At 35.4% G+C, this 115,343-nt stretch carries 99 protein-coding genes and 1 riboswitch (2 of these 100 cut by a window edge); of the genes, 59 read left to right on the top strand and 40 right to left on the bottom strand.

Going from position 1 to position 115,343, the window contains the following annotated elements:
* Positions 1–925, bottom strand: partial view of a sensor histidine kinase gene (locus tag ACZZZI_RS10405; RefSeq protein WP_463489370.1) — the 5' portion only. Its footprint begins 281 nt before the window's first position; the window shows 925 of its 1,206 coding nt (coding positions 1–925); its start codon is at positions 923–925; the stop codon falls past the left edge of the window.
* Between the two features lie 225 nt (positions 926–1,150).
* Between ACZZZI_RS10405 and gltX the strand changes: the two genes are divergently transcribed.
* Complete coding sequence (gene gltX / locus ACZZZI_RS10400; protein WP_463489369.1) at positions 1,151–2,659, top strand: glutamate--tRNA ligase; 1,509 nt, start codon at positions 1,151–1,153, stop codon at positions 2,657–2,659.
* Positions 2,660–2,739: 80 nt separating this feature from the next.
* Here the strand turns inward: gltX and ACZZZI_RS10395 are convergent, their stop codons facing one another.
* Both ACZZZI_RS10395 and ACZZZI_RS10390 read right to left on the bottom strand, forming a co-directional pair.
* The gene (locus ACZZZI_RS10395; protein ID WP_463489368.1) at positions 2,740–3,900 is read right to left on the bottom strand and encodes an FAD-dependent oxidoreductase; all 1,161 of its coding nucleotides are present in this window, start codon (positions 3,898–3,900) and stop codon (positions 2,740–2,742) included.
* Between the two features lie 9 nt (positions 3,901–3,909).
* Complete coding sequence (locus ACZZZI_RS10390; protein ID WP_463489367.1) at positions 3,910–4,665, bottom strand: DUF6597 domain-containing transcriptional factor; 756 nt, start codon at positions 4,663–4,665, stop codon at positions 3,910–3,912.
* A 132-nt stretch (positions 4,666–4,797) separates the two neighbouring features.
* Here ACZZZI_RS10390 and ypfJ point away from each other — a divergent pair, with 132 nt between their 5' ends.
* From ypfJ to ACZZZI_RS10355, 7 genes are all read left to right on the top strand, one after another.
* The gene (gene ypfJ, locus ACZZZI_RS10385; RefSeq protein WP_424056806.1) at positions 4,798–5,637 is read left to right on the top strand and encodes a KPN_02809 family neutral zinc metallopeptidase; all 840 of its coding nucleotides are present in this window, start codon (positions 4,798–4,800) and stop codon (positions 5,635–5,637) included.
* Positions 5,638–5,740: 103 nt separating this feature from the next.
* On the top strand, positions 5,741–6,889 hold the full coding sequence (locus tag ACZZZI_RS10380; protein ID WP_463489366.1) for a sensor histidine kinase: 1,149 nt from the start codon (positions 5,741–5,743) through the stop codon (positions 6,887–6,889).
* A gap of 36 nt (positions 6,890–6,925) precedes the next feature.
* Positions 6,926–10,510, top strand: a complete 3,585-nt coding sequence (locus ACZZZI_RS10375) for a response regulator (protein ID WP_463489365.1) — start codon at positions 6,926–6,928, stop codon at positions 10,508–10,510.
* A gap of 15 nt (positions 10,511–10,525) precedes the next feature.
* A complete protein-coding gene (locus tag ACZZZI_RS10370) occupies positions 10,526–10,906 on the top strand; it encodes a response regulator (protein WP_316754898.1) in 381 nt (126 codons plus the stop codon).
* Complete coding sequence (locus ACZZZI_RS10365) at positions 10,899–11,717, top strand: CheR family methyltransferase (RefSeq protein ID WP_344768271.1); 819 nt, start codon at positions 10,899–10,901, stop codon at positions 11,715–11,717. Before ACZZZI_RS10370 ends, ACZZZI_RS10365 begins: the two co-directional genes overlap by 8 nt.
* Positions 11,702–12,286: a chemotaxis protein CheB gene (locus ACZZZI_RS10360; protein WP_424056805.1), complete on the top strand. Its 585-nt coding sequence runs from the start codon at positions 11,702–11,704 to the stop codon at positions 12,284–12,286. Before ACZZZI_RS10365 ends, ACZZZI_RS10360 begins: the two co-directional genes overlap by 16 nt.
* Positions 12,287–12,320: 34 nt before the next feature.
* On the top strand, positions 12,321–12,686 hold the full coding sequence (locus ACZZZI_RS10355) for a response regulator (RefSeq protein WP_316754893.1): 366 nt from the start codon (positions 12,321–12,323) through the stop codon (positions 12,684–12,686).
* Here the strand turns inward: ACZZZI_RS10355 and ACZZZI_RS10350 are convergent.
* The 4 genes from ACZZZI_RS10350 to ACZZZI_RS10335 form a co-directional block, all read right to left on the bottom strand.
* Entirely contained in the window at positions 12,683–13,636 is a 954-nt protein-coding gene (locus tag ACZZZI_RS10350) for a DUF3137 domain-containing protein (RefSeq protein WP_463489364.1), read from the bottom strand. The two genes, ACZZZI_RS10355 and ACZZZI_RS10350, sit on opposite strands and share 4 nt — an antisense overlap.
* Complete coding sequence (locus tag ACZZZI_RS10345; RefSeq protein ID WP_344768280.1) at positions 13,636–14,193, bottom strand: LemA family protein; 558 nt, start codon at positions 14,191–14,193, stop codon at positions 13,636–13,638. Before ACZZZI_RS10345 ends, ACZZZI_RS10350 begins: the two co-directional genes overlap by 1 nt.
* 60 nt (positions 14,194–14,253) lie before the next feature.
* A complete protein-coding gene (locus tag ACZZZI_RS10340) occupies positions 14,254–16,053 on the bottom strand; it encodes a hypothetical protein (protein ID WP_463489363.1) in 1,800 nt (599 codons plus the stop codon).
* A gap of 61 nt (positions 16,054–16,114) precedes the next feature.
* Positions 16,115–17,902 carry an AsmA family protein gene (locus ACZZZI_RS10335; RefSeq protein WP_316754884.1) on the bottom strand — a complete coding sequence of 596 codons (1,788 nt, stop codon included), beginning with the start codon at positions 17,900–17,902 and terminating at the stop codon, positions 16,115–16,117.
* Between the two features lie 104 nt (positions 17,903–18,006).
* On the opposite strand from ACZZZI_RS10335, the gene ACZZZI_RS10330 reads away from it, so the two are divergent.
* Positions 18,007–18,567, top strand: coding sequence for a 5-formyltetrahydrofolate cyclo-ligase (locus tag ACZZZI_RS10330; RefSeq protein WP_316754883.1), 561 nt, complete (start codon positions 18,007–18,009; stop codon positions 18,565–18,567).
* A 6-nt stretch (positions 18,568–18,573) separates the two neighbouring features.
* A complete protein-coding gene (locus tag ACZZZI_RS10325) occupies positions 18,574–18,732 on the top strand; it encodes a hypothetical protein (RefSeq protein WP_316754882.1) in 159 nt (52 codons plus the stop codon).
* An 84-nt stretch (positions 18,733–18,816) separates the two neighbouring features.
* Here ACZZZI_RS10325 and ACZZZI_RS10320 read toward each other — a convergent pair whose 3' ends face one another.
* From ACZZZI_RS10320 to ACZZZI_RS10300, 5 genes are read right to left on the bottom strand one after another with little or no spacing between them, the layout of a single operon-like run.
* Positions 18,817–19,803, bottom strand: coding sequence for a formimidoylglutamase (locus ACZZZI_RS10320; RefSeq protein ID WP_316754881.1), 987 nt, complete (start codon positions 19,801–19,803; stop codon positions 18,817–18,819).
* Positions 19,796–21,067: an imidazolonepropionase gene (gene hutI / locus ACZZZI_RS10315; RefSeq protein ID WP_344768290.1), complete on the bottom strand. Its 1,272-nt coding sequence runs from the start codon at positions 21,065–21,067 to the stop codon at positions 19,796–19,798. The genes ACZZZI_RS10320 and hutI overlap by 8 nt, the downstream gene beginning before the upstream one ends.
* Positions 21,064–21,639: a hypothetical protein gene (locus ACZZZI_RS10310; protein WP_463489362.1), complete on the bottom strand. Its 576-nt coding sequence runs from the start codon at positions 21,637–21,639 to the stop codon at positions 21,064–21,066. The genes hutI and ACZZZI_RS10310 overlap by 4 nt, the downstream gene beginning before the upstream one ends.
* A gap of 9 nt (positions 21,640–21,648) precedes the next feature.
* A complete protein-coding gene (locus ACZZZI_RS10305) occupies positions 21,649–22,416 on the bottom strand; it encodes an exodeoxyribonuclease III (RefSeq protein WP_463489361.1) in 768 nt (255 codons plus the stop codon).
* Positions 22,416–23,135: a peptidylprolyl isomerase gene (locus tag ACZZZI_RS10300; protein WP_463489360.1), complete on the bottom strand. Its 720-nt coding sequence runs from the start codon at positions 23,133–23,135 to the stop codon at positions 22,416–22,418. Before ACZZZI_RS10300 ends, ACZZZI_RS10305 begins: the two co-directional genes overlap by 1 nt.
* A gap of 94 nt (positions 23,136–23,229) precedes the next feature.
* On the opposite strand from ACZZZI_RS10300, the gene ACZZZI_RS10295 reads away from it, so the two are divergent.
* The 8 genes from ACZZZI_RS10295 (at position 23,230) to ACZZZI_RS10260 (ending at position 28,753) form a co-directional block, all read left to right on the top strand.
* Positions 23,230–23,634, top strand: a complete 405-nt coding sequence (locus ACZZZI_RS10295) for an HYC_CC_PP family protein (RefSeq protein WP_344768295.1) — start codon at positions 23,230–23,232, stop codon at positions 23,632–23,634.
* A gap of 120 nt (positions 23,635–23,754) precedes the next feature.
* The gene (locus ACZZZI_RS10290; protein WP_316754872.1) at positions 23,755–24,291 is read left to right on the top strand and encodes a heavy-metal-associated domain-containing protein; all 537 of its coding nucleotides are present in this window, start codon (positions 23,755–23,757) and stop codon (positions 24,289–24,291) included.
* A 3-nt stretch (positions 24,292–24,294) separates the two neighbouring features.
* Entirely contained in the window at positions 24,295–25,107 is an 813-nt protein-coding gene (locus tag ACZZZI_RS10285; protein ID WP_316754871.1) for a hypothetical protein, read from the top strand.
* Positions 25,108–25,115: 8 nt separating this feature from the next.
* Positions 25,116–25,619, top strand: coding sequence for a DUF3347 domain-containing protein (locus ACZZZI_RS10280; RefSeq protein ID WP_316754869.1), 504 nt, complete (start codon positions 25,116–25,118; stop codon positions 25,617–25,619).
* A complete protein-coding gene (locus ACZZZI_RS10275) occupies positions 25,619–26,179 on the top strand; it encodes an AraC family transcriptional regulator (protein ID WP_316754867.1) in 561 nt (186 codons plus the stop codon). The genes ACZZZI_RS10280 and ACZZZI_RS10275 overlap by 1 nt, the downstream gene beginning before the upstream one ends.
* Before the next feature lie 212 nt (positions 26,180–26,391).
* On the top strand, positions 26,392–26,964 hold the full coding sequence (locus ACZZZI_RS10270; RefSeq protein WP_316754865.1) for a YceI family protein: 573 nt from the start codon (positions 26,392–26,394) through the stop codon (positions 26,962–26,964).
* Positions 26,965–27,049: 85 nt separating this feature from the next.
* Positions 27,050–27,874, top strand: a complete 825-nt coding sequence (gene ygiD, locus ACZZZI_RS10265; protein ID WP_316754863.1) for a 4,5-DOPA-extradiol-dioxygenase — start codon at positions 27,050–27,052, stop codon at positions 27,872–27,874.
* A gap of 159 nt (positions 27,875–28,033) precedes the next feature.
* Positions 28,034–28,753 (top strand): heavy-metal-associated domain-containing protein, encoded by a 720-nt coding sequence (locus tag ACZZZI_RS10260; RefSeq protein WP_316754861.1) that lies wholly within the window; start codon positions 28,034–28,036, stop codon positions 28,751–28,753.
* 177 nt (positions 28,754–28,930) lie between these two features.
* Here ACZZZI_RS10260 and ACZZZI_RS10255 read toward each other — a convergent pair whose 3' ends face one another.
* Together ACZZZI_RS10255 and ACZZZI_RS10250 are read right to left on the bottom strand one after the other, a co-directional pair.
* The gene (locus ACZZZI_RS10255; protein ID WP_344768302.1) at positions 28,931–29,458 is read right to left on the bottom strand and encodes a YfiT family bacillithiol transferase; all 528 of its coding nucleotides are present in this window, start codon (positions 29,456–29,458) and stop codon (positions 28,931–28,933) included.
* Positions 29,459–29,580: 122 nt separating this feature from the next.
* Complete coding sequence (locus tag ACZZZI_RS10250; RefSeq protein WP_344768304.1) at positions 29,581–30,972, bottom strand: aldehyde dehydrogenase family protein; 1,392 nt, start codon at positions 30,970–30,972, stop codon at positions 29,581–29,583.
* Positions 30,973–31,083: 111 nt separating this feature from the next.
* On the opposite strand from ACZZZI_RS10250, the gene ACZZZI_RS10245 reads away from it, so the two are divergent.
* From ACZZZI_RS10245 to ACZZZI_RS10225, 5 genes are all read left to right on the top strand, one after another.
* Positions 31,084–32,271, top strand: a complete 1,188-nt coding sequence (locus tag ACZZZI_RS10245; protein WP_316754854.1) for a hypothetical protein — start codon at positions 31,084–31,086, stop codon at positions 32,269–32,271.
* 251 nt (positions 32,272–32,522) lie between these two features.
* A complete protein-coding gene (locus tag ACZZZI_RS10240) occupies positions 32,523–34,910 on the top strand; it encodes a S9 family peptidase (RefSeq protein ID WP_316754852.1) in 2,388 nt (795 codons plus the stop codon).
* Positions 34,911–35,757: 847 nt separating this feature from the next.
* The gene (locus tag ACZZZI_RS10235; protein WP_010599334.1) at positions 35,758–36,390 is read left to right on the top strand and encodes a peroxiredoxin; all 633 of its coding nucleotides are present in this window, start codon (positions 35,758–35,760) and stop codon (positions 36,388–36,390) included.
* A 14-nt stretch (positions 36,391–36,404) separates the two neighbouring features.
* Entirely contained in the window at positions 36,405–36,713 is a 309-nt protein-coding gene (locus tag ACZZZI_RS10230; RefSeq protein WP_316754850.1) for a thioredoxin family protein, read from the top strand.
* Positions 36,713–36,961, top strand: a complete 249-nt coding sequence (locus ACZZZI_RS10225; protein ID WP_316754848.1) for a DUF6952 family protein — start codon at positions 36,713–36,715, stop codon at positions 36,959–36,961. Before ACZZZI_RS10230 ends, ACZZZI_RS10225 begins: the two co-directional genes overlap by 1 nt.
* Before the next feature lie 319 nt (positions 36,962–37,280).
* Here ACZZZI_RS10225 and ACZZZI_RS10220 read toward each other — a convergent pair whose 3' ends face one another.
* The 5 genes from ACZZZI_RS10220 to ACZZZI_RS10200 all read right to left on the bottom strand — a co-directional run bounded on the left by ACZZZI_RS10220 (position 37,281) and on the right by ACZZZI_RS10200 (position 44,714).
* Entirely contained in the window at positions 37,281–39,866 is a 2,586-nt protein-coding gene (locus ACZZZI_RS10220; protein ID WP_316754846.1) for a phosphoenolpyruvate carboxylase, read from the bottom strand.
* 262 nt (positions 39,867–40,128) lie between these two features.
* Complete coding sequence (locus ACZZZI_RS10215) at positions 40,129–41,676, bottom strand: DHA2 family efflux MFS transporter permease subunit (protein WP_316754844.1); 1,548 nt, start codon at positions 41,674–41,676, stop codon at positions 40,129–40,131.
* Between the two features lie 7 nt (positions 41,677–41,683).
* Positions 41,684–42,763: an HlyD family secretion protein gene (locus ACZZZI_RS10210; protein ID WP_316754841.1), complete on the bottom strand. Its 1,080-nt coding sequence runs from the start codon at positions 42,761–42,763 to the stop codon at positions 41,684–41,686.
* Positions 42,764–42,771: 8 nt separating this feature from the next.
* Entirely contained in the window at positions 42,772–44,091 is a 1,320-nt protein-coding gene (locus ACZZZI_RS10205; protein WP_316754839.1) for a TolC family protein, read from the bottom strand.
* A complete protein-coding gene (locus ACZZZI_RS10200) occupies positions 44,088–44,714 on the bottom strand; it encodes a TetR/AcrR family transcriptional regulator (protein WP_316754837.1) in 627 nt (208 codons plus the stop codon). The genes ACZZZI_RS10205 and ACZZZI_RS10200 overlap by 4 nt, the downstream gene beginning before the upstream one ends.
* Positions 44,715–44,829: 115 nt before the next feature.
* On the opposite strand from ACZZZI_RS10200, the gene ACZZZI_RS10195 reads away from it, so the two are divergent.
* From ACZZZI_RS10195 to ACZZZI_RS10180, 4 genes are all read left to right on the top strand, one after another.
* The gene (locus ACZZZI_RS10195) at positions 44,830–46,635 is read left to right on the top strand and encodes a glycoside hydrolase family 9 protein (protein WP_463489359.1); all 1,806 of its coding nucleotides are present in this window, start codon (positions 44,830–44,832) and stop codon (positions 46,633–46,635) included.
* Positions 46,581–47,360 (top strand): polysaccharide deacetylase family protein, encoded by a 780-nt coding sequence (locus tag ACZZZI_RS10190; protein WP_463491789.1) that lies wholly within the window; start codon positions 46,581–46,583, stop codon positions 47,358–47,360. The genes ACZZZI_RS10195 and ACZZZI_RS10190 overlap by 55 nt, the downstream gene beginning before the upstream one ends.
* A gap of 60 nt (positions 47,361–47,420) precedes the next feature.
* Positions 47,421–47,606 carry a hypothetical protein gene (locus ACZZZI_RS10185; protein WP_316754834.1) on the top strand — a complete coding sequence of 62 codons (186 nt, stop codon included), beginning with the start codon at positions 47,421–47,423 and terminating at the stop codon, positions 47,604–47,606.
* Between the two features lie 66 nt (positions 47,607–47,672).
* Complete coding sequence (locus ACZZZI_RS10180) at positions 47,673–48,242, top strand: DUF2911 domain-containing protein (protein WP_344768320.1); 570 nt, start codon at positions 47,673–47,675, stop codon at positions 48,240–48,242.
* 403 nt (positions 48,243–48,645) lie between these two features.
* Here ACZZZI_RS10180 and ACZZZI_RS10175 read toward each other — a convergent pair whose 3' ends face one another.
* From ACZZZI_RS10175 to ACZZZI_RS10160, 4 genes are all read right to left on the bottom strand, one after another.
* Positions 48,646–49,272, bottom strand: coding sequence for a response regulator transcription factor (locus ACZZZI_RS10175; protein ID WP_316754830.1), 627 nt, complete (start codon positions 49,270–49,272; stop codon positions 48,646–48,648).
* A gap of 37 nt (positions 49,273–49,309) precedes the next feature.
* Positions 49,310–52,219, bottom strand: coding sequence for a ligand-binding sensor domain-containing protein (locus tag ACZZZI_RS10170; protein ID WP_463489358.1), 2,910 nt, complete (start codon positions 52,217–52,219; stop codon positions 49,310–49,312).
* Between the two features lie 58 nt (positions 52,220–52,277).
* On the bottom strand, positions 52,278–54,647 hold the full coding sequence (locus tag ACZZZI_RS10165) for a phosphocholine-specific phospholipase C (RefSeq protein WP_463489357.1): 2,370 nt from the start codon (positions 54,645–54,647) through the stop codon (positions 52,278–52,280).
* A gap of 72 nt (positions 54,648–54,719) precedes the next feature.
* Positions 54,720–56,228, bottom strand: coding sequence for a glycerophosphodiester phosphodiesterase family protein (locus ACZZZI_RS10160; protein WP_463489356.1), 1,509 nt, complete (start codon positions 56,226–56,228; stop codon positions 54,720–54,722).
* A gap of 461 nt (positions 56,229–56,689) precedes the next feature.
* Here ACZZZI_RS10160 and ACZZZI_RS10155 point away from each other — a divergent pair, with 461 nt between their 5' ends.
* The 6 genes from ACZZZI_RS10155 (at position 56,690) to ACZZZI_RS10130 (ending at position 67,607) form a co-directional block, all read left to right on the top strand.
* The gene (locus ACZZZI_RS10155; protein WP_463489355.1) at positions 56,690–60,007 is read left to right on the top strand and encodes a DUF4175 family protein; all 3,318 of its coding nucleotides are present in this window, start codon (positions 56,690–56,692) and stop codon (positions 60,005–60,007) included.
* A gap of 199 nt (positions 60,008–60,206) precedes the next feature.
* Positions 60,207–60,644: an rRNA maturation RNase YbeY gene (ybeY, locus tag ACZZZI_RS10150; protein WP_463489354.1), complete on the top strand. Its 438-nt coding sequence runs from the start codon at positions 60,207–60,209 to the stop codon at positions 60,642–60,644.
* 417 nt (positions 60,645–61,061) lie between these two features.
* On the top strand, positions 61,062–61,697 hold the full coding sequence (locus ACZZZI_RS10145; protein WP_463489353.1) for a GIN domain-containing protein: 636 nt from the start codon (positions 61,062–61,064) through the stop codon (positions 61,695–61,697).
* A 282-nt stretch (positions 61,698–61,979) separates the two neighbouring features.
* Positions 61,980–63,842, top strand: coding sequence for an ABC-F family ATP-binding cassette domain-containing protein (locus ACZZZI_RS10140; RefSeq protein ID WP_316754815.1), 1,863 nt, complete (start codon positions 61,980–61,982; stop codon positions 63,840–63,842).
* Positions 63,843–63,988: 146 nt separating this feature from the next.
* The gene (gene mnmG / locus ACZZZI_RS10135) at positions 63,989–65,851 is read left to right on the top strand and encodes a tRNA uridine-5-carboxymethylaminomethyl(34) synthesis enzyme MnmG (RefSeq protein WP_463489352.1); all 1,863 of its coding nucleotides are present in this window, start codon (positions 63,989–63,991) and stop codon (positions 65,849–65,851) included.
* A 121-nt stretch (positions 65,852–65,972) separates the two neighbouring features.
* Positions 65,973–67,607 carry an Ig-like domain-containing protein gene (locus ACZZZI_RS10130; protein WP_463489351.1) on the top strand — a complete coding sequence of 545 codons (1,635 nt, stop codon included), beginning with the start codon at positions 65,973–65,975 and terminating at the stop codon, positions 67,605–67,607.
* Between the two features lies 1 nt (position 67,608).
* Here ACZZZI_RS10130 and ACZZZI_RS10125 read toward each other — a convergent pair whose 3' ends face one another.
* Positions 67,609–68,124, bottom strand: coding sequence for a gamma carbonic anhydrase family protein (locus ACZZZI_RS10125; protein ID WP_463489350.1), 516 nt, complete (start codon positions 68,122–68,124; stop codon positions 67,609–67,611).
* Between the two features lie 82 nt (positions 68,125–68,206).
* Entirely contained in the window at positions 68,207–69,793 is a 1,587-nt protein-coding gene (nadB, locus tag ACZZZI_RS10120; RefSeq protein WP_463489349.1) for an L-aspartate oxidase, read from the bottom strand.
* A 448-nt stretch (positions 69,794–70,241) separates the two neighbouring features.
* On the opposite strand from nadB, the gene nadA reads away from it, so the two are divergent.
* The 4 genes from nadA to ACZZZI_RS10100 all read left to right on the top strand — a co-directional run bounded on the left by nadA (position 70,242) and on the right by ACZZZI_RS10100 (position 74,402).
* The gene (gene nadA, locus ACZZZI_RS10115; protein ID WP_463489348.1) at positions 70,242–71,240 is read left to right on the top strand and encodes a quinolinate synthase NadA; all 999 of its coding nucleotides are present in this window, start codon (positions 70,242–70,244) and stop codon (positions 71,238–71,240) included.
* A 42-nt stretch (positions 71,241–71,282) separates the two neighbouring features.
* A complete protein-coding gene (locus ACZZZI_RS10110) occupies positions 71,283–72,509 on the top strand; it encodes a dicarboxylate/amino acid:cation symporter (RefSeq protein WP_463489347.1) in 1,227 nt (408 codons plus the stop codon).
* A gap of 97 nt (positions 72,510–72,606) precedes the next feature.
* Positions 72,607–73,647 (top strand): thiamine-phosphate kinase, encoded by a 1,041-nt coding sequence (thiL, locus tag ACZZZI_RS10105; RefSeq protein ID WP_344768344.1) that lies wholly within the window; start codon positions 72,607–72,609, stop codon positions 73,645–73,647.
* Between the two features lie 38 nt (positions 73,648–73,685).
* Positions 73,686–74,402 carry a trypsin-like serine protease gene (locus ACZZZI_RS10100; protein ID WP_463489346.1) on the top strand — a complete coding sequence of 239 codons (717 nt, stop codon included), beginning with the start codon at positions 73,686–73,688 and terminating at the stop codon, positions 74,400–74,402.
* A 53-nt stretch (positions 74,403–74,455) separates the two neighbouring features.
* Here the strand turns inward: ACZZZI_RS10100 and ACZZZI_RS10095 are convergent, their stop codons facing one another.
* Positions 74,456–75,829 carry a DNA recombination protein RmuC gene (locus tag ACZZZI_RS10095; protein ID WP_463489345.1) on the bottom strand — a complete coding sequence of 458 codons (1,374 nt, stop codon included), beginning with the start codon at positions 75,827–75,829 and terminating at the stop codon, positions 74,456–74,458.
* A 117-nt stretch (positions 75,830–75,946) separates the two neighbouring features.
* Between ACZZZI_RS10095 and purU the strand changes: the two genes are divergently transcribed.
* Entirely contained in the window at positions 75,947–76,786 is an 840-nt protein-coding gene (purU, locus tag ACZZZI_RS10090; protein ID WP_463489344.1) for a formyltetrahydrofolate deformylase, read from the top strand.
* 25 nt (positions 76,787–76,811) lie between these two features.
* On the opposite strand, the gene ACZZZI_RS10085 is transcribed toward purU, so the two are convergent.
* Positions 76,812–77,948 (bottom strand): NAD(P)/FAD-dependent oxidoreductase, encoded by a 1,137-nt coding sequence (locus ACZZZI_RS10085; protein WP_463489343.1) that lies wholly within the window; start codon positions 77,946–77,948, stop codon positions 76,812–76,814.
* Between the two features lie 86 nt (positions 77,949–78,034).
* On the opposite strand from ACZZZI_RS10085, the gene ACZZZI_RS10080 reads away from it, so the two are divergent.
* Positions 78,035–78,730: a zinc metallopeptidase gene (locus tag ACZZZI_RS10080; RefSeq protein ID WP_316756816.1), complete on the top strand. Its 696-nt coding sequence runs from the start codon at positions 78,035–78,037 to the stop codon at positions 78,728–78,730.
* 491 nt (positions 78,731–79,221) lie between these two features.
* Here ACZZZI_RS10080 and apaG read toward each other — a convergent pair whose 3' ends face one another.
* Entirely contained in the window at positions 79,222–79,608 is a 387-nt protein-coding gene (gene apaG / locus ACZZZI_RS10075; protein ID WP_316754791.1) for a Co2+/Mg2+ efflux protein ApaG, read from the bottom strand.
* A 37-nt stretch (positions 79,609–79,645) separates the two neighbouring features.
* Positions 79,646–80,653, bottom strand: a complete 1,008-nt coding sequence (dusB, locus tag ACZZZI_RS10070) for a tRNA dihydrouridine synthase DusB (protein WP_316754789.1) — start codon at positions 80,651–80,653, stop codon at positions 79,646–79,648.
* A gap of 44 nt (positions 80,654–80,697) precedes the next feature.
* Here dusB and ACZZZI_RS10065 point away from each other — a divergent pair, with 44 nt between their 5' ends.
* The 3 genes from ACZZZI_RS10065 to ACZZZI_RS10055 are packed head-to-tail and all read left to right on the top strand — an operon-like array spanning position 80,698 to position 82,667.
* Positions 80,698–81,624 carry a lysostaphin resistance A-like protein gene (locus ACZZZI_RS10065; RefSeq protein ID WP_463489342.1) on the top strand — a complete coding sequence of 309 codons (927 nt, stop codon included), beginning with the start codon at positions 80,698–80,700 and terminating at the stop codon, positions 81,622–81,624.
* Positions 81,605–81,811: a putative signal transducing protein gene (locus ACZZZI_RS10060; RefSeq protein WP_316754785.1), complete on the top strand. Its 207-nt coding sequence runs from the start codon at positions 81,605–81,607 to the stop codon at positions 81,809–81,811. The genes ACZZZI_RS10065 and ACZZZI_RS10060 overlap by 20 nt, the downstream gene beginning before the upstream one ends.
* Positions 81,812–81,857: 46 nt before the next feature.
* Positions 81,858–82,667: a phosphatidate cytidylyltransferase gene (locus ACZZZI_RS10055; protein WP_344768359.1), complete on the top strand. Its 810-nt coding sequence runs from the start codon at positions 81,858–81,860 to the stop codon at positions 82,665–82,667.
* A 150-nt stretch (positions 82,668–82,817) separates the two neighbouring features.
* Here the strand turns inward: ACZZZI_RS10055 and ACZZZI_RS10050 are convergent, their stop codons facing one another.
* The 3 genes from ACZZZI_RS10050 to metE form a co-directional block, all read right to left on the bottom strand.
* Entirely contained in the window at positions 82,818–83,489 is a 672-nt protein-coding gene (locus ACZZZI_RS10050; protein WP_463489341.1) for a class I SAM-dependent methyltransferase, read from the bottom strand.
* 72 nt (positions 83,490–83,561) lie between these two features.
* Entirely contained in the window at positions 83,562–83,948 is a 387-nt protein-coding gene (locus ACZZZI_RS10045) for an acyl-CoA thioesterase (RefSeq protein WP_344768363.1), read from the bottom strand.
* Between the two features lie 79 nt (positions 83,949–84,027).
* Positions 84,028–86,361, bottom strand: coding sequence for a 5-methyltetrahydropteroyltriglutamate--homocysteine S-methyltransferase (gene metE, locus ACZZZI_RS10040; protein WP_463489340.1), 2,334 nt, complete (start codon positions 86,359–86,361; stop codon positions 84,028–84,030).
* A 197-nt stretch (positions 86,362–86,558) separates the two neighbouring features.
* A riboswitch (cobalamin riboswitch) is annotated at positions 86,559–86,760 on the bottom strand.
* 189 nt (positions 86,761–86,949) lie between these two features.
* Here metE and ACZZZI_RS10035 point away from each other — a divergent pair.
* Together ACZZZI_RS10035 and ACZZZI_RS10030 are read left to right on the top strand one after the other, a co-directional pair.
* Positions 86,950–89,652, top strand: a complete 2,703-nt coding sequence (locus tag ACZZZI_RS10035; protein WP_463489339.1) for a M14 family metallopeptidase — start codon at positions 86,950–86,952, stop codon at positions 89,650–89,652.
* Positions 89,653–89,749: 97 nt separating this feature from the next.
* On the top strand, positions 89,750–90,466 hold the full coding sequence (locus ACZZZI_RS10030) for a DsbA family oxidoreductase (protein ID WP_463489338.1): 717 nt from the start codon (positions 89,750–89,752) through the stop codon (positions 90,464–90,466).
* 102 nt (positions 90,467–90,568) lie between these two features.
* Here ACZZZI_RS10030 and ACZZZI_RS10025 read toward each other — a convergent pair whose 3' ends face one another.
* Together ACZZZI_RS10025 and mfd are read right to left on the bottom strand one after the other, a co-directional pair.
* The gene (locus tag ACZZZI_RS10025; RefSeq protein WP_316754770.1) at positions 90,569–90,787 is read right to left on the bottom strand and encodes a DUF3820 family protein; all 219 of its coding nucleotides are present in this window, start codon (positions 90,785–90,787) and stop codon (positions 90,569–90,571) included.
* Positions 90,787–94,125, bottom strand: a complete 3,339-nt coding sequence (gene mfd, locus ACZZZI_RS10020) for a transcription-repair coupling factor (RefSeq protein WP_463489337.1) — start codon at positions 94,123–94,125, stop codon at positions 90,787–90,789. The genes ACZZZI_RS10025 and mfd overlap by 1 nt, the downstream gene beginning before the upstream one ends.
* A 251-nt stretch (positions 94,126–94,376) precedes the next feature.
* Between mfd and ACZZZI_RS10015 the strand changes: the two genes are divergently transcribed.
* From ACZZZI_RS10015 to ACZZZI_RS09995, 5 genes are all read left to right on the top strand, one after another.
* Entirely contained in the window at positions 94,377–94,679 is a 303-nt protein-coding gene (locus ACZZZI_RS10015) for a DUF2752 domain-containing protein (RefSeq protein WP_463489336.1), read from the top strand.
* Between the two features lie 4 nt (positions 94,680–94,683).
* Positions 94,684–95,052: an NINE protein gene (locus tag ACZZZI_RS10010; protein WP_344768376.1), complete on the top strand. Its 369-nt coding sequence runs from the start codon at positions 94,684–94,686 to the stop codon at positions 95,050–95,052.
* Positions 95,053–95,372: 320 nt separating this feature from the next.
* Entirely contained in the window at positions 95,373–96,470 is a 1,098-nt protein-coding gene (locus ACZZZI_RS10005; protein ID WP_424060119.1) for a Nif3-like dinuclear metal center hexameric protein, read from the top strand.
* Complete coding sequence (locus ACZZZI_RS10000; RefSeq protein ID WP_316754758.1) at positions 96,470–97,213, top strand: zinc ribbon domain-containing protein; 744 nt, start codon at positions 96,470–96,472, stop codon at positions 97,211–97,213. The genes ACZZZI_RS10005 and ACZZZI_RS10000 overlap by 1 nt, the downstream gene beginning before the upstream one ends.
* Before the next feature lie 174 nt (positions 97,214–97,387).
* Entirely contained in the window at positions 97,388–98,878 is a 1,491-nt protein-coding gene (locus ACZZZI_RS09995; protein ID WP_463489335.1) for a tetratricopeptide repeat protein, read from the top strand.
* 6 nt (positions 98,879–98,884) lie between these two features.
* On the opposite strand, the gene ACZZZI_RS09990 is transcribed toward ACZZZI_RS09995, so the two are convergent.
* The 4 genes from ACZZZI_RS09990 to rsfS form a co-directional block, all read right to left on the bottom strand.
* On the bottom strand, positions 98,885–99,961 hold the full coding sequence (locus ACZZZI_RS09990) for a 3-oxoacyl-ACP synthase III family protein (RefSeq protein WP_344768383.1): 1,077 nt from the start codon (positions 99,959–99,961) through the stop codon (positions 98,885–98,887).
* Positions 99,962–100,331: 370 nt separating this feature from the next.
* Positions 100,332–100,976 carry a LutC/YkgG family protein gene (locus tag ACZZZI_RS09985; RefSeq protein WP_316754752.1) on the bottom strand — a complete coding sequence of 215 codons (645 nt, stop codon included), beginning with the start codon at positions 100,974–100,976 and terminating at the stop codon, positions 100,332–100,334.
* A 68-nt stretch (positions 100,977–101,044) separates the two neighbouring features.
* The gene (gene ftsH, locus ACZZZI_RS09980; RefSeq protein WP_424060114.1) at positions 101,045–103,144 is read right to left on the bottom strand and encodes an ATP-dependent zinc metalloprotease FtsH; all 2,100 of its coding nucleotides are present in this window, start codon (positions 103,142–103,144) and stop codon (positions 101,045–101,047) included.
* A gap of 27 nt (positions 103,145–103,171) precedes the next feature.
* Positions 103,172–103,546: a ribosome silencing factor gene (gene rsfS, locus ACZZZI_RS09975; protein ID WP_344768386.1), complete on the bottom strand. Its 375-nt coding sequence runs from the start codon at positions 103,544–103,546 to the stop codon at positions 103,172–103,174.
* Between the two features lie 44 nt (positions 103,547–103,590).
* On the opposite strand from rsfS, the gene ACZZZI_RS09970 reads away from it, so the two are divergent.
* From ACZZZI_RS09970 to pfkA, 4 genes are all read left to right on the top strand, one after another.
* Complete coding sequence (locus ACZZZI_RS09970) at positions 103,591–104,367, top strand: biotin--[acetyl-CoA-carboxylase] ligase (protein ID WP_463489334.1); 777 nt, start codon at positions 103,591–103,593, stop codon at positions 104,365–104,367.
* A 7-nt stretch (positions 104,368–104,374) separates the two neighbouring features.
* Complete coding sequence (locus tag ACZZZI_RS09965; RefSeq protein WP_316754744.1) at positions 104,375–104,824, top strand: protein-disulfide reductase DsbD domain-containing protein; 450 nt, start codon at positions 104,375–104,377, stop codon at positions 104,822–104,824.
* A 137-nt stretch (positions 104,825–104,961) separates the two neighbouring features.
* On the top strand, positions 104,962–106,656 hold the full coding sequence (locus tag ACZZZI_RS09960) for a protein-disulfide reductase DsbD family protein (protein WP_463489333.1): 1,695 nt from the start codon (positions 104,962–104,964) through the stop codon (positions 106,654–106,656).
* Positions 106,649–107,632 carry a 6-phosphofructokinase gene (gene pfkA, locus ACZZZI_RS09955; RefSeq protein WP_316754739.1) on the top strand — a complete coding sequence of 328 codons (984 nt, stop codon included), beginning with the start codon at positions 106,649–106,651 and terminating at the stop codon, positions 107,630–107,632. Before ACZZZI_RS09960 ends, pfkA begins: the two co-directional genes overlap by 8 nt.
* Positions 107,633–107,716: 84 nt before the next feature.
* Here the strand turns inward: pfkA and ACZZZI_RS09950 are convergent, their stop codons facing one another.
* Positions 107,717–108,040 carry a heavy metal-binding domain-containing protein gene (locus tag ACZZZI_RS09950; RefSeq protein WP_316754736.1) on the bottom strand — a complete coding sequence of 108 codons (324 nt, stop codon included), beginning with the start codon at positions 108,038–108,040 and terminating at the stop codon, positions 107,717–107,719.
* A gap of 285 nt (positions 108,041–108,325) precedes the next feature.
* Between ACZZZI_RS09950 and ACZZZI_RS09945 the strand changes: the two genes are divergently transcribed.
* Positions 108,326–111,364: a VIT domain-containing protein gene (locus tag ACZZZI_RS09945; protein ID WP_463489332.1), complete on the top strand. Its 3,039-nt coding sequence runs from the start codon at positions 108,326–108,328 to the stop codon at positions 111,362–111,364.
* Between the two features lie 111 nt (positions 111,365–111,475).
* Here the strand turns inward: ACZZZI_RS09945 and ACZZZI_RS09940 are convergent, their stop codons facing one another.
* Positions 111,476–111,997 (bottom strand): 5' nucleotidase, NT5C type, encoded by a 522-nt coding sequence (locus ACZZZI_RS09940; RefSeq protein ID WP_316754732.1) that lies wholly within the window; start codon positions 111,995–111,997, stop codon positions 111,476–111,478.
* A gap of 144 nt (positions 111,998–112,141) precedes the next feature.
* On the opposite strand from ACZZZI_RS09940, the gene ACZZZI_RS09935 reads away from it, so the two are divergent.
* From ACZZZI_RS09935 to ACZZZI_RS09915, 5 genes are all read left to right on the top strand, one after another.
* Positions 112,142–112,714: a 30S ribosomal protein S16 gene (locus tag ACZZZI_RS09935; RefSeq protein ID WP_316754730.1), complete on the top strand. Its 573-nt coding sequence runs from the start codon at positions 112,142–112,144 to the stop codon at positions 112,712–112,714.
* 181 nt (positions 112,715–112,895) lie between these two features.
* Positions 112,896–113,423: a ribosome maturation factor RimM gene (gene rimM, locus ACZZZI_RS09930; protein WP_424057688.1), complete on the top strand. Its 528-nt coding sequence runs from the start codon at positions 112,896–112,898 to the stop codon at positions 113,421–113,423.
* Positions 113,424–113,441: 18 nt separating this feature from the next.
* Positions 113,442–114,116: a tRNA (guanosine(37)-N1)-methyltransferase TrmD gene (gene trmD / locus ACZZZI_RS09925; protein ID WP_424057689.1), complete on the top strand. Its 675-nt coding sequence runs from the start codon at positions 113,442–113,444 to the stop codon at positions 114,114–114,116.
* 137 nt (positions 114,117–114,253) lie between these two features.
* On the top strand, positions 114,254–114,601 hold the full coding sequence (gene rplS, locus ACZZZI_RS09920; RefSeq protein WP_344768401.1) for a 50S ribosomal protein L19: 348 nt from the start codon (positions 114,254–114,256) through the stop codon (positions 114,599–114,601).
* A 139-nt stretch (positions 114,602–114,740) separates the two neighbouring features.
* Positions 114,741–115,343, top strand: the 5' portion of a protein-coding gene (locus ACZZZI_RS09915; RefSeq protein WP_344768403.1) for a mechanosensitive ion channel family protein. The gene runs 567 nt beyond the window's last position; 603 of the gene's 1,170 nt are visible here — the first part of the coding sequence; it begins with the start codon at positions 114,741–114,743; its stop codon lies off the right edge, out of view.

Below are 115,343 nucleotides of genomic sequence, written 5' to 3'. Positions count from 1 at the left end.
AACCCTCATTTTCGATGGCATTGGCAGCATTTTTTAAAAGATTTTCGATAACCCAATCAAATAAAGGCACATTTAACATTGCTCTCACCTGCTCATCTCCAGTAATACTAAACTTTACCTTATCAGAAGTTCTAACTTTAAAATATCGAATAAAATCGCTGATAACAATGTAAACAACATGGTCTTCCAAAATCGGTTTCGAACCAATTTTAGAAAATCTGTCCGTTATAATTTCAAGTCGCTTAATATCATTTTCCATTTCAGCAATAAGCGGGTCGTCTTCAGCATCGAATTTCGATTTCATTAACTCTACCCAAGCCATTAACGATGATATTGGTGTACCCAGCTGGTGAGCTGTTTCTTTTGCCAATCCTACCCAAACGTGATCTTGTTCATCTCGCCGTGCCGAACTAAACGCTGCATAAGCCGTTAAAAGGAAAAGAAAAATTACACCCATTTGGATATAGGGGAAATAACGAAGTTGGGTTAATATAAACGAATCTTTATAATATGCTTTAAACTCATCTCCAAAAATATTCATAGCAGCAGGTTTATGCTGAACCTGCATTTGCCTTAACTGTTTTACGAAATATAAACTATCATAAACTAATTTATCGTTACCCGAATACATCGTTTTAGTGCTATCCAATCCTGTAGAAGAAACGATTACATCATCCTTATTAACCAATATAACAGGCATTTTTGTGTTTTGCCTCACGGTTTCGATAATGCTGCTTAGATTTTCGTTATCCATCAAGAGCATAGAACGCTCTGTAATTTTAACCCAAAGCTGAAATTGATTTGCTTCTTCTCGCTCCATCTTTTTCACAAATGAATCTGTATAAAATACTGATGCTATGCCAATTAAGATAGCAAAAATGAGAAGGAAAAATTTCCAGCGGCGTTTTTTTTCGTAAGGGTTCATGCTTTGGGTAGCCAAATTACAATAACAAAACGAAAAAAACATAAAACCATTATGCTTTTTCCTAAAACCAAACGGCAAATACTTTTAAAATTATAATAGCCTCATTGATTATGAAAACAATATAAAATAGATGAAAAACATATCTTTGCATCGTCTTGCGTTTTGCGCATAGCGATGAACATTTAGTTGTTTAACGCCAAACGCTTACCGCTCAACAAACCAACCATGGATAAAAAAGTTAGAGTAAGATTTGCACCAAGCCCAACTGGTGGCTTGCATTTAGGCGGTGTACGTACAGCCTTGTTTAATTATTTGTTCGCTAAAAAGCACAACGGAACTTTTGTTCTACGTGTTGAAGATACGGACCAAAATCGCTTCGTAGAAGGTGCTGAAGAGTATATTGTAAACTGTTTAGACTGGTGCGGAATTACACCAGATGAAAGTCCGAATAAGCCTGGGGCTTATGGTCCTTACCGCCAAAGCGAAAGAAAGCCAAGTTATCGCAAATTTGCCGAGCAATTAATTAGCGATGGTTATGCGTATTACGCTTTCGATACGCCTGAAGATTTGGATGCTAAACGTAAGGAAATTCCTAATTTTCAATACGGGCAAGCAACACGTATGCAAATGCGCAACTCTTTAACTTTAACCATTAGTGAAGTTGAAGACTTATTAGCCGCAAAAACACCGCACGTTATCCGCATCAAAGTTCCTGAAAACGAAAATGTACATTTTAACGATTTAATTCGTGGCGATGTATCTTTCGAAACCGCAATTGTTGATGACAAGGTTTTGCTTAAGGCTGACGGAATGCCAACTTATCATTTAGCCGTTGTAGTTGATGATAAAGCCATGGAAATTACTCATGCTTTCCGTGGCGAAGAATGGTTACCATCGGCACCAATTCATATTTTACTTTGGAAATATTTAGGCTGGGAAACCGATATGCCGCAATGGGCACATTTGCCATTAATTTTAAAACCCGATGGACATGGAAAATTAAGTAAACGTGATGGCGACCGCTTAGGTTTTCCTGTTTATGCGATGAACTGGACTGATCCAAAAACAGGTGATGTGACCAAAGGATTTAAAGAAATGGGCTTTATGCCAGAAGCTTTTGTTAACATGCTTGCTCTTTTAGGTTGGAATGATGGAACCGAACAAGAAATATTTTCGCTTACCGAACTGGAAGAAAAGTTCTCTATTGAAAGAATTAGTAAAGCTGGTGCTAAATTCGATTTTGAAAAAGCAAAATGGTACAACCACGAGTGGATTAAAACAGAAAGTGCAGAGCGATTGGCGACAGTTATTTCGGAGGAATTAAAAAATGCAGGAATAGAAGTAAAAGATCAGTCTTACTTAAATACAGTTATCGATTTAATCAAAGATAGATGTACATTATTGCCTGATTTTGTGGCACAAAGTGCTTACTTTTTCACTACGCCAACAGCATACGATTTGGCTGCTGTGAAACCAAAATGGACAGCAGAAAAAGCTGATTTTTTTACCATTTTTGGTTCAACTTTAAACTTAAACAATGCTGCTGATGCAGAAGCTGCTTTTAAAGCACTTGCTGAAGAAAAAGGATTTAAACCTGGCGAATTAATGTTACCATTCAGAATTATGTTAGTAGGTGGTAAATTTGGGCCAGGTGTTTTTGACATTGCTGTTTTACTTGGCGAAGCCGAAACAAAATCAAGAATTGAAAAAGCAATAGCTGTTTTTAATAGTTAGTGTAGCGAATAAAACTTAGAAGCCCAGAAGTAAAAATCTGGGCTTTTTGCTTTCCATTACATTTCCAAACTGATCGCCAATTAATGTTGGTCAAACATCGTTAACATTTCATGCAAGGCCGTTTCTGAATGCATTCGCTCACCGTTTTCAACCGAATCTTTAGCCGCTACGGCTGCTCTTTTACGCATTTCTGTTTCGTAAAATGAAATTGCTTCTTGCACAGTATGGTGTTTATCAGCCGTTAAACATTCGCTTAACTCCAAGGCATCAAGCATAGCCATATTTGCCCCTTCTCCTGCAAATGGAGGCATTGCATGTGCTGCATCACCAAGCATGGTTAAATTTGATAATGCTTTCCAATTTTGATCAAATGGCATGCAATAAATCGGCCGAGGAATAACTGGAGCATTTATATTTTCAAATATTTCATACCAAACGTTGCTCCATTCTGGATACTCTCTTTTAAACCAATTCAATAACTGCGTTTTATTTCCATAGTCTAAACCATTGTTGGTTGCCCAACTTTCATCAGTTTTAAAGCTGGCGTAAAAACCCAAATCGCCGTTACCTTTTTGGCCGCCCAATAAACATTTCGAATTTCCGAAGGCCATTACTTTACCGCCATTTAGCAATGCATTAATTTGAGGGGTTAATTTTTCGGCATTGTAAATATTTATTTCAAGCATGGTGATACCTGTATAAAAAGCTTTAATATCTGTTAAATATGGGCGAATTTTAGAATTAGCGCCGTCAGAAGCAATTACCAAATCCGCGTAGGCATATCTGCCGTTTTTGAAGTGTAATAGCCAGCCATCATTTTGTTTTTCCATGGAAATAAAATGGCTATCCCACACAACGGTATCTTGCTGCAAAGATTCTAACAGCATTTGCCTTAACGGACCACGATCTATCTCTGGACGAAAATATTTGTTTCCAAAGTCTTCTTCTACTTTAGTTTCATGGTCGCTGAAAAATATTGTTGCGTTTTCATTTACTATGATTTTTTTATCCGCACCTGGGCGAAAATTCTTTTTAAACTCTTCTATTAAATTTCCTTTACGTAGAGCCGCCAAACCCGATTCTTCATGCAAATCGAGTGGCGAACCTTGCACACGGGCATCTTTATTAAAGTCTCTTTCGTAAACTTTAACATTTGCGCCTTTTAGTTGTAGCAGCCTTGCAAGTGTTAATCCACCTGGCCCACCACCAACTATGGCAATTTGCTTGTTTTCTAATTTCATAACACAAAATTATTCCCTATCAAGCACTGAAAATTGTATAAATCGGTCGTTTTTGTTTTTTAATAATTCTTTAGGTACAACACCCGAAAACTTTTTTATTTCCCTAATAAAATGGCTTTGGTCAGTAAAGTGTGATTCTGGAAAAAGCTGCCCCTGCGCAATATGATCCAAAGATCCACGGAAACGCAAAATATTGCAGTATAATTTTAACGAAATCCCGTATTGCTGGTTAAAATACCGATTGATTTGCCGACTGTTCCAATACACACTTTGCGAAAGCTCTTTAACGGTTAATGAGCCTTTTGAAGCATAAATTAAATCAAAAAGTTTCTGTTTCCGCTCATCTATATTTTTTGGTAAAAGTGAATGTATTTTTTTTGAGGCCTTTTCGCAGAAACCGTCGAAATTTTCAAGATCCTTTTCATTAAAATCCCAAAAATTTAAGGGCATGTATTCTGCGTAATTCAATAAATTAGAAACAACATTTTGAAAAATATATTCTGTTGCAAGCAATTTAAAGCTTATAGCAAACATCAGCGTTTTGGCTTTCAAAACCACTTTTGAAGGGAATGTTTCAATCCCTGAGCGGACAATATGAAAAGGCTCAGTTTCAGATTTAGAAAAAGTCAATTCCAATCTTCCATCGGGCAAAACCACAATATCTTTGTCCTGATCTGATTGGTTATGCAATAGCCAAAAGCTTTCTACAAAATCAGAAATTGATTTATCGGGCCTGATTAGTTTGAAATTCAAATCCTTGTCCATTGTTAATTGTAAATTTAATCTTTTCAGCTAATCTTCAACTTAAAAAATATCCCTCAACTAATAAAAAAAATATTTTATACTTTAGTGTTACAATTTCAACTAATAGGGTATTCATTTAAAAAAATTAAAGCTATGCAGTGGTTCGGTAAAGGAAGTAATAATGTTGAGGATGGCAGAGGCGGCGGTGGTGGCAAAACTGCTTTAGGCGGTGGAGTCGGCATTATTATTATTGTATTGGGTTTAATTTTCGGAAAGGATTTATCTGGATTGGTTAGCCAGTTACCACAAACGGAAACAACAGAAGTTAAACAGGGCGTTCCAGAAAATGATGCACAGGCAAAATTTGTTTCTGGTGTTTTAGAATCTACAGAGCAAGTTTGGGATAAAGAATTTGAAGCTATGGGTAAAACTTATGAGCACCCAAAAATGGTTCTTTTTAGCGATGGTGTTCAAACCGCTTGCGGAAGTGCAAGTTCGGCTGTTGGTCCTTTTTATTGCCCTGGCGACCATAAAGTTTATATTGATTTAACGTTTTACGATGAGTTAAAAAACCGTTTTGGTGCCGCAGGCGATTTCGCTCAAGCTTATGTTATTGCTCATGAAGTTGGGCATCATGTTCAAAATCTTTTAGGTATTTCCGATAAATTGCAGCAAGCCCGTGGGCGCGTTAGCGAAACTGAATACAATCGTTTATCAGTTAAATTAGAATTACAAGCCGATTTTTTTGCTGGTCTTTGGGCACACAACGCACAAAATTTAAAAGATTTTAGATTAGATGAGGGTGATATCGAAGAAGCCTTAACCGCAGCAAATGCCATTGGTGATGATAAATTACAAAAGCAAGCTACAGGGGAAGTTACACCCGATTCTTTTACTCACGGAACTTCGCAACAACGTATGTTTTGGTTTAAAAAAGGTTTCGAAACTGGCGATATTTCTCAGGGCGATACCTTTAAATCAAATAATTTATAATTTTTAAAACATTTTCAAAACATCTTTGTTTGGTTTCAGTTAAGGGGTAATTTTTCCTTAAAATCAAACAAGATTAACTAGCTTCCCTAATGTTTTATAAAAGATGATCCTTATTGTTGATGACAGGCCTGAAAACCTAATTTCTTTACAGAAAGTACTACAAGCTAATAATTTCGAAGTCGATACCGCTTCATCTGGAGAAGATGCCCTTAAAAAAGTTTTAAAGAATAATTATGTGCTGATCATTCTGGACGTTCAGATGCCAGACATGGATGGTTTCGAAGTAGCAGAAGCCATTTCAGGGTTTAGCAAGGCAAAAGACACCGCAATTATTTTTCTTTCTGCAGTAAACACCGAACTAAGGTTTATAACAAAAGGTTATTTAAACGGTGGTTTAGATTACATTACTAAACCTGTGGATATAAATGTGCTTTTACTAAAAATAAAAACCTTTTATCGTATTTACGAGCAAAGCAGAAAACTTAACGAAGTACAAGAGAAACTGCTCGAAGAGATTGAGTTTAGAAAGCTAGCCGAAAATAAAAAAGACGAATTCATTAGTATTGCCAGTCACGAATTAAAAACACCTTTAACCAGTGTAAAAGGTTACATCCAACTACTTCAGCGAAGTTTAAGTAGAGATGATAAAACCATGGCCGAAAACCACCTGGCTAAGGCAAGTACTCAACTCGAAAAATTAAACGACCTTATTGTTGATTTGCTTGATATTTCTAAAATTGAAAGCGGAAAGCTGAAGTTTAACATGCAAAGCTTTTGCGCCGATAACATGGTTAATAATGCAATCGAGATGCTTCAGCAAGCCAATCCCGATTTCAAAATTAACAAACTTGGCAAAACCAATGAAATGGTTTTTGGCGATGAAATACGACTTGAACAGGTTGTAATTAACTTTATAACGAATGCCATAAAATATGCTCCAGGTACTAATCAGGTAAATGTTACTATAAACATAAAAGACGGACAACTTTACCTCTCTGTAAAGGATTTTGGAATTGGCATACCGAAAGAACAACAGCATAAAATATTCGATAAGTTTTATCGGGTGGAAGAAAACAGTAACCGATTTAATGGTTTAGGAATTGGTTTATACATTTGCGCTGAAATTATAGCAAGACATGGTGGCAAAATTGGCGTGAATAGCGTTATCGATGAAGGTTCCGAATTCTACTTTATTATTCCTATTGATGAACAAACAATATCAGAACAAGAAGAGGTGTCAAAAACCATTTAATAAAAATCCCCAAACAAAAAATAGCATACAATTTTAATGAAAACAACTCTTAAAAATAATTTACGTTTAGGTTTAGGCTTATCGCTTATTATTCTTTTTATCAGTTCGCTTGCTTCATACGTAAGCATTAGTAATTTAATAAAAAGTACCGATCTGGTTAAACACAGCGACGAAGTAATTTTAAATGTAGAAGGTGTAATTTCAACTTTAAAAGATGCCGAAACAGGACAAAGAGGCTACCTGTTAACAGGAAACAAAGTTTTCTTAGCACCATACAACGGCGCGACTGATGCGGCTCTTGCGGCTTTAAACAAAATTGCCGCAAGCACCAAAGACAACCCAAATCAACAAAAAAGTATTGCCGAACTTCGTGATATTATGGTTCGTAGATTGAACATCATAAAATCTACAATCGAAATTAAATCGTTAGGCGGCAATGTAGACCCAACAGTTCTTTTCCAAGGCAAAACCTATATGGATCAAGCTCGTTCAGTTGTTCAGCGAATGGTTAAGGAAGAACGAAATCTCTTAGAACAACGAACGATAGAACTTAACAAGCTTACTGCTTATACTCCAGTTTTAATTGTAATCGCAGCAATTTTAGCCATTTTAATTACCCTGTTTTTTTACAGAAAGGTTTCAATCGATTTTGATGAACGCGTTTTACTTCAAAAAGAAATTGAAGATAAAAAGTTCGAAATGGAAAAACGTATTATTGCTATTAAAGAAATTGCCCACCAAATTTCTGAAGGCAATTACGGTACCACTATGGATAGCCAAACTAAAGATGATATTGGCGAGCTTTCCTATTCGTTAAATACCATGTCTTCTTCCTTAAAAAAATCGTTCGATACGCTTGCCGAAAACGAATGGATACAAACTGGTGTTGCAAACCTGAATGTTAAAATGGTTGGCGAAAAAGATGTTTTCAGCTTAGCTGATGATATTATCGAATTTCTTGCAACTTACACAAAGAGCCAGATTGGAGCCATTTATTTGTTTAAAGATGATGGTCGCTTGCATTTAAAGGGGCAATACGCTCTGAACGGACAAGATTTAAGCAAAGAGCTGGAGCTTGGTGAAGGTTTAATTGGCCAGGCGGTTAAATCAGGTAAACAAATTTTGTTAGATGAAGTACCACAAGGAGGATTAACAGTTAGTTATGCAACAGGAAATATAAAACCTGCGCAATTATTGGTGTTACCAATTATTAGAAATTCTATCTCGATTGGCGGTTTAGAATTAGGCACAATAGGTTCTTTTAGCGAATTACACTTACACTTTCTAAATCTTATTCTTTCTGATCTCGGCACTGCATTATTAGGTGCTCAAAACCGTCAAAAACTGCAACAATTTTTAGAAGAAACTCAGGCACAATCAGAAGAACTACAGGTTCAACATAATGAGCTTGAAGGCATGAATGCGGAGCTAGAAGCGCAGGCTCAAAAACTTCAGGCATCAGAAGAAGAATTACGCGTTCAACAAGAAGAGTTGTTACAAAGTAATCAAGAACTCGAAGAAAGAAGTAGTTTGCTTGAAGAAAAGAACGAACTTATTGAAGAGCGTAATGCAGAAATACAACAAAAAGCAGAAGCATTAGAATTAAGCACAAGGTATAAATCTGAGTTTCTCGCAAATATGTCGCACGAGTTACGCACACCTTTAAATTCAATCTTACTTTTATCCAGGTTGATGGCCGAAAATGAAGCAATGGATCGCGAACATCAGGAATATGCAGAAGTTATTCAAAGTTCTGGACAAGGTTTGTTAAGTTTAATTGATGAGATTCTTGATTTATCTAAAATAGAAGCTGGCAAAATGGAGCTCGACAGAGCCAATATTAAAATTGATGAGGTAATGTTAAACATGGCTTCCTTATTTAATCCTTTGGCAAAAGAAAAAGCCTTAAAACTGGTGATCGATAAAACGAACGATGTGCCAGAGTTTTTTCATACCGATAAAATGCGCTTGGAACAGATTTTGAAAAATCTATTATCAAATGCAATTAAATTTACTACTGAAGGAGCGGTGACGCTTAACATCGAGAAAAACGAAAATCTGAATGCATTAATCTTCAAAGTACAGGATACAGGCGTTGGAATTGCACCCGATAAACAAGGAATGGTATTCGAAGCTTTCCAACAAGCTGATGGTTCTACCCGCCGTAAATTTGGTGGAACAGGCCTTGGGCTTTCGATTAGCAGAGAACTCGCAAAACTTTTAGGAGGTTATATCGATTTAACCAGTAAAGAAAATCAAGGAAGTACTTTTACCTTAACCCTGCCAATTGATAAAAATAAAGGCATTGAAAACGATACAAAAAGTACCTGGGAAAAACCTGTTGCCCTGGAATCAACAACTCCAAAAGTTACTCGTTTAACGGTATCAAATATCCCACAAGAAATTGAGGATGATAGAGATAATATTCTCCCTGATGATAAAGTTATTTTAATTGTTGAAGATGATACCCCTTTTGCAAAAACGCTTTTGGAATTTACCCGAAAACGTAATTATAAAGGCCTGGTTGCCGTTCGTGGAGACGTTGGAATTGAGATGGCTAAAGCCTACAAACCAGTAGCCATATTGCTCGATATCCAATTACCAGTTAAAGATGGATGGCAGGTAATGGAGGAACTAAAATCATCTCCTGATACACGCCCAATTCCAGTGCATATTATGTCATCACTTCAGGTAAAAAAAGAAAGTTTACTTAAAGGTGCGGTAGATTTTATTAATAAGCCATTTGCTTTTGAGCACATGCAAGAGATTTTCCAAAAACTGGAACATGCGCTTAGTCGTCACCCAAAAAAGGTGTTAATTGTTGAAGAAAATGAGCAACATGCAAAAGCTTTAAGTTATTTCTTAAGCAATTTCAATATTCAAACCGAAATAGCAACTAAGGTTAGCGACAGTGTATCTGCATTGCATAAACCAGATGTTAATTGTGTGATCCTGGATATGGGCATTCCAGATAAACATGCCTACGAAACTTTGGAGGTTGTTAAGAAAACACCTGGATTAGAGAACTTACCAATTATTATTTTTACAGGTAAAAACCTATCTAAAGGAGAAGAAAACAGAATTAAACAATATGCAGATTCTATCGTTGTAAAAACAGCGCATTCTTACCAACGTATTTTAGATGAAGCTGGATTATTCCTTCACTTGGTAGAAGAAAAGAATAAAGAAAAAACTAAAACATCTAAAAAATATTCAGAATTACAAGATGTTTTAAAAGGTAAAACTGTTTTGCTTGCTGACGATGATGTTAGAAATATTTTCTCGTTAACAAAAATGCTAGAGCAACATCAAATGAAAGTTATTGCTGCAACCGATGGGAAAGAAGCTTTAAAATTATTAAATGAAAATCCCGCCATTGATGTTGTTTTAATGGATATGATGATGCCAGAATTAGATGGCTACGAAACCACAACAGCTATAAGGCAGAATATTAAATACAGAAACCTACCTATTTTAGCCGTAACCGCAAAAGCAATGATGGGTGATCGTGAAAAATGTATTGCTGCAGGCGCTTCCGATTACATAAGTAAACCTGTTGATTTAGATCAGCTAGTTTCTCTTTTACGTGTTTGGTTGTACGAAAATCATCATAACGCTTAATTCTCTTATTTAAATATGTCTCAAAAGTTAGTACTTATAATTGATGATGATTATCGAAACATTTTCGCTCTTAAAGCTGTTTTAAGAGCCAAGGGCTTTGGTTGTTTATCAGCTCCTGGCGCCAAAGAAGGTTTTGCCATTATTGAAGAAAATGAAAATATTGCTGTTGTCTTAATGGACATGATGATGCCAGATATGGACGGATATCAAGCCATATCTGCCATGAAAAAATCAGAAAAAATGTGGAACATTCCTGTTTTGGCAGTAACGGCACAGGCAATGGTTGGTGATAAAGAAAGATGCTTGAGCGCAGGAGCTTCGGGTTATGTTTCGAAACCAATAAATGTAGATGAGTTAGTAGAACAGATAGAAGAAGTTACAAAAACAGGTGATTAGCGACGCGATAGATAATGAACAGATAGAAACGCTGTTAAGTGATGTACTAGAGGCACATGGTTACGATTTTCTGGAGTATTCCCATGCTTCAATAAAAAGAAGAATTACCCGCTTGTATGCCTTGGATAACTTTGTAAGCTTTGCTGAATTTAGATATACCGTTAGAACAGATAAGCAATATTTTAAGCGATTTTTAGAAGAAATTACAGTAAATGTTACAGAGATGTTTCGCGATCCAACTTTTTATAAGGCGCTTAGAAACGACGTTTTACCTGTTTTAGGTACTTATCCATTCATCAGAATTTGGGTTGCTGGATGTTCTACTGGAGAAGAAGCTTATTCATTGGCAATTGTATTAAAAGAATTAAACCTTTTACACAAATCGCTTATCTATGCAACCGATATTAATCCCTCGGTTTTAGAAAAAGCAAAAAAAGGCTTGTTTCCTTTAAATCATTTAAAAACCTATTCTGAAAACTACGTGAATTCAGGCGGTTTAAAAGATTTTTCTTCTTATTACTCCGCAAACTATTCGCTTGCTAAATTTGATGAAACACTGAGCTCTAAAATGATTTTCTCTACCCATAATCTGGTTTCTGATCATTCTTTTAATGAATTTCAGCTTATTCTGTGTCGCAATGTACTAATCTATTTTGATAAAGAATTGCAGCATAAAGTTTTTCAGTTATTCGATAACAGTCTGGAAAAATTAGGTTATTTGGCATTAGGTAGCAAAGAAAGCTTAGATTTTTGGAATCGATCAAAAGAATATAAGCGCATCAGAACGGAAAAAATATGGCGAAAACTGTAGAATCCAGAAAGTGTAGTGCTTTGATTATTGGCGGTTCTGCTGGTAGTTTAGATGTTTTGCTAGAAATTTTTCCAGATTTAAGTAGCGACATCAACTTCCCCATTATTTTGGTTACGCACCGTAAAACAGGTAACGATTCTTTATTGAGTGATCTGCTTAAAAACAGAACGAAATTAACGGTTAACGAAGCGGAAGAAAAAGAAATAATTTTACCAGGAAATGTTTACATTGCTCCTGCAGATTATCATTTATTAATTGAAGAAAATCATACCATTTCTTTAGATTATTCAGAAAAGATAAACTATTCCAGACCATCTATTGATGTGACTTTTCAATCGGCTGCCGAAATTTTTAAAGATGAACTGGTTTGTATTTTACTTTCGGGATCTAACGCAGATGGAGTAGCTGGATTAAAAATTGCAAACAGTTTTGGTGGTTTAGTTGTTGTACAAAATCCAAACACAGCAATTATGCCTTATATGCCCCAACAAGCCGTTAATGAAGTAAAACCTGTTGTGGTTTTGGATGCCTTTAACATGGCAGAATTTATTAACAAGCTGATTAATTAAAAAAATATAAATTACGCTTCGGAAGGTAAAATTTATGACTGAAACAAAAAAAGTATTCGTTTTCGATGACAACAGAGATATTTTAGATTTATGTACCTTCATTTTAGAAGATGCAGGTTATGAAATCAGAACATCTGAAAATGCTAGTGATATAGAAAACCAGGTTGCAGCATACATGCCCGATATCATTTTTATGGATAATTGGCTGCCCGATTTAGGTGGAATTCAGGCCACAAAAGCAATAAAGAATCACTCTGATTTAAAACACATTCCAGTAATTTATTTTTCGGCTAATAACGATATTTCTGCGTTGGCCAAAGAAGCTGGAGCAGATAGTTATTTATCTAAACCGTTTGATATTAACGATTTGGAGGAGATTATTAAAAAGTACATAAGCTAATTTTTACCCCAGATCCTGGTATTCAAATCAAGCTCCCGAACAATATCATACATAAAGTTAATTATCGCGATATCTTCATTTAATAAATCGGGATTTAAGAGCGTTTTGAAAACAGGAGCCTCAAAATAATTCCTATTTAAGGGAAACGCGATATACATTCTGCTGTCGATAAACGATAGTGAAACTGTATTTTTTGCATTTCTGTTTAAGGTTAAAATGCGTTCCATCATCGCTGGCGTTAAAATATATCGAGCCTCAACCTGATCGGTTGAATGCGTAATAAAGGTCTTATCAAAATCCGTACTTTCGAGATTAATTACATTTTTATCGCTAAATGAAAACAAATTTTTAGAAAACCAGGCGCCCATTGTACCGAAAAGATCTTTTGGTTTAACTAATGTAACACCCTTAAAGTTTTTATTAAAATCGGCTACGAAAATTATACCTTTAAAAATATCATGCCATTCGGTTCTGGTACCGTTTTTAGTTTGCACTTCTCTTTTATATTCTGCATGAATTTCTGCAAAATAAAAGCCCGTTTTCGCTGCGTTTCCGCTAACCAGATCTTCAGTATGATAACGATCGGGTTGTTCAGAAAAAAGTTGAGTGCTACAAAACTCTGAAACAGGAATACCATTGTAAGGTTCAATTGTTAAGCTTTCATCAAGCGATTTAAGCGCTGTCCCAATAACATGAGTTTTAAATGCTTCTTTATAAGCTTTCAGTGCATCGGCAATTTTGTAAAGAACTATACCGCCATAAATAGCACCGAAAAGCCCAATAATAACACCAGGGACAGGAATGCCCCACACAGAAAACCCTATTGCAACGATAATACCTGCGCCTATAAAAAGATAGCCTTTTTTTTGCGTTGATGATATTTTAGCCCGCTCGGTTTCTAACGTAGCAAGTACATTTTGTAGTGCTGCGTTATTTTCAATATTAACCATTAACTATTGAAAAGATCTTTTGCGCTGATGTTTTTACGTTCTTCTTGTGCTGTTTCTAAAACCGCCATAGGCTGAAAGTTCAACATTCCAGCAAACATGCTTCCAGGAAACATCATAATCGCGTTATTGTAATCAGTTATTGCAGAGTTATAAGTTCTTCTGGCTGCAGCAATTTGCTCTTCACTTTCTGTCCAGGTTGTTTGTAAATTAATAAAGTTGGTATTTGCCTTTAAATCTGGATAGTTTTCTACATTTAACATTAAGCCTTTTATACTGCTGCTTAACTGTGTATCAATCGTAGCTTTCTCTGCATCACTAACATTTCCAGAAACCGCTTTAGCTCTTAACTCTACAATTTTGGTAAGCGTTCCTTGTTCGTAAGTGGTATATTGTTTCACCACTTCAACAAGATTTGGAATCAAATCGAAACGTTTTTTTAACATTACATCAATCGCAGAAAATGCATTTGTAACCTGATTTTTCTTTCCAATTAAAGAATTGTAAAAGAAAATTCCCATTAAAAACAGGAAACCAATAATAACGAGGGCAATAATCATAATTTTAGTTTTATAAGGTTTAGAGCATAAATATATTAAAACGTTACAATTATTTGTTTATCAACGATTTTCTTTCAATTTCTGTCGCTCTATTCTCTTCTGCCTTCTTAGTTCACGACTTTCCTTAATGGCCTTAAATGTGGCTATATGGCTTCGAATTTTTGCTTGTTTTTCTTCGGTAATACCAACACTATGTTTAATACCAACGAACAAGCTTTTCCAAATCATATTAAAAAAAGAAGTGTTTGCGGGCCTCTCATAAACTACATTTTCGGAGATAAGCTTTTCATTTGGCCCGGGATTTTCAGCTTTGATGATCAAGGCGTTTGCCAAAAAAGAAAGTAAACCTCGCTTAACCAAATGATCTTTTTCTGGATCATTTTTCATCAAAGCAACGGATAAATCGAAATAAGAAAAGTCAACAGTTCCTTTGGTTCCAAAATCATCAGCCTTAAAATCAAATTTAAGTTTATCTACATTACCTCGGTTAATTCGAACCAAACCCAGCGGTTTTGTAATTTGATTTAATACCCTTGCGTTAAAATTCTGTAAAATCCCACTGTAAGAAAAATCGCCAGTATTAGCCGCCAAATCAAATTTAAAATCGACATCAAGCTTGCCCTGACCTAAAAGATAAGTGTTTAATTTGGCTTCCATAATCGGATTTTTAACCTTTACCGCTGCAATATTTGTTGCATTAGAAATTATGCCTGAAGTATGTTCAAAAGAAATCCGACCACTTTGCTGACTCTCTTTATTATAAACCGCATAGCTAATATCAATATCCTTTAGTTTTATTTTGTCAACCAAAATTGGTGCACCTAGGCTCTGCAAAAGCTGGTGCGGATATTTCCCAATTCGGCTAACTTTACCCCGATCAGGCAAACTGTTATTATTAAAAACAGCCACAAATCCATTAGCGATTGTCATTTCTTTGGCCCTTAATTCTTGTCTGCTTATGTACAGCGGTAAATTAATGCCACTTAATGAAATATTATTCATCAGGATACTAAACCGATCTTTTGCATAACCAGCAACTTCACCGAATTTCATCTCATCGTAAAGTGGTTCTACAGCAAATTTGTTAACCCTTAATCGGCCTGTTGATGCCCTGAAATCAAGTTGGCTAAGTTTCAGGTTATACATTTTATCGGGGGTTGGATATTTATAATCCTTTAAATTTATAATAACATCTTTCAGCAAATAGAATCTTTTGGTGTCTTCAAAGGAAGTAGAATCAACAAGCAAATCAACAAGTGTAATGTTTAAATCATCGATTGAAAATACTTCGGGTTTGGTTACATTTTTATTGATGTAATTGAAACTAGCATCTCTAAAACGAATATTTTTTATGCTAAACTCTTTCAGGCTTTTGGAGATAAAGGTATAAGGCGATTGAATAGGTCGAGGCGCTCGATTTTCATTAAAATCGAGTTGCTTGTTAATCATGTACACTTCAGGTTTATCAAACAAAACATCTTCAATTTGAAGCTTTTGTTCGCGATAAAGTATAAAAGGATGAAAATGATTAACTACCAGTTTTTTTAGTGAAACCTGATAGAGATTGTTTGGCGCTCTTTTTAAAGCCACCAATTGTTTATAACGAATCGTATCTGGAGTAATTTTTACATTTTGAAGTGTTGCACTTCCCGTTAAAATATTCGTACTAACCTTAGTAAAGGTGATGGTATAAAGACTATCTGTTGATTTATAAAGCAACGTTTTAATCTGCGATGTTAATAGCGGGCGAGATTTTACATTAAGAAACCAGGCAATTGATGCAAGTATTGCTGCCAATATTAAAAGTATCCACGCAGCCCATTTTATAAACCTGTATCGATGTCTTTTTTTTTCTGGCATTTCATTAAGGACTGTTTTATCAGCAATATACATTTAAAACGTATTTGTTAAAAATGTGCGCCTAATTTTTATCCCTTTTTTCTTTTCGTGCCTCTTTTCTGTCGGCTCGCTTTTGTTCTCTAATTTTCTTTGCTATAACTTTTTGTTGTTTTACTGGGTTCTTTTCAGGAACGATACCAACCCCTACAATATCCTTTATGCCAATAAAAACTGTTTTCCACATCAGGTTAAAAAATGAAGCAGAGTTTATTCTTGTATTGGTCATTGTCGCGGTTCTTGGCGATTCGCCTTTCTTTGGATTCTCATCTTTTACAAGAACAGCATTAGCCAAAAATGATAAAAACCCTTTTTCTTTTGTGCCTTGTCCGTCAATATTATCAGATAATAATTTCACCTTTAAGTTGGTATATAGCATACTCATCGAGCCAGTTGCAGTGCGAAGATTTCCATTGGCTTTAAAAGCTACTTTCTGAATGTTTCCACTTTCTATTTCTATCAAACCAAGGTTTTTTGAAAGCGAGTTTAAAGCTTTCATGTCGAAGTTCCCTAAGTTACCGCTGTAAGAAAATGCGCCGTTTTTATCCGTGAGGTTAAAATCTATCTTCACATTCAACTTGCCAGTTCCCATTAAAAGTGAATTTAAATCGGCCACGGCATGATTATTTCGCTTCAATTGCAAGGTATCATTAGTGAAATTTAAAATATTCCCTGTTAAGGATTTAAAATCTACCGAGCCTGTTTTTTTACTTGCAGGATTATACTCGCTATATTTTAAATCAATATTTGTTAATTTAACGGTATCAATATCCACAGGAAAATTTAATCTTTTCAATGCCATGTGCGGATAGTTTTGGCCTTTATCAAATCCTGGTGGCGGCGGCGATTCACGACTCATAAATACTTCTACCTTAGCTGGGCCAATTTTTAGTGATTTTGCACGAAGTTTTTGATCGCTATTTAAACCCATAAAATCTACACCATTAAATTCTACTTTATCAAAAGCCAAATCATATCTGTCTTTTTGGATATTGTATTTCCTGGCAAAAGTTAATTCTGGATATAGCGGCGTTAATTTCAAACCTTTAACTGTAATTTTTTTTGATGCAACAGAGCCTGTTATCGTATCTACTTTCATCGAGTACATTTTATCTTTAGTTATCGATTTATAACCTGCAAGTTCAAAGGAAATGTCTTTCGTGTAATAAAATCTACTGCTATCATTTGCAGAAAGAGAATCCAATAGAAAATCGTTTATTGAAATATTCAGGTGTTTAATCGAGTTTTTGGTCTTCTTTAAACCTGTTTTGTTAATGTAATCAAAATCCGCATCGACAATTTTTACCGTTTTTATATGCAACGAGTTGAAAGTTTTAGAAATTTGTTCATAGAGCGTTTTCTCGCTTTTAACTGTGTCAGGCTGTTTTTCAACCTTATTTAGAATCATGTTGATAGAAGGCTTATCCAAAATAATGGCATTAACATTTGCCTGTTTTTTGAAATATGCCGTTAGTATGCCAACTCCTGTAATTTGGAGCTTTTTTAATTTAAGTTCGAAAATATAAACTGGTGCCAATTTTTGCGTTTTCAAACTATCAAAAACAGCCGTATCTGCAGTTAAGGTAACATCTCTTAATGCTAAACTTCCTGTAATTACGTTTAGATTAATACTTTTAAAATCAATTTTATAAAGATGTTTCGAGCTGGTGTAAACGCTCTCTTTAATTTTTTCGGTAAGTATCGGCTTCCATCTGGCACTTAAAAACATTGCTCCAAAAGCGAGAATTAAAATTAATCCGCCAACAATACTGGTTATCCAAATCCAGATTTTATTTCTATTTTGAGCTGTCATTATCTTGCTTTATCGATAGGTAACAGCTGGAAAGGAGAAAGGTTTTTGATTTGAAAACAAGCGCTCGCCTATCTTGCTATAAAAAAATATAATTTTGGAAAACGATGTTAAAAGCCGAAATCAGAAAACAAGCGATAAAAGATAGATTAACGATTAGCGATACAGAATATGAATCGTTAAATAATGGCTTGTTAAATCAATTCATAACGCTGGATTTTAGCGCTGTAAAAACGCTGCACATCTTCCTGCCAATTGAAGAAAAGAAAGAGCCAAATACATTTTTATTGATTGAATGGCTGGCAGAAAAGCATCCTCAAATTAAAATCATCGTTCCGAAAGCTGATTTCGAAACCGCCTTAATGACCAACCACGAATACTTGGGCATAGATGATTTACAGAGAAACATTTATAATATTCTGGAACCTCAAAAAGCGAGTATTCATAATGGCGAAATCGATATGGTTTTAATTCCGCTTTTAGCTTTCGATAAACAAGGCTATCGTGTGGGGTATGGAAAAGGCTTTTACGATCGGTTTCTTGAAAATATAAATGCTCAGAAAATAGGCTTATCTTTGTGGCCAGCAATAGAAAAGATTGATGATGTTAATAAACACGACATCCGCTTAGATCTTTGCATTACTCCAACAGAAATTATCAAATTTTAAACAATCATGGCAACCGAAATCGTTATCAAAACCGAAAAACAGTACGAAGACAATATGATTGCTGTATTTGAATTGCAGGAAAAAGAAGAGCTAACAGCCGACGATTTAAAACAAATTGAATTGATGTTAAAAGCAGGTGAAAAATACGAGGCAGACCATTTGTAAATATTAATTTATGTATTCCCCATTGGCTACTCTGTTTCTGCGAAAAAGAATCTGCTTGATTCCCGAATCTATCGGAAAACAACCCTAAGCCTGCGCCTTAACAAAATCGCTCACTAAATATGCGATCAGTTTCGAGGTTAATTTACTCACTCTGCCATCGAGTAATCGCGTTGCACCCTCACTGATGTGTAAATAAGAAAAACGCTTTTCATTTGTTAAAATCAACCTTCTAATATCATTTACAGAAAATCCAGATGGTGTTTCTGCGCTCGAAAGTACATTTTGAATAGAGTCTAAATCTATCTCCAAACCAGCAATAGTACTTAAGCCAGTGAAAAAATTTTGTTCCTCTATTCCCTTCAAAATATCATCAAAAAACACTGCTTTTAACTGTGGGTTAGATTCAATTTGATTTAAAATAGCTTCGTTGTTATAGTTTTGATGTAAACCATACATGAAATAGTTTTCTAGGAATTTTTCAGCTAAAGCGTAAGTAAATCCGTTTCCGCTGTGCCTTCCCTCCTGTTCTCTTAAATCGGCGTGAGCATCAATATTTAAAACATCAATGGCTTTTTTGTGCGCTAAAGATGTTCCTTTAATCATCGGAAATGCATTATTGTGTCCGCCACCAATTACGATTGGAATTTTGCCCGCAGCAACGATTTTTTCGATAACTGGATAAACCAAATTATCAATTTCAGTAACCTTAACTCTTAAGCCATCAATCTCTGAATCTTCAGGTTCCTCAATTTCAAAATGACCCAAAACAAGAATTTCTTTTCCATTTAAAAACTGATTACTTTGAATATTTAAGAAAGCCACTAAGGCTGGACGCCAGGTTGTAGATGTACCAGCGACACCCGAATTCGCCCGAACCCCAATATCTTCTGGAATACCTAAAAGCACAAATTTTGCACTGCTGTTTTTAAGCCCTTCCAAAGAAATTTTATCAATCGATGAAGAGTCATTCGGATTATATATTCCAACGTTTTCACCAAGCTTCCTTTCTCCCTTACGATGAATGATCAGGTTATCAATATCGCTTTGCGAATATATTTTAAGACTATCCATTGTAAATTTTCCCGTTTAAAATAATGGTCTCTATTTGCGTTTCACCAAAACTATAAGGCAAATAGGCAATTGAAGGCATCGGTTTCGTAATAAATAAATTTGCCTTTTTTCCATTAGCTATACTCCCATAAGTACCGCTGATTTCCATTGCAGCGGCTCCATTTAAGGTTGCCGAATTAATCGCTTGCTCTGGTAGCATTTTCAACTTTATACAACCTAACGAAACCACAAAATTCATATTTCCAGATGGTGTTGAACCTGGATTATAATCTGTAGCCAATGCAACAGCAACATTTGCAGCAATTAAGCTTTTAGCATCTGCGAAAGATATCCCGAGATAAAACGAGCATGAAGGTAATAACGTTGCTATTGTAGAGCTATTTTTTAATGCAAAAACAGTTTCTTCGTTTGTTTCTTCAAGATGATCGACGGAGATTGCATTATTTTTTATGCCGATTTCTACAGCTCCTGAAATTGAAAGTTGGTTGGCATGTATTTTCGGTTTCAGGTTGTATTTTGCGCCAGCCTTTAAAATCTGATCTGTTTGTTCGACTGAGAAAAATCCCTTTTCGCAAAAAACATCGATATAATCGGCCAGCTTTTCTGCTGTAATTTGAGGCAGCATTTCTTTAATAATTAAATCGATGTAAGCCTGCTGATTATTTTTATACTCACTTGGAAAAGCATGAGCAGCCAGGAATGTAGCCTTAATGGGAATCGGAAAATTTGCCTTTAATTTTTTGATAACCCTGAGCATTTTGATCTCGCTTTCAACGGTTAAACCATAACCGCTTTTTATTTCAACGGCTCCCGTTCCTTGCAAAATCATTTGTTTTAAGCGAATAGAGGCACTCCTGTAAAGCTGATCTTCGGTTGCAATTTGCATTTTACTGGCCGAATTTAAAATTCCGCCCCCAGCTGCTGCAATTTCTTCGTAGGTTTTACCCTGAATTTTCATGGCAAACTCTTCCTCGCGGGAAGCTGCAAAAACAATATGTGTATGGCTATCGCACCATGATGGAAACACAAATTTACCTTCAGCTGAGATTTGAGTTGGGAGAGACGAAATTTGTGAAGGAATATCATTCATCGTTCCAAAATCTTTAATGAAATCATCTTCGATCAAAAGCCACGCATTTTCCAAAACAGGCAAATTGTTCATCTCCTCGCCACGAAGAACTAATTTATCTTTCGGATGTAAGCCAACAAGGCCCTTAATATTTGTAATTAGCATATTTGGTTTACTTTCGATTTGTTCTATCACCAATTTGGCGCAATGTAGGTTAGCCCTTTTACAGCCGTTTTTTTATAAACATCTGGGCTAAATGGCGAGTTCTCTATCAGTCTACGGATTTTCTTCTCATTGTAGCCGATATTAAAATCAACCCTCGGATTATCGTGCATTACAATCAGGTTTTTATTCTCATCAATATAGCCGTATTCTAATTGTATCGAACCAGCGTCGATATCACCATAAATCTGCATTTTAATTACATTGCCTTTCATAATGTAATATCCAACAATGCCAATATCTGGATTGTTAATATCGTCTATTTTTGGTGAATCTTTTAATCCTTGTAACTTGAATCGTCCATCGCTATAAAAACGGATGCATTTATCTTTCTTTTTATAGCCGTTATTGTTTTTATAGTAATATCCGTTTGATAAATAATAGATGGAATTTGTATCAATTAAGGAAAGATTTAAGCCTGCGAAGCTCTTTTTATAGGAAAATTTTTGACTTTTCGGCGGTCTGATATAGCCTGCATCGTTTACAACATAATGCGTACAGCTAGAAGTTAGAACTACCACAATGAAACAAAAGTAAATTTTCATAAAATGAGATTATTCCAGCTCTAATAAAACAGGACAATGGTCTGAATGTATAGCGTCGGGCAAAATTCTTACATTTTTTAACCTGTTTTCCATTGGCTTTGATACTAAATGATAATCGATACGCCAGCCCAAATTCTTCCCTCTCGAACCAGATCTGTAACTCCACCAGGTGTAATGGTGTGGATCTTTGTTAAAGTGTCGGAACGTATCTATAAAACCATTATCCAAAAATAGTTGCATCCACTCGCGTTCTTCGGGCAAAAACCCAGAGGAATTTGCATTAGATTTTGGATTATGAATATCTATTGAAGTATGGCAAATATTATAATCTCCGCTGATAATCAAGTTAGGTATTTCTTTGCGTAATTCTCCAATGTATCCATCAAAAAAACGCATAAACTCATATTTTTTAACCTGCCTTTCGTCACCACTCGAGCCCGATGGCATGTATAAACTCATTAATGAAAAATTATCGAAATCGGCTCTTAAAATTCTTCCCTCTTTGTCAATCCATTCTTCGCCACAGCCATATTCTACGTGATTGGGTTTTGTTTTGCTTAAAATCGCCACTCCGCTGTAGCCCTTTTTCTCTGCTGGAAACCAATAAGGATGGTAGCCCAATTGTTCTATTAATCCAATAATTTCTTGGATTTGAGACGGCAATGCTTTAACTTCCTGCAGGCAAACCATATCAGCATTTGTCGCTTGTAACCATCCGAAGAAGTTTTTTGTACTTGCCGCCCGAATTCCGTTAACGTTATAGGAGATGATTTTCATTACGATTTTATAATCAATTTATCTTTCAAAATTCCTTTCGCCAACTGTTTCTCCAGCTTCTTCGCTTCTCTCCTTTTCAAAATTGTAATGTCCATTTTTACATCTTGTTTCGGTCGATTGTTTTTATCTGTTGTTAAAACAGCAATTTTATCAACCATATCTAAGCCAACAATGACTTCGCCATAAACGGTATAATTTCGATCTAAATGTGGTGAACCGCCAATGTTTTTATAAACCTGTCTTTGCCATTCTGGGATTTTAAATTTCAGGCGTTTTTCTTCTACGCTATTTAGTTGTTCATCAGTAAAAATCTTTCCCTGCACCAAATAAAACTGGCAACCACTCGATGCTTTTTCTGGATTATTATCTCTCGCCGCCGCTAAAACACCCTTTTTATGAAATAAGCTATCCCGAAACTCGGCAGGAATTGTGTACCCGACATCACCTTCACCTAAAAGTGAATCAGGTTTAGCGGTTTTTGAATCAGGATCACCGCCTTGAATCATAAAATCTTTGATCACCCTGTGAAATAACGTTCCATTATAAAAGCCCTTTTTGGTAAGTTTTAAAAAATTATCGCGGTGTAAAGGTGTTTCGTTATAAAGTTTTACAATACATTCTCCAAATTCGGTTTTAATACGGATGTATTGATTTTTAGGCTTAGCTGCAAAAGCAGAAAGCACAGAAAATGTGCAGATAAATAAGATTAATTTCTTCATTTGAATCGTGTTTGCGGCTAAATTAAGCTAAAAAATGAAATTCAATAAATAATACGAATGCAATTTAGATGTTTTTTGCGTTACCTTTGTAATAATGAAACTCAGACAGAAAATAGCACTTACTTTGGCCGTATTTTATGCGGTTAGTGTTATGGGTTTGGCTTTGAGTTTGCATTTCTGCGGTGGTAAACTGGCCAATGTAAAACTTTTTAGTAACGAGCTTTCTTGCAAATTATGTAAGGATATCCCTGCAGAAAAGATAAAAGATGATGGTTGCTGCAAAAATACACAGGTAACGGTTAAAGTAAAAGACAGTCATCAAACTGAGGCACAAGTACAAATGCCAAAGTTATTTTCTATCCAATTATTTCTTCATCCGCCAGTTTTAGAATTTCTTACCAATATTACCCCAAAATTTTTTAGCAAAATTTCGAACAAGGCACCTCCACTTTCCACAAGAGTTGCTTTGCACGTTTTCAATTGCATTTTTAGGAATTAGGATATTAACAAATCCGTCATGCTGTCCCGAACATTTACGATCAGCATCTCTATTGCTATTAAGGCTCTGAAATAAATTCAGAGTGACGATGGCGCAATGTTTATTCTAATTCAAAAAATCATGAAAACAATAAAAATATTAAGCATTATTATGCTTCTTTTTGCCGTAAAAGTTTCGGCTCAGCAAATCGCAACTGCAAATTTACAAGTAACTGGTTTAACTTGTTCGATGTGCTCAAACGCAACACAAAAATCCTTAGAAACATTAAGTTTTATTAATACCGTAAAGCCAGATTTAAATAAAAACATCTTTGTTTTAACTTTTAAAAATGGCGCTGATATCAATCTTGATTTAGTTCGTAAAAAAGTTCAGGATGCTGGTTTTTCCGTCGGCGGCTTAACTGCCGATTTCACCTTCAATCAGGTTAAAATTGATGATAAAGGCCAGGCGATTGTTGGCGGTAACGTTTATCGTTTCATAAACGCTAAAAACAAAACCTTAAACGGAACGGTAAAAGCTTCGGTTGTTGATAAAAATTTCATCTCGGGTTCTGCATTTAAAAAGCAATCCACTTCAGCTAATTCTGATGCTTACGCAAGCGGAACAGCCGTAGTAAACGGAAAAAAAACCCGTGTTTATCACTTAATTCTTTCTTAAAAAATGAGGCGGTTTTTAATTATTGCGCTAGTCTTTATTAGCGCAATCAATCATGCTTTTAGTCAAGAATTATACGTTTTTACAGAGCCAGCAAGTAATATGCCCACGAAATCAATTGGGGTTCGTTTAACCAATGAAGGCATGTTTAACAATCCTGGTTTTGTAAGCAGAACAATTCCTGAGGTGATGATCGGTTTCAATAAAAACTTAATGGCCCATGCGCAAGCTTTCCTGTCGGATATGGATGGAAAGTATCGCTTAGAGGGAGGAAGTTTGTACGCAAAGTATCGTTTTCTTTCTATCGATGAGCTTCAAAGCCACTTTAGAGCAGCAGCTTTTGGAAGAATCAGTACAAGCAAACGACCAACTTATACTCGGGATATTAACTTAGAAGGCGATAATAGTGGTGTGCAAGGTGGCTTTATTTTCACGCAGCTTTTACACAAACTGGCTTTATCTGCCACTTTAGGCTATGCCCATTCGTTTAACGATTCCGAGAAACAAGTAACAGGTATGCCAAGGCCAAACAATATGCTTTCTTATAGCCTATCTTCTGGTTATTTGGTATTACCAGTTGTTTATAAAAACTATAAAGAACCGAATTTCAATCTCTATTTCGAAATGTTAGGCAAAACCGACCCAAGTACTGGCCAATCTTATTTAGATTTGGCTCCAGCAATCCAGGTTATTTTAAATAGTACCACCAGAATTGATTTGGGTTATCGTTTCCAGGCGACGGGGAATATGGCTAATCGCTATACCAAAAATATGTATCTGCTAAGGGCAGAATTTAACTTTTTTAATGTTTTAAAATAATATACAAGATGAAAAAAATTATGATAATGGTGGCTATAATTGCCATCGCAAGTACAAAATTAACATTTGCACAAAGTAAAACTGATGTAGCTTTTAATCAGTTATTAACTGCGTATTACGATGTAAAAAATGCTTTAGCTACAGATAAGAAAGATGTTGCAGCCCAAAAGGTAAAAGCATTATCAGCCAAAGTTGATGCAATTCCGCATAAAGATTTGCCAGCTGCACAACACACACTTTGGATGGCGCAATCTAAAATTATCAAAGCAAAAGCATCCGAATTAGCGGCAGGAAAAGACATCAAAGCACAAAGAAAATCTTTCGAAATGATTTCTTCTGCAATGATTAAAACAGTTAGAAACATCAAATTTAACAATGCAACAGTTTTCGTTCAGCATTGTCCAATGGCTAAAGCAAGCTGGTTAAACGAGAAAGAAAATGTCGAAAATCCATATTACGGAAGTATGATGTTTGATTGCGGTGATGTTACTGAAACCATAAAATCGAAATAATGAACCTGCATATCAAAAACATGGTATGCAACCGTTGCAAAATGGTGGTTAAAGCCGAGCTTGAAAAGCTTGGCTTTAACCCTATTTCGGTTGAACTTGGAACGGTTTCCATTAAAGAAAACATTTCTGCCGACGATAAAATTAGAATTAGCGAGCAGCTAAAATCATTTGGTTTTGAGCTTTTGGAAGATAAAAAAACTCAAATTGCCGAACAAATTAAAACCTCAATTATCGATTTGGTTCATTACTCTAAAGAACCATTAAAAATTAATCTTTCTGCTTACCTAAGCGTACAAATCAATCTGGAATATCCGCAACTGAGTGCTGTTTTCTCTGAAATTGAAAATCAAACTATTGAGAAATATTTCATTGCTCAAAAAATAGAGAAAGCAAAAGAAATGCTTACTTATGGCGAATTAACCCTAAGCGAGATTGCTTACCAACTTAATTACAGTAGTGTTGCGCATCTTTCTGCTCAATTTAAAAAAGTTTGCGGCTTAACTCCTTCCGCATATAAAACCCAAACTTCGGATAAAAGAAAGACACTGGATGAGATCTAAATCTAGCGCCATAATGCGAAACCATGTGCAATCAATGGGCTGCTAAAAATTAACGCCTTTTTTCTTATCATACATCAAGACTAAATCTTTCATTTTCAGCGTATTTTTGTTTAATTAAAAACTAGCAAAATATGAAACTTGAGGAAGTTATCGCCTGAAGATTATTTATTGACTTCCGAAAGCTTCATAGCAATTAAAACAAATTAAAAGTTATGAAAAAATTATTCCTATTTCTGATCGCTGCCTCAATCAGTGTAGCATCATTTGCACAAACAACCTGGAAAATCGATCCGATGCATTCATTTGTTAACTTCTCGGTTAAGCACATGGGCATCTCTTTTGTTGATGGTTCATTCAAAAAATTCGATGGTAATGTTGCTGCTTCAAAACCAGACTTAACTGATGCTAAAATCAATTTCACTGTTGAAGTAAATAGCATTACAACTGGTGTTGATATGAGAGATGGTCACTTAAAAACTGATGATTTCTTTAACGCAGAGAAATTTCCAACAATGAAATTTGAAAGTACATCATTCAAAAAATTAAGCGGAAACAATTATGAATTAAGTGGCAAATTAACCATTCGTGATGTAACTAAAGATGTAAAATTTGCGGTAGTTTATGGTGGTACGGCAAAAGATCAGCAAGGCAATACTAAGGCTGGTTTTGGCGCAACTACAACCATTAACCGTTTAGATTATAACATTAAATACGACCCAACTGGTGCTGGTGTTGCAAAAGATGTAACCATTAACTTGAACTTAGAATTTGTGCAAGCAAAATAACTAATATAGTAGTCCTGTCACATTGAGCTTGTGGAAATGCATATCAGTGCTTCGACAAGCTCAATGTGACAAAATTATCTCTACCATGCCAACATTATCTCAATTCAGAAACTTTACTCATGGCTTGCCCCAAACTGATTTAATGCCAACGCTTTTTATTGGTCATGGTTCGCCAATGAATGGTATCGAGCATAACGAGTTTAGTCAAAGCTGGGCCGATTTAGCAAAAAACATCCTTGTTCCAAAAGCCGTTCTAGTTGTTTCTGCACATTGGTACACCCACGGAACTTTTGTTACCGCAATGGATTTTCCATCAACTATTCATGATTTTGGCGGGTTCCCGCAGCAACTATTTGATGTTCAGTACCCAGCTCCTGGTGATGCTAAACTGGCGGCCGAAATTCCATCATTAATTCACTCTGTAAATGTTGGTTTAGATCACGATTGGGGTTTGGACCATGGCACCTGGACCGTTGTTAAACACATGTATCCTGATGCTAATATTCCTGTTCTTCAATTAAGTATTGATTATACAAAATCGCCCGAACAGCACTACGAAATTGCAAAAGAGATTTATGCGCTTCGCAAAAAAGGCGTTTTGGTAATTGGCAGTGGGAATATGGTGCACAACTTACGTATGTTAAGTTGGGAAATGATTAACGGTGGCGGTTACGATTGGGCAAATGAAATGAATGACAAATTCAAAAATTTAATTGCAAATGGCGATCATAAGCCTTTAATCGATTATCGAAATTTAGGAAGTGATGCAATGCTCGCGATCCCTACACCCGAGCATTACTTGCCTTTAATTTATACCTTAGGTTTAAAAAACGACAGAGAAGAGGTTTCTTTCTTTAATGATAAAGCCGTTGGCGGTTCGTTAACCATGACTTCGGTTTTAGTTGGGTAGCTATTTTTTTACCTGCAACTTCGATTATGTCATTCTGGGGCACGAAGAATCTGAAACCTATGCTTCGTGCATCAGAATGAAAAATTCTATAACATTTTATGATTATTCTGTAACGCGATTAGCCTGTTGTTAAGGTATTTTTGTATAAATATTTTTATTATGACACATACCTATCAACTTACTGGCATGACGTGCAGTAGTTGCGAAAATAAAGTAAAAAGCAATCTTTTGGTTTTACCTGATGTAACCGCTGTAGAAGTGTCGAAAGATGCAAATTCGGCGACCATTAGTATGGATAACCATATCGGTTTAAATGCTTTGCAACAAGCATTGGGCGGCCCTGAAAGTAAATATCAGATAACAGCGAACAACCATAGTGAATTGGCTGAAGAAACAAAATCATGGGCAACGACCTACAAACCAATTCTATTAATTTTCGGCTATGTTACAGCGATTTCGCTGTCGGTTTCATGGCAAAGTGGTGCTGTAAACTTCATGACTTTTATGCGTGTTTTTATGGCTGGATTTTTCTTAACGTTTTCTTTTTTCAAAATGTTGAATTTGAAGGCTTTTGCCGAAAGTTATGCGATGTATGATATCGTAGCCAAAAAATTCAGTGCATGGGGTTACATTTATGCTTTCATTGAACTTGGCCTCGGGCTAAGTTTTGCATTAAATTTATCGCCTGTCGTAGTAAACTGGGTAACATTAATTGTAATGACAGTTAGTATTCTTGGCGTTCTGGAAAGCGTTTTAAACAAGAAAAAAATTCAATGTGCTTGCTTGGGTGCTGTTTTTAACTTGCCTATGAGTACCGTTACCATTGTTGAAGATGCAATTATGATTGCGATGAGTGCAGCGATGCTAATTTTGATGTAGCAAAACAAAGCGTAGCCTCTATTTACCATTTCGTCGCAATTATTAAAGGTTTAATTAAGGTTTTATTCGGATTCTAGAACCGAGATAGTACCGAGTTAAACCTGGGTAATAACCGAACTATCCCTGATTTAGAATTAAGTGTTTACCAGGAATTCTATTGACGAAAGAAGAACAAGTTTAGCCTTTTGAAATGGTATTAATAATATGTGCCAGATGGTGTTTTCCATGCCATGCATAAGTGCCCAACATATTTGCCAAAGTAAATTGTTTTCCGTGTTCGGGATGTGTGTATTGCCTTTGAAAATCCTCTATGTTTAAGGTTTTAAGAAACGTAACCCAACGGTGATGCAAAGCGACTAATAAAGCAATAGACATGTCTATTTCTGCATGCTTTGCTTCTTCTGTTTCGGCCCAACGCTCTTCGTAATAAGGCCTGATGATTGGAAGATCTTCAGTTATGGCTTGCTTAAAGCGGATATAAGCATTCATGTGGCTATCGGGGATATGATGAACAACTTGTCTTAATGTCCAGCCATCTGGGCGATAAACTTGATTAAGTTCTTCGTCACTTAAATTCTCGGTAGCCATTTTAATTTGATTTGGTAAAGCTTCAATTTCCGAAATCCAGATTGTGGCTTGCTTTTCGTCAAATATTTCAGGCATTACAAATTTCCCGATTGGGTATTTAAGTTGTTCTAAATCCATGAAAGCAAAATAAGGATTTAAATAGAATTATTTTTGCCACGGAAGCACTGAAATCACAGAAAATAATCAACCTTATTCCGCATCAATCTGTGTTTCCGTGGCAAGCTTTTAACTTTCATTAATCATAGTAGCTTTTTCAACCATTTTAACAGCCCCATATTATATGGTGGATAAATCATTTTCGTCATGCCGAACTTGGATTGAAAAACGACAGCTCGCTCATGTGAAAAGTTTTTAAAGCCGAAAATTCCGTGGCAACTTCCCATTCCACTACTGTTTACGCCACCAAATGGCAAATTTGGATTACTAATATGAACCAAAACATCGTTTACACAAGTTCCGCCTGAACTGGTTTCTTTAATAATTTTAGCTTGATTTTTAACATTATCAGAGAAAATATATAGCGCCAATGGTTTATCTTTTTTGTTTATTAAATCGATGGCTTGTTGTATGGTTTTATAGGTAACGATCGGTAAAATCGGACCAAAAATTTCTTCCTGCATAATGTCGTTTTCGGCATTTACTGAAGTTAAAACCGTTGGGTTTATGGTTAAAGTTCTTTCATTAATTTCTCCACCAAATTCTAATTGCGCACCATCTTTCATTGCTTTTTTAATCAGTTCACCCAATCTTGCAAACTGCTTTTCATTAATGATTTTACCGTAAACAGATTCATTTATTTCATCTCCGTTGAAGAACATTTTTTTCACCGCAGCTTTATAATGTCCTACAAATACTGCTTCTAGCTTTTCATCAATTAAAACATAATCGGGTGCTATACAGGTTTGTCCTGCGTTAACCAATTTTCCCCAGGCAATCTTTTCTGCTGCCTTTTTTAAATCACAAGAATCATCAACTATTGCTGGAGATTTCCCTCCCAATTCCAATGTTACCGAAGTAAGATTTTTTGCCGCAGCAGCCATTACAATTTTTCCAATTGCTGTACTTCCAGTAAAAAAAATATGGTCGAATGGAAGTTTTAATAATGCAGTTGATGTTTCGGCATCACCCTCAAAACAAGCAATTTCCTTTTCATCGAAAGTTTTAGAGATGATTTGATTGATAATTGCCGCAGTATTTGGGCTTAACTCTGAGGGCTTTAACATTACACAATTTCCAGCAGCAATCGCAGATATTAACGGGCTCATCACAAGTTGAAACGGATAATTCCACGGAGCGATAATTAAACAAACACCCTTCGGTTCGTAATAGATTTTATTGCCAGCAAAAAGGTTACTCATTGTTTTGCTAACCGATCTTGGTTTCATCCAACCGTTTAGTTTTTTTATCGCATGGTCTATTTCTGCATAGGTAAAAAACAATTCGGTTACGGCTGTTTCAAATCTACTTTTACGTAAATCTTTTTCTAAAGCATTATATATTTCTTCTTCAGCAGTTTCAAAAGCTTGCTTAAGTTTTTTGAGTTTGGCAATTCGCGTTTTTGCGTCAGTTTTACGTAACTCAAATTTGTGCTGCTGTTGTAAATCGAAAACAGATTTTATTTTTTCTTCCATATTAGTCACAATCGACATCACCGAGTTTATCCTTAAATTTAGTTAAAATCAATTCATTTTATCAAAAACTCATCCATTTAAAGCATATTGCAAATAATTTAAATATTAGCAATGAAGAAATTGTTTTTTGTTTTAGCATTACTAATCCCTGTGGTTATTTATGCGCAAACCATTAAAACAGATGTTTTAGTTTTAGGCAACTCAAATGCTGCTTTTGCTGCAGGCGTTCAGGCTTCAGAATCTGGCGTAAACGCTATAATTTTAACACAAAGTGATGGTTTCAAACTAGGAGATTATAGAAATTTTCCTGAAAATGGTGTTACCAAAGCATTTGAAAAAAGAGCAAGGAAATCTTTAAAACTTGCGGATACTGTGGCGATACCTGAAATGAATTATCAGATATTAAATGCAATTATCAAAACCTGGTCTGATAGCTCGAAATTATTTGATGTGATTAACAATGCATCGTATTACGAAATTAAACGCTCGGGAAGTGGCTGGGAGGCAAGACTCACCAAAGATAAAAGTATAAAAGCAAAGGTTTTAATCGTTACTGATAATCCTGATAGAATTTTAAGCGCACTAAAAATTCCTAGTCTAAAAGTAGCCGAAACGAGCACAATAAATTATTCTGAAAACGTATATCGAACCACAATTGGAGGCTTACAAAGAACTTCAAATTTTCTTTCGTTATACAATCTGTTAATTCCAGATCAGGAAAATATATTATACATCGGGGCGGATAGTTTTGAAATTGGTCAGGCGGCTGGAGCTACCGCTGCATATGGAGCTTTTTATAAAACTAAAACCAGTTTATCTAACTTAAAGAGAATTCAAGGAGAACTTTTGGCTTATAAACTTTCGTTAATGCCTTTTGAAGATGTAAAAGTTACCGATTCTAATTGGTTGGCCATGCAAAAAGTTGGTATTACTGGCATATTAAAGGCCGATATTAAAGATGGAAAATTATTTTTCAATCCTGAAAAGGAAGTAACCTACAATGAAATTAAACAACCGATAAAAGACTATTACTACAAGGCGCAAATCTGGTTTGATGATCATCAAAATATTCCTATAAATTTAGAAAATACCATTTCGATGGTTAGCTATGTTGGAAATAAAGCTGTTGATGCTACAAAAACTGAAATAGAGAAAAAGTGGAATAAGAACTATAAATTTTCTTCCAAATACGACTTAAAAAAGGTTTTAACACGGAGAGAATTTTCGGTAATCATCAATGAGTATTTAAAGCCATTCGATGTTGTAAATGTAGATAGAACTGGAAGGGTGATTCGATAAACCTCACCCCATGAAAGTTTGTAGTTATTGTCCGAGAACTGCATCCCTCTCCTGAAAGAGAGGGAAACCAAGACTGTGGTTTGAACCCTTTGACTTTAACCCACTGTAAAAAATCCCTCTCTTTCAGTAGAGGGAGCGCACAATAGAAGCCAAAGCAAAAAACATTCACAGGGTGAGGCGTTGTAACATTTCCATTTCCTTGTAGTTTTAGCCTCTTCATTCTCTAAATTGCAGCATCCAAACAAAAATTCATGAAGAAATATTTACTTTTCCTTTTGCTTTGCACTGGTGAATACACTTTTGCACAACAAATTGCTCCATTAACTGTAGAAAAAATAATGCGGGACCCAAAATGGATGGGAATTGCACCAACAAATTTCCGTTGGACAGCAGATAGCAAGACGCTTTATTTCAATTGGAACCCGGAAAATAAAGCTAAAGAAGAACTTTTTAAAATAACGCCATCAGCTATAAAACCCGTTAAGGCTGTTGACAAAGAGGATGAAAAGCTTTTAAGCTTAAATTACATTTACAATAAAGACAATTCACTTGGTTTGGTTGAGAAAAGCGGAGACATCTATCTGCAGAATTTTAAAACCAAAAAAGAAACCCGCCTAACCAATACGATGGAGCGAGAAAGCAGTCCTGTTTTTTTAACCAACGGAAATATTGTTTACCAATTAGGCGATAATCTTTTCGAAATCAATTTAAAATCTGCTGAAACCAAGCAATTAACTAATTTCGTTAAGGGTAAAAAAGCTGGAAGAGCAGAGTCTAAACTTGCAACCGAACAAGATAAATGGTTGAGAGGGGAGCAAACTGCACTTTTCGATATTATTAAAAAAAGAAATGCTGAAACACGCAGCGGTGGTGCTCGTGGAGGAAGAGGTCGTTTCGGTGGTTTCTCTGCCGATACTAAATCTTTGAAAGAGCTTTACACTGAAGATAAGTTTTTAAACGGTGTTGTTATTAGTCCAGATGGGCATTACATTACTTATAAATTAACCACGCCAGCACAAAACAATCACAATACCATTGTACCCAATTACGTAACGTCATCTGGTTATACCGAAGATATTCCTGGCAGAACCAAGGTTGGCGAAAACGAAAATACTTCTCAAGGATTTATTTACGATACGCAGAAAGATTCTGTTTATGCAATTCAAACTGCAACCATAACGGGCATCAAAGATTTACCCGATTATTTAAAGGATTATCCTAAAGAATTAGATACGCTTAAAAAGAAAAATGCCGATAGACCTGTTAATTTCTTTGGCCCAGCATGGAATGAAAGCGGATCTGCAGCAATTGTAATTGCAACTTCGTTGGATAACAAAGACCGTTGGATTTTAAAATTAGATGCAGCAACGGGCAAATTTTCTTTGTTAGATCGCCAACGTGATGAGGCTTGGATAGGTGGACCTGGCATTAGCGGATTTTTTCAGGGAAGTACAGGTTGGATCGATAATAATCGCTTTTATTATCAAAGCGAAGCAACTGGATATTCGCATTTATTTGTAACTAATATTTTAACGGGAGATAAAAAACAACTGACTTCTGGAAAATGGGAAGTTCAATCTGTTACCTTATCAAAAGATAAAAGCACATTTTACATTAAGGCTAATAAAGAACATCCAGGGATTACCAATTTCTTCAAAATTAGTGTAAATGGTGGCGAGCTTGCACAAATTACCACTATGAAAGGCTTAAACGATATTACCCTTTCTCCTGATGAAAAATATATCGCTATCAATTATTCTTACATGAATAAACCTGGTGAGTTATACATTCAAGCTAATAAAACTGGCGCTAAAGCTGTAAAAATTACGGAGTCTACTTCAGCTGAATTTAACTCTTACAAATGGCGTGAACCCGATATGGTTTCTTTCAAAAACCGTTATGGTGCTGATGTTTATGCAAGGGTTTATAAATCTGAAAATCCTAACCCTAATCATCCAGCCGTAGTTTTTGTTCACGGTGCGGGTTACTTGCAGAATGTTCACTTTGGTTGGAGCACTTACTTCCGCGAGTTTATGTTTAATAATTTATTGGCTGATAATGGCTATACCGTTATTGATATTGATTATACTGGAAGTTCGGGTTATGGCCGCGATCATAGAACGGGAATTTACCGCCATATGGGCGGCAAAGATTTAACAGACCAGGTAGATGGGGTTAAATTTTTAGTTGAAAAATATGGGGTTAATCCTAAACATGTAGGTTTGTATGGCGGTTCATACGGTGGTTTTATCACGCTAATGGCGATGTTTAACGAATCGGATGTTTTTGCAAGCGGTGCTGCTTTGCGTTCGGTTACCGATTGGGCGCATTACAACCACGGCTATACTTCAAATATTTTGAATGAGCCTTTTAACGATCCGATTGCTTACAAAAGAAGCTCTCCCATTTACTTTGCCGATAAGTTGAAAGGGAATTTATTAATGGCGCATGGAATGGTTGATGTGAACGTTCATTTTCAGGATATTGTTCGTATTTCTCAGCGGTTTATTGAGCTTGGTAAAAACAATTGGGAACTTGCTGTTTACCCAGTTGAAGATCATGGTTTTATAGAGCCAAGCAGCTGGACTGATGAGTATAAACGGATATTTAAATTGTATGAAAATACATTGAAGAAATAGAATTTAGAAATCCCTCTTAATGAAAATTAAGGGGATTTTTTTTCCGTCGGCTGAAGCACGACGGCAATGAAATAACACCCAGCAGTTAATCATATAAAGGTATCTGTGGAACAATGCTGTGTAATTCTTTGCCGTTTCAACCAATGGAATAAAATGTTTTTCTTATTGGCTTTAGCCGAACGATGAAATAAAGACAAAACTTTACAAACTGCCTCCAATGTCATTAACATAAGCACAAATGTTTTCAGTCTGAGCGTAGTCGAAGACGAGTTCGGTGCTTAAAAACAAAAAATAATCTGTCCCTCTACTACGCTCAGGATGACAATTCTTTTTTGTTTTACCTTTAGTCCGTCGGCTGCCAGAAGGCAATGAAATATCACCCAGCAGTTAATCATGTAAATTTATCTATGGAACAATGCTGTGCAATTCTTCGCCGTTGGCTTCAACCAACGGCATAAAATGTTTTTCTTACTAGCTTTAGCCAAATGGCAACTCGTATTTAAAACCAGCCAAAGAATTACAGACATCAATTACATAAACCCGATAGCAGTGAAAATACTTTTTGTTGTACAAATAAAATAGATTGTCACGTCGTTACTCCTCGCAATGACGATAATAGAGTACAACAGAAACAAAAAGATTGCAATGAATAGCGGGCCTGTACTCCGCCAAAACCACCATCCTTTCGTTTACAAATAATTAAATAGCGAAATTTTATACTTTATTTAATAATTATAGTTTTTAACTATATCGCTATCAATAAATACGATTAACTATTAATGGATCAGGGTTGATTGAGAGTTCTTTTCGCCGTACCTTTGTGGCACAAAATTAAAGACAAAAAATTATGGCAATAGTAGGTAAAAAATTCCCGAGTGTTAGTATTGATGCAATGTCAGACATGGGCGATGACTTGAAAATCAACGTATTTGAAGAAGCTGTTAGTAAAAACAAAAAAGTTATTTTATTCTGGTATCCAAAAGATTTTACTTTCGTTTGTCCTACAGAATTACATGCTTTTCAAGCTGCTTTACCTGAGTTTGAACAAAGAAATACAATTGTAATTGGTGCATCTTGCGATACGAACGAAGTTCACTTTGCTTGGTTGAATACACCGAAAGATAATGGTGGTATTGAGGGTGTTACTTATCCGATTTTAGCTGATACGCACAGACAATTATCTGGTATTTTAGATATTTTAGATCAAGAAGTTAATTACGATGAAGAAGGAAATGAATCATTCTCTGGTTCGAATGTTTCTTTCAGAGCGACTTATTTAATTGACGAAACTGGTAAGGTTTTCCACGAAAGTGTTAATGATATGCCTGTTGGCAGAAACGTTAAAGAATATTTACGTTTAATCGATGCTTATGCTCACGTTCAAAAACATGGCGAAGTTTGCCCTGCAAACTGGGAAGAGGGAAAAGAAGCAATGAACGCAAACAGAACTGGTGTTGCTGAATATTTAGCTGCTAACTAATTAAATAAAACATTATGTTTTTAGAATTAACAGAAGATAATCTTCAACAGTATTTGGCCGATAACCCGAAGGTTATGGTTCAGTATGCTGCATCTTGGTGCGGTAACTGTAGAATCATGAAACCAAAGTTTAAAAAACTGGCTGCTGAAAATGAAGATGTAGCTTTCTTAATTGTTGATGCTGAGAAACTTCCAAACTCACGTAAATTTGCAAACGTTGATAATTTACCAACTTTTGCGGCTTTTGAAGGTGGTGCTTTGGTAGATCAGGTTCAAACCAACAAAGCAGAAGGTTTAATTGAACTTTTTAACAAGATAAAATAATGAAGATTCCCGTTATAAGACAGTTATTTCAAAACAGCACTCCTGCTCAATTGGAAACAACTTTAGAGGTTTTAGAGGCTTTCTGCGAATTCAGAGGCGTTAGCGAACACGAAGTTGATGTTGCTGGCGAAATGATTACCAATATTTGTGGTGCACTTGAAGTACACCAAATGGTAAGCGAAGGTGCTGCCGAAAAAGATGCACTTAACGCTTTCGGTCAAAAAGTAATGGGTTCGATTGATCGATAATTTCTTCAATCAGAATCTTTGAAATATAACCCTTTGCAGATTTGCAAAGGGTTTTTTGTTTTTAGGCGTCTCGGTGTTGGCAACGGAAACAGCCACCACGTCATTGCGAGGCGCGACGCAATCCTACAACGGTAGCTGCTAAGCCCATCTCATTAAGATTGCTTCGTGCCTCGCAATGACGACCGTTGTGGTCAAATGCTAAAATAAGCCATATCAATTATCCGTTGTCATCCTGAGCTTGTCGAAGGACTTTTTCAAATTGTACATAAAGCGTTTCGACAAGCTCAACGTGCCAAACTGGGTAATTAAACAACGATACTTAAGCCAAATTTCTACCAGCGTTTACAATACCGAAAACCGTTCTAACGGCAAGTTTCTCTAAAGCGCTTTGATCTTTTTCATTTTGATCATGTTGCAACTTTTCTAAAGCAAAATGCTGAATTAACACTAATGGTAGTATAATTTTCTCGCGGGTAGCTATCGATTTTTTATCTACAGGATAGTTCGCCATTAAAGTTTCTTGTCCAGATAGTTTTAAAAGCATCTCCTTAGCTAACTTATATTCATTGTGTAGTTGAGTCCAAAATGCACCAAACTCTTTATCAGCCGCTAAATGTGCTGTTATTGTAAAATCTGATTTACTCATACTCATCATACAATTATCTACGATGGTTTTTAAGTAGTCAGAATCTTGGTAGACCTTTACAACTTTATCCCAATTGCCTGCCTTCTCTTGATTTTTCATTGCAGTGCCCATTCCATAAAAGCCTGGTACGTTTTGCTTTAACATACTCCATGCAGTTACGAAACTAATTGCTCTTAAATCTTCAAGCTTCATTTCGCCACCACCATTTCTTTTCACTGGTCGGCTACTAATATTCGCTTGCGATAACAATTTCAATGGAGAAAGTTTCTCTAAATAACTTACAAACAATGGATGTTCACGTAAATCGACGAAAGCTTTGTAGGCGTCTTCAGCCATTTCATCGAGCAAAGATTTATTTTCAGGATCTAAAAGTACATTGTGCTTTTCTTTCAAACCTGATGAAATTCCTGCGTTAATTAATTGCTCTATGTTAAACTCTGCACTTTCTACCGATCCATATTGCGAACTTATGGTTTGCCCCTGAACAGTTAGCTGCATATTTTTGTTGGCAATTTCTTTACCCATTGATGCATAGAAACGATGTGTTTTTCCTCCACCACGAGCTGGTGGCCCGCCACGACCATCGAAAAATGCCAATTGAATATTATGTTTTTTAGCAATTGCAGATAAACTAGTTTTCCCGTTGAATATAGACCAATTGGCCATCAAATAACCGCCATCTTTGGTACTATCAGAATAACCGAGCATAATATCTTGTTTATTACCTCTGCTAGCCAGATGTGTTTTATAGAAAGGATTACTGTATAAAGTATCCATGATATCAGCAGCGCCCTTTAAGTCGTTTACCGTTTCGAAAAGCGGCACAAAATCGATTGTTAGTGCATCTTTACTCCAGCCATTCCAAAGAAATAGTTCGATTAACTGCAAAATGTCGCTTGCTTGCTGGCAATTACTGATAATAAACCTATGACAAGCTTTTTCGCCATTTCTATTTTGAATACCTTTTATTTCTTTAATGGTTTGGATGGTATCCTCAATTAGCGCATCTGGCTCTGAAGCATAAACAACGGATGCTTCTTTAAATGAAATTAATTTCAGTTTTTCGGCCTCTGAGAGTTTATCGTAATCAGCAGGATAAAGTGAAGAAATTGGTTTATTCTGGCGGCAGTAAGCATGCACACTTCTCAATACTCGGCTATCCTGACGAATATCCAAAGAGGCAAAATAATTGCCGTATAAATCTATTTTTCTGATTAAGTCGTTAACCAAATCAACAAACAAACCATCGTGCTCTTGTAAAAGCGTATCCTTAATTTTATTTAGATTTTCTCTTAAAAAGTCAGAAATATCTTCTTCTTCGCAAGTCTGATCGAAAGCATTTTTGTATAGTACATCATGTAAAATAGCAATGTTTTCTTCCACACCCCTAAAAGTAATACGACGTTTAATAACTCTAAAATCGCGGTAGTAACAACGGAACAAAATTTGGCGCAGCATTTTAGAAACTTCTAAAGTAGTATCGGCATGAATATTTGGATTTCCGTCTCTATCGCCTCCTGGCCAGAAACCTAGCTCCAATATTTTTTTCGTTTCTAAATTATATTCATCTAAATTCTGGTCGATCTCTTCCTGAATATTTGCCGCAGCAAAATAAAAAGTGTTCTCTAAAAACCAGGCTAAATTTAATGCCTCATCAACAGGTGTTGGCGATTTTTTATTGAAAAACGGCGTTTTGCCCAATTGTTGCAATAAAGAGTTCATCGCGGTAATATTATTATCGCGAATGGCCTGCGTTAAATCGGTAATAATGGCTAAAACATTGCCAGGGTAAAATTGGGTAGGATGAGCGGTTAAAACTAAACGTAGTGATAATTCATCAATCAAGTTTTCAATCTTTGAAAGCATTGGCTTATTATCTGCGTTCTTTTTTAATATAAACGCAAGCGTACTTTGCTCATCAGTAGTGTTTAATTTGGTAAAAGAAGCATCTTCAACGGCATCAAAAAGCACAACCTGACGCTCTATGTATTGAATGAAGCGGAAGAGCAAATCGATAATATCCTTACGCTCTGTATAACTTGTGTATTTCGCAAAAAACTCTTCTATAATTTGAGCTGGCTTTTCGCCGTTGGCAATCCCTTCTTCGCAGCTTTTAAAAAATAATGGCAACAATGTTCCAGTATCTTTAATTTTGTAAAAAGGCAGTGTTAAAAAAAGGCTGTTAAAGAGTTCAAATTTCGAGATAACCTCGTTGTTAAAAATAGATTCACGCTGTGTGGTCAAACGGAGTTTAGGCATGGCTTAAGCAATAGTTTTGTATATTGTAATACTACAAAAAATGCGTAAGGTATTAAAATTCTAAGGCTTACAATTTGGAAAATTGTAGAATAAATTTTAATTTTAGAATCTTATTTGGCTACTTGGTAGTTAAGTAAGAACATTTGCAATGTTTAAGGGCATTGCATTGATTGTTAATTTTTTGGGTTAAAACAGCCGATGTAATAAAATACACCGGCTGTTTTTATTTTATGGCATTATTTAAGCCAATTTGTTGCCAATATTAATGCGCATCGGTAACAATATTTGCATTTTTCTTAAATTTCTGAAGATAAAGAAGTGGGATTGAAAATAACATAATCAATCCAGCTACCCAATAGGCATCATTGTAAGTAAGCAACATAGTTTGTTTAATTACCGAGCCTTCTATAGCTTTCATAGCCATTAACTTTGCATCCACAAACGATGTGCCTTTGGCCATAAAAGTATGAACCAAGCCATTTAACTTTTGAGTAAAAGCGGGATTATATTCATTTATGTTGGTTAATAAATTACTTCTATGAAAACCCGCACGAACATGGATTAGCGTAGTTAAAGCAGCAATTCCGAAAGAACCTCCTAACTGTCTGCTCATGTTGTTTAATCCTGATCCTTGTCCAATTTCTGGGCCGCTCAAATCTTGCATTGCTAATGTAGTTAATGGTACAAATAGCAAAGCCATTCCGAATCCTCTAATCACTAATGGCCAGAAGAAATCTCCAGTACCAGAAGCTAATGTTGATTTACTTAACATCCAGCAGAAAACAAAGAATAAAAACATTCCTCCTGTTGCCATAAACTGTGCTGGCACGCCTTTTTTAAGCATAATACCAATAAAAGGCATCATCGAAATGGTACAAATACCACCTGCAATAAAGAGCTTTCCTGTTTGTAAAGGTGTAAATCCTAAGAGGTTTTGTGCAAAAACAGGGAACACAAATACAGAGCCATACAATCCAAAGCCTAGAATAAAGGAAGTAAACATCCCAATAGAAAAGCTTCGCTTTTTCATAATCCGAAGATTAACGATGGGGTGATCGGTGCTCGTTTCTCTCCAAATAAATAACAGCAAGCCAAAAACAGATGCTACTGCTAATGCAACGATATATGGTGTAGAGAACCAATCTTCGCTTTCTCCTTTTTCTAATAGAGTTTGTAAACTTCCAACCGCGACAGCCAATAAACCAATTCCCCACCAATCGACGGGTTTACCTTGCCCATCCTTGGGCGTCTCTCGAATAAAGGTTATGGTACAATACGCGGCGAGTATCCCGACGGGAATATTTACGTAAAAAATCCAAGGCCAATCTGATATCTCTAAAATATAACCTCCAATTGTTGGACCAATAGTTGGACCAACTACGGCACCTAACCCAAATAGAGCTGTTGCTATACCAACATCTTCTCGCGGCCAGGTTTCAATTAAAATAGCTTGCGCTGTTGATATTAAACCACCACCTGCTAAACCTTGAATAATCCTGAATAAAATTAGTTCGTTTAGTGATGTTGCGTTACCACACAAAAATGAAACAAGTGTAAAAACGATGATGGAGGTTAAGAAATAATTTTTACGCCCGAAACGGCTACCCAACCAGCCCGACATAGGCAGGATGATCACGTTCGCAACGGCGTAGCCAGTAGATAACCAGGCCACATCCTCGAGGGTTGCGCCCAGGTTTCCCTGTATTTGAGGAATTGCTACGTTTACAATAGTTGTATCAATAAGCTCCAAAAGAGAAGCTGTGATAACCGTAAACGTAATAATCCACTTTTTTAAACCTACTTCGGCCATTATATTATTATTTAATAGAAACTGAAGCTTTAACGCTCATTCCTGGACGTAATTTGGCTAACATTTCTTTTGATGGATGAATTTTGATTTTTACTGGAATACGTTGAACAACTTTTACGAAGTTACCTGTAGCATTATCTGGTGGCAATAAAGAGCCTTTTGCGCCAGTAATTGGCGAGAAATTGTAAACTTCACCTTGAATTTTTTCATCAGGATAAGCATCAACTTCGATTTCTACTTTTGAACCAGTTTTAATTTTCTCTAATTGAGTTTCTTTGAAGTTTGCAGTAACATAAATACTTCCATCGTTAACTACCGAGAATAAAGACTGACCAGCTTGAACCAATTGGCCTTTTTGAACATTCTTTTTAGAAACGATACCCGTTGTTGGGGCTTTAATATCTGTATATGATAATTGAAGTTGAGCAAAATCGATATCACTTTGGCGTTGGCTAATCACATTGCTACTAACCGCTAATTGCGACTGAGTTGTACCAACCTGTTTAACCGCTGCATTGTATTGGTCTTGCGCTGCTTGATAAGCTGCTACCGCCGATTGTTTTGCTGCTTCAGCAGATTCTTTATTTGCTTTTGCCTGGTCGAAAGCTTGTTGTGTTATCGAACCATCTTTTACCAAGTTTTCGTAACGGTTATAATCTTTCTGTGCTAAATTAACTTTAACATTTGCAGCTTGCACATTTGATTTTGCAGCCTCAACATTTGCTTTAGCGGTACTTGTATTGGCTTGCGTTGCCGCAATTTGAGAGTTTGCAACACCAACACCTGCACTTGCACCTTTCTGGCCAGATTGCGCCTGCTCTAATTTCACTTTGTAATCATTATCATCAAGCTTAACTAAAATCTGACCTTCGGTTACACGAGTGTTTTCTTCAAAATTAATATCCTTTACGTAACCACCAACACGAGCTATAACAGGGCTAATGTCGCCATCAATCTGTGCATCATCCGTATCTACGTGCTTGCTAAAATAATTCCACTCTGTGATACCGAAAACGATACCTATTATAAGTAAAACACCCAAAATGATAGGTACTACTTTGCTCTTCTTTTTATTTTCAGTTGTCATTGCTGTATTTATTGCGTTATTTTTCCTGTTGATTTTAGTAATGTATAGTAAGCTAAGCCTGCATCAGCTTTAGCTATTTCTAAGTTTATTTTGGCTTGATATAATAGGGTTTCAGCATCAATTCGATCTGTAACTGAGGCTACATTGTTTTTGTATTTCGATGCCAATAATTTATCATTTTCAGTTGCCTGGTTGATTGAGGTTTCTAAAACCTGAATCTTGTTGACAGCAACCTGATAATTCTGAAAGTTTTTGTTGATATCTGTTTTTAAGTTATCTGATAGAATATCTTTCTGAATTGTAATTTCACTCTGTTGAATTTTAGCCTCGTTTACTTTATTTTTGTTAGACCAAAGACTTGCAATATTCCACGAAACTGTTGCGCCTAAAGTAACAGGCATTAAATATTGATTGGTTGGCGGAATAAAATTACCACTTGGGTTGATGTAGTACAAATTTGCACCCACACCTACGGTTGGTAAAGTATTCGCTCTAATACTTTTAACGTTAAAACCAGCAACTCTGTTTTGCACATCAAGTTGTTTTAATTCCTGGCGATTTGCCATTGCTAAACCAATGTATTCGTTTAACGAGCCCGCCGTTTTTAGGCCTGCATTTGGATCTGTAATTTTAACTTCGGTATCTTCAGGTAAACCTAAAAGGATATCTAGATTGTAGTTGATTACTTTACGGTTACTTTCTATGTCTAACTGCGTTAACGTAACATTTGCCTGTTGTAATTGAAAACGAAGTACATCATTTTTGGTTACTATGCCTTGTTCAAAGAAACGTTGCGCTTGTTTAATTTGAGCCGCAATTGATTCTAAATTCTGATCAACTACTTTTTTACTTTGCGATACTTTATACAAAGCATAATAAGTGTTAATTACCGCATAAGTAACTTCTTCCTTGCTTTTATCTGCGTCCAAACGAGCAACATCTGCAAGTAATTTAGTAGATTCTTTAGCGTATTTTAATTTACCTCCGCCATAAACTAATTCTTGTACTGCTGCAGTTCCTACAAAAGCATCTGCTCTTTTCGGTAACTGTAAAGAAGAACCTCCGCCAGGTAGTGTAAATGTACTTGTTGGAATTTCAGCATGATTGTACATAAAGCTTGCATTAGCTGTAGGCAGTGCATTGTCTTTTACAACCTCAAGCTGGGCCACAGCCTGATCTATTTTATTTTGAGATAATTTTAAATTTTTACTATTGGCTATGCCAAGTTCAATTGCCTGATTGATATTTAGCTCTTTGGTACTTTGTGCAAATAAAGCAGCTGGAACTAATGATGCCACAAGCATTAATCTAATCGATTTGGGTATCATTTTTTTGTTGTTAAATAAACGGTAATTAAATCCTGAAGATGAGCTACTGCCCTATCTTTAATTAATTTTTTGTCTTTTGGGTTGTTTAAATCCAAGTCGTAATCGGGCATTACTTTATGTGGTGAGATTATAATATTGGTAAGCGTACCCATAATTGTAGCAATTACCATTCTGTTATCCGCTTCTTTAAAACTTCCGTCTTCTTGTCCATCCGTTAAAATTTTCTCTAATAAATTCATGTTCTGCCCCATTGCATCTTTAATTTTATTATACATTTCTGGGCGTTGAGTTAGAGATAATTCGCGGTGCATCATTTTATGGAACGATGGATTAGCTAAAATACGCGTTGCGTAGCCCTCAATCACTCTATTCAATTTTTCAGTTGCCGAAATTTTATCTTCGTTGATGATTTTTAACTGAGAACCAAATCCTGCAATGCGGTTATTCATAATCTCAATAAAAACACCTTCCTTCGAACCGAAATAATAATTAATCATCGCCATGTTTGCGCCCGATTCTTTTGAAATCTGACGGGTTGAAGTGCCTTCGTAGCCTGTTTCGCAAAACAGCTTTTCAGCGGCTTCAATTATAGCTTGTCTCTTGTCTATCTTTTCTACTTTCATTTCTTTTTGATGAGACAAAATTAATCAATCGTTTGATTAATTTCCAAATGCTTTTAGTCATCTTTTACATTATCTTGATAAAAGCTTATTTTTATTTCACTTATCCTATCCAGTTATGAAAATAAAATATCTTTTGTGCTCCATATTTCTGATTGCACTTTTTTCTTTTAAAATCAATCGAAAAGAAAATCAGCAAAGCTGGATAAGAATAAACTTGCTAGGCTACCCTACTTCGGGTACAAAAGTTGCAGTTTGGGCGAGCAAAGAAAATATATTGCCATCTTCATTCGAGCTTATCGAAAAGTTATCTGGTAAAACGGTATATACTTCAACTGATATTAAATTTTTTGGTGCTTATGGCCCATTTACTAAAACAGCTCGTCTAAATTTTTCTGGCTTTAAAGAAACTGGCGAATTCTTTATTCGTGCAAATGGCATCTTATCTCCATTAATTATTATTGGAAATGATGTTTACAAAGGTGCTGCAGATTTCTGCCTCCGATATATGCGTCAGCAAAGAAGCGGTTTTAATCCATATCTGAAAGATAGTTGCCATACGCATGATGGCTATGTTTTATATGGCGAAAAAGCTGGAATAAAAGATAGTACCCATTTCAACACTTCAGGTGGCTGGCATGATGCAAGTGATTATTTACAGTATTCAACAACTTCTGCAAACGCAACATACCACCTTTTAATGGCCTACCGAGATTTTCCGCAGGTTTTTGGTGATGAAAAACAAGCAAATGGATTAGACGGGAAAAATGGCAATGCCGATGTTTTGGATGAAGCAAAATGGGGCTTAGACTGGTTAATTAAAATGCATCCGAAGAAAAATATCATGTTTAATCAGCTTGCTGATGATAGGGATCATATAGCCATGCGCATTCCGAAAGAAGATAACCAGTACGGCAAAGGTTTCGAACGACCGCTTTATTTTGTAACTGGTGAGCCGCAACAAAGAGGAAAGTTTTTAAATGCAACCAATGGAACAAGCTCAACCGCAGCCAAATTTAGCAGTGCTTTTAATTTAGGCGCAGTTTTATTTAATACTGTGGATCGGGCATACGCGAAACAGTTAACACAGAAAGCAAAAACTGCTTATCAGTTCGCCTTAATTAAACCAGGCGTAACGCAAACTGCATCTGTTAAATCTCCTTACATATATGCCGAAGATAATTGGGTTGATGATATGGAACTTGCTTCAGTTGCTCAAAATTTCGGAAAAAATAAATTAAACCAAAAGGCAATTGTAAATGCATTTAAGTATGCCGAAATGGAGAAAATTACACCTTGGATGCAAAAAGACACCGCTGCCCATTATCAATATTATCCTTTTATAAATCTGGGCCATTATGAGTTGGCTAAACAATCAACGAAAATTGATAAGCAGAAAATAGAAAGTTACTATAAGCAAGGAATTGAGCAGGTTTGGAACCGAGCCAAAGATAATGCCTTTTATCGCGGCGTTCCTTTTATATGGTGCAGTAATAATTTAACGGCTTCCTTTGCCATTCAATGCGCCTGGTATAGAGATTTAACTGGCGATGAAAGTTTTTCGGAACTAGAGCAAGCTAATTTTGATTGGCTTTTCGGTTGTAATCCATGGGGAACAAGTATGGTTTACGGCTTACCAGATTGGGGCGATACACCTAAAGATCCACACTCTGCTTTTACCCATTTAAAAAATTATCCGATAGATGGCGGGCTGGTTGATGGCCCAGTTTATACCAATATTTATAAAGGTTTGATTGGAATTACGTTAGCAAACCCTGATGAATATGCGCCTTTTCAAAGCGATTTAGCCGTTTACCACGATGATTATGGAGATTACAGCACAAATGAGCCGACGATGGATGGTACGGCATCTCTAATTTATTTACTTGCAGCAAAGGAGGCCGCCGCTCAGCCAAAAAAGTAGATGCCTCTAATTTTAGAGACGAAACTAAAATTTTAGGGGCAATTGTTCGGGCAGACTCAACCAAAAAGAAAATTGCCTTAGTATTTACGGGTGATGAATTTGCAGACGGTGGAGAAGAAATCAGCAAAACATTAAAGGATAATAACATCAAAGCTTCATTCTTTTTAACTGGAAACTTTTATCGTAATCGGGGTTTTAAACCTTTAATCACTAATCTAAAAAAAGAAGGTCATTATTTAGGGTCGCATTCAGATAAACATCTTTTGTACTGCGACTGGAATAAAAGAGATAGCTTACTTGTTACAAAAATGCATTTTGATACCGATTTAAAATCGAGCTATCAAGAAATGGCGAACTTTGGAATAAACAAAAAAAACGCTCCATACTTTCTTCCACCTTACGAATGGTACAATGAAACCATATCAAGCTGGACGGAAGAACAGAATTTAAAATTGATAAATTTTACTTCGGGAACACGTTCAAATGCCGACTATACCTATCCTCAGTTGGGTAAAAGCTATAAAAGCAGCGATGAAATTTACCAATCCATCATCAATTATAATGAGTCGAAAAAGAACGGGCTAAATGGTTTTATTTTGTTGTTGCACATCGGCACCGATCCTCGTCGAACCGATAAGTTTTATCACATGCTACCGAAATTGCTAACTTACTTAAAGGAAAACGGGTATGAAATGGTTAAAATTGATAATTTATTAAGTCATTAAGCATTTATCACAAATTAAAATTTAAAATAAATATTAACTTTGCCTCAAATATTTAAAAAAATGAGTGTACAAGAAAACAGCAGCAATAACTTTAACTGGCTTTATTATGCTTTAGGTTTATTTTTTGGTCTATTTACTGGGGCAATTATTACACATAGCTACATTTACGCACTATTAGGTGGCGTTCTTGGTTTATTAAGTGCAGGTTTATTTTTAAACGCTATCGTTAAAGGCAGAAAATACTAAGCATTTCGCTAGTTATACTTTTCTCGTTAACAACCTTTTTAAATTCTACTTATAACTTTACAGCAAATGAGGAATGTATTGATTCTTGTTTTCGCTTTTTTGTGTTTCGGAGTTAAGGCTCAAGAAGTAACCAATAATGAAGTGAAATTTGCAATTGCAGATCCAAGCCCTGCCGATGTTGTTTACTTTCCCTTAAATGCGGCGAAAGTAAAAGTTGGCGATGCCACTAAACCAATTATAAAAGTTGTTTATTCTCGTCCACAAAAAAAAGGACGTGATATTTTTGGAGTTTTAGAACAATATGGTAAAGTTTGGCGCTTTGGTGCTAATGAATCTACTGAAATACACTTCTTTGAAAAAGTAACAATTGGTGGCAAAAAAATTAAGGCTGGCGTTTATAGCCTGTTTGCAATACCAAATAAAGATACCTGGACGATTATCGTAAATAAACAAACCGATAGATGGGGTGCTTTTACTTATGATGAATCGAAGGATGTTATTCGCCTAAATGTTCCTGTTAAACCTTTAACAAAATCTGTTGAGTATTTTTCGATAACATTTACCCCGCTTGATAAAGGAGCAACTTTAATTGCCGCATGGGATAAAATACAAGTTGAACTTCCTATTACTTTTTAAAATAAATATATATAATAAAACAAAAGGCTTCAGAAATTCTGAAGCCTTTTGTTTTATACGCAAATCGTTTAAAAGCAAAAAGCAAACTCCAATCCTGGAAGTTTGCTTTTTAATCATTATTAACCTATAAGGTAAAACTTCTACAATGTTTGTCCCTTTAAGTACGGTGAAAAATCAGGTTTTAACACAATTCTAGAAGATGTGAAAACCATCGTTTTTATAGTTTGTATATTATATTTTGTTTTATTGAACTTATGTGGAAATGTAAAAAAGCTATGTAATTAACTAGAAACACCGTAGCCAACAAAACAACTTGTTCGCTGTAAAATTAGATGTAAATAGCTGAAGTATTACCACCCAAAAAGGGGGATTTTTACGAAAAAGTGGCTCCTTTCATATGAAATCAAATAAATCGTCGCTCTTTAGCTCTTTTTATAGCTTCATACTTTGAATTCACATTAAGCTTGGTATAAATATTCTTAACGTGGCTTCGTACTGTTTCCTGATCGATAAATAATTCGTTTGCTATTTGAGGTTTAGTTTGCCCATTTGCTATACGATCAAGAATTTCGGTTTCGCGTTTTGTAAGGGGCGAATTTAAATTTTTCTGAAATGAATGCATCACAATTCTAGCTACATTGGTGCTCATCGCTCCTCCACCAGAATTAACTTCTTTTATGGCATCAATAATTTTAGATGAGCTAGAATCTTTTGTGAGATATCCACTGGCTCCTACGGTAAGTGCTTCAAATACTAATTCTGAAGAATCGAAAACGGTTAAAATAATTACACTTGTGTTGGGCAAGGCTTTTTTTATGTGGGGCAAAGCTTGCAAGCCAGATGTGCCTGGCATTTGTATATCAAGAAGGATAACATCGGGATTATCTATCTCTAAAAACTTCTTTGCTAAATCATAAGAAGCATACGCATTTACAAAAATAAAATTTTCAACTCCGCTTAGTATCGATTCATAGGCCATCCTAAGAATATCGTCATCTTCAATACATACAATTCGTAAATTTTTATCCATAGCTATAATCACTTAAAATTGTAAGACGCAAATTTCATCAATTTGTGACATAAATTCTTGTAGATATTCTTGTTGTTGTTCCTTTACCTAAGATAGAATTAATTTTAAAAGTAGAATTTATTCTGCTGCACCTTGTTTTAATGTTCTTTAACCCCCTACCCATCGGAGCAGATTTTAAATCAAATCCTTTACCATTGTCGGTTGTTAATATATTAATAAGTTTATCATCAGCAGCAATTATCATTATTAAAACCTGACTAGCATGAGCGTGCTTAAGGATGTTATTTAACATCTCTTTAAATACCAACGATAAATTTCGATTAAATTCCATCGTTAATTTTAGTTTTTGATATGCTGGTAAAATCCCGTCCATTTTAAATTCAATCCCAGTATTTTGAAATAAATCGATCCCAAAATTTCTAATATGGACCAATATTTCAAATAAATTATCACTCTTTGGATCTAAAGCCCATAAAATATCCTTTGTGCCGGTATAGAGTAAATCTGCGTTTTCTTTTATTAGCCTTATTATCTCTTTTTGCTCAATCTGAGTATCATCAACTTTTTTGTCTAAAATTTCTGATAAGACATTAATTCGGGTGAGTTTATTCCCTATATCATCGTGGAAATCTTCAGCTGTTTGTTTACGGATTTTTGCCTGTTCATTCAGCTTTATTTCTTCAAGGCTTTGTTTTTTCTTCTCTCTTGTTTTAAAAAACAAATAGAAAACCAACCAGATCGATAATATGATAAAAAGAACGGCAAATGATTTAAAAGTAACCGTGTCGTAGAATGGCGGAATAATTGTAAAGTTAAATTCAGCTACATTCGATTTTTGTCCGTTTGCCTGCGCCATTACTTGAAAAGTATAATTACCTGGTCTTAATGCCGAGTATTCTACCTCTGTATTTTCATCCACAGTTCTATAATCAGCATCTAAGCCTTGCAATTTATACCTATAAGTTACTGCATTGGGGTTAGTTAGAAATATAGCGTTAAAATGAATGGTTAAGTGGTTTTGGTTGTAACCCAATTCATATTGTAAATCTTTATTAACCGAAGAGATTAAAACGTCTTTAGCCTGATCGTTTTTTCTAAAGATGTTAACTCTGCTAATTTTTACGAAGGGCACTTGTTTTAATTCGGCTGAGGCCTCAGTTTTACACCTCACCAACCCGTTAATTGTACCAACAATAATGTTACCGTTGTATTTTAGAATAGCATTCTGATTACATTCTACAATTAGCGGATTATTTCGAGAAACATTATATCGCTTTGTTGCAGAATTAAATTTAAGTTTATTGATTCCCCTGCCAGTTCCCATCCATAAATGGCCCCTATCGTCTAAAGCAAGACTATATATATCATTCGAGTTTAAACCATCTTCTGTAGCATAACGTCTTATTTCTTTCGTTTTTATATCCCAGCTTATCATTCCATCGCCCAACGTTGCGAAAAGAAATTTATCTCCATCCCTTATTATACTCAAAACGTAAGCATTATTTAAGGCGCCAATTTTAAAGCTTTTATCAATTACTTTATCTTTTATCAGGTAAATACCCGATGAAGTTCCAAGTAAAACGCTGTCTTTATTAATCGGAAAAACACTTGAAGTATAACCTTTAAAACCCGTTATTTTTAGTGTTTTTTGGTTTTTAACGTACAAACAAAATGCTGGGCTATTTAACCATAATCCGCCTTCTTCATCCTCTGCCATTGAATTAAAATCAGCTTTAGGAAGGTTAATTGCTTGATGGAATTTTTCTCCATTGTATTTCCAAATACCTGTTCCTACTACTGAAACCCAAATGTTTTTTCCCTTATCAGAAAAAACAAAAAAGACATTCTTATTTATAAATTGGGTTTCTTTTACTGGTTCAATCGTCTTCCCGTCATATTGTAAAAGTCCTTTGTTAAAAGTCCCAATCCATATATTGTTTCTCTTATCTGCTGCAATTCCACTAATTGGATAGGTTAAATTTTTACCGCGAAATGTATTATATCTGATAAAAGCATCGCCCTCATATTTGAAAATGCCATCACTAGAACTCGAAATCCAAATGTTATTTTCAGCATCTTTAAATATTTCATCGATACGATTATCGGTTAACCCATTATTTGAATTAAAATGAACTATTGATGTTTTTTTAACCAAATAAGCTCCGCTTTCTGTTCCGATCCAAATATCGCCCTTACTATCTTGTTCAATAGAATAATATGTCGAAACTTTTTTATCACTAAAAAAGGGTTTAATTTCTCCTTTATCTGAAACAAATACGACTTTCCTAAGTGTCAGTAAATAAATTCTTGCTGAATTTTTCTTATCAAATAATATTTTTTTAACACCTATATCAACTAAATCTGCCGAAAATTTCAGATATAAAACCCAACTGTTATTTACTAACTTAAAAATGCCTTTGCCCCTAACAGAAACATATAAATCGCCATTATGATCGCTATCTAAACTTGTTATACTCAAACCTTCTATGGAATAGAAAATCTGTTTACCATTTTTTAATGAAAAAAGTTTGTAATCGCTAAGGCCCCAAATTGTTCCGCTTTTATCTTTGCTTAACGCGTAAACTTCAGAGCTTTTTAAAATTGTAGAAACTTTCCCTTCCTTGAGTATGTTTATTCCTGCTTCGGTTCCTAAATAGATTTGGTTTTGATTATCTTCTACAATACTTCTGATCGAGTTCGAGATTAATCCATTTGCCTTACTGTACGAGGTAAATTCTTTGCCATCAAAATTGCTTACTCCACCAAAAGTACCTAACCAAAGTGTTCTGTTTTTTGCCTGATAAATAACTTTAACTTGTGACTGAGGAAGGCCTTCTTTTAGGCTGTAATTTGAGAAATTGTAATTTTGGGCAGATAGCTTGAGGCTAAAGATTAATACGAAAGGAATTATGAATTTTAATTTGATAATAAACTGTTTGTGACACATCTTACTACAAAATAAGCATAATTCCTTTCAAATACCATAACCCTTTTAGGGGGATAATCTATTCATTTCCCATAAACGGGTCTGTTTTGGTAATTTCTCCTGTTTCTATTTTACCCGCATAACGATGATTGAATATTATATTTCCCGTTTGCTTGATTGTAAAATCGTACCAATTTGAGTTTTTAGATAAGTTTAAAAGCACATTTGTTGATGATTTTGCCTTCAAAGTAATGATTTGTGTTGCAGCTTTATACTTATTATCAATTACCTGAATGTTAATGGCACCATTCGCTTTATTTTCTATTGCAAAAAGAAGGTTTCCAGTTAGTTTTTTACTAATTAAACCACCTTGTTCGGGAAATGCTTTAATAAGAATTTGAGGGTTCTTCTTATTTCCTACAAAATGTCTGTAAAAACCATTTGGGCCTGTAACAGCTAAATCATAAACCTCATTATCAAAGTCTTCAATATTTATTTTGTCTTTTACCTTATCGCCAGCTTTAACGGCATAAGCCCAAATTTTACCTGATACACCTTTAAATTTAGCATTGCTACTCATATTGAAAGGTGCGCCAACGGTTTCTGTTTCGTTTCCAAAAAGGGTTTTTGCCGATTGAAAAGTTAACTCTATTTCGCTGTTAATCAAATTTGCATCAACCATTAGATGATATGGGAGTGCGCACGCAGATTTTGTTCCGTTTTCTTGTTTTGGGGCATGAATAGAAGTTTGAGCAGAAAAGGCCTCATATTTATTAATTTTTGCCACTTCAGTTTTATTCAAGGCCGTTGGACCAACCTGTGCTGGTTTATTTTTTGCATTGCCAATATTTGTAACAACAACATCCCTTTTCAAAGCCTCGGGCGATTGTATTTCATCGCCATGATAAGGTCGAAATACTGATGTTAAATCTCCACAAATATTTCTTCTCCAATCGCTTATATTATTGCTTTTAATATTTTTGCCAGTTTTTTTACTTAACCATTTCTCCATAAACATTAATGATGAAGTATGGTCGCAAACCTGAGAGTTTACAAAACCGCCTTTACTCCAAGGAGATGCAACAATAAAAGGAACACGATAACCCAGACCAATGGGACTACCTTTTCTATTTTCGAAATCGGTAGCATAATTTATGCCTTCTGAAACTTTTCCACTAGAAGCATCGTCGGGGTTTGGAACAACAAAAGGTGGTTGATGGTCGAAATAACCATCATTTTCATCATAAGTTAAAATGAATATGGTCTTTTTCCAAACTTCAGGGTTTTTAGTTAAAATATCCAGGGCTTCGCTTACATACCAGGTTCCATAAAGTGGCGAGCTGGTATGGTCTGAGAATCTTTGTGGTGCAACCAACCAGGAAACCGTTGGTAATTTTCCGCTGTCTACATCTTTTCTAAATTGATGAAAAATATCTCCTTTTGGAACATTTATCGTTTCTGATTTGCCTTGATCATTAGTAAAAGTAAATGGTGCCAAATCCAGATAATCTTTTTCGCTGATGTTAGTTTGAAAAGCTTTATCAATTAGATTTTTTTCTCTTTGAGATAACTTATTGTATTTGGCTTGAACCTCAGCAGCACTTAGCGCTGGTTTAACGGTATTATCGCCATTTTTCCTAAAGTAGGCCGAAAGCTTAACGTTGTGCCTGCTAACATACTCTACAGGATTATCACCATAATTGCCCAGCCAATCGTCCACCTCTCCTTCGGGTAGTTTTGAGGTCCAAAGTTCGTTTTGATAAATTCTCCAGTCTATTCCATTATCTTCTAAAGTTTCTTGAAAAGTTGGCCAATCTACAAATACATTGTTCTGCGATTCGGCCTGATCGTTATTTACAACGGCAACTTTATTCTCGCTTTTCTCTCCACGAACTGTTCCAGTAAAAAAGAATAGCCTGTTTGGTGTAGTTCCAGTTAATGATGAACAAAAATGTTGATCACAAATCGTAAAAGCATCAGCCATAGCATAATAGAAAGGAATATCATTTCTATCATAATAAGCCATTGTCATTGGTGTTTTAACAGGAATCCATTTATCATACTTCCCCCCGTTTCTGGCTGCAACCTGATCATTCCAGGAATGGGGCAAACCGCCTTGCCAGGTAATTTTGGTTTTATTTATGTCTACATGAAATGGCGCATAAGTATAACCCTGACCATCTTTTTGCAACCAAACCTTATTTCCATCTGGCTGAATGTGTGGATGCGGATCGTTAAAACCACGAACACCTTTCATTTTACCAAACATGTGGTCGAAAGAACGGTTTTCCTGCATTAAAAATACGATGTGTTCTGCATCGTTAAAAGTGCTCCCTAATTCGGGATTTATAGACATAGCCCTAAGTACCGAGCTAGGCAAGGTATTAGCCATGCCAGTTGCTCCAGCAAATAAAGCTGCTTTTTTTAAAAATTCTCTACGCGAATCCATAGATAATATTTGGTTATTTCAATAAGTAGTTTACAATTTTATATACTCGAAAAGGTTGAGTAATGATCTCTTTTACTTTCCCTTCTGGTAAACTCTAACATAATCTACTTTCATTATTGCAGGGAAAATGGTATCATCAACACCTTTTTTACCACCCCAACCACCACCAACGGCAATGTTTAAAATTATATGGAAATTTTGATCGAATGGCCAATCTCCAGCACCTTTTCCTGTATTCTTAAAACTTAAGTATTTCTGTTCATCAACAAAGAATTCAATTCTATCTTCAAACCATTCTACTGCGTAAATGTGATATGCATTGTATGGATTTATTTTAACGCCCTTACCAACTTGTGTATGAATAACATGGTTAAATTTTTCGGTATGAACGGTTCCGTAAACGCTATCGGGCTCGTAACCTACATGCTCCATAATATCTATTTCGCCACTTTTTGGCCAGCCGCCATATTTCCAATCGGTTGGCAATGCCCAAATTGCTGGCCATAAACCTCGTCCTTTAGGCAACATTGCTCTTACTTCAACCCTGCCATATTTAAAATCGAATTTGTTTTTACTAACCAACCTTGCCGAAGTGTAATGGTTGTTTTCTTTATCCGCTTTTACAGCTGTAATATTTAAATTCCCCTTTTTTACAAGTGCATTTGTAGAATCCGCATCAGTATAATATTGTAATTCGTTATTTCCCCAGCCTTTGCCACCAACATCGTAGCTCCAGTTTTTCGTTAAAGGCAATCCATTATCGTCAAATTCATCACTCCATTTTAAATTCCAACCTAAAGCAGCTGGAGTTTTCTTTAGCTCTTCAAAAGTTAATTCTGGTTCGTTGGTGGTTATATAGTCTACTTTATGTGCCAATAACCATTGAATTTCTGGAACTGTATTTACAGTCCATGCGTTAACTGATAAACCTAATTTATGTGCATTTTCTATCCATCCATCTTTTTGATAAACGCTGTAGTGATAATCTACGCCTGTTAATTTATCGGCTTTTAATTGTTCAGCGCTAATCTCGCCGCGTAAGTAAGCAACTTTAGCTTTTGGTAGTACTTCTAAAATGCGTTTGCAGTAATCATAATCAAAACTAATGTACTCTGTCCAATCTAAAACTTTAAGCTTTTTAACCATATCGATGCAAGCGTTGGTAACAAGGATTCCTCGTTCTTTGCTAATTAATGATGGTTTGATCTCTAAAATTAGCTTGGTTGTTTTTTGTTTTTTTCCTTCTTTTAAATAAGCCTCAAGCGTAGGGATTTTTTCTCCATTGCTCATTGTTTTGGTTAAAAGCTCTTCATATTTTACTTTTTCGATGGTTAAGCCTTGAAATTCTGGATCATGATTTACAACCAAAACATTATCGGCGGTCATCCAAACATCGAATTCGGAGCCATAACAACCCAATTTTACGGCTTCGTTTAACGAAGCAATCGAGTTTTGGGGGAAATTTTGCTTCTTCCATGCACCACGATGTGCAATTACCTGGTTTTTGTTCCAGTTAAATTTTTGAGCAAAAGAAGCTGTGAAAATGAAAACCATAAAGGTTGATATAAGTACTCGTTTCATATTGGGGTTTTTTACGAAAAGTCAAAAGTAGATTTTTATAAACTGACTAATTTAAAATCTATGTAACCTTTGTATTAACTATAAACCAAGATATATATTTTAAATTATTTTTCCTTTGATTGAAACCAACTGTGGCTTTACTCGACTGCGTTTTCTTAGAGCATTTTGGGTTTTAACCGAAAAGCGTTATTTATAAACCCGATTGAAGTGAAAATACTTTTTTCTATACGGACGAAAAAAATTGCGATGTCTTTGATCTTCGAAATAACGATTATGGACCGAACGACAGAAGTTGAAAAAAAGATTGGAACAAAAAGCGGGACTGAAATTGCTATGAAACACGGTACATTGTTTTTCTAAATTATATTTAACCACCAAGAAATAAACTATTTGAAATAAACGCGTTACCTTAATGCAGGATTCTTTCAATTGATTGGAACAATTTTTACATTTACGGTGATATGGTGAGTAGTAACTACAGCGATTTACTTAAAAAAATAGATGAATTTATCCGAAAATTTTATTTGAATAAGATTTTGCGGGGTAGCATTTATGCCGCCGCAATTCTGCTTGCGTTGTATCTGCTGGTTTTTTTAAGCCTATATTACCTTAATCCTTCTACTGGTTTTAAAACCTTTATTTTTTTTACATATTTATTGCTCGGTATTTTTTTAGTTGGTTTTTTAATTATAAAACCATTGCTTGCGATGCTCAAATTGGGTAAACACTTATCTTTCGATGAGGCATCGGTAATTATTGGAAATCATTTTTCTGATATTAAGGATAAGCTTTTAAATACCTTGCAGTTGCACCAGTTATCTGAAAATCGACCAGAAAATAATCAGCTGATTTTAGCCAGTATCGACCAAAAAATTCTGGAATTAAAGCCTGTTCCATTTTATAGTGCTGTTCGGATAAATGACAATAAAAAATACCTGAAATATCTTTTCATCCCGCTTTCGGTTATTTTACTGATTGCCATTATAGCGCCCGCAATTTTACGCGAAGGCACGAATAGCTTTCTTAAATATGATGAATATATTGCACCCAAAGCGCCTTTTAGTTTTTCTGTTTTGAATAAAAACTTAACGGTTACACAGGGTGATGATTTTACTTTAAACTTGAAATTGGTTGGCAATGAATTACCTGCCGAAGTGTACGTGGAAGACGCAAAAAACACGTATAAGCTTGATAAAGAGAATATAAGCAAGTTTAATTACAATATTAAAAATATACAAAGTGATAAAAAACTGATTTTCAAAGGTGGCGGTTTTAGCTCTTCCGTTTTTACGGTAACCGTTAAACCTAGGCCTGAATTGCTAAATGCAACAGCAACTTTAAGTTATCCACCTTACTTGGCTAAGAAAGCTGAAGTAATTGCCAATGTAGGCGATTTGCTTTTACCCGAAGGAACGCAGGTAACATGGAGCTTTAAAACAGGTAAAAGCAATGCGCTTTTATTTGTTTTAAATAATTCGGAGCATGTTTTGAAAATCGAAAACGACTTTTCGGCCTTTAAGGCGACAATTAAAAATAATTCTAAATATAGTATTACTCCAAAAAATGATTTTGTAATGCTGAGAGATTCCTTATCTCACCAAATTACCGTAATTAAAGATCAATCGCCTGGTATTTCTGTTGAAGAAAAAACTGATTCGATAAGTAATAAAGCTTTGTATTTTAATGGTCAGGTAACGGATGATTATGGTTTTAGTAGATTAAGCTTTAAGTATAATATTAAAGAGAATAAAAAAATTATTAACTCGTTTACTAAAAACATAGCCATTAAGGAAAAGGTTACGGAAAGTACTTTTTTCTATTTTTGGGATTTGAAAGCCGTTACTGCAAAACCAGGACAAGAAATTGAGTATTATTTTGAAGTAGCTGATAATGACGGCGTTAATGGCTATAAAATCACTCGTTCTGAAATTAAAACTTTTAAGCAACCCACCAAAAAGGAGTCGGCAGAGCAAGTGAGTGCTAATAATCAGGCGCTTAAACAGAAAATGCAATCGGCCATTCGATTAGCAAATACCATTGAAAAGGAAAGTAAAAAGGTTGCTGAAAGTTTAATTGACAAGAAACAGATTTCGTTTGAGGATAAAAAACAAATAGAAGCCTTACTTGATAAACAAAAGCAGCTGGACGATGCTGTGAAAGAAATTAAGGCTCAGAATGATAAAAACATTCAGCAAAATGAAGACCAGAAGCAAAATGAAGCGTTATTAGAAAAACAAAAGCAGATTAAAGATTTATTTGATAATGTGCTGGATGAAAAAACGAAAGAGCTTTTGCAAAAACTTCAAAATTTGATGAATGAGAAGAATAAAGACCAAACGCAAAACGAGCTTTCGAAAATGCAATTGGATAATAAAACGCTAAAAAACGAGCTTGATAGGATTTTAGAGCTTTACAAGCAGTTAGAATTTGAGCAAAATCTTCAAAACGATATAGACCGTTTAAATGAACTGGCTAAAGACCAAAAAGAACTTTCAGCACAAACCGCTGGTAAAAAGCAGGATAACGAGGCACTAAAGCAAAAGCAGGATGCGCTAAACAAAGAGATGAAAGATTTGAAAGAGGATTTAAAGAAGCTGGAAGAAAAAAATCAATCTCTGGAAAGACCTAATCCATTCGAAAGCCCAGAAAAAGATATTCAGGATATAGAAAAAGAACAACAAGAAAGTAAAGAGGCGTTAGATAAAAAAGACTCGAAAGGTGCTAGTCAGAAACAGCAAAAAGCTGGCGAACAAATGGAAAAGTTATCTAAAAAGATGAGTGAAATGCAGCAAGAAGGAGAGGAAATGGAGAATAACCTAAATGCTAAAGAGTTACGGCGTTTACTGGAAAACCTTTTGAATACCTCTTTTGAGCAGGAAAAAGTAATGTTAGCCTTAAAAAGAATGAATCAGGCTGATCCTTCTTATACGACAAATGTGCAAAAGCAACGAGGCATTAAAGATAACCTTAAAACTATTGCCGATAGTTTGTATAGCTTAAGCAAACGTGTTCCTCAAATCGAATCGACAGTGAATGAGGAGATGAATAAAATTAATTTTAATCTTAATAAGAGTTTAGAAAGTTTAGGCGAAAGAAGAACGCCTGAAGCAAATCGTTACCAGCAATTTACCATGACATCTATTAACAATTTAAATTTGATGTTGAGTGAAGCTTTAAACCAATTACAGAATATGCAAAAGAATTCTAAATCTGGCAGCGGTAAAAAGCAAAAACAGGGTATGAAACAGCTTTCGCAAATGCAGGAACAACTGAATAAGAGTATGCAGAAAGCCCGCGAGCAGATGCAGAAGTCGGGCGGTAATCAAGGTACTGTAGGTAAAGGCCAAATGAGCCAGGAATTTGGTAAAATGGCGCAACAACAGCAAATGATTCGACAGGCGCTGGAAAAAATTAATCGTGAAGAAAATAAAGATGGATCTGGCAAAATGGGCAATCTTAACGAGGCCATTAAGGAAATGAAAGAGACGGAAAGCGATTTGGTTAATAAACGTTTACAGCAAGAAACTTTAAACAGACAGAAAGAACTGTTAACCAAACTGTTAGATGCCGAAAAAGCAGAACGCGACCAGGAAGAGGATTCTAAACGCGAAAGTAAAGCAGCAAAGGAGTTTCCGCCATCATACCAAAAAATGTTGCAACAGTATAATCAGCAGCAGAAAAACGGAAGTGATATGTTGCAAAAATTACCACCATCGTTAAACTATTATTACAAAAATAAGATTGCCGAATATTTGAAATCGTTAAATATGGTAAGGTAGGTTGGCCAGAGATTTGTTTTACTGAATGTCCTTCTGAAGTACGAAGAATCCTAAACACATTAGCACTTCAAATTCATCGACTAGTTCTATTTTTGAGTTGTTCGAAATTAATTTCCATTGCTGGGAAACTCTTCTCTGCGTTCAGAATGACAAAGACGACTAATATTTTCTTAAATTTGCCGTCTTAAACTTTTCTATTATGCCTGCAATTTCCTTTTTTAAAGAATCCATCAATTACAATCTTCCTCAGAAATTAAAGGTTAAAAAGTGGATTAAAGCTACCATTGAAAAAGAAGGATTCAAATTACAGGAGCTTAATTTCATTTTTTGCAGCGATGAATACCTTTTGGGTATTAATCAACAGTACTTAAACCATGATACCTACACAGATATTATCACTTTTGATAATTCTGAAGTGGAAAAACAAATTGTGAGCGATATTTTCATCAGTATTGAACGTGTTAAAGAGAATGCAAAAATTTTTAAAACAAACGATTTTGATGAGGTTTGCCGCATAATGATTCATGGAACCCTACATTTACTTGGCTATAAGGATAAAGGTAAAACAGCCAAAGCCTTAATGACTCAGAAAGAAGATGAATATTTAGGTTATAGAAGTGATGTTGATTTAGTTTAAATTTCTCCTCCGTTCTCGTCGATATTGAAGTGGATTGCTTCTTTTCTCGCAATAGAACCTCCTCCCATTCGCATTGATTTAGAATGAATTATACATCCAAAAAAACAATGTTATTTTCGTTTGAGTGGAAACTGTTCATATAAGTTACTATACCACAACGATATAAACCCGATTGTAACCAAAAGCTTTTTCTGCTTTTGTTGAAGTAAAAAGCGGGGCTGCTCTTCCCTATTATCTCCGAAAATTGCTTTTCAAATAAAAATTTTTCTTCCTGTTCGTCTAATAGTTACAGGCGTTCGTCGATAATTAGTCTACGCTGGTATATTACCGCAAATCTGCGTGCAACCTTTTCTTCTTGTTGCAGTCTTATATTCAAAACAACAACAAAAAGATTTAAAAAATTAAAAATATACGGTTATGAAAACTTCTATTAAAACATTATTTGCAGCAGCTTTAACAACAATTATTTTAGGTACTGCAAGTGTAGCCGCAAACGCTACAGAAAACAATACTAATTACACCAATTTAACTTCGGTTAAAAATATCAGCAAAATTAAAATCAGCGGTAACGTTAAATTGATTTTGATTCAGGACGCTAAGGAAAGTGTTGAAGTTTACGATAACTACTTTGCTAAAAACGCTTTAGTGCAGCAGCAAAATGGTGAGTTAAGAATCAGCTCATTCACTAAAGAAGCACTTACGGTTATTGCACATGTGAACAATGTTTCATCTATTGAAGCCTCTAACACTTCTACTATTCAAACTGCAGGAAACTTTAATTTATTAGACTTAAATGTGGTTTTAAATGATGCGGCAACTGCAGATATTAAAGCGAATACGGTAAACCTGAGCACAAGTATTAATGGCACTGCTAACCTAGTGTTAAGTGGTTCTACCGAAACTTATAGTGCTGTTTTGGGCACATTTGCTAAGGTGGGCATGAATGATTTTACCGCTAGTAATAGCAATGTTAGCACTGCGCCAGTTATTGCAACTTATAGTGCAAACAGATATGAAGATATTAAAGTTGATTTCTTAGAAACTCTTTTCTAGGCAACAAAATAAAGATAAAGTTTAGTTTTAGTTAATGATTGAAGCAGCGGCGGAGCGATTCCAGCCGCTGTTTTCGTTTATAAAACAAGTGTTTAATATGCTAAATAAATAAATTATCCATGCAGATCCTTTTCATTTGTGGTTAAGTATTCATGGGAAACAATCAATATTTTGCCATTTTTAGTAGATACAGAAGCTCTTTAAAATATGCTTACGTTGTTCCAAAAATTTTATCCGTACTTTTGCACTAATTTTCCTTTATAAATCCGAAATACACAAAAATTGAGCACACTAATTGCGGCAGAAGGCTTAGGTCATGGTTATCATGATGAATGGCTATTTAAAAATTTAACCTTAGGCATTAACTCTGGTCAGCGTGTTGCGTTGGTAGGAATTAATGGGGCTGGTAAGAGTACACTTTTGAAATTATTGGCAGAAAGGTTCCCTCCGCTCGAAGGTAAGATTGTAAAAAATAAAGCTGTTAAGATCGGTTTTTTAGATCAGGAACCTCAATTTACAGAAGGTTTCTCCATCAGCGATCATATATTTTCTTTAGAAAATAAGCAGCAGCAGCTGATTAAGGAGTATGAGGAATTGATTGAAGATCCTAATCCTGACGAGAAAACACTTAATCGATTATATGAAGAATTGAGTGAGCATAATGCTTGGGAATATGAGCATGAGATTAAAACCATTTTGAATAGAATGGGCATTACTCACTTGCAACAAAAAATATCTACGCTTTCTGGTGGACAAAAGAAACGTTTGGCGCTTGCTAAGCTTTTAATTGAAGACCCTGAGATTTTAGTTTTAGATGAGCCCACCAACCATTTGGATATTGATACTATTGAGTGGCTGGAGAAATTGTTAACCACAGGACAAAAAACAATTCTATTAGTAACCCATGATCGGTACTTCTTAGACAATGTGTGTAATACCATTGTAGAATTGGATAGAGGAAAGATTTTCAATTACAATGGAAATTACGCTTACTATTTAGAAAAGAAATCAGAAAGGGAAGCGTTAGACGCTACAGTTCAACATAAGAACCAACAGTTATTAAAGAAAGAATTAGAGTGGATGAGACGCATGCCGCAGGCACGTGGAACAAAATCTAACGCCAGAATCAATGCATTTTACGATTTAGAGGAAAAAACAAAGAAAAAGTCTGATAATCAGACTATTAACCTCCAAATGAAGATGTCTCGCCAAGGCGGGAAGATTATTGAGATCGATCATATTGCAAAAGCCTTTGATGGGCGTCCGATTATCAATGATTTTAGTTATACTTTCAAAAAAGGAGATCGAATTGGTTTAGCTGGTAAAAACGGTACGGGTAAATCTACGCTTCTAAATATTATTACTAGTCAATTAAGTCCTGATGCAGGCACGGTTGACACTGGAGAAACCACAGTTTTTGGTTACTACAAACAAGGTGGTTTAACATTCGATCCAAAAGAAAGAGTGATCGACATTGTAAAATCAGATGCTGAATATATTAAAATGGCCGATGGTTCTGTGATTACAGCTTCTGCCCTATTAACGCTTTTTCTCTTCCCGCCTAAGAAACAACATGGCATGGTGGAGAAGTTAAGTGGTGGCGAAAAGAAGCGTTTGAACCTAATGAAGGTTTTAATGCAGAATCCAAACTTCCTGATTTTGGATGAGCCGACTAATGATTTAGACATTGACACTTTAAATGTATTGGAAGAATTTTTAGAAAACTTTCCTGGAATTTTGATGTTGGTTTCTCACGATCGATACTTACTTGATAAGATGAGTGATCAGCTTTTCATTATGGAAGGCGAAGGTGTTGTGAAGATTTACAATGGTAACTATTCAGAATATCGTTTAAGTTTAGACCAACCAAAAGTTAAGACTGAAGTTAAAAAACCTGTCACCACCGACATTGAACAAGCTCCTGTTAAAGCTGCAAAAAAGTTAAGTTTTAAAGAACAAAAAGAACTTGACGACAGCGAAAAAGGAATGAATGAAACTGAAAATAAAATAGCTGAATTAACTGGAAACTTACTTAAAATTGATGCTTCAGACTATGTAAAAATTCAAGAAGTTTCTGATGAAATTGAAAAGTTAAAACTTAAACTTGACGAATTTACCATGCGATGGTTGGAGCTTTCAGAGTAAAACTTTAAAGCAATTCTAATTGGTTTTCTACGTTATGTTTCACGTGGAACATTAAAATTAAAATGAATTTAACGAGCAAGTTTTCTGAGTAAAAGATTAAAAACAAAGTTGTTTCACGTGGAACAATTGAATAAATAAAAGATAAAATGTTTTCAAAATACGATTTGATTGTTGTTGGTGCAGGCCACGCTGGCTGTGAAGCTGCCGCTGCTGCTGCCAATTTAGGATCATCTGTTTTATTAATAACAATGAATATGGGCACCATAGCCCAGATGAGTTGTAACCCAGCAATGGGTGGAGTAGCAAAGGGGCAGATCGTTCGTGAGGTTGATGCTATGGGTGGGTATTCAGGTATTATATCTGATAAATCGACGATACAATTCAGAATGCTCAACAAATCTAAAGGCCCAGCAATGTGGAGTCCAAGAGCGCAGATAGATAGAATGCGGTTTGCGGAAGAATGGCGTTTAGCTCTTGAAAAGACACCAAATGTAGATATGTGGCAAGATAGCGTTGTTGGCTTGTTGGTTAAAGATAATACAGTATATGGCGTAAAAACTTCACTAGGTATAGAGATAGAAAGTAAAGCTGTTGTGCTAACAAATGGTACCTTCCTTAACGGTGTAATGCATATTGGCGAAAAGAAATTTGGTGGTGGTAGAACGGCTGAAAGAGCATCAACTGGTATTACTGAACAATTAGTAGAACTGGGCATGGAAGCTGGTAGAATGAAAACTGGTACCCCACCCCGAGTAGATGGAAGAAGCTTAGATTACACCAAAATGGAAGAGCAGTGGGGAGATGAAAATCCTGGTAAATTCTCGTACACTGATACCGAAGTTTCGACTGATCAAAGGTGTTGTTGGATTACTTATACAAACAGTGATGTACACGAAACTTTAAAAGAAGGCTTCGAAAAATCGCCGATGTTTACGGGGAGAATTAAAGGCTTAGGCCCGAGATATTGTCCATCTATCGAAGATAAAATTAACCGTTTCGCTGAACGAGATCGACATCAAATTTTTGTAGAGCCAGAGGGATGGAATACTTGCGAAATTTATGTAAATGGATTTTCGACTTCTCTTCCAGAAGATGTACAGTTCAAAGCATTAAGATTAATACCAGGTTTCGAACAAGCAAAAATGTTTAGACCAGGTTATGCTATTGAATATGATTTCTTTCCACCTACTCAATTATCGTTAACATTAGAAACTAAGTTAATCAGTAATTTATTTTTAGCTGGTCAGATTAATGGTACTACAGGTTATGAGGAAGCAGCTTGCCAGGGTTTCATGGCTGGTATAAATGCACATCAAAAAATTACTGATAAACACGAACTGATCATGAAAAGATCAGATAGTTATATCGGCGTTTTAATTGATGATTTGGTAACTAAAGGAACCGAAGAACCATATCGCATGTTTACTTCAAGAGCTGAGCATCGCTTGTTGTTAAGACAAGATAATGCAGATATTCGCCTATCTCCTATTGGTCATGAATTGGGTTTAATCTCTGACGAACGTTTAGAAAAAGTAAACCAAAAAATTGCTAAAGCTGATGCCTTGGTTAAATTTACTAAAACACAGGGTATTGAAATGGGCGATGTAAATGCAACTCTTGAGAGTTTAGGTTCAAGTCCTCTAAATCAAAATGTAAAAATAAATAGTTTAATAGCCAGACCACACGTTGGCTTGCAAGACATAATTAAAGTAAGCAAACCTTTAGCAGAAGTAACAAAGGATTTAGATAACGAAACGATTGAACAAGCTGAAATTAAGATTAAGTATGAAAGCTATTTTGAAAAAGAAAATGAAATTGTAGCGAAAATGCTTAAGATGGAAGACAAAGAAATTAAGTCCGATTTCGATTATAATAAAATAGTTTCCATATCAAAAGAAGCTCGGGAAAAATTATTTAAGATAAAACCACGTACTTTAGGTCAAGCATCAAGAATTTCCGGAGTTTCACCTTCAGATATATCAGTTTTAATGGTCTACATTAATAAGTAGCTGATAATCAATTATTTAACTAAAAATAAATAGACTTTAATTAAAGCTATACAATCAAAAAAAAACATTTTTTAATATTAAGATTCCAAAAACAATAAAAATGCGTTAAAACGCTTAAAATATGCCAAATTTAAAATCTCAATATTTTAACCTTATAAGTTTTATTGCCCTGGCAATTATTCTACAACTTTTTGGTTGTGCCTCTCCCCAACCAGTAACTGGCGGACCACAGGATCGTACTCCACCAAAAGTTTTAAATATGACACCAAAAAATTTGACAAAGAATTTTAGTGCTAAAAAAATAGTTATAGAATTTGATGAATATTTTAAGATTCAGAATGAAACAAAAGAATTTTCTATCTCGCCAGAATTAGAAAAAGCGCCAATATTAAAAATTAAAAAGAAAGCTTTAGAAATTACCTTGCCAGATACATTAGAGAAAAATACGACTTACACATTAAATTTTGGTAAAGCTATTGCCGATATTAATGAAAGTAATGTTATCAAAAATTTAAGTTATGTTTTTTCTACGGGCAACGAAATAGATTCATTAAGCTTAGCTGGTAAGGTAACTAGTGCATTAACAGGTGAAGCTGAGCTAGAAGCCACCGTATTTATACTTCCAGCAGAAAGAGATTCTTTGTTTGGAAAAAAAAGACCTTCAATTTATACCTTAACAGATAGCTCGGGTAATTTTAAATTAAATAATTTAAGAGCAGGAACTTATAAAATATATGCACTAAAAGAAGCAACTGGTGGCGACAAAATTTATCAGCAAACATCAGACGAAGTTGGTTTTGTGAAAGATCCTATCGTAATTGGGAAGAATAATGAGAACATTAACTTAAAGGTTTTTAAAGAAACTGCTCCTGAATTTAGGGTTCTGGAAAGAAAAATAAATACGGATGGTAGTTTATCTTTAACCTTCACGCAACAGTTAAAAAAGCCCACTTTAACGATTACAGAACCTGCATCTGTTGATGAAGGAAAAAGAGTAATGTTTAATTTATCTAACGATACTGCTAAAGTTTGGCTTAACGATTTAAGTTTTGATTCAATTAAGGTTGCCATAAAAGATGAGGGAAAACTACTGCAAACCATAAACATAAATCGTGGTAAAAAGGATACTTATGTAAGGGACCTTACCCCTATCGACAATACAAATAATGGCAAACTGAATCCTTATCAAAGTTATACATTAACATTCCCACTGCCTATTAGTGCTGCAGATGCTTCTAAAATAACTTTGCTTGATGATTCTATTAAAAGAACAAACTTCGTACTGATAAAGGATAGCACAAACTTTTTAAAATACAAAATTACCTTTCCTTGGAAAGTAAAAAGAACGTATGATCTGAAGTTTACAGCTGGTGCATTTACTGGAATATTTAACGCAAAGAATAAAGAATTTACTAAGAAATTTACTTTAGAACCTACAGAAAATTATGGAACACGAGCTTTAACCGTTCAAGTCCCTGATACAACTAAGAATTATATTGTAGAGTTTATTAACGAAAAAAAAGTACCTATAAAATCTTATGTTATCAATAAAAAGACAAGAATTCTATTAGCCAATTTTGCCTCAGGTAAATATTTTGTAAGAGTTATTTATGATGAAAATAAAAATGGTGTCTGGGATACAGGAAATGTAAAATTAGGTACTCAGCCAGAAAAGATTTGGTATTCACTAGAAGAACAATCAATTAGACCGAACTGGGAAGTAGAAAACACCTTAACAATTCCAGAACCTAAATAAATTAAGGATTGGTAAACCAGCCTGAATACATAATATAATTATCTGGTAACTTATTTAATAAAGCCCTTTGCTCTTCAGTGATGGGCTTTATTTTTTTAGCAGGAGTTCCAGCATACAGATGACCTGTTTCGCAAATTGTATTTTCTAAAACTACAGAACCAGCAGCTATAATGCAATATTCTTCTATAACAGCATGATCCATTACAATTGCTCCCATCCCAATTAAAACATTGTCTTGTACCTTACAACCATGCACAATTGCATTATGCCCAACGGATACACGACTGCCAATGTGTGTGGAAGCTTTTAAGTATGTTGCATGAATTACAGCACCATCTTGAATGTTTGATTCATTTCCAATGGTAATCTTATTTACATCGCCTCTAATAACGGCATTAAACCAAACCGAACAGTTATCGCCAAGTATAACATCGCCAACGATTGTAGCGTTTTCTGCAATAAAATTATCTTTTCCTATTTCAGGATATTTATTTTTAACGGGTAGTATTAAGGGCATATTATAGTTTTTTGTTTTTAATTATTTTATTTGAATAGCTTATTTGTAAGTCTAAAAAACTAACAAACCAGAAACAAAAAAACTAAAATACTGTGTCAATTAATTCTTCTGCATGATTTGGATAATCTGTGGTATAGTGTAAACCACGACTCTCTTTACGTTGCATGGCAGATTTAATCACCAAATAAGCGGTTTGAATTACATTTCTCAATTCACAAAGTTTAACAGAAACCTTATTCTTTTTATAAAATTCCTCTGTTTCCTGGTAGATTAAAAACAATCGGCGATGTGCTCTTTCTAAACGAAAATCTGAGCGAACAATTCCCACATAATCACCCATAATTTTTTGCAGTTCGCGAAGGTTATGCGTTACCAAAATGTCTTCATCAGTTTGTGTTACACCTTTAGAATCCCATTCAGGAATATTTTCAGGAATTATATTCTTTTCAAAATTTTCGACCGCATCCTGATAAATACGATGAGCAAAAACGGTAGCCTCGAGTAAAGAATTTGAAGCCAAGCGATTGGCGCCATGTAAACCCGTCGAAGAACATTCTCCGCATGCATAAAGATTTTTTATGGATGAACGACCATATTCATCTACTAATATACCTCCACACATGTAATGAGATGCTGGTGTAACTGGTATAAAATCCTTTGTCATATCTATACCAATAGATAAGCATTTAGCATATATATTAGGAAAGTGCTTTAAAATATCAGCTTTCTTACGCATAGTGATATCCAGATAAACAAAATCATCGCCCGATTTTTTCATTTCATTATCCACCGCTCTGGCTACAATATCACGAGGTGCTAACGATTTACGCTCATCATACTCTTGCATAAACTCTTCACCGTTCTTACGACGAAGAACCCCACCAAAACCTCTGACTGCCTCGGAAATTAAGAAAGATGGATACTCTCCAGGATGGTATAAAGCTGTTGGATGGAACTGAATAAACTCCATATTTCTCACTTTTCCTTTTGCGCGGTAAACCATTGCCATACCATCGCCAGTTGCAATAACAGGATTTGTGGTAGCAGAATACACGTGTCCCGCGCCACCAGAAGCCATAACCGTAACGTTTGCCACAATCTTTTCCACATCGTTAAGCTCTGTGTTAAAGGCATATATACCGTAACAGTTAATAACTTCACTACGCTTATCAACAAACTCACCAAGGTGATGCTGGGTAATTAACTCTAGTGCGAAGTAGTGTGTTAATATCTCTATGCTCGGATTCTCGTGAATTTCATTTAAAAGTACCCGTTCAATTTCATAGCCAGTGATGTCTTTATAGTGTAAAACACGATGCTCCGAGTGACCACCTTCCTTTGCTAAATCATAAAAACCAGAGTTGTCTTTATCGAAATTTATACCATAGTCAATGATCTCCTGAATTCGTTGAGGCCCCTCTTTTACAACGATTTCCACTATTTTTTCATCACACAAACCATCGCCAGCAATTAGTGTATCTGTTATATGTTTTTCAAAAGAATCATCCTTATCTACAACAACTGCTACACCGCCTTGAGCATATTTTGTATTAGATTCATCTTCATTTGATTTGGTGACGATTAAAACCTTCCCAAACTTGGCAGCCTTAAGTGCAAAACTTAAACCCGCTATACCTGAACCAATTACCAGAAAATCTACTTTTCTCATTTAAAAAACATTTACTTTATCAACGATGTTGATAACTATAGAACAACTGTTAGCTTTATGTAGAAATAATGCTAACAAATAAATTTGAATGTTTAAAGCTACTGTAAAAAGACAATTTGCCACAATCTTTTACTCAATTTTTAAGCACCTTTGTACAAGTAATTAACTTTTCACACACTTATAAACAATTAACATTCCAATATTGATAAAATTTAAGTCATTTTTCGATAGTGCTGAAAATCAATCTTATCATATTATAAAAATGTAATCTAAATGTTAGTAAACGATTAACAACTTATATAAAAGAATAAATTTTCGAAACTTGCCAACAATACTAACACACTAATAAACAAACAAGATTTATTTATTTAAAATAACTTATTAATTATTGAGACGTGGAAAGCTTTATCTTTGACCAACGTCAAAATTCAAAAAAGGAAAATTACAAATGAACATAGATGTCTTAGAAGAAATTAACAAAAAAGGTTTTGTAGAAGAAGAAATTGATCCTACGCTTGACTTATTTGTTGAGATTGAAAAATTAAAGAAGGAAAAGAATGCGATTATTTTAGCGCATTATTATCAAGAACCTGATATTCAAGATATTGCTGATTATATTGGTGATAGTTTAGGTTTATCTCAAGAAGCTGCGAAAACTGACGCTGAGGTAATTGTATTCGCTGGCGTGCATTTTATGGCCGAAACAGCAAAGATATTATCGCCTTCAAAAAAGGTTTTATTGCCAGATGTGAAAGCAGGTTGTTCTTTGGCTGACAGCTGTCCACCTCATCTTTTTAAAATATTTAAAGAGAAATATCCAGATCATTTGGTTATCACTTACGTAAATTGTACTGCTGAGCTAAAAGCTTTGAGTGATATTGTTTGTACGTCGACAAATGCTGTTCAAATTGTAGAAAGTTTACCTAAAGACCAGAAAATAATTTTCGGTCCAGATAGAAATTTAGGTGCCTGGGTTGCAAAAAAAACAGGTAGAGATTTAGTGTTGTGGAATGGGGCTTGTATGGTTCACGAGATTTTTTCGAAAGAGAAAATTACGAAGCTGAAAGAACGCCATCCGAATGCTAAATTTATTGCGCACCCAGAGTGTGAAGATGCTGTTTTACAAATGGCCGATTACATTGGTTCAACAACAGGCCTTTTAAAATATGCTATTTCTAATCCACCAACTGAATTTATTGTTGCTACAGAAAGTGGAATTATCCACCAAATGGAGAAAGCCTGTCCAGATAAAACATTTATTCCAGCACCGCCGAATAACAGCTGTGCCTGTAATGATTGTCCGTATATGAAAAGAAATACTTTAGAAAAACTATATTTATGTCTTAAAAATAGCTCGCCAGAAGTAAATGTTCCTGAACATATTATAGAACAGGCTCGTAAACCAATTCAGAGAATGCTTGATATTTCTGCAGAATTAGGACTCTAAAAAAGCTTTCATTGCCTCGCAATGGAGAAAAGAAAATAAAAAATGAAAAACAACATTCTTAAAAATTACGCAGGCTTATTGTGGCTTTTGGCAGGTATAACTGTTGGAAGTATAGTTGGTTTAGTTTTCGGGAAAAGTGTTGAAAGTATAAAACCATTAGGTGATATATTTTTAAATCTGTTGTTCACTGCCGTTATTCCCTTAGTATTTTTTGCGGTTTCATCAGCAATTGCGAATATAGATAGATCTAAAAAACTAGGAAAATTATTAACTGTTATGGTTTTGGTTTTCCTGTCAACAGTTTTAATATCTGCTATGTTAACCCTTGTTGCCACTTGGGTTTTTCCTATCCATCAGCAATTAGTAACTAGCGTTTTACCTACTGAAACAGAAAAAATTCAATCAGTTGGAGAACAAATGACGCAACTTTTAACTGTTGGAGAATTTTATGAAATTGGGAGCCGAAAAAATATGCTGGCGCTCATAATTTTTTCAGTTTTAGTTGGTTTTTCTACCTTATATGCGGAAGAAGCTGGTGATGGTTTTAAGAAATTTCTAGTATCTGGAAATGAAGTAATGAAAAAACTTATTATCCTAATTATGAAATTAGGACCAATAGGTTTAGGTGCTTATTTTGCTTACCAGGTTGGCGTTTTCGGTCCCCAACTTTTCGGCACATATGCAAAAGCCTTAGGCTTATACTACGGATTGGGCGCATTTTATTTTATAGTTTTTTTTACTTTATATGCATTTATTGCAGGCGGTTTTAAAGCGATAAAAGTTTTTTGGAAAAATAATATTGTACCTTCTTTAACCTCTGTAGGCACTTGTAGCAGTATTGCAACAATACCAGCAAATTTAGAAGGAACTACAAAAATGGGCGTTCCTGCTTACATAACAAATGTTACCATTCCACTAGGATCAACTTTACATAAAGATGGTTCGAGTATTAGTTCAATTATAAAAATTGCTGTAGTTTTTGCCATTTTTGGAAAAGATTTAGTACATGTGGATACCATAATTTTAGCATTGGGAATTACGGTTTTAGTAAGCATTGTAGAAGGCGGAATACCTAACGGAGGTTACATTGGCGAATTATTGATGATTTCTGCCTATCAATTGCCGCCCGAAGCTTTGCCACCAGCTATGATTATTGGAACTTTGGTAGATCCGATGGCTACTTTATTAAATGCAACTGGAGATAATGTTGCTGCTATGTTAATTGCCAGATTTACTGAAGGAAAAAACTGGATGGAAAGTAAGTTATAAGCAAGAAATCTTTATGCTGAGTAATTCAGCGTATATTTTACTTAAATGATATTTAAAGAAATTGGGGCTTTGCCCTTTTACTGCAAAAAATAAGAATATGTTTGAAAATAAGGAGCGTACAGATATAAATGAGTTAGGCGAGTTTGGTTTAATAAAACACCTAACCACTAATTTTAAAATAAGAAATGATTATTCAGTAAAAGGTGTTGGCGATGATGCGGCTGTTTTAGACGCTAAAGGGAAACAAATTTTAGTTTCAACTGATTTATTACTTGAGGGTATTCACTTCGATTTAGCTTATGTGCCGTTAATGCATTTGGGTTACAAAGCAGTTCAGGTTAACCTTAGTGATATTTATGCAATGAACGGAAAAGCAAGTCAAATTACGGTTTCACTTGGTTTGTCGAGTAAATTTCCACTAGAAGCTGTCGAAGAAATTTATAAAGGAATTGAATTAGCTTGTAATAAATTCAACATCGATTTAATTGGAGGCGATACTTCATCAAGCAAACAAGGTTTGGTAATTAGCATTACCAGCATTGGTTACGCCGATGCAGATAAAGTAACTTATAGAAATGGTGCCCAGGAAAATGATTTGCTTTGTGTTTCTGGCGATTTAGGTGGTGCTTACGTTGGCCTTCAAATCTTAGAAAGAGAGAAATTAATCTATTTAGAAAACCCACAAATTCAGCCAGATTTAGAAGGGAAAGATTATATAATAGAAAGACAATTAAAGCCAGAAGCACGTATGGATATTGTTGCGCTTTTGGAAGAAATGAATATTAAACCAACTTCTATGATCGATATTTCAGATGGTTTAGCTTCTGAAATTTTGCACCTAGCAACTGAAAGTGATAAAGGAATTACCATATACGAAGAGAAAATTCCTTTAGATCCAATGACTTATGAAACTGCTCGCGAGTTGGGGATTGACCCAACAGTTTGTGCTTTAAGCGGTGGTGAAGATTATGAATTGTTGTTTACCATCTCTCAGGAAGACTATAAAAAATTAAAGCACGACGTAGACATTACTGTAATTGGCCATGTAACTGATAAAAACTCTGGCTGTAAAATGGTTTCTAAATCTAATAATGTTCACGAATTAAAGGCCCAAGGTTGGAACGCATTTAATAAGTAAATTAGAATAAAATGAGATCAATCTGTCTGATTGCTTTGATGTTTATTTACATCGCAAACTGCTTTAGTCAGGAAAAAAGTTCGTCTAAAAAATTTGATGACATCCCTTTTTTAAATAAAATTGATTTTATTGATTCCAAATATGACCAACAAAAGTTCGGTTGTGCCTTTTTGCTGAAATTCGATAAGGATACTTTTGGAATTACAGCTAAACATCTATTAAAATTTATCAAATCCCCGCAAATGGAAGGAGTTTCATTTGAGAATGGAATAAAAAGGTGGAGCTTGTACGTTTTAAACAAACCATCAGAAAATGTTATAATTGATAAATTATTGAATGAAAACAAGAAAGAGCCAATCCTAGAAAAATCGACTTATGATGATGATTGGTTGGTTTTCTCATTAAAAAACAACTTTTCGAAAGCAAAAGCGCTTGAAATAAGAGAAAAACCTTTAATTTCTGGTGAGAAAGTTTATGTTGTTGGGTGGACAAGAAAAATGGAAAATGGTGAACAGAGAATTTATGAATTTGAATATTATAAAACGATTGGTAAGCGCATTTTATTAAAAGATATTATTGTTCCTGAACAGTTCGGAGGACTAAGCGGAGCACCAGTTGTTGACGAAGATGGTAAAGTTGTTGGTATTGTATCAGGTAAAACAACTGATCCAGATTCTGGAAAATCATATTTTGCTCCTTGCGCTATCATTGGATTAAAGGTATTTTTAGAAAATTTGCATCAAAAAAAATATTAAGAGTCAGCTTTATATTCCACACTCGGTGGGTGTCCTCATCCGCCGAAACTGTCCTATTCCTCCAAATATTTAATATCAATTTGTTTATTATTTTTCACTTTAGCCCCTAGCTTTTTAAGATTTTCAATTTTATTAATCATATTACCAGAGCCTTCTTTTAGTTTATTGAATGCTCCATCATAAGCTTTTTGTGTTGAGCCGATATGTCTCCCGATATCTTCCATGTCTTTTAAAAAGCCGACGAATTTTTCATAGAGAAATCCTGCTTGCTCTGCAATTTCAAATACATTTCTATTTTGCCTTTCCTGTTTCCACATACTGGCAATGGTGCGCAATGTAGCCAGCAAAGTTGAAGGACTTACAATTACTACTTTTCTATCCCAGGCAAAATTAAATAACTCGGCATCCTTTTGTACAGCGATACTAAAAGAAGATTCAATCGGAACAAAGAGCAGAACAAAGTCTGGAGAATTAATTTTGTATAGATCCTGGTAGTTCTTTGCAGATAATTCCTGAATATGATTTTTTATGGAAGCTAGATGCGCTTTTACATGGCCTTCACGCTCTTCTTCAGTCTCTGCAGATACAGAACGTTCATAAGCAACTAAACTTACCTTAGCATCAACTACGAGATGTTTATCATCAGGTAAATCTATAACCACATCTGGCTGGTATCGCCCGCCTTCGGCGGAGGTATGCGAAGCCTGAATTCGATATTCCTGATCGCGAACTAAACCAGAGCGTTCTAGAACCTTTTCCAATATAACTTCACCCCAATTTCCCTGCTTCTTACTATCGCCCTTTAATGCTTTAGTTAAGTTATTTGCATCTTCTTGAATTTGTTTACTTTGATCCATAAGCAAAGAAATTACACCTTTTAAGGTATTTCTTTCATCCGATTCCGCTTTGTAAACTTTTTCTACCTTATCTTCAAAAGCTTTAATATTTTCTTTTAGTGGATTTAAAATAATATCCAGATTTGTTCTATTCTGTTCAACAAATTTAGTCGATTTCTCTTCTAAAATTTTATTAGCAATTAATTCAAAATCTTTATTAAACTTCTCCTGGTTCTGCTCTAAACTGGCTTTTTGCTCAATCAGTTTTTCTTTTTCTGCTATGTAAAAAGAACGTGTACTTTCCAATTCACGGTTAGCATCTGCAAGCCGATCTCGTTCTGCCTGTAATTCGTCAATTAAGCGTTTTTGTTCCTGTTTAAGTAAAAGAGTTATATTTTCTTTTTCAGCCAATAAATTAGAAACACGTTCATCTGCCTTAGCTAAATTAATTTTTAGCATTTCATTTTCGCCCTTTAATTTTTCAAAATCCTCAATAGAAATTAAAGAAATAGCTGCCTGTGGTTTCTTTAAAAACAAAAGCACCAAAACAATTAAAATAACGATTAGTAAAGCAATACCAGTAACTTCCATAATGATAAAAATTTTAGTAAAAATGAATATTAAAAACAGATATACCAAAAAATATTAGTTAATGTGAGATGGATATAACGAAAAAAAATATTTATAATTGAGCTTTCTATATTGCAAATGAATGATTTAACAATTCTTATTTCCTGTCCCGATCAAGTTGGTTTAGTAACCAATATTACCAGGGTTTTGGCTAGCCATCAATTAAATATTATCGCCATGCGAGAATTTGTTGATGAACAAAACAAAGCCTTTTTTACCAGAATAGCTTGTACTGGAGTTTTCGAAGAAACCGAAAAACTTAAAGAAAAATTATTACAAAATTTGCCTGATGAAGCAGAAGTTACCCTCATTACTAAAAAGGAAAAACAAATTGTTGTTTTAGTAACTAAAGAATACCATTGTTTGGCTGAAATACTGATTAAAAATCAATTTAAAACATTGGGAGCAAATGTTAAGGCCGTAATTGGTAATTATGAAGAATTAAGAGATTTTACCGAAAAACTAGGTATTCCTTATTTTTATGTTACCCATATTGATAAAGATAAAAGTCAGTTCGAAAAGCAGGTAAAAGAAATAATAAATCAATTTGATGCCGATTATTTGGTATTAGCGAAGTTTATGAGAATCTTATCTTCAGATTTTGTGAAGGATTATTCAGCAAAAATCATCAATATTCACCATTCCTTTTTACCAGCTTTTATTGGTGCAAACCCTTACAGGCAAGCTTTTGAGCGAGGTGTAAAAATTATTGGGGCTACAGCTCATTTTGTTACCGAAAATTTGGATGAAGGCCCAATAATAACTCAACACACTACACATGTCGACCATAATTTTGGTGTAAAGGAAATGATTCGTGCAGGAAAAGAAATTGAGAAAAAAGTTTTGTTAGAAGCCTTAGAACTTATTTTCGAAGATCGTGTTTTTGTAAGTGGAAATAAAACGATTGTGTTTAAATAGTAGCATTCACCGAAAGCAATTAAGCTTATAAACTTTTCAAAACCAATTCGGCGACATCTGCACCAGTTTGCGAACCCATTGCTACGCCCATCCCATTACACCTAACAGCGCAAAAAACGTTGGGCTTGGCTTCAGTAATAATTGGATTAATTTGTTTTCCAAAAGCCATAATTCCGCTCCAACGATGCTCTATTTCAAAATCTGTATTGGGTAAAATAACTTCTCGAAGTAAATTTTCTAATGTAGATTGTACACCATCAGTTTGTCCGAATTCAGTTGTTTCTTCGGCTTTAAAATCCAAATTTCTACCTCCACCTAACAAAACCCTTCCATTAATATTTCGGAAATAATAATAGCCTTTATCGTAATGGAAAGTGCCTTTAATTTTTAAATTCTTAATAGGTTTGGTAACTAAAACCTGACCCCGACCAGGAGTAACATCCAAATTGGGTATTAATGTATTCACAAAAGCGTTTGTAGTAACAATTGCCTTTTTGCAACTAAAATCTCCATCCTTGGTTTTGAGTAAAACAGCAGAATTTTTAGAAACTATTTTTTCTACTTTGCAATTATTAAAGATCGAGATGCCGATTTGTTGAGCATATTGAAGCAGGTTAAACATCATTTTCCCTGTATCAATCTGTGCTTCGTATCGGTTTGCTATTAAATTTTTTATACCTTTTAGCCCAAACGTCTTTATAATTTCGTTTTTTAAATAGAAAGCATTTAATCCAATTATCGTTTCAATAAGTTTATTAAAATGTTCAATTTTAGATACACACTGTTCGGTCAAATCAACTTCACTTTCTCTAAATAGTTCATACCCACCGAAAGGCTTATAATCAATTGTTCTGTCACCAAGTAATTGCCTCAGTTTTAGTAAACCTTTCCATCGGGTTTCGATTAAATTCACCAAACCATCTGTACCACAAATTCTTTCCTGTTCAATCAGTTCAGAAATACTGCCGAAGCAGGCAAAACCTGCATTTTTAGTACTTGCACCCGTTGGTAAAAAGCCACTTTCTAAAACCGAAATTTTTAAAGAAGGCGAAGATTTTTTAAGGTGAATTGCTGCATTTAAACCAACAATTCCACTGCCAATTACAACAACATCGTAATCAAAAAAAGATGTCTTTTCCCAGTAAGATAATGCGTTAGCCATGCTATAAAAATAATACATTTTATACGCCTTACAATATGGGAACGCTTTTTGATATATATGTATCTGAAAAACATACACACAAGAAAATGGGAATTTATTTAATTATAATAGTCCCGGTATTATTACTGAGCATGTTTGTACAATGGCGTTTTAGACACAAATTTTCTAAATACGCAGAAATGCAATTAAGCTCGGGCTTATCGGGTAAGGAAGTGGCGGAGCGAATGCTGCACGATAACGGCATATTCGATGTGAAAGTGATGAGTACCGAAGGGCAACTTACAGATCATTACAATCCATCAGATAGAACGGTAAATTTAAGTACCGATGTTTATTATAGCCGAAGCGTAGCAGCGGCGGCAGTTGCAGCACACGAATGCGGTCATGCGGTTCAACATGCAAAATCATATACCTGGCTTAATCTGCGCAGTACAATGGTTCCAGTGGTAAGCATATCGTCGAATTTGTTGCAATGGGTTTTATTATTAGGCGTAATGTTGCTTGTATTTGCAGTTACACCAATCGTTTTGGCAATTGGAGTGGTAGGCTTAGCTTTGGTAACCCTATTTAGCATTGTTACACTACCAGTCGAGTTCGATGCCAGCAACAGGGCATTAGCCTGGTTAAAAAACAACAATGGCGTAATGCAAACGCAGGAAGAGAATGCACAGGCTAAAGACGCCCTTTGGTGGGCAGCCATGACCTACGTTGTTGCAGCCGTTGGCGCATTGGCCAATTTACTTTACTATGCATCAATGCTTTTCGGAAGAAGCAGAGATTAAAATATTTTCATCTACTTATGAAAATTGAAAAGCGGCTCGGAATTAATTTTTCGGCCGCTTTCGCATTTAACATCCTATGTTTTCAATTTTTATAGAATGGATCGCTCAGCGAAATAAATTAATGGTTTATAAGATTTGAAGCGGAAAACCTGTGGTACTTTTGTTAATACAGTACCGCCAATACTTCAATCTTTTGGGCGATTTTTAGTGGTAAATTAAAGTTTACGCAACCAAAAGAATTTCCGTTTATGTCGGGGCTAATGGGCAAAAATAGTACTTCTCGGTTTTCTGATGAGCAAGAATTTAAAACCCCTTATTCATTTATACTTTATGGAGAAATCTTTAAAATTAGGGTAAAGAGATAGCTTCTGTATTCACAGATATAGCTTTGTTTAAAATCTTGAGATTTCTCTGCTGAACTGCAACAACGGTACCGCGACTTGCGGCCGCCAATACCGCAAAGCTTTATTTTACAAAAAAAAATATAGAAATTAGTTTAACCTATAAGGTGCTACCAGCTGAAATTCAGGAATATCTACATCAAATTCGGCATCATCTACAATGCGTTTCATTAAGTATTTCCCCTGCATGCTGCCCATATCTGTTTTTAAATTACATCCAGAAACATAAACGTGACTTTCACCAGGCTCAATAATTGGCTGTAAACCAACCACACCCTCGCCTTCTACTTCGCGGCTACTGCTGTTTGAATCGAAAATAAACCATTGACGGCGCATTAACTGAACTGGATAATCAGAAAGATTAGAAATTTCTACACGATAAGCGAACATAAAATGCTCGTTAGCCGGATTCGAATATTCTGGCTGATATATCGTTTCTACCGAAACCTTAACTCCATCTGTAATTGCTGTAACCATGATGATTTATACGAATGTACAAAAAGCTTTTCAAAAATCAAGCCAGTTGATTGGCAGGATCGTAGTTGGCAAATTTTTCTGCCACTTCGTCTAAAATGCTGTAAATATTGGCTATATCTCCCTCAGAAACCAATCGCATGCGGTAGGGTTTAAAATCGGGCAAGCCTTTAAAATAATTTGCGTAGTGGCGGCGCATTTCAAAAATGCCCGTTTTCGGGCCTTTCCACTCTAAAGATTTATCGAGATGGGTTCTGCAAACATTAATTCTTTCTTCAATGGTTGGGCCTGCTAAATGCTCGCCAGTTTTGAAGAAATGTTTAACCTCACGGAAAATCCATGGATAACCAATCGCAGCACGACCAATCATAATTCCATCAACCTCATATTCCATGCGCCAGTTGGCTGCTTTTTCAGGACTATCTACATCTCCATTGCCAAAAATTGGAATTTTAATGCGTGGATTGCGTTTAATTTCTCTAATTAACGACCAATCGGCTTCGCCTTTGTAAAGCTGTGCCCTGGTTCTGCCGTGTATGGTTAAGGCTTGTATTCCAACATCCTGAAGTCGTTCTGCAACTTCATAAACGTTTTTACTATCATCATCCCAACCCAAACGAGTTTTTACGGTAACTGGCAAATGCGAAGCTTTAACAACAGCTTCGGTCATTTTTACCATTTTATCAATATCACGAAGCAAGCTAGAACCCGCACCTTTGCAAACCACATTTTTAACCGGACAGCCGTAATTTATATCGACCAAATCGGGATTGGCAGCAGAAGCAATTTCCGAAGCTTCACGCATGTGTTCAATATCTCCACCAAAAATCTGAATGCCAATGGGGCGTTCGTATTCAAAAATATCCAATTTTTGAAGGCTTTTTGCCGCATCTCTTATTAATCCCTCAGAAGAAATAAATTCGGTGTACATCAAATCTGCACCGTTCTGTTTACAAACAAAACGAAACGGCGGATCGCTCACATCTTCCATCGGAGCAAGCAATAATGGGAATTCACCTAAATCTATATTTCCTATCTTAACAGACATTTTCTATCTTCAACGATTAATAAAAACATACAAAGGTATAAATAATGAACGTTGTAACACCTAATAAGGAAGAAATCAACCCTTTCCTGCAATTACTTTTACTTTTATTTTACGCAGTTGTTGGTGCTGTAATTTTTACAATTATCTCATTTGTTTTTATTTTAGCCATTTATGGGTTCCAAATTGTAAAAGATTTTAACCTTATAGCATCTGGCGATCCAAGATATACCGATGCCTTAAAAATACTTCAAATCGGTACCTCAATCGGTATGTTTGTATTGCCACCAATTGCATTAGCCTTTACCAACGGAATAAAAACATCTAACTTTTACGCCTTTGCTAAACCGAAATTTATATTGCTAATTCTGGTAATTCTAATTATGATAGTTTCCATGCCAATTATGGAGTGGACAGCGGTTTGGAATCAGAAAATGGTTTTACCCGAAGGTTTGAAATGGCTCGAAAAGTGGATGAAAGAGAGCGAGCAATCGGCAATGAAAATAACGATTCAGTTGTTAACCGTAAGAAACAATTGGGATTTTATCGTAAACCTGATTATGATTGCAGTTTTACCTGCCATTGGCGAAGAATTAATGTTTCGTGGTGGTGTGCAGCGTTCAATCAATAAAATGTTTGAAAATCATCACGCAGCGATTTGGATTTCGGCAATTATTTTCAGCGCCATACACATACAATTTTATGGCTTTCTACCAAGATTGCTTTTGGGCGCAGGATTTGGATATTTATATTATTTCAGTGGAAGCATTTGGTACGCCATGTTAGCACATTTTTTAAATAATGCTTATGCAGTTTGTGCGGCATTATATATGCAAAAACACAATATGCCACTCGATAAAGCAGACGACCCAGTTGGTTTTACTTGGTATGCCTATTTAATTAGTGCAATATTAACCATAGCTTTGTTTATATTTTTTAAAGATACAGCACAACGTGAGCGAAAATTGGGTTAAAGTGTACACAACCGGCGATGCATTTGCCGCCGAAGTATTAAAGCAAGGATTAGTCGAAGAAGATATTCCTGCGGTTATCATCAATAAACAACTTTCTGCCTATAATATTGGCGAGATAAATGTTTTGGTAAACAAAGTCGATTTCGATAAAGCAATCGAATATATAGTTAAAAACGAAATAGAATAATTTATCGTTATAACTTTTATCTTTCATATCTTATCTTAAAACATAAATGAAAACCCGGGCAATAACCGCTTTCTTTTTTACCATTGTAATGCTTGGTTCTGTTTTTTTAGGAACTTACGTTTTTACCGCTTTTTACCTTATTTTAAGCTTACTTTCTTTGTTCGAGTTTTATAAATTGATTAAAAACTCGGGTATTAGGCCCCATAGAAATATTGGTTTGGCGGCAAGTGCTTTAATATTTTTAATGGCGGCGGGTTTGCATTATTTAAAATATGATGTTAAATATCTTTTACTTTGTATCCCTTTAATTTTTTCGGTTTTTATAACCGAACTTTATAAAAAGAGCAAAATTCCATTTGCCAACATATCTTACACTTTTGTGGGTTTTGTTTACGTAACCTTTCCTTTTTGCTTTTTTCATGCATTGGGTTTTATCCACAGCTGGAGCGAATATAACTTTCATTTTCCTTTGGCCTTTTTATTAATGCTTTGGGCAAACGATACTGGCGCTTATATGTTCGGTGTAAAATATGGTAAGCGTAAACTATTCGAACGCCACTCGCCTAAAAAGAGTTGGGAAGGCTTTTTTGGCGGAATGTTAACTGCTGCATTGGTCGGATTTGGTTTATCATTTCTATTTAAAGAAACTACACCAGTTGTTTGGGTTGGTATGGCTATTTTAATCGCTAGTTTTGGTACACTTGGCGATTTGGTAGAATCGATGCTTAAACGCAGTTTGGATACAAAAGATAGCGGAGGCCTGCTTCCTGGCCATGGCGGTTTGTTAGATCGTTTTGATGGCTTATTGTTGTCTGCGCCTGTTGTTTACGCGTATTTGTATCTAATCTTATATTAATATTTGAAAAGATTCTGAAGTAATATATAATTACGGTAGTCTGGCTTTTTGTTCCAATCTTTTTTGTGTGTGTATTTTGCTCTATTCATCGTAATTACAGCAAAAAAGAATTTTCACTGCAATCCAGTTTATTTAACTTAGTTGGTGCTGCTATTTACTAGCCACAGCCGAAACAACGTAATAATCACGATTTACTTTAAAGCCTGCATTACTTTGAATTTCTTCGTTTTTCTGCGCTGATTTTATAATTTCAAAACCAGAATCTTTTAAAAATTTATGTGCTTTTAGTTCATCATAAAGCTCGAAACCAAATTTAGTAAAAGGCAAGGTTTCCATAAAGCTTTTATCAGCAAAAGCAATAATTAACATACCCTTATATTTTAAAACGCGCTTAATTTCTTGGAGATATTGAATGGGATTTTGCCAGAAGTAAATGGTATTTACTGTAAATATTTTATCAAAGTAATCATCTTCAAAAGGTAATGTTGTGCCATTTGTAAGGAAGAAAGAGGCTTGCTTGTTGGTAATAAATGAAGCATTAATTTTCTCCGCCTCGGCAATAATTGTTTTAGAAATATCGGCTCCAAAATAAGTCAGGTTTTCTGCCTTATTAAAAATATCAGCGATATGAGCCGCGTTGCCATGTCCAAGCTCCAAAATAACATCATTCGGTTTGAGCAACAAAGCCTCTACAGCGCTTCTTGTCATTCCGATGTTACTAATGTTCATCATCTCTCCTGTTTTAACGCCGTACTCGCCATCAGGACAGCTCAATTGCCTGGCAATTTCCTTTAAGTGTTCTGCTGAAGGTTGATTTTCCATATTGCAATTTAACAAAATTGAAGAACAGAAAATTTATACTTTATCTATAAATCTTTATAAAATTATTAGCAATTATTTAATTACCTGTACAGGTTTCTTATTCTCATCAATTGCAACGAAAGTAAAATCGCCATGAACCGCTAATTCCCTACCTTCGGCATACATTTGCTCAATATAAATTTCTACATTAACTTTTAAGCTTGTATTGCCCACTTTGGTAACTTGTCCTATTAATTCAACAATTGTTCCTGCTGGAATCGATTTTTTAAAATCAATTCTATCGCTACTTACGGTAACCATTATTTGTCGGCTAAAACGAGTTGCAGTTATAAAAGCAACCTCATCCATCATGTGCATAGCTGTTCCTCCGAAAAGGGTATCGTAATGATTAGTTGTATTGGGGAAAACAGCTTTAAAAATACTGGTTTTCGAAGTTTCGATTCTTTGTTCTAGGGTCATGTTGATTTATATAAAATGCCACGGAAACACGGTTTTATAAAGAGAAACTATGTTTCTGCGCTTCCGTGGCAAAAATAATTTAATTAATCAAATTCTCTGCGGCTAAAACATTTTCAGTTTTTCGCATTTCTTTCGCCGCTTCAACCATCTCAATCAGTGCTTTTTTGGTTTCATCCCAACCGCGTGTTTTTAAGCCGCAATCAGGGTTTACCCAAAGCTGTTCTGATGGAATTACAGCCTTTGCTTTTTTAAGCAACGTAATCATTTCTTCGCGTTTGGGCACTCTTGGCGAATGAATATCATATACACCTGGACCAATCTCGTTAGGATATTTAAAATCTGCAAAAGCATCTAAAAGTTCCATTTGCGAACGTGATGTTTCAATTGTGATTACATCTGCATCCATATCGGCAATATTTTGAATAATATCGTTAAACTCAGAATAACACATGTGCGTATGAATCTGCGTTTCATCAGCTACACCTGCAGCAGAGATTTTGAAAGCATTAACAGCCCAATTTAAATATGCCTGCCAATCTGCTTTTCGCAAAGGCAACCCTTCTCTAATTGCAGGTTCATCAATCTGAATAATCTTAATTCCTGCTTTTTCCAGGTCGCAAACTTCATCACGAATGGACAAAGCAATTTGCATACATGTAACCGAACGCGGTTGATCGTTACGAACAAACGACCATTGCAAAATAGTAACTGGGCCCGTTAGCATGCCTTTCATGTATTTTGAAGTAAGCGATTGCGCATAGGCGGTCCATTTTACGGTCATAGCTTGTGGACGAGAAACATCGCCAAAAATAATTGGTGGTTTAACGCAGCGAGAGCCATAACTTTGCACCCAGCCGTTTTTAGAAAAAGCAAAGCCATCCAGCTGCTCTCCAAAATATTCAACCATATCGTTACGCTCAAATTCGCCATGAACCAATACATCCAAATCGATTTCTTCTTGCCATTTTACAGCTTTAGCGGTTTCTTCGGCAATTAAGGTATTGTATTCATCGGCCGAAAATGTTCCGTTTTTAAACTTTGCTCTCCAACTTCTAACTTCGGCTGTTTGCGGAAACGAACCAATCGTTGTGGTAGCATAAGCAGGTAATTTTAAAGCTTGTTGCTTAATTTTTCTTAAAGCGAACGGACTTAAACGATCCGCATCTCCTGCTTTAAGTTGTTCAACCCTTTGTTTAACTTCAGGATTATGAATTAGAACAGAGCTTTTGCGATTGGCTGTTGCTTTTTTATTGGCTTCGAATTTTTGCAGGGTAGATGCAGGGCTTCCGTTTGTGGCAAGTTTTTTTAGCGTTACAACTTCGGCAACTTTCTGTTTAGCAAAAGCTAACCATTGCTTAATCTCTGCCGAAAGATTTTGTTCGTTCGTTTCGTTGTCTAAATCAACAGGAGAATGAATTAGTGAACATGATGGTGCAACCCAAACACGTTCTTTACCTAATTTATCAACTGCCGAATTGATGATTTCTAAGGAGTTTTCAAAATCATTTTTCCAGATATTACGGCCATCAACTATACCAACAGAAAGAATTGTTTTTTCATTTAATGTAGAAATTATTTCGTCTAATTGATTTGGCGCTCTTACTAAATCAACATGTAAAACATCAATAGGTAAAGAAGTTGTTAAAGCTAAATTATTACCTAAGCCTTCGAAATAGGTAGCCAAAATAATTTTCAGTTTTGGAAACGATTTTCTGATTTGTTTGTAAGTATAATTGTAAGCTTCTTTTTCCTTTTCAGATAAATCAAGGGTTAAAAATGGCTCGTCGAACTGAATATATTCAACGCCTAGGGAATCTAACCGCGTTAAAATATCAAGATAAACAGGAAGCAGATTTCTAATTAAATCAATTTTTTCGAAACCAGCTTCTTTTTCTTTTCCAAGCAATAGGTAAGAAACAGGGCCGATTAAAACAGGTTTTGTTGTAATTCCTAACTGTTTGGCTTCATAAAACTCATCGATAATTTTTGTAGAGAAAAGTTTAAATGGCTGATCTTTGTAAAACTCAGGCACAATGTAATGGTAGTTGGTATCAAACCATTTTGTCATTTCCATCGCTACAACATCAAGGCCATCTTTTTGATAACCTCGGGCCATAGCGAAGTACAAATCAAGCTCAGAATTTCCTTTTCTTAAAATAACTTCGTTATATCTTTTTGGGATAGCGCCGAAAGTTAAAGAATGGTCTAAAACCTGGTCATAAAAAGAGAAATCATTAGAAGGAATAACATCAACTCCTACCTCTTTTTGTAGTTGCCAATTTTCTTGGCGAATGTTTTTTCCAACCTGAAGTACGTTTTTGTACCCGGTTTTGTCTGCCCAATAGTTTTCGCAGATTTTTTTTAGTTCTCGGTGGCTACCAATACGCGGGTAGCCCAGATTTTGCGTTAGCATTTCTTTTAAAGATTAAGTAAATAAATCGTTAAAAGCCCTTTAAGCTATATTTTACAATGATTTTTGATAAAAATAAAAGGAAAGGTTTGTGCACAAAAAATCTTCTTCGCAGCCGGAAGGCTCAAAGCAAAACCAAATAAAACGGTTAATTTTATTGTACAAATCAGACCTGACCAATTGCTCTTTAACGCGAAAGCATTGTCAATTCGATATTTGGCAGGTCTCCTGACTTATCCTCAAATTATCGCCTTCCCATTCCGTTACTGGTACAGTGGCATTATTGATAATTTGTTGTCTTTTTAAAAAAAGACAGGATTTACAGTTGCGCGACAGTTCGTGATTTACACACGATTCCCTTTTAATCTACAGCTAAGTAAAACCAATATCGGTTTGATGAAAAAATAAAGTTAAGAACTTACATCAAAGGCAAATGTATGCAATATGAAGCAGGAATTTTAACGAATTTAGGTTTTTTGTGATTTAACGGCCTTTTGAAAATAACCTTTAACTGTAACAAATTTACAGCAAGGATATTAACACCATATTTCTGTTATATATTTGATATCAACCAACCAAACTTTCCTGAATATGATAAAAAACTACTTTAAAAAGTTGTGCGTGGCTTTTTTAATCTTAAGTAGCACGCTTGCTATTGCACAAGAAATCCCTAGCCCTAAATCTCACTTTGGATTTAATATTGGAGATGATTACCAGCTTGCAACATATACCCAAACTGAGGCTTATTTTAAAAAACTAGCCGAAACTTCGAAAAGGGTTAAGCTTGTAGATATTGGTAAAACCGAAGAAGGCAGAACCCAATATATGATGATTATGTCGTCGCCTGAAAATCTAAAAAAATTAGATAGATATAAAGAGATTTCACAGCAACTGGCGCATGCCGAAATTACACCAGAACAAGCTAAAGCTCTGGCCCAAGAAGGTAAAGCAGTAGTTTGGATTGATGGTGGATTACATGCTAATGAAACTGTTGGCGCACATCAACTTATCCAAACCGCTTACGAATTTGCCTCGAAAACCGATCCAGAAACGTTAAGGATTTTAGATAATGTAATTATTCTGTTTACCCATGCAAATCCCGACGGACAAGAATTGGTGAGCAATTGGTATATGAGAGAAAAAGACCCTAAAAAAAGATCTTTATCTGGCTTGCCAAAACTATACGAAAAGTACGCAGGACATGATAACAACCGCGATTTCTTCATGTTAAATCTTAAAGAAACCCAAAATATGGGTCGTCAGCTTTTTGTAGAGTGGATACCACAAATTATGTACAATCACCACCAGGCAGGCCCTGCCGGAACAGTAGTAGCTGGCCCTCCATACCGTGATCCATTTAACTATGTTTTTGATGCAACCATTTTAACCAGCCTTGATGCTGTGGGTGCGGCAATGCATAATAGAATGAATGTGGAGAACAAAGCGGGATATACACAAAGAGGAGGTTCGGTATATTCTACATGGTATAATGGTGGTTTGCGTACCACAACTTATTTTCATAATATGGTTGGATTGTTGACTGAAATTATCGGTAGCCCAACGCCGTCTGATATTCCTCTAGTTCCATCAAGATTATTACCAAGCGGCGATTCTCCAAATCCAATTACGCCACGCAAATGGTATTTCAAAAACTCAATTGATTATTCTGTTTCGTTAAATTATGCAGTTTTAGGCTATGCACAACGTTACCACGATGAATTGTTGTATAATATTTATCAGATGGGTAAAAACTCAATTGATAGAGGAAAAAAGGACAATTGGTCTTTCTCGCCTAAAAAGATAGATGCTATAAATGCTGCTGCAAAAACCTCAACTTCTGAAGGAGCTAGCGAATTTGGACGAGGTAGAGGCATTATAAGCATGAAAGCTTTTGATACCGTGATGAAAGCGCCTTTGAACCGTGATCCAAGAGGCTATATTTTATCAGCTGATCAACCTGACTTTAATTCGGCTATTAAATTTTTAAACGCTTTAATTAGAACAGGAATTTTGGTTCAAAAAGCTACAGCACCATTTTCTGTTGCCGGTAAAAGTTATCCTGCTGGAAGCTATGTTGTAAAAACCGATCAGGCTTTTCGCCCTCATGTTTTAGATATGTTCGAACCACAAGATCACCCGAATGACTTTAAATATGAAGGTAGTGCTCCAACGCCTCCTTACGATGCTGCAGGCTGGACATTAGCCTATATGATGGATGTAAAATTCGATCGTTTACAAGATGACTTCAACGGACCTTTTGAGCGAATTCCTTTTGGTCAATTATTAAAGCCTGAGAACAAATTAACATCGGGATCGAGCTTTGTTTTGAGTGCTGCTCAAAATGATTCTTACACCGCTGTTAACGATCTTTTAAAAGCAAAAGCAGATGTTTATCGTTCAAATGAAAGTGGCGATTTCTACGTTTCTGCTTCTGGCAATGCAAAAAGTATTTTAGAGAAAGCGAATGTTAAAGTAAAATCGGCCGCTGCACCAAAAAATAAAACTAAAATAGCAGCAGGCAGAATTGCTCTTTGGGATACTTATGGTGGTTCTATGGCATCAGGTTGGGTACGTTGGATGATGGAGCAATACCACTACAATGCAACCGTAATTTATCCTCAAGATATCGATGCAGGCGATTTGAAATCAAAATATGACGTGATCGTATTTGTTGGTGGTGCAATTCCTGCATTGCCAAATGCTGGAGCAGCTGGAAGAGGAGGAGGTTTTAATGCACCAACACCACAAGATATTCCTGATGAATACAAAAAACAAACGGGAAGAATCACTGCAGATAAATCAATTCCACAGATTAAAAAATTCCTTGAAGAAGGTGGTAAAGTGGTAACCATTGGTTCGAGTACAAACCTGGCTTATCATTTACAGTTGCCTGTTCGTAATGCAATGGTCGAAATTGTTAACGGAACAGAAAAACGCTTACCAGATGAAAAATATTATGTTCCAGGTAGTGTGCTTAATGTTGAAGTAGACAGCAAGCAACAAGCAAATTGGGGTATGGAAAAAGAGGCTGATGTTTATTTTGATAACAGCCCTGTATTTAGGCTAACTGGCGATGCAATTGCTGCTGGAAAAATTAAACCTTTAATGTGGTTTAATTCTGCAACCCCTTTGCGTAGTGGCTGGGCTTGGGGGCAAGCTTATTTGCAAGATGGTGTAACAGCTTTCGAAGCTAATATAGGCAAAGGAAAACTTTATGCCTTTGGTCCTGAAATTGCTTTTAGAGCGCAAACGCATGGAACATTTAAGTTGATATTTAATCAGTTATATAAATAACAAAACAACATTTTATAAATCGGCCGCTATCCAAAAAGATAGCGGCTTTTTACTTTCTGCTTACTTTGCTTAAATCCAGATGGGGTAATTTTACATTATGAAAGTAGAAATTTGGTCGGATGTGATGTGTCCGTTTTGCTATATCGGTAAACGTCATTTTGAAAAAGCAATTGAAAAATTGCCATTTAAAAATGAAATTGAAGTAGATTGGAAAAGTTATCAGTTAAATCCTGAGTATCACAACACAAGCAACGAAACGGTTTACGATTACTTATCGAGAAGCAAGGGAATGCCGATTGAGCAAGCTAAACAGATGACGAAACAGGTTTCTGATATGGCTGCTAATGCCGGTTTAACTATCGATTTTGATAAAAATATTCCTGCAAATACTTTCGATGCACATCGGCTAATTCATTTGGCCGCAAAACATGGTTTGCAAGATTTAGCGGAAGAGAAGCTGTTTGAAGCTCACTTTGTGAACAGCAAAAACATTGGAGAATATAATGTTTTGGTTGAACTAGCTATCCAAATTGGTTTAGATAAATCCGAAGCAGAATCTGTTTTAAAAAGCGATCAGTTTGCTGAAGCTGTTCGATATGATGTTTACGAAAGCCAAAATTTGGGTATTCGTGGCGTACCTTATTTTGTAATGGATAGAAAGTATGGTGTTTCTGGCGCACAGCCAGTACAAGCCTTTACGGATGCGTTAACGCAAAGTTTTACAAAGTGGAAAGAAACTCAGCCTAAAACAACATTGACATCATTAAATAAAAACAACGATGCCATTTGTGATGAAAATGGCTGTGAGATATAGACTTCCGTCATTGCGAGGCACGAAGCAATTCTACAACGATCGCAAAAATATCAAAAGCATTAAGATTGCTTCGTGCCTCGCAATGACGACTTTGTGAAATAACTACCTATTCTGATTCTTCAATGGCGTTAGCAAATACTCCAATCCATTGACTCGAATTTCGAACATTGTTGCCATTAAATCACCTAATTTCCCTTTCGGGAAACCTTTATCTTTATACCAAAGCAAATAACTTTCTGGAATGTTGCAAATTAAATAGCCTTTGTATTTACCATAGGGCATCTGCATTTTAACTAAATCGAGCAATAAAGTTGGGTCCATTAATCGATTAATTCTAAAGTTTCAATGGCTTCTTCAACACTGCTAATGTTATCAAAGGCAATACGTAAAGTATTTTTAACCTCTTTTAAATTACACATTCGTGGATGATTTTGAGCAAAAGTTAAAATTTTGGTGAAAGTGTTCGAATCGAAATAGGCCGATTGTTTATCACTTAGAAAATAACCACGCAAACTGTTTTTCTTAAAACTTATTTTTTCGAAACCTAACTTTTTACCCAACCATTGTAGTCGCACAACGCTTAACATAGTTTTCACTTGCGGCGGAACAGGGCCGAAACGATCGGCTAAATGTTTTTCGAAAACAGCTAATTCGGCTTCGTCGCTTAGCTTAGAAAGTTCGGTATATAAGTTATATCGCTCGGTAATATTGGTAATGTAAGCATCAGGAATGTAGAGCTCTAAATCGGTATCAACCTGGGTAAAGCCAACAAACGGACGAGCGGGTTCATTCTCAAACAAACCTTTAAATTCTGCCTCTTTTAGTTCCTGAATGGCTTCATCTAAAATTTTATGATACATTTCAAAGCCAATTTCGGCGATAAAACCGCTTTGTTCGGCACCCAATAAGTTTCCGCTACCGCGGATATCTAAATCTCGCATCGCCACATTAAAGCCACTTCCTAAATCAGAAAACTCTTCAATGGCGCTCAAACGTTTTCTTGCCTCAGAAGTTAAAGTAGAAAGCGGTGGCGATAATAAATAACAGAAAGCTTTTTTATTACTCCTGCCTACGCGACCACGCATTTGGTGCAAATCGCTTAACCCGAACATGTGTGCATGGTTAATGATGATCGTATTTGCATTCGGAATATCCAACCCAGCTTCGATAATGGTGGTTGCAACCAAAACATCTTTTTCGCCATTAATAAAATCAAGCATCACATCTTCCAAAGCATCGCCATCTAACTGGCCGTGTGCAATACCAATTCGTGCTTTAGGAACAAGTTTTTGTATCAGTCCGCCTAACTGCATCAAATCATTTACCCTGTTGTGAATAAAGAAAGCTTGCCCGCCTCTATCCAATTCAAATTGAATTGCTTCCTGGATTAACTTATCATTAAAAACGTGTAATTCTGTATTAACAGGTTGGCGGTTTGGCGGTGGAGTACTGATAATTGATAAATCTCGAGCACCCATTAAGGAAAAGTGTAACGTTCTCGGAATCGGCGTTGCCGTTAAAGTCAAAGTATCAACATTTACCCGTACGGCCTTTAACCTTTCTTTTGCGGTAACGCCAAACTTTTGCTCTTCATCAATAATCATGATGCCAAGGTCTTTAAACTTTACATCTTTGCTAAGTAAACGATGTGTTCCGATTAAAATATCAACTTTCCCCGAAGCGGCTTCGGCCAAAGTATCCTTAATCTGTTTATTTGTTTTAAAACGATTAATATAATCAACCGTAACCGGGAAATCTTTTAATCGAGATGAAAAGGTTTTGAAATGTTGTAAAGCCAAAATAGTAGTTGGCACTAAAATCGCTGCTTGTTTTCCCTCTGCTACAGCTTTAAATGCCGCACGAACAGCTATCTCGGTTTTACCGAAACCAACATCACCACAAACCAAACGGTCCATTGGGTGTGGCGATTCCATATCTTTTTTAACATCTTGAGTAGCTTTCAACTGATCGGGGGTATCCTCGTATATAAATGAAGCTTCGAGTTCAGTTTGCAAATATCCATCAGGAGAAAATGCTGTACCCGCTTGTGTTTTGCGTATCGCATAAAGCTTAATCAAATCACGAGCAATGTCTTTAACTTTTTTTTTTGTAGTTTTTTTGAGCTTATCCCAGGCGTCGGTACCTAGTTTATTCATTTTCGGTATGCCACTTTCTTTGCCGCTGTATTTTGCAATGCGATTTAATGAGTTAATGTTTACGTAAAGCAAATCATTATCTGCATAAATCAGGCGAATCATTTCTTGGGTTTTTCCGTTTACTTCAACCTTTTCCAATCCAGCATATTTTCCAATGCCATGATCGATATGGGTTACGTAATCGCCCGATTTTAGTTCACGTAAATCTTTAAGGGTAATGGCCTGACTTTTCTGGTAGCCTTTTTTGAGTTTGTATTTATAGTAACGATCAAAAATTTGATGATCGGTGTAAAAAGCCGTTTGAATTTGAGGATCAATAAAACCCTCTCTCAACATGCTGTTAATCGGTGTAAACTTCGCGGTTTTATCAATGTCGTCTAAAATGGCGTACAAACGCTCAATTTGCTTTGGCGAATCAGTAAAAATGAAGTTAATAATTCCAGCCTTTTCGTTTTCTTTTAAGTTATGAATAAGGAGGTTAAAATCTTTGTTAAATGATGGCTGCGGTTTAGTTTCAAACTCGAAACGATTATCTGTTTGATAAAAAAACTGTTTACCAAACTCAATTATCGGAAAATCCTGTAAGTGATCGCCAAGTAATTTCTCATCAGTAAAAGCGAATTTGGGGTCAATCCACTCTGGGTTTTGTGTTTTATCAGCAGTCGATAAAGCTTTCCAAAGCTCTACGGCTTTTTTAAATCCAGCCTTAATTATGTCAAGTGTAAACTCTACATCTTTAAACCAGAGTTGTGTATCTTGATCGATATAATCTAAAATACTGATGTTGCTTTCCGTTAAAAACTTTGCCTGCACATTCGGTACAATGGTAAGCGATTTTACATCCGCAACCGAAAGCTGACTTTCGATTTCGAAACTACGAATGCTTTCTACCTCATCGCCAAAAAACTCAATTCGGTAAGGTAAATCCGAAGAAAAAGAAAAAATATCTACAATACCACCACGAATAGAAAATTGCCCAGGCTCATAAACAAAATCTCTTCGGTCGAAATCATAATCAATTAAAAATTCATTTATAAAATCGATGCCGAGTTTTGCGCCAAGACTAATTTCGAGCGTATTTTTTTCTAAAGCAGAACGATCAATAACTTTCTCTGCAATAGCTTCTGGATATGAAACTACAATTTTGCCATACTCCGAATCATGATTCAATTCGTTTAAAACTTCGGCACGAGCTAATACATTAGCCGTATCAACCTGTGTAAAATCGAAAGATTTTCTGTAAGAAGAAGGAAATAATAAAACCTGTTTATCTAAAATACCTTCTAAATCAGATTGAAAATATGATGCCTCTTCCCGATCAGGTAAAACGAAAAGTAAAGGCTTATGAAGCAAGAAGTATGATGAAAGTGCCACTACAGCATCAGCAGAACCCACCAAACCCTTCAATTGTATCTTTGGGTTTTTGGTGCTGTTTAACGCTTTGGTAAACTCAGTTACCCTGTCGTCGGTTTTGTATCGGTTTATTAAATCGCGAATGTTCAAGGTGCAAAAATAAGCTTATCTTTTATATTTAACGGTAAAGTTATGTAAAGGTTTTTTTAAGTTTCATCTATTTTGGCTTAGTTAAATGTTGTTATTTAGTTTGGTTATCTTGGCTGCCGAAAACGCAATTCATAATTTCTTAGATTTATAAAGCCGCTTGGTCGAAATATTTGTGCCTTTCGTCGAGTAAAAGGATATTTGCGTAACAATGGGCTCTTTAAAGCCTCTAAACAATATAAAAAGCAAAAGAGATGAAAAACATTAAAAGCTTTCCACTAGAACTTGTTTTCTGGGTTACGGCTTTAGTGTTGTTAGCAACGGCAAACACACATCAGCATCACTTTACACTTTGTCCGCTAGCCAATTTAGGCTTCGAGCAGTGGTGTCCAGGATGCGGTTTAGGAAGATCGATAAGCTACATTTTTCATGGCGAATTTGCCGAAAGTTTTTCAGCACATTGGTTTGGCTTTCCTGCTTTAATAATTATAGGATACAGAATATTTGCACTAATAAAATACATAACAAATAAAAAATACTCAACATTAAACACATAAAATCATGGATATATTTCAATCACCCTTTATGTCGTTACCAGGTATAACGCCAGAAGAATACTCATACTTACAACAAGCAACAACAGGTTTAAATGAGCAACAATTGCGTAATTTCTTGATGGTTTATAGTAGCAAAAGAAAAAACCCGTCAGATATGTTGATATTCTGTTTAATCGGATTGTTTGTTGTGCCAGGCTTACAAAGATTTATCATCGGTCAAATTGGGATGGGCATATTGTACCTGTTCACAATCGGATTGTGTTTTATCGGTTCAATCGTAGATATTGTTAACCATAAAAACCTGGCTTACGAATATAACCAGAAAATGGCCTTCGAAAGCCTGCAAATGGTAAGAATGGGTGGGTTTCAATAAATTTTTAGAAAAGCAAAAACAATACACTTTTTAAGCGTTTGTCCTGCTATACATTACAAGTCCGCACCCGATGAAGAATCGGGTTTGCGGGCTTTTCATTTCTATCAGGGTTAAAAAAGTAAGGCTTTGTAGTTTTTGGGTTGGTTTTTCCACCTATTAAAACCAGGTTGTTGACTTTAGTTTTCGATTATAATAAGGTATTCTAAAAGTTCAGAGCGGACACAAGTTTTAACTATCGGTCGGTGCCTCACCGACCGAAACTAAAAAAAAGTTAATGGTTTCATTTCAAACAAAAACTTGAAATTATATATCTTTATAGCATGAGATTATCAGAAATAACAAACTACCTTGAAAGTATAGCGCCATTAAATTATCAGGAAGATTACGATAATTCTGGTTTAATCGTCGGCGATCCGAATATGGAAGTTAGGGCTGCTTTAGTGGCTTTAGATTGTGTAGAAAAAATTGTTGATGAAGCAATTTCTACAGGCTGTAATCTCATAATCACGCATCACCCAATCGTTTTTAAAGGGTTAAAAAAGCTTAACGGTAAAAGTTATGTAGAGCGGGTGGTGTTAAAAGCAATTAAAAATAATGTTGCCTTATATGCCATACATACCAATTTGGATAGCGTACATACGGGTGTAAATGCGAAAATTTGTGAAAAGCTTGGATTAAGCGGCATAAAAGTACTTTCACCAAAATCGGGCTTGTTAAAAAAGCTGGTTACTTTTTGCCCGCAGGCACAGGCAGAACAATTGCGTTCGGCTTTATTTTATGCGGGCGCTGGCAATATTGGTAATTATAGCGAGGCCAGTTTTAATGCCGAAGGCTTCGGAACTTTTAAAGCGAATGAAAACGCAAATCCTTTTGTTGGCGAAAAGGGTGCACAACATCACGAGTCTGAATTAAGGATAGAAGTTGTTTTTCCAGTACAAGCCGAACGAAAAATTTTACTGGCTTTGTTCGAAAACCATCCGTACGAAGAAGTAGCTTACGATATTTATAAACTCGAAAATAAACATCAACAAGTTGGTTCTGGTATGTTAGGCTGGTTGGAATACGATATGGAAGCTTACGATTTTCTGCACATGGTAAAAGACAGAATGCAGGCTAAAGTTGTTCGTTACACATCCGTTCTTCCAAAAAGAATAAAAAAAGTTGCCGTTTGTGGTGGTTCTGGTAGTTTTCTTTTAAAAGAAGCAATTGCTGCCGGAGCTGATGCTTTTATCACTGCAGATTTTAAATATCACGAGTTTTTCGACGCAGAAGAAAAAATAATGATTGCCGACATCGGACACTTTGAAACTGAACAATTTACATCAAATTTATTGGTTGAAATTATTCAGAAAAAATTTACTAACTTTGCAATCCGTTTAACGGAGCAAAATACAAACCCCATAAATTACTTGTTTTAATGGAACAAACCGTAGAACAAAAGCTAAAAGCTTTATACGAATTACAAAATATCCACACGAAAATTGATAAAATTCGCCAAGTACGTGGTGAGTTACCAATGGAAGTTGCCGATTTGGAGGATGATGTTTTAGGATTAGAAACTAGAATTTCAAAAATCAAAGGCGAACTTGATGATCTTGAGGATTCAATCGTAACCCGTAAAAACACAATCAAAGATGCACAAGCTGCAATCAAAAGATACGATACTCAATTAAAGGAAGTTAAAAACAACCGTGAATACGATGCTTTAACTAAAGAAATTGAGATTCAAGGTTTAGATATTCAGGTTTCTGAAAAGAAAATTAAAGAACACGGTTTTGAAATCACTTCTAAAACTGAAATCTTTGAAGCTGCTAAAGCTGAATTGGATGGCAGAAAGAAAGATTTAGAAATTAAAAAAGGAGAATTAGATGTAATTACATCTGAAACTGAAAAAGAAGAACAAGATTTACAAAAGAAAGCCGATAAATCAGAGCCTCAAATAGAGGAACGTTTATTAGTTGCTTACAAACGTTTACGCAAAAATGCGGTAAATGGTTTAGCTGTTGTAACCATCGACCGTGATTCTTGCTCAGGTTGTTTCAATCAAATTCCACCTCAACGTCAATTAGATATTCGTCAACGTAAAAAAATTATCGTTTGCGAACACTGTGGTCGTATTTTGGTTGATGAGGCTTTAACTCAAGAAGTAGCAGAAGCTTAATCGACAATTAAAATTACTTATAAAAGCGGTCGCGAATATTTTCGTAACCGCTTTTTGTTTTATACCAAAATAAACGAAGCGTAGTGTTTTTACGTTAATTGGAGAATGTTATTTATTTGAGGTACAGTATTTGTGTGCTTTTTAAATATTATCAATCCGATTACGAATTATAAAATGATTAAAAGCTTACGATTTATTGCCGCTTTTCTGCTCTTCGCTTTCCTAACTCCTCTATCTTCTTTCGCCAACTTTGATTTTAACGCCAATTGTTTAAATGCTTATAAAAGCATTTTCGAGTTAAAATTAGGAAATGCCAAAGCTTATATATCAACCGAAAAAAAACTTCGACCTAATAATGCTATTATTCCTTTATTAGAGAATTATGTAGATTACTTTACATTAATCACATCTGAAAATAAGGCTGATTTTGATCGATTGAAAGGAAATAAATCATCAAGATTAGATAAAATAAGTGATGATGATAAATCTTCACCGTATTACTTATATGCTCAGGCAGAAATAAACCTGCAATGGGCGTTAATAAGAGGTCGATACGGCGAATATTTTAATGCAGCAATGGAAATACGTAAGGCGAATAATATGCTGCAGGACAACGCTAAAAAATTTCCAAATTTTCCGCTTAATGCCAAAGGTTTGGGTTTAATAAATGCAGTACTAGGAAACTTGCCAGATGGAGCTCTAAAAAGCACATTGGCCACATTTGGTATTCGCGGAAATCTTCAAAACGGATTAAATATGTTCGAGAAACTTGCTGATAACCTACCGAAGTCTACCTACGAGCCGTTTTATGATGAAGTTGTTTTCTACTATGCCTACGTATTAACGGATGTTGCTCATAGTTCTTCAGCTTATTCGAAAACCATAAAATACACCGAACGCATTGCAGATAGTAGTCTTTTGAAATCCTATCTTCAAAGTTACGTGTGTATCAAAACCGCACACAATGACGAGGCCATTAACATTTTAGCTAAAAAGCCCGAAGGCGCAACTTATCAATCTTTTCCTTATTTGGATTATCTTGAAGGAATTGCACATTTAAATAAGCTCGATTTGAATGCAGCTACACATTTTAATCGTTTTTTGCAGACCAATAAGGGCGTTAATTATATTAAAGACACAAACCTTCATCTTGGTTGGATTTCGCTCTTAAAAGGAGATAAATCGGGATATACAAGCTATATAGCAAAAGCAACTAATTCAGGTTACACTTATAATGAAAAGGATAAGCAAGCCCAGAACGAAGCTTCGGCCCCTGTTCCACCAACAGATTTGCTAAAAGCCAGACTTTTATTTGATGGAGGTTACTTAACAAGAGCGGCCCAGGTTCTTGATGATAAAAAAACAGCCGATTACAATACAGATAAGGATAAAACGGAGTTTAATTACAGAATGGGACGAATTTATGATGATTTAGGTAAAGATGATCAAGCACTTACTTATTATCAATCAACTATAAATCAAGGCCGAAATTTAAAGTACTATTTCGCAGCAAACGCTGCTTTGCAAATGGGCAAGGTTTACGAGAAAAAGAATAATAAAGTAAAAGCTAAAGAAGCCTTCAATACCGCAATCGGCATGAAAAATCATGAATACGAAAACAGTATTGAAAGCCAGGCAAAGGCTGGTTTAAGAAGATTAAACTAAGCCTTGTTAAAATCTATATACAAAAGCGTTAATGTGCATACCTGCTCCTACGGAAGCAAAAACAGCAACATCGCCTTTTTTAACTTTATAGCCTTTAACTTGCTCTTTTAAAACTAAATCTAATAACGTTGGAACTGTAGCCACCGAACTATTACCGAGCCAGCTGATGGTCATTGGAACCAGGTTTTCTGGAACGGTATCTAAACCATAAAGTTTAAATAAACGTTTCATTATAGCAGTATCCATTTTGCCGTTAGCTTGATGAACGAAAACAATATTTACATCTTCAACAGATAAACCCGCTTTGTCAATTGCTTTTTTAATTACTTGAGGAACCTGAACAACAGCAAACTCGTAAAGCTTACGTCCGTTCATTTTTAAATAGTAATTGCCACTGGTTTCTTCTGGATGAGAACCTTTGCCCATGATTAAAAGGTTGCCATAATTTACAGCATGAGTTTCTGTTTTATGAGCTAAGATTCCGTTTTTATTTTCTGATGAAACACCTTCAAAAATTACAGCACCAGCACCATCTGAAAATATCATACTGTCCCGATCATGCGGATCGATAATACGCGAAAGCGTTTCTGCGCCAATAACCAATACGCGTTTAGCATCGCCACTTTTTATAAAATAATCTGCCTGAATAGCACCTTGAACCCAACCAGGACATCCGAAAATAATATCGTAAGCAACACAATCAGGGTTATTAATGCCTAATTGTTGCTTAACTTTAGATGCGAGTGATGGCAGAATATCAATTCGATTACTGTTTAATGGAATATCGCCAAAGTTGTGGCAAAATATAATATAATCTAATGTTTCCTTATCTATACCCGAATTTTCGATTGCTTTTTCAGCAGCTTTTGCTCCGATATGATTACTTAATTGATCAGGACAGGCGTAGCGTCTTTCTACAATTTCAGTTATTTCTGAGAATTTATGGATAATCTCAGAATTTTCTTTTTCTAAAAGATTTCCGTTTTCAAAAAAAGTTGAATTTAAAAATTCATTACCAGAAATAATATTTTCAGGAATATAGCTTCCTGTACCGATAATTACTGTATTTATTGTTGCGCTCATAATTATGATACCGCATACTAAAACGGTATGTAGTATAAAACTATGGTTAATAAATTAGAAATGGAAATAAATTCGTTTTTAGCTAGAGATTATTTTTAATCACAAAATTTAAAAACCCGCTTTTTTTATCAATATTAAGCTTTTGAATCATGTTTTTTCGGCTCGTATCGACTGTAAAAATACTAATATAACCTACAACTAAACCTATAGTATTGTAAAATATAAAGTTGTAATTCCTAAATCATCAAAAACATAATTTAAAATACCGAGTAATAATATAAGCATGGTAATTAAATAGTGCCGGGCATTTTATAACCATTAATTATCCTTTTTATTGTGCATATTGATTTAAAGCTTTATTGATGATAGCTCAACTAAAATCATCCACCAAAAACACAAATAATTCTTTTGGTCCGTGAGCGCCTAGTACTAATGTTTTCTCAATATCGGCGGTTCGACTTGGCCCCGTTATGTTGCTAATCATCGATGGGATTTGGTTGCCGTATTTATTTTTAAGCAGCTGAAAAGCATCTTTTAAATCTAAAACCAATTGGCTTGTTCTAGCAATAACGATATGATGGTGTGGAAAAATGCTTAACCTTCTGCCTGCGGCACCTTCATTTGTAACCATTACACTGCCATTTCTGGCAATTAATGCTTCGCACATGGTAATGCCAACTTCAGCCTGTTCAAAATCTTTATCCGTTTGGTAAAATGGAAATTCGTATTTCGATAAAAACTCTTGTAACTCTGGTTCCCAGCAATAAATTTTGCGCCATTTAAATCGATCGGCAAGTTGAAGCATATTTTCGATAAAATCGATTCCATCTTCACAAAAAATAAAATTGCCCGATATCGCTGTTAGTTGCTCTGCAAATAAAACCTCAAGCTCATCTACATTTTTTTTATACAACGAACTATCTTCTAAGTTTGGATAAGGGTTTTCACGCTTTTCTAAAAGTGCTTTCCTTATCTTTTTTAGTATCTGTTCTTTCGCGGTTGTATTATCCTTCATCACTTAAAAAAATAAAACCTCGGATTTTTTACACCCGAGGTTTCAAATATATTAATATCCTTTAATATTTATTCTTTTTCAGAACTAGGGTTTAAACCTGCAGCATCTTGATTAAGATCAGGACTGCTAACGCCATCGTGAACTAAACCTTCAGCAGCTGGAGATTGATCGCCAGTTCCATTTACAAACTCATCGTAAGTTGTACGTGTATCGAACGGGCGTTTGCCTAAAATTTCTTCTAAATCAGCTTGGAATAAAATCTCTTTTTCTAATAATTTCTGCGCCAATTTTTCTAAACCATCTCTCTTATCTGTTAGTAATTGTTTTGTTTTTATATAAACATCGCCAATTAATTTACGAACCTCAACATCTATTAGCTCTGAAGTTTTTTCTGAGTATGGTTTGTTAAAATTGTATTCATTTTGAGGATCGTGGAAAGAAACATTTCCAACCGCTTCGTTCATACCATAAATACTAACCATCGCATAAGATAACTTAGTAATTCGCTCTAAATCGTTTTGAGCACCTGTCGAAATTTTACCAAAGGTAATATCTTCTGCAACACGGCCGCCCATAGTCATACACATACCGTCAATTAATTGCTCTGTTGTGTACAAGAATTGTTCTTTAGGTAAATATTGTGCATAACCTAAAGCAGCAACACCACGCGGAACGATAGAAACTTTAACTAAAGGATCTGCATGTTCCAGGAACCAGCCTGCAATTGCGTGACCAGCTTCGTGGTAAGCAACGATTCGTTTCTCTTCTGGCGAAATGATTTTGTTTTTCTTCTCTAAACCACCAATTACACGGTCAATAGCGTCTTGAAAATCTTGCATATCGACAGATTCTTTGTTTCTACGAGCAGCAATTAACGCAGCCTCGTTACAAACATTGGCAATTTCGGCTCCAGCAAAACCTGGTGTTTGAGCTGATAATTTTTTAGCATCAACCTCGGCAGAAGTTTTAATTGGTTTTAAGTGTACATTAAAAATATGTTCACGGCCAACTAAATCTGGTTTATCGATTGAAATTTGTCTGTCGAAACGACCTGGGCGCAATAATGCAGAATCCAATACATCAGGACGGTTAGTTGCTGCAAGAATGATAATTCCCGAATCCGTTCCGAAACCATCCATTTCAACCAATAACTGATTTAATGTGTTTTCACGCTCATCGTTACCACCCATCACACTATTTTTGCCACGAGCACGGCCAATCGCATCCACCTCATCAATAAAAATGATACATGGTGCCTTATCTTTTGCTTGTTTAAACAAATCACGTACACGTGATGCACCAACTCCCACAAACATTTCCACAAAATCAGAACCTGATAATGAGAAGAACGGAACCTGAGCCTCACCTGCAACAGCTTTTGCTAATAACGTTTTACCAGTACCTGGAGAACCAACAAGCAATGCGCCTTTTGGAATTTTACCACCAAGGTTTGTGTATTTTTTTGGGTTTTTAAGAAAATCTACAATTTCCATAACCTCTTGTTTAGCTTCTTCTAAACCTGCAACATCGTTAAAAGTAATATTAACCTGGCTTTCTTTATCAAATAAGGTTGCTTTGGATTTTCCAATACTGAAAATCTGACCGCCACCACCAGCACCACCACCCATACGGCGCATCATAAATATCCAGAAACCGATTAACAATAAAACTGGCAGAATAATACTTAAAAACCAGCTTGCTAAAGGATTATTTCTTGTTGTTGGTTGCGCTAAAATTCTCGAACCTTCGGGGATATTTTTCTGAGAATCAGATAAAAGCTTGTCTAATGCATCTGGCGAGCCCGCAACAAAATAAACAGTAGGCCCTGTGTTTGCATTAAAGTTGCTGGTGTTTTTGTATGTTTTGTATTCTGGTTTGTTGAGGCTATCTTTTTTTATGTAAACCTCTGCCTTTACAATATCGTCAGATTTATATGAGATGATTTTCTCTACATCGCCTTTAAGCAACATCTGCGTTTCAAAAGTTCTGTAAGAAACTTCCTTACTTCCATCAGAAGTTAAGAAATAATTGCCTGCAACAATAGCTAGTATAATCGCGGCATAAACCCAAAAAATATTAAACTTAGTGCCCTTTTGAGGCTTTTTAGGAATGTTTGGTAATTTCTTCCCAGGTTTTTTGTTTTCGTTTGTATTTTGATTATCGTTCATTTGTCTTTTTCAAAAGGTTTGGTTTGGCTATGCGCTTTTATAATTTGTGCTTTCAGCGTCGCCCCATAATTCTTCAATGCCATAGAAGTGGCGCTTTTCGGTTTTAAAAATGTGCACAACCACATCAAAATAATCTAAAATTATCCAGTCGGCAGATTCAAAACCCTCTTTATGTCGTGGGTCTGCTTGTGTGGCTTTGTATATCTCTTTTTCTACACTATCGGCAATAGCTTTTACTTGCGTTGCCGAATTGGCGCTCGCAATAATAAAATAATCAGCCACAGATGTATGAATATTTTTTAGATCCAACCGCACTATATCTTCTCCTTTTTTTTCTTGTATGCCATGTACGGCCAACTCAGAAAGGTATGTAGAAAGGGCTACTATATTCTTTTTTACCATTAAAATGCTTTAATTTTGGAATTACAATAAAATAAATTCAACACTTGCAAAATAACACTTTTTCGACACTATTTGTTGGTCAAAATTTTATCAAATTAAAAGAAGTTGATTCTACTAATAATTATTTAAAGAATTTGGCTTCAAATTCCGAGCCATTACCCGAAGGCACTGTAATTATGGCAGATCATCAATTTGCGGGAAGAGGGCAGCAAGAAAGTGTTTGGCAAACCGTCCCAGGGGAAAATATCAGTGCAAGTATTTATTTAAAACCGTCGTTTTTACCGCTAAATAAGCAATTTTTCTTAAATATGGCTGTTAGTTTAGCGGTGGCAGAAGCACTATCATCTTTTCTTCCTCATCCTGTTAAGGTAAAATGGCCGAACGATATTTATTACAATAGAAAGAAACTTGGTGGCATACTTATCGAAAATACACTGACAGGTTCTACCATAAAATCTGCAGTGGTTGGCATTGGTTTAAACATTAACCAAGAGGAGTTTACCAACGACTTGGCCGAAAAAGCAACATCTTTATATCAAATTTTACATAAACAAGTAGATTTAGAGCTTGTTATGGCAAAAATATTCGTTTATATGGAAAAATACTATCTAAATTTGAAATCAGAACGATACAGTATTTTGCAAAAAAGCTACCTCAACAGGCTTTTGAATTTTAATACTGTTGCGACATATCTTCGGAATGGTCAGGTTTTTGAAGGTATTATAAAAGGAGTTGAAGATAGTGGTTTATTAATTATGGAGGTAGATCAAGAAACCACAACTTTTAACTTTAAGGAAATAGAATACATACACACAAAATAAACACACAATGAAAAAAATCACCTTAGTATTGTCAATGGTACTCTTTACCATTGCTGGCGCATTTGCCCAAATAGAAAAGCCAGTAACCTGGTCTTATGTAGCAAAAAAGGTTAATAAAACCGAAGCGGTTTTATATTTAAAGGCATCAATCGATAGTAAATGGCATATTTACTCTCAAAATGTTAAAAGTGGTGGGCCAGTTAAAACAACTTTTGCTTTTTCTCCATCGAAAGATTTTAGCCTAGTTGGAAAAACAACAGAACCTAAAGCAATTGTGAAATACGAAGATACTTTTAAAATGAATGTTAGTTATTTTGAAAACCAAGTTATTTTTCAGCAGAAAATAAAACTAAACAAGGGTACTACTATTGTAAAGGGTAGAGTAGAGTTTATGACTTGTAATGATAGACAATGTCTTCCACCAGAAGAGGTTGAATTTAGCATCCCTGTTAAGTAACTGAAATTAAAATATTTATAAAGAGTCCCAAATTATTTGGGACTCTTTCTTTTTAAAGTAAAATCTACGTTTCGAATAGGTTTAAAGACCAAGCCTTTATAAAATTATTCTTAATTTCACCGCCTCAAAACACACAAATGAAAAAGGTTTTAATTTTATTACTGATGGCGGCCATGTTTATTGCATTGCCAGCTGTTAAAAGCTATGCCGCTGTAGCTCAAGATACAACGGCAACGGCTCCCCCCGAGGATCTTGTATTTACAGAAGTAGGATCTGCCCAAGATAGTGCAGCCAATAATGCGATAAAAGATTCTATATCAAAAGACACAACCGCGGCAACCGCCGTTGTTGCAAAAACACAACCAACAGAAGGAGGTTCGAATACATTGCTTTCTATTTTCGCCGCAGGTTTTATTGCGGGTCTAATAGCTTTCTTACTTCCGTGTATATTTCCAATGGTGCCTTTAACCGTAAGTTATTTTACCAAAAGAGCAGAAACTAAGGGTAAAGGTATTCAAGGTGCAATAATATATGGCGTTTCTATCATCGTGATTTATGTAGTGTTAGGTCTACTAATCACCGTAATTTTTGGCGCAAGTGCTTTAAATGAATTGGCTACCGACGGATTTTTTAATGTATTTATCTTCCTTATACTTTTAATTTTTGGTATATCGTTTTTAGGTGCATTTGAAATTACTTTACCAAGTTCTTTCGTTAATAAAATGGACTCGAAATCTGATTCTAAAGGATTAACAGGCATCTTTTTTATGGCTGCCACTTTAGCAGTTGTTTCATTTTCATGTACTGGGCCATTAATCGGAACACTTTTAGTTACTGTAGGACAAACTGGTGGATTTTTAGCGCCAATCATGGGTATGTTCGGCTTCTCACTCGCTTTAGCATTAATATTTGTTGTATTTGCCATTTTCCCTAGTTGGATGACTTCACTTCCTAAATCTGGTGGTTGGTTAAATGCAGTTAAAGTAGTTTTGGGTTTAATAGAAATTGCTTTGGCATTGAAATTTTTATCAACAGCAGATTTGGCTTATCACTGGGGAATTTTAGATAGAGAAGTATTTATCGCAATTTGGATTGTAATTGCCTTCATTTTAGGTTTTTATTTGTTAGGTAAAATTAAATTCTCTCATGATAGCGATTTGCCATATATATCAATTCCAAGATTGTTTTTAGGTGGAGCAGCATTTGTATTTGCATTTTATTTAATGCCTGGACTATGGGGCGCACCATTAAAAGCAGTTAGTGCATTAGTTCCACCCCTATCTACTCAAGATTTTGTAATCGGTCAGGAAGGTAACTCTGGTAATCAAACAGCTTCATCAAAACATTCTAAAAGAAAATATTCAGAATTCTTGCATATTCCACATAACATCGATGGTTTCTTCGATTATGAAGAAGCTTTAGCTTATGCAAAAGAAGTTAAAAAACCATTATTTTTAGATTTTACAGGTCACGGCTGCGTTAATTGTCGCGAAATGGAAGCAAGAGTTTGGTCTGATGCTCGAGTGCTTAAAAAATTAAAGGAAGATTACATCGTTGTATCCTTATATACCGATGATAAAACAGCTTTGCCAGAGAGTGAGCAATTCGATTCGAAGGTTTTAGAAACTAAAGTTAATACCGTAGGGAAAAAGTTTAAACACTTACAAGCCGAAAGATTTAATACAATTTCGCAACCTTATTATGTACTTTTGGGTACCAACGAAAAAGAATTAGTTTCGCCTCCAATCGGGGTAGAATTTAGTATAGAGAAATATTTGCAATATCTGGATAAGGGACTTTCAGAATTTGCTAAGAAACAAACAAATGAATAAGATAAAAAACATTGGTATTTTAACCTCCGGTGGCGATTCGCCGGGCATGAATGCCGCTATTAGGGCCGTTGTTAGAGCCTCAATTTATTACGATATTGAAGTAACAGGATTCCTTCGTGGATATGAAGGCCTTATTAATGATGATTGTATGCCTATGGATCGCAAATCCGTGGCCAATATTATTCAACGTGGTGGTACAATTTTAAAAACTGCCCGTAGTGAAAACTTTAAAACAGTTGAAGGTAGAAAAACAGCCTACGAAAACTTAAAAGCAAGAAAAATAGATGCTTTAATTGTTATCGGTGGAGATGGAACTTTTACTGGTGCAAATGTTTTTGCTCAGGAATACGATTTTCCTATTGTTGGCTTGCCAGGAACAATTGATAACGATTTAGTGGGTACCGATTTTACAATTGGTTACGATTCTGCAATTAATACAGTTATTGATGCGGTTGATAAAATTAGAGATACAGCAGAATCTCACGACAGGCTTTTCATTGTAGAAGTTATGGGTCGAGATTCAGGCCTTATTGCTTTAAGAAGCGGAATTGGTGTTGGCGCCGAGGCCATTCTTATCCCCGAAGCAAATATGGGTGTAGAAGATGTTCTTCATAAATTAGAACATAGCCGTAAAGATAAAGCCTCAAAAATTATTATTGTTGCCGAAGGTGACGATGCAGGAGGAGCCTTTAAGGTTGGCGAAATTTTGCAATCAAAATACCCACATTACGATACAAAAGTTTCGGTTCTTGGCCACATTCAGCGTGGTGGTAAACCAACCTGTATGGATAGGGTTTTAGCAAGTAGATTAGGCGTTTCGGCAGTTGAAGGCCTAATTAAAGGCGAACGAAATGTAATGGCCGGACAGGTTAACAAAGAAATGATTTACACACCATTCGACCATGCAATTAAGCATATCGATGCAGAAAAAGTAAGTTCAACATGGTTAAAACTAATCGATATTCTTTCGTTTTAATCAAATCTCATTATAAAAAAGAAAAGTCATTCTCGCACCAGAATGACTTTCTTTTTTTGCTTAGTTTTCGCGTTAAGCAATATTTTAATCTTCTAAAATAACGGCAGTACCATTCGCACTAACCATCAGCATGCTCCCGCCGCTACCCACAGTTTCATAATCTAAATCTACTCCAACAATAGCATTCGCACCCAAAGCTGCGGCATACTGTTGCATTTCGTTCACAGCCGTGTCTTTTCCCTCACGTAAAACACGCTCGTAAGAACTCGCTCTTCCGCCAACAATATCGGTTATACCTGCAAACAAATCTTTAAAAATATTTGCGCCAATAATAGTTTCACCTGTAACCAGGCCAATATATTTTATAATTTTTCTGCCCTCAACTGTAGGCGTTGTGGTTACTAACATAGTTTCAGTTTTTTTAATATTTAGAATGTGTTTTTTATAAAATGTTACAATTTTTTTTCGAAAAGCAAGGTTATATACTTTTAGCTTTATTTCCTCCCGCTATTCGTTTCAATCTTTTGTTAACGTCAGCCTGATCTCGTCGAAAACTGCATCAAAAGTATTTGCACTACTATCGGGTTTATTCTACGCAGGTTCGTTCAGCTATTTTTGGTTTCCCACCCATCGCCCGAAAATAAATTTATGCAATATGTAAAAGTTTTGCATCAATATTTAAAACCTACAATTATGAAACTATCTAAAATCCTACTCATTGCCCTTTCATTATTTATCAATTCTTTTTTGCACGCACAAATGCCCGTGCTTAAAGTTCAGCGGGCAGAAAGTAATCAGCAAAACGATGCCGTAAAGCTTAAAAAGTTAAATATCGATGTGCAAATTACTGGAAACATTGCAACAACCGTAATGACCATGACTTTTTACAACAACAGCAATAGAATATTAGAAGGAGAATTAACTTTTCCAATGCCCGAAGGTGTAAGCATTAGCCGCTACGCTTTAGATATTAATGGGAAAATGCGTGAAGCTGTCCCTGTAGAAAAAGCCAAAGCAACCGAGGTTTTCGAAAGTATCGAACGCCGCCGTGTAGATCCTGGTTTACTCGAAAAAGTAGAAGGAAATAATTTTAGAACAAGGATTTATCCCATGCCTGCCAATGGCAGTAGAACTATAATTGTTGGTTATGAAGAAGAACTTAATTTTAATAACGCAAATGCTTTAACTTATCATTTACCTTTAGATTATAACCAACCTATAGAAACCTTTGCATTAAAAACTACGGTTTTCGAAAGTATTTTAAAACCCGAACTAGGCGAACAACCCGATGGAAGCTTCAATTTAAAAGTTAATGGAAATACTTATGTTGGCGAGATAAACAAAACTGATTATCAACCAAAAAAAGGTTTAACGATAAATCTTCCTAAACGCAATGATTTACCAGAAGTGCAAATGCAAAAAGCATCTAATGGGTATTATTTTTTAGTAAATGTTTTTCCAAAATCAGAAAGCAGACCCCGTCAATGGTCAAACCAAATAGGATTAATTTGGGATACATCTTTAAGTGGTTTACAACGTGACACAAAAAAGGAATTAGAACTTTTAGATTTAATTATCAAGCAAAAACAAAATCTAACCATACAACTAGGTTTGTTAAATAACGGATTTAAAAACAGTGGTACTTTTATCATATCGAAAGGAAATTGGGATGATTTAAAAAAGAAACTTGAAAACATAGTTTATGATGGGGGTACAAATTTTGGTTCGGTTAACGCTCAGTCTTTTCAGGCCGACGAATATATTTTCTTTAGCGATGGGTTATCAACTTTTGGCCGAAATTCAATTGCGCTATATAAACCTGTTAATACTATAAATACATCTTTGAAGGCAGATTACAGCACATTAAAATACATCAGTTTACAAACTGGCGGCCAGTTTGTAAACCTAAACGCTATATCTACAAATGATGCTTTTAAACAATTAGGCCAGGAAAATTTACAATTTTTGGGAATTAAAAACGGTTCAGATGTGCGTCAAACTTACCCATCAATGCATGTAAAAGTAAATGGGCATTTTTCTCTTGCAGGAATATTGAATGGTTTAAATACCGATTTTGTGTTACAATTTGGCTATGGAAATTCGGTTACCTCAGAACAGCATATCCAATTAAATGCTACTGAACATGCGCTAAGTAGCATAGATGTGAGCAGAGTTTGGGCACAGAAAAAAATTTCGGAAATGGATATCCAGTACGAAGCAAATAAAGCTGATATTAGTGTATTAAGCAAGCAATTTGGTATTGTAACGCGAAACACCAGCTTAATTGTGCTCGAAAATCTCGATGATTATTTGCGTTATGATATTGCGCCTCCAGCAGAGCTACGCCAGGCTTATGATGCAGTTTTGAAACAACGCCGAGTAGATTTTCAGGAGCGTAAAACTGATTTACTAAATGCTGCGGTTACCATGACTAAAGATTTAAAAAACTGGTGGAACACTGATTTTAGTTATAAGGAGCCTTTTAAGAGTAAAAACGACTACCCTATTCCGGTTAGAGATGCCATTGATGCCGCCCCAGTGGTAACGCAAAACATCTCAGCCACACCTCCACCACGCCCTGCAGGTACTCCGCCTGCACCACCAAGAGTAGAAAGAGCAAAAGAATCGGAAGCAAAAGATAAATTGAATGAGGTTGTTGTTGTGGCATACGCTGCACAAGCAAAGCGAATGGAAACCACAAGTGCCACAACAATAGTCAGGTCTCAGTCTATTAGTGCAAATTCAGCTTTGCAAGGACGAGTTGCAGGAGTAAGCATACAAAATAAAAGCACAACTACATACGTGGAAACACAACCAACCATTGTTATTCCAGAATTTAAAAGCGATAAAGATTACATGAAAAACCTGGTTGGTAATCCCGACAGTGCTTATCGGGCATATATAAAACTGCGCCCTAATTATATAACTACACCAATGTTTTATTTCGATGTAGCGAATTGGTTTTATCAGCAAAAAGACAGTGTTAGGGCTTTAACGATTTTAAGCAGCATTGCCGATTTAGATTTGGAAAACGCTGATTTATATAAAACACTTGCTTACAAATTGAAGCAAACAGGTAATTATGATAGCGAAATCTTTACAACTGAGAAAGTTTTACAATGGCGCCCAACGGATGCACAAAGTTATCGCGATTATGCCCTGGCTTTGGCCGATGCTGGTCAATACCAAAAGGCTTTAAATAATTTATATAAAGTGTTAACTCAAAGTTATAACTCGCAAATTGCAGATAGAGATCAGGGAATTGAAGAAATTATTATTTCGGAAATTAATAACTTAATTGCTAAATATGGCAATAAGCTTAATACAAAAGGCATTGATAAGAGATTAATTCAGCCTTTGCCAGTTGATGTTCGGGTAGTTTTAAACTGGAATAAAAATGATACGGATATCGATTTGTGGTTAACCGACCCAACTGGCGAAAAGGGTTATTACGGCAACCCAAAAACCAAAATTGGCGGAAGAATTAGTAATGACTTTACTTCGGGTTATGGTCCTGAGCAGTTTATGCTTAAAAAAGCCATGAAAGGCAAATATAAAATCGAAGTAAACTATTATGATGATAGACAAATTAATATTAGCGGGCCAACAACAGTTACAGCTGAAATTTATACCCGTTACGCTACGGGCAAGCAACAAAGAAAAGTAATTGTACTGCCTATGGCAGCCGATAATAGAAATGGAAATTTAGTCGGGGAGTTTAATTTTAACTAAACCTCTTGTTGTTATTTTAACGGGAGTACAACGAAAATGGAGAAATCTTTTATGCTAATTAAAAAGATTTCTCCACCACGTTCCAAATGAAAACATAGCAACTTTTAAAAACTAAAGTAGTAAGCCAGCTATTTCTTCCCAGTTATTTACTCTTTCGTATTCGGTAATTAAAAGGTTGTGCGGAGAAGTATACAGTAAAGGGCGACCTTTTAAATTGACAAAGTTTTTTATTCTATCATCTATTAAAACATCTACTTCAACAATTTTATTTCCGCAAAACATAATGTGCTGCCAATCAATAAAAGGAAAATGTTCAGCAAGCCAATCATATTTATCTTCAAGCGAATTACGAAATTCCATAGCGGCCGAAACAATGTAAACATCGTATTTTTCTTGCAAAGCTTTAATTACACGTTGGCTATCAGGAATTACAGCTAAATCTCGAAAAAAGCCTTTCTCATTAATGTATTCGAACCATTTTTGATTAACATCTTGTGGTACCTGTTTAAAAACTTCGTTACCTGGCTCAATAACCAAATCAAGCGGAACATCAAAATCTCGGTTGTAAAGACTAATAAATTTAGGTATCACATCAGCAATAACCTCATCCATGTCTATAGCAATTCTTTTCATTTCGTATCTTCAAATATTTTGGCGCTAATATCCTTAAAACAAAGAAATTAAACTATGTTTTTAATTTACAGTATTTTAGTTATCTTTGCAGCCCCGCAGCATGAAGCTCCGGGAACTATGTTGAATACATAAATACAAAAGAAAATGGCAACTAAAATCAGATTGCAAAGATTCGGTAAAAAAGGAAAACCTTTTTTCCACGTTGTGGTAGCAGATTCTCGCTCTCCACGTGATGGTAAATTCATTGAGCGTTTAGGTTCTTATAACCCAAACACCAATCCTGCAACCATCGAAATTAATTTCGAAAAAACTTTAGCTTGGGTAAACAGTGGTGCTGAGCCAACTGATACAGCTCGTGCTATTCTATCTTACAAAGGTGTTTTATACAAAAAACACTTAGAAGGTGGAGTTAAAAAAGGTGCTTTAACTCAAGAACAAGCTGACGAAAAATTCGCTGCTTGGGTTGATGCTAAAGCTGGTAAAATCTCTGGTAAAACAGAAGGTTTAGCTACTTCTAAAGCAGATGCTCGTAAAGCAGCATTAGTTGCAGAAGCTAAGAAAAAAGAAGATAGAGCAGCAGCAATCGCAGCTAAAAATGCACCAGTTGCAGAAGAAGTTGTTGAAGAAGAAGTTACTGAAGAAGCACCAGCTGTTGAGGCTGAAGCAACTGAAGAAGCTCCTGCAGCAGAAGCTACTAAAGAAGAAGGCGCAGAATAATTTAAATTATTTTGTTGCAGAAATAGCGAGGTTTCTTTCAAAAGAGCTTCGCTATTTTTATTTGAAAGAAATTTTTCAGTGTGGTCATTGCATGGCACGAAAGCAATCTTCTTTCCCGAAGAAAAGATTGCTGTATCGGAAAAAATCCAGATTCGCAATGATGGAAACACAATAATTTGATATGAAACACGAAGAAGCATTTTATATAGGTTACGTTACAAAAACAAGAGGTTTGAAAGGAGAGGTTCAAGTATTTTTTGAATTTGATGACTATGAAAAACTTGAGTTTGATATCGTTTTTGCTGATATGAATGGCAAACTTGTACCCTACTTTGTTGCCTCCGCAAAGTTACAAGCCAACAAAACAGGTTATTTTAATTTTGATGATGTTGATCATATTGACAAAGTTCAGCCTTTACTAAAAAAGAAATTGTATTTACCTATTGCTCAGAAACCGGAACGTGATGAGGATGAATTTTTTTACACCGATTTAAAGGGTTTTTTGGCGGTTGATGAAACACTTGGAGAACTTGGTGAAATTATCGAAGTAAACGAATATCCTCAGCAATTCGTAGCTGCGGTTATGTATAAGGAAACAGAAATTCTTTTTCCGCTAAACGAAGACTTTATCATTGAGATTGATGATGAACAAAAGATTTTAACCCTCGATTTACCTGAAGGTTTATTGGATATTTATCTTGAAAAATAAAAAAATTAACTTTGCCCTATGCGTTTTGATATTATAACCGTTTTGCCCGCTTTGCTCGAAAGCCCTTTTGCTCATTCTATTTTACAGCGAGCGCAAAAAAAAGGAATTGCAGAAATTGTTGTCCATAATTTAAGGGATTATTCTACCAACAAGCAAAAAAGTGTTGATGATTATCAATACGGTGGCGGAAGCGGTATGGTTATGAGCATAGAGCCATTTGCGGCTTGTATTGAGAAACTTCAGGCTGAACGTGAATATGATGAAATCATATTTATGAGTCCAGATGGAGTAACGCTAAACCAAAGTACGGCTAATGAACTTTCCATTAAAAAAAACATCATCATTTTATGCGGGCATTACAAGGGCATAGATCAGCGCATACGCGATATCTTTGTTACCCGAGAAATATCTGTGGGTGATTATGTTTTAAGTGGCGGAGAATTGCCCGCAGCTATTGTGGTTGATGCTGTGGTTCGCTTAATTCCTGGCGTTTTAAATGATGAAACATCGGCATTGTCTGATAGTTTTCAGGGAGAGCTCTTAGATGCGCCAGTCTATACCCGTCCTGCTGACTGGCGAGGGAACAAAGTACCTGATGTTTTGTTAAGCGGACATGAAGCAAAAGTTAACGAATGGCGCCATGAACAGGCATTGGAAAGAACTAAAATCCGTAGGCCTGACCTTTTGGAATAGAAGCGTTTACACAATCTTAATGTGGAATTCTAAAAGATTGTGGAAAAAATAAAATTAGTTTTTTTTATTAAAAAAAAATCCCTAATATTGCAATCCGAATTTCACGGGTTGAAATATCGATTTAATAGCTTAAAATCATGGATTTAGTAAAATTTGTTGAAGAGCAGGCCATCGCGAAAAAAGATTTTCCTGCGTTCAAGTCTGGCGATACAGTGAGCGTACACTATAAAATTCGCGAAGGTAATAAAGAACGTATTCAAATTTACCAAGGTGTTGTAATTCAACGCAACAGTGCAGGTGCTAACGAAACTTTCACAGTTCGTAAAATGAGCAACGGTGTAGGTGTAGAGCGTATCTTCCCTGTAAATTCTCCAAATATCGAGAAGGTAGAAGTTAACAGTTATGGTAAAGTTCGTAGAGCGAAATTGTTCTATTTACGTGCATTAACTGGTAAAGCAGCTCGTATTAAGTCTTTAAGAAAATAATATTCTTTATTACAAGATATAAACCTCCACGATCTAAATCGTGGAGGTTTTTTTGTTTATAATTTTCTTTTCAGATAATAATTTGCAAATTATTGCGATTAATGAATTAAGTACATTTCAGCTATTCAATTTTCTTTTTATGTTAGATTCGGCATTTTTTGAGCAAGTTTTTTGGGGTAATACGGTAAAAGCTTATTGCCTTTTCGGCGGAATACTTTTTGTTGGTTTAATTTTTAAAAGAATTGTTTCGAGACTTCTGAGTAAGCTCTTATTTAAACTATTCAAAAGCTTTTCAAATCAATCTCATGATGAAGCTTTTGTTGCGCTGCTGGTAAAGCCTATAGAAACCTTTATCCTTTTAACGACGCTATACCTTTCTATAAATCAGTTAAAACATCCTTTAGAAGTTGCCATATTTCACTACAGCAAACTTGTAGGTAAGGTTAAAGAACAGATTCCAGTGAGCATTGGAGATTGTATCGATAGAATATTTCTATTCGGTATCATTCTATCTACTTTTTGGATAATTTTAAGGATAATCGATTTTATCAGTCATGTTTTATTATATAAGGCATCGTTAACAGATAATAAATCTGATGATCAACTTGTACCTTTTTTAAAAGAACTATTCAAAACCATTGTAATCTTTATTGGTTTTTTTACACTTTTAGGCTTTGTTTTTGAAGTAAATGTATTAACCTTAATTACAGGATTGGGTATTGGCGGTATAGCTATTGCTTTA

This window comes from Pedobacter sp. AC190 (assembly GCF_979258025.1).
Note: the sequence above shows the minus strand (reverse complement) of the source record. Positions and strands in the feature narration are given on the sequence as shown.

What these genes read in the sequence shown, in the direction of transcription:
- gltX (WP_463489369.1), top strand. Translation starts at nt 1,151, where the DNA reads ATGGATAAAAAAGTTAGAGTAAGATTTGCACCAAGCCCAACTGGTGGC.
- ACZZZI_RS10395 (WP_463489368.1), bottom strand. Translation starts at nt 3,900, where the DNA reads ATGAAATTAGAAAACAAGCAAATTGCCATAGTTGGTGGTGGGCCAGGT.
- ACZZZI_RS10390 (WP_463489367.1), bottom strand. Translation starts at nt 4,665, where the DNA reads ATGGACAAGGATTTGAATTTCAAACTAATCAGGCCCGATAAATCAATT.
- ypfJ (WP_424056806.1), top strand. Translation starts at nt 4,798, where the DNA reads ATGCAGTGGTTCGGTAAAGGAAGTAATAATGTTGAGGATGGCAGAGGC.
- ACZZZI_RS10380 (WP_463489366.1), top strand. Translation starts at nt 5,741, where the DNA reads ATGATCCTTATTGTTGATGACAGGCCTGAAAACCTAATTTCTTTACAG.
- ACZZZI_RS10375 (WP_463489365.1), top strand. Translation starts at nt 6,926, where the DNA reads ATGAAAACAACTCTTAAAAATAATTTACGTTTAGGTTTAGGCTTATCG.
- ACZZZI_RS10370 (WP_316754898.1), top strand. Translation starts at nt 10,526, where the DNA reads ATGTCTCAAAAGTTAGTACTTATAATTGATGATGATTATCGAAACATT.
- ACZZZI_RS10360 (WP_424056805.1), top strand. Translation starts at nt 11,702, where the DNA reads ATGGCGAAAACTGTAGAATCCAGAAAGTGTAGTGCTTTGATTATTGGC.
- ACZZZI_RS10355 (WP_316754893.1), top strand. Translation starts at nt 12,321, where the DNA reads ATGACTGAAACAAAAAAAGTATTCGTTTTCGATGACAACAGAGATATT.
- ACZZZI_RS10350 (WP_463489364.1), bottom strand. Translation starts at nt 13,636, where the DNA reads ATGGTTAATATTGAAAATAACGCAGCACTACAAAATGTACTTGCTACG.
- ACZZZI_RS10345 (WP_344768280.1), bottom strand. Translation starts at nt 14,193, where the DNA reads ATGATTATTGCCCTCGTTATTATTGGTTTCCTGTTTTTAATGGGAATT.
- ACZZZI_RS10340 (WP_463489363.1), bottom strand. Translation starts at nt 16,053, where the DNA reads ATGCCAGAAAAAAAAAGACATCGATACAGGTTTATAAAATGGGCTGCG.
- ACZZZI_RS10335 (WP_316754884.1), bottom strand. Translation starts at nt 17,902, where the DNA reads ATGACAGCTCAAAATAGAAATAAAATCTGGATTTGGATAACCAGTATT.
- ACZZZI_RS10330 (WP_316754883.1), top strand. Translation starts at nt 18,007, where the DNA reads ATGTTAAAAGCCGAAATCAGAAAACAAGCGATAAAAGATAGATTAACG.
- ACZZZI_RS10325 (WP_316754882.1), top strand. Translation starts at nt 18,574, where the DNA reads ATGGCAACCGAAATCGTTATCAAAACCGAAAAACAGTACGAAGACAAT.
- ACZZZI_RS10320 (WP_316754881.1), bottom strand. Translation starts at nt 19,803, where the DNA reads ATGGATAGTCTTAAAATATATTCGCAAAGCGATATTGATAACCTGATC.
- ACZZZI_RS10310 (WP_463489362.1), bottom strand. Translation starts at nt 21,639, where the DNA reads ATGAAAATTTACTTTTGTTTCATTGTGGTAGTTCTAACTTCTAGCTGT.
- ACZZZI_RS10305 (WP_463489361.1), bottom strand. Translation starts at nt 22,416, where the DNA reads ATGAAAATCATCTCCTATAACGTTAACGGAATTCGGGCGGCAAGTACA.
- ACZZZI_RS10300 (WP_463489360.1), bottom strand. Translation starts at nt 23,135, where the DNA reads ATGAAGAAATTAATCTTATTTATCTGCACATTTTCTGTGCTTTCTGCT.
- ACZZZI_RS10295 (WP_344768295.1), top strand. Translation starts at nt 23,230, where the DNA reads ATGAAACTCAGACAGAAAATAGCACTTACTTTGGCCGTATTTTATGCG.
- ACZZZI_RS10290 (WP_316754872.1), top strand. Translation starts at nt 23,755, where the DNA reads ATGAAAACAATAAAAATATTAAGCATTATTATGCTTCTTTTTGCCGTA.
- ACZZZI_RS10285 (WP_316754871.1), top strand. Translation starts at nt 24,295, where the DNA reads ATGAGGCGGTTTTTAATTATTGCGCTAGTCTTTATTAGCGCAATCAAT.
- ACZZZI_RS10280 (WP_316754869.1), top strand. Translation starts at nt 25,116, where the DNA reads ATGAAAAAAATTATGATAATGGTGGCTATAATTGCCATCGCAAGTACA.
- ACZZZI_RS10275 (WP_316754867.1), top strand. Translation starts at nt 25,619, where the DNA reads ATGAACCTGCATATCAAAAACATGGTATGCAACCGTTGCAAAATGGTG.
- ACZZZI_RS10270 (WP_316754865.1), top strand. Translation starts at nt 26,392, where the DNA reads ATGAAAAAATTATTCCTATTTCTGATCGCTGCCTCAATCAGTGTAGCA.
- ygiD (WP_316754863.1), top strand. Translation starts at nt 27,050, where the DNA reads ATGCCAACATTATCTCAATTCAGAAACTTTACTCATGGCTTGCCCCAA.
- ACZZZI_RS10260 (WP_316754861.1), top strand. Translation starts at nt 28,034, where the DNA reads ATGACACATACCTATCAACTTACTGGCATGACGTGCAGTAGTTGCGAA.
- ACZZZI_RS10255 (WP_344768302.1), bottom strand. Translation starts at nt 29,458, where the DNA reads ATGGATTTAGAACAACTTAAATACCCAATCGGGAAATTTGTAATGCCT.
- ACZZZI_RS10250 (WP_344768304.1), bottom strand. Translation starts at nt 30,972, where the DNA reads ATGGAAGAAAAAATAAAATCTGTTTTCGATTTACAACAGCAGCACAAA.
- ACZZZI_RS10245 (WP_316754854.1), top strand. Translation starts at nt 31,084, where the DNA reads ATGAAGAAATTGTTTTTTGTTTTAGCATTACTAATCCCTGTGGTTATT.
- ACZZZI_RS10240 (WP_316754852.1), top strand. Translation starts at nt 32,523, where the DNA reads ATGAAGAAATATTTACTTTTCCTTTTGCTTTGCACTGGTGAATACACT.
- ACZZZI_RS10235 (WP_010599334.1), top strand. Translation starts at nt 35,758, where the DNA reads ATGGCAATAGTAGGTAAAAAATTCCCGAGTGTTAGTATTGATGCAATG.
- ACZZZI_RS10230 (WP_316754850.1), top strand. Translation starts at nt 36,405, where the DNA reads ATGTTTTTAGAATTAACAGAAGATAATCTTCAACAGTATTTGGCCGAT.
- ACZZZI_RS10225 (WP_316754848.1), top strand. Translation starts at nt 36,713, where the DNA reads ATGAAGATTCCCGTTATAAGACAGTTATTTCAAAACAGCACTCCTGCT.
- ACZZZI_RS10220 (WP_316754846.1), bottom strand. Translation starts at nt 39,866, where the DNA reads ATGCCTAAACTCCGTTTGACCACACAGCGTGAATCTATTTTTAACAAC.
- ACZZZI_RS10215 (WP_316754844.1), bottom strand. Translation starts at nt 41,676, where the DNA reads ATGGCCGAAGTAGGTTTAAAAAAGTGGATTATTACGTTTACGGTTATC.
- ACZZZI_RS10210 (WP_316754841.1), bottom strand. Translation starts at nt 42,763, where the DNA reads ATGACAACTGAAAATAAAAAGAAGAGCAAAGTAGTACCTATCATTTTG.
- ACZZZI_RS10205 (WP_316754839.1), bottom strand. Translation starts at nt 44,091, where the DNA reads ATGATACCCAAATCGATTAGATTAATGCTTGTGGCATCATTAGTTCCA.
- ACZZZI_RS10200 (WP_316754837.1), bottom strand. Translation starts at nt 44,714, where the DNA reads ATGAAAGTAGAAAAGATAGACAAGAGACAAGCTATAATTGAAGCCGCT.
- ACZZZI_RS10195 (WP_463489359.1), top strand. Translation starts at nt 44,830, where the DNA reads ATGAAAATAAAATATCTTTTGTGCTCCATATTTCTGATTGCACTTTTT.
- ACZZZI_RS10185 (WP_316754834.1), top strand. Translation starts at nt 47,421, where the DNA reads ATGAGTGTACAAGAAAACAGCAGCAATAACTTTAACTGGCTTTATTAT.
- ACZZZI_RS10180 (WP_344768320.1), top strand. Translation starts at nt 47,673, where the DNA reads ATGAGGAATGTATTGATTCTTGTTTTCGCTTTTTTGTGTTTCGGAGTT.
- ACZZZI_RS10175 (WP_316754830.1), bottom strand. Translation starts at nt 49,272, where the DNA reads ATGGATAAAAATTTACGAATTGTATGTATTGAAGATGACGATATTCTT.
- ACZZZI_RS10170 (WP_463489358.1), bottom strand. Translation starts at nt 52,219, where the DNA reads ATGTGTCACAAACAGTTTATTATCAAATTAAAATTCATAATTCCTTTC.
- ACZZZI_RS10165 (WP_463489357.1), bottom strand. Translation starts at nt 54,647, where the DNA reads ATGGATTCGCGTAGAGAATTTTTAAAAAAAGCAGCTTTATTTGCTGGA.
- ACZZZI_RS10160 (WP_463489356.1), bottom strand. Translation starts at nt 56,228, where the DNA reads ATGAAACGAGTACTTATATCAACCTTTATGGTTTTCATTTTCACAGCT.
- ACZZZI_RS10155 (WP_463489355.1), top strand. Translation starts at nt 56,690, where the DNA reads ATGGTGAGTAGTAACTACAGCGATTTACTTAAAAAAATAGATGAATTT.
- ybeY (WP_463489354.1), top strand. Translation starts at nt 60,207, where the DNA reads ATGCCTGCAATTTCCTTTTTTAAAGAATCCATCAATTACAATCTTCCT.
- ACZZZI_RS10145 (WP_463489353.1), top strand. Translation starts at nt 61,062, where the DNA reads ATGAAAACTTCTATTAAAACATTATTTGCAGCAGCTTTAACAACAATT.
- mnmG (WP_463489352.1), top strand. Translation starts at nt 63,989, where the DNA reads ATGTTTTCAAAATACGATTTGATTGTTGTTGGTGCAGGCCACGCTGGC.
- ACZZZI_RS10130 (WP_463489351.1), top strand. Translation starts at nt 65,973, where the DNA reads ATGCCAAATTTAAAATCTCAATATTTTAACCTTATAAGTTTTATTGCC.
- ACZZZI_RS10125 (WP_463489350.1), bottom strand. Translation starts at nt 68,124, where the DNA reads ATGCCCTTAATACTACCCGTTAAAAATAAATATCCTGAAATAGGAAAA.
- nadB (WP_463489349.1), bottom strand. Translation starts at nt 69,793, where the DNA reads ATGAGAAAAGTAGATTTTCTGGTAATTGGTTCAGGTATAGCGGGTTTA.
- nadA (WP_463489348.1), top strand. Translation starts at nt 70,242, where the DNA reads ATGAACATAGATGTCTTAGAAGAAATTAACAAAAAAGGTTTTGTAGAA.
- ACZZZI_RS10110 (WP_463489347.1), top strand. Translation starts at nt 71,283, where the DNA reads ATGAAAAACAACATTCTTAAAAATTACGCAGGCTTATTGTGGCTTTTG.
- thiL (WP_344768344.1), top strand. Translation starts at nt 72,607, where the DNA reads ATGTTTGAAAATAAGGAGCGTACAGATATAAATGAGTTAGGCGAGTTT.
- ACZZZI_RS10100 (WP_463489346.1), top strand. Translation starts at nt 73,686, where the DNA reads ATGTTTATTTACATCGCAAACTGCTTTAGTCAGGAAAAAAGTTCGTCT.
- ACZZZI_RS10095 (WP_463489345.1), bottom strand. Translation starts at nt 75,829, where the DNA reads ATGGAAGTTACTGGTATTGCTTTACTAATCGTTATTTTAATTGTTTTG.
- purU (WP_463489344.1), top strand. Translation starts at nt 75,947, where the DNA reads ATGAATGATTTAACAATTCTTATTTCCTGTCCCGATCAAGTTGGTTTA.
- ACZZZI_RS10085 (WP_463489343.1), bottom strand. Translation starts at nt 77,948, where the DNA reads ATGGCTAACGCATTATCTTACTGGGAAAAGACATCTTTTTTTGATTAC.
- ACZZZI_RS10080 (WP_316756816.1), top strand. Translation starts at nt 78,035, where the DNA reads ATGGGAATTTATTTAATTATAATAGTCCCGGTATTATTACTGAGCATG.
- apaG (WP_316754791.1), bottom strand. Translation starts at nt 79,608, where the DNA reads ATGGTTACAGCAATTACAGATGGAGTTAAGGTTTCGGTAGAAACGATA.
- dusB (WP_316754789.1), bottom strand. Translation starts at nt 80,653, where the DNA reads ATGTCTGTTAAGATAGGAAATATAGATTTAGGTGAATTCCCATTATTG.
- ACZZZI_RS10065 (WP_463489342.1), top strand. Translation starts at nt 80,698, where the DNA reads ATGAACGTTGTAACACCTAATAAGGAAGAAATCAACCCTTTCCTGCAA.
- ACZZZI_RS10055 (WP_344768359.1), top strand. Translation starts at nt 81,858, where the DNA reads ATGAAAACCCGGGCAATAACCGCTTTCTTTTTTACCATTGTAATGCTT.
- ACZZZI_RS10050 (WP_463489341.1), bottom strand. Translation starts at nt 83,489, where the DNA reads ATGGAAAATCAACCTTCAGCAGAACACTTAAAGGAAATTGCCAGGCAA.
- ACZZZI_RS10045 (WP_344768363.1), bottom strand. Translation starts at nt 83,948, where the DNA reads ATGACCCTAGAACAAAGAATCGAAACTTCGAAAACCAGTATTTTTAAA.
- metE (WP_463489340.1), bottom strand. Translation starts at nt 86,361, where the DNA reads ATGCTAACGCAAAATCTGGGCTACCCGCGTATTGGTAGCCACCGAGAA.
- ACZZZI_RS10035 (WP_463489339.1), top strand. Translation starts at nt 86,950, where the DNA reads ATGATAAAAAACTACTTTAAAAAGTTGTGCGTGGCTTTTTTAATCTTA.
- ACZZZI_RS10030 (WP_463489338.1), top strand. Translation starts at nt 89,750, where the DNA reads ATGAAAGTAGAAATTTGGTCGGATGTGATGTGTCCGTTTTGCTATATC.
- ACZZZI_RS10025 (WP_316754770.1), bottom strand. Translation starts at nt 90,787, where the DNA reads ATGGACCCAACTTTATTGCTCGATTTAGTTAAAATGCAGATGCCCTAT.
- ACZZZI_RS10015 (WP_463489336.1), top strand. Translation starts at nt 94,377, where the DNA reads ATGAAAAACATTAAAAGCTTTCCACTAGAACTTGTTTTCTGGGTTACG.
- ACZZZI_RS10010 (WP_344768376.1), top strand. Translation starts at nt 94,684, where the DNA reads ATGGATATATTTCAATCACCCTTTATGTCGTTACCAGGTATAACGCCA.
- ACZZZI_RS10005 (WP_424060119.1), top strand. Translation starts at nt 95,373, where the DNA reads ATGAGATTATCAGAAATAACAAACTACCTTGAAAGTATAGCGCCATTA.
- ACZZZI_RS10000 (WP_316754758.1), top strand. Translation starts at nt 96,470, where the DNA reads ATGGAACAAACCGTAGAACAAAAGCTAAAAGCTTTATACGAATTACAA.
- ACZZZI_RS09995 (WP_463489335.1), top strand. Translation starts at nt 97,388, where the DNA reads ATGATTAAAAGCTTACGATTTATTGCCGCTTTTCTGCTCTTCGCTTTC.
- ACZZZI_RS09990 (WP_344768383.1), bottom strand. Translation starts at nt 99,961, where the DNA reads ATGAGCGCAACAATAAATACAGTAATTATCGGTACAGGAAGCTATATT.
- ACZZZI_RS09985 (WP_316754752.1), bottom strand. Translation starts at nt 100,976, where the DNA reads ATGAAGGATAATACAACCGCGAAAGAACAGATACTAAAAAAGATAAGG.
- ftsH (WP_424060114.1), bottom strand. Translation starts at nt 103,144, where the DNA reads ATGAACGATAATCAAAATACAAACGAAAACAAAAAACCTGGGAAGAAA.
- rsfS (WP_344768386.1), bottom strand. Translation starts at nt 103,546, where the DNA reads ATGGTAAAAAAGAATATAGTAGCCCTTTCTACATACCTTTCTGAGTTG.
- ACZZZI_RS09965 (WP_316754744.1), top strand. Translation starts at nt 104,375, where the DNA reads ATGAAAAAAATCACCTTAGTATTGTCAATGGTACTCTTTACCATTGCT.
- ACZZZI_RS09960 (WP_463489333.1), top strand. Translation starts at nt 104,962, where the DNA reads ATGAAAAAGGTTTTAATTTTATTACTGATGGCGGCCATGTTTATTGCA.
- pfkA (WP_316754739.1), top strand. Translation starts at nt 106,649, where the DNA reads ATGAATAAGATAAAAAACATTGGTATTTTAACCTCCGGTGGCGATTCG.
- ACZZZI_RS09950 (WP_316754736.1), bottom strand. Translation starts at nt 108,040, where the DNA reads ATGTTAGTAACCACAACGCCTACAGTTGAGGGCAGAAAAATTATAAAA.
- ACZZZI_RS09945 (WP_463489332.1), top strand. Translation starts at nt 108,326, where the DNA reads ATGAAACTATCTAAAATCCTACTCATTGCCCTTTCATTATTTATCAAT.
- ACZZZI_RS09940 (WP_316754732.1), bottom strand. Translation starts at nt 111,997, where the DNA reads ATGAAAAGAATTGCTATAGACATGGATGAGGTTATTGCTGATGTGATA.
- ACZZZI_RS09935 (WP_316754730.1), top strand. Translation starts at nt 112,142, where the DNA reads ATGGCAACTAAAATCAGATTGCAAAGATTCGGTAAAAAAGGAAAACCT.
- rimM (WP_424057688.1), top strand. Translation starts at nt 112,896, where the DNA reads ATGAAACACGAAGAAGCATTTTATATAGGTTACGTTACAAAAACAAGA.
- trmD (WP_424057689.1), top strand. Translation starts at nt 113,442, where the DNA reads ATGCGTTTTGATATTATAACCGTTTTGCCCGCTTTGCTCGAAAGCCCT.
- rplS (WP_344768401.1), top strand. Translation starts at nt 114,254, where the DNA reads ATGGATTTAGTAAAATTTGTTGAAGAGCAGGCCATCGCGAAAAAAGAT.